General features: G+C 70.2%; 113 protein-coding genes, 1 tRNA gene and 2 pseudogenes (2 of these 116 only partly in view). 59 read left to right on the top strand and 57 right to left on the bottom strand.

Annotation, left to right across the window (positions count from 1 at the left end; genetic code table 11):
- From ACQPYK_RS05855 to ACQPYK_RS05845, 3 genes are all read right to left on the bottom strand, one after another.
- Positions 1-696 carry the 5' portion of an ATP-binding protein gene (locus tag ACQPYK_RS05855; RefSeq protein WP_433251392.1) on the bottom strand. 1347 nt of this gene lie to the left of the window's left edge, so the window shows 696 of its 2043 coding nt (coding positions 1-696); the start codon lies at positions 694-696; the stop codon falls past the left edge of the window.
- A gap of 216 nt (positions 697-912) precedes the next feature.
- Entirely contained in the window at positions 913-3105 is a 2193-nt protein-coding gene (locus ACQPYK_RS05850) for an ATP-binding protein (RefSeq protein ID WP_433251389.1), read from the bottom strand.
- 80 nt (positions 3106-3185) lie between these two features.
- Positions 3186-5255 (bottom strand): ATP-binding protein, encoded by a 2070-nt coding sequence (locus tag ACQPYK_RS05845; RefSeq protein ID WP_433251386.1) that lies wholly within the window; start codon positions 5253-5255, stop codon positions 3186-3188.
- 131 nt (positions 5256-5386) lie between these two features.
- Here ACQPYK_RS05845 and ACQPYK_RS05840 point away from each other — a divergent pair, with 131 nt between their 5' ends.
- The 6 genes from ACQPYK_RS05840 to ACQPYK_RS05815 all read left to right on the top strand — a co-directional run bounded on the left by ACQPYK_RS05840 (position 5387) and on the right by ACQPYK_RS05815 (position 11358).
- Entirely contained in the window at positions 5387-6118 is a 732-nt protein-coding gene (locus ACQPYK_RS05840; RefSeq protein ID WP_433251383.1) for a class I SAM-dependent methyltransferase, read from the top strand.
- A 173-nt stretch (positions 6119-6291) separates the two neighbouring features.
- Complete coding sequence (locus ACQPYK_RS05835) at positions 6292-6798, top strand: hypothetical protein (RefSeq protein WP_433251380.1); 507 nt, start codon at positions 6292-6294, stop codon at positions 6796-6798.
- Between the two features lie 130 nt (positions 6799-6928).
- Complete coding sequence (locus tag ACQPYK_RS05830) at positions 6929-7621, top strand: response regulator transcription factor (protein ID WP_433251377.1); 693 nt, start codon at positions 6929-6931, stop codon at positions 7619-7621.
- The gene (locus tag ACQPYK_RS05825) at positions 7621-8997 is read left to right on the top strand and encodes a sensor histidine kinase (RefSeq protein ID WP_433251374.1); all 1377 of its coding nucleotides are present in this window, start codon (positions 7621-7623) and stop codon (positions 8995-8997) included. Before ACQPYK_RS05830 ends, ACQPYK_RS05825 begins: the two co-directional genes overlap by 1 nt.
- A gap of 109 nt (positions 8998-9106) precedes the next feature.
- The gene (locus ACQPYK_RS05820) at positions 9107-10984 is read left to right on the top strand and encodes an acyl-CoA dehydrogenase family protein (RefSeq protein ID WP_433258703.1); all 1878 of its coding nucleotides are present in this window, start codon (positions 9107-9109) and stop codon (positions 10982-10984) included.
- A 203-nt stretch (positions 10985-11187) separates the two neighbouring features.
- Positions 11188-11358: a hypothetical protein gene (locus tag ACQPYK_RS05815; RefSeq protein WP_433251371.1), complete on the top strand. Its 171-nt coding sequence runs from the start codon at positions 11188-11190 to the stop codon at positions 11356-11358.
- A gap of 57 nt (positions 11359-11415) precedes the next feature.
- Here the strand turns inward: ACQPYK_RS05815 and ACQPYK_RS05810 are convergent, their stop codons facing one another.
- Positions 11416-12561 (bottom strand): acetyl-CoA C-acetyltransferase, encoded by a 1146-nt coding sequence (locus ACQPYK_RS05810; protein WP_433251368.1) that lies wholly within the window; start codon positions 12559-12561, stop codon positions 11416-11418.
- A 238-nt stretch (positions 12562-12799) separates the two neighbouring features.
- On the opposite strand from ACQPYK_RS05810, the gene ACQPYK_RS05805 reads away from it, so the two are divergent.
- Positions 12800-14863: a phosphocholine-specific phospholipase C gene (locus ACQPYK_RS05805; RefSeq protein ID WP_433251365.1), complete on the top strand. Its 2064-nt coding sequence runs from the start codon at positions 12800-12802 to the stop codon at positions 14861-14863.
- A 337-nt stretch (positions 14864-15200) separates the two neighbouring features.
- Here ACQPYK_RS05805 and ACQPYK_RS05800 read toward each other — a convergent pair whose 3' ends face one another.
- The 5 genes from ACQPYK_RS05800 to ACQPYK_RS05780 all read right to left on the bottom strand — a co-directional run bounded on the left by ACQPYK_RS05800 (position 15201) and on the right by ACQPYK_RS05780 (position 20735).
- Positions 15201-15623: a VOC family protein gene (locus tag ACQPYK_RS05800; protein WP_350804551.1), complete on the bottom strand. Its 423-nt coding sequence runs from the start codon at positions 15621-15623 to the stop codon at positions 15201-15203.
- A gap of 360 nt (positions 15624-15983) precedes the next feature.
- Positions 15984-17450, bottom strand: coding sequence for a DUF2079 domain-containing protein (locus ACQPYK_RS05795; protein WP_433251361.1), 1467 nt, complete (start codon positions 17448-17450; stop codon positions 15984-15986).
- Positions 17447-18331 carry a class F sortase gene (locus ACQPYK_RS05790; protein ID WP_433251358.1) on the bottom strand — a complete coding sequence of 295 codons (885 nt, stop codon included), beginning with the start codon at positions 18329-18331 and terminating at the stop codon, positions 17447-17449. The genes ACQPYK_RS05795 and ACQPYK_RS05790 overlap by 4 nt, the downstream gene beginning before the upstream one ends.
- Positions 18332-18344: 13 nt before the next feature.
- On the bottom strand, positions 18345-19268 hold the full coding sequence (locus tag ACQPYK_RS05785; protein WP_433251355.1) for a hypothetical protein: 924 nt from the start codon (positions 19266-19268) through the stop codon (positions 18345-18347).
- A gap of 246 nt (positions 19269-19514) precedes the next feature.
- Entirely contained in the window at positions 19515-20735 is a 1221-nt protein-coding gene (locus ACQPYK_RS05780) for an MFS transporter (protein ID WP_433251352.1), read from the bottom strand.
- Between the two features lie 480 nt (positions 20736-21215).
- Here ACQPYK_RS05780 and ACQPYK_RS05775 point away from each other — a divergent pair, with 480 nt between their 5' ends.
- Together ACQPYK_RS05775 and ACQPYK_RS05770 are read left to right on the top strand one after the other, a co-directional pair.
- Entirely contained in the window at positions 21216-21587 is a 372-nt protein-coding gene (locus ACQPYK_RS05775; RefSeq protein WP_433251349.1) for a DUF4267 domain-containing protein, read from the top strand.
- Positions 21588-21682: 95 nt separating this feature from the next.
- Entirely contained in the window at positions 21683-22099 is a 417-nt protein-coding gene (locus ACQPYK_RS05770) for a DUF2871 domain-containing protein (protein ID WP_433251346.1), read from the top strand.
- A 134-nt stretch (positions 22100-22233) separates the two neighbouring features.
- On the opposite strand, the gene ACQPYK_RS05765 is transcribed toward ACQPYK_RS05770, so the two are convergent.
- From ACQPYK_RS05765 to ACQPYK_RS05755, 3 genes are all read right to left on the bottom strand, one after another.
- Positions 22234-22626, bottom strand: a complete 393-nt coding sequence (locus ACQPYK_RS05765; RefSeq protein ID WP_433251343.1) for an STAS domain-containing protein — start codon at positions 22624-22626, stop codon at positions 22234-22236.
- Positions 22623-23132 (bottom strand): DUF5994 family protein, encoded by a 510-nt coding sequence (locus ACQPYK_RS05760; RefSeq protein ID WP_433251340.1) that lies wholly within the window; start codon positions 23130-23132, stop codon positions 22623-22625. The genes ACQPYK_RS05765 and ACQPYK_RS05760 overlap by 4 nt, the downstream gene beginning before the upstream one ends.
- Positions 23133-23370: 238 nt before the next feature.
- Positions 23371-24375 carry a glycerophosphodiester phosphodiesterase family protein gene (locus ACQPYK_RS05755; protein ID WP_433251337.1) on the bottom strand — a complete coding sequence of 335 codons (1005 nt, stop codon included), beginning with the start codon at positions 24373-24375 and terminating at the stop codon, positions 23371-23373.
- Positions 24376-24460: 85 nt separating this feature from the next.
- Here ACQPYK_RS05755 and ACQPYK_RS05750 point away from each other — a divergent pair, with 85 nt between their 5' ends.
- From ACQPYK_RS05750 to ACQPYK_RS05720, 7 genes are all read left to right on the top strand, one after another.
- Positions 24461-25093 carry a hypothetical protein gene (locus ACQPYK_RS05750; protein ID WP_433251334.1) on the top strand — a complete coding sequence of 211 codons (633 nt, stop codon included), beginning with the start codon at positions 24461-24463 and terminating at the stop codon, positions 25091-25093.
- Positions 25094-25480: 387 nt separating this feature from the next.
- The gene (locus tag ACQPYK_RS05745) at positions 25481-25840 is read left to right on the top strand and encodes a hypothetical protein (protein ID WP_433251332.1); all 360 of its coding nucleotides are present in this window, start codon (positions 25481-25483) and stop codon (positions 25838-25840) included.
- Positions 25837-26706 carry a hypothetical protein gene (locus ACQPYK_RS05740; RefSeq protein WP_433251329.1) on the top strand — a complete coding sequence of 290 codons (870 nt, stop codon included), beginning with the start codon at positions 25837-25839 and terminating at the stop codon, positions 26704-26706. The genes ACQPYK_RS05745 and ACQPYK_RS05740 overlap by 4 nt, the downstream gene beginning before the upstream one ends.
- Entirely contained in the window at positions 26706-27089 is a 384-nt protein-coding gene (locus tag ACQPYK_RS05735; RefSeq protein ID WP_433251326.1) for a YbaB/EbfC family nucleoid-associated protein, read from the top strand. The genes ACQPYK_RS05740 and ACQPYK_RS05735 overlap by 1 nt, the downstream gene beginning before the upstream one ends.
- A complete protein-coding gene (locus ACQPYK_RS05730) occupies positions 27082-27474 on the top strand; it encodes a YbaB/EbfC family nucleoid-associated protein (protein ID WP_433251323.1) in 393 nt (130 codons plus the stop codon). Before ACQPYK_RS05735 ends, ACQPYK_RS05730 begins: the two co-directional genes overlap by 8 nt.
- 279 nt (positions 27475-27753) lie before the next feature.
- The gene (locus ACQPYK_RS05725) at positions 27754-28023 is read left to right on the top strand and encodes a DUF1876 domain-containing protein (RefSeq protein ID WP_433251321.1); all 270 of its coding nucleotides are present in this window, start codon (positions 27754-27756) and stop codon (positions 28021-28023) included.
- Between the two features lie 596 nt (positions 28024-28619).
- A complete protein-coding gene (locus tag ACQPYK_RS05720) occupies positions 28620-29045 on the top strand; it encodes a hypothetical protein (RefSeq protein WP_433251318.1) in 426 nt (141 codons plus the stop codon).
- 285 nt (positions 29046-29330) lie between these two features.
- Here ACQPYK_RS05720 and ACQPYK_RS05715 read toward each other — a convergent pair whose 3' ends face one another.
- Entirely contained in the window at positions 29331-29918 is a 588-nt protein-coding gene (locus ACQPYK_RS05715; protein WP_433251315.1) for a TetR/AcrR family transcriptional regulator, read from the bottom strand.
- Positions 29919-30057: 139 nt separating this feature from the next.
- Here ACQPYK_RS05715 and ACQPYK_RS05710 point away from each other — a divergent pair, with 139 nt between their 5' ends.
- The 3 genes from ACQPYK_RS05710 (at position 30058) to ACQPYK_RS05700 (ending at position 32878) form a co-directional block, all read left to right on the top strand.
- Positions 30058-31482, top strand: a complete 1425-nt coding sequence (locus tag ACQPYK_RS05710) for an MFS transporter (protein WP_433251312.1) — start codon at positions 30058-30060, stop codon at positions 31480-31482.
- Between the two features lie 28 nt (positions 31483-31510).
- On the top strand, positions 31511-31867 hold the full coding sequence (locus ACQPYK_RS05705) for a nuclear transport factor 2 family protein (RefSeq protein WP_433251309.1): 357 nt from the start codon (positions 31511-31513) through the stop codon (positions 31865-31867).
- A 183-nt stretch (positions 31868-32050) separates the two neighbouring features.
- Entirely contained in the window at positions 32051-32878 is an 828-nt protein-coding gene (locus tag ACQPYK_RS05700; protein WP_433251306.1) for an alpha/beta fold hydrolase, read from the top strand.
- Between the two features lie 183 nt (positions 32879-33061).
- Here ACQPYK_RS05700 and ACQPYK_RS05695 read toward each other — a convergent pair whose 3' ends face one another.
- Positions 33062-33649 carry a TetR/AcrR family transcriptional regulator gene (locus tag ACQPYK_RS05695; protein ID WP_433251303.1) on the bottom strand — a complete coding sequence of 196 codons (588 nt, stop codon included), beginning with the start codon at positions 33647-33649 and terminating at the stop codon, positions 33062-33064.
- Positions 33650-33754: 105 nt separating this feature from the next.
- Between ACQPYK_RS05695 and ACQPYK_RS05690 the strand changes: the two genes are divergently transcribed.
- The 5 genes from ACQPYK_RS05690 (at position 33755) to ACQPYK_RS05670 (ending at position 37391) form a co-directional block, all read left to right on the top strand.
- Positions 33755-33937: a hypothetical protein gene (locus tag ACQPYK_RS05690; protein WP_433251300.1), complete on the top strand. Its 183-nt coding sequence runs from the start codon at positions 33755-33757 to the stop codon at positions 33935-33937.
- 70 nt (positions 33938-34007) lie between these two features.
- Positions 34008-34577 carry a dihydrofolate reductase family protein gene (locus ACQPYK_RS05685; protein ID WP_433251297.1) on the top strand — a complete coding sequence of 190 codons (570 nt, stop codon included), beginning with the start codon at positions 34008-34010 and terminating at the stop codon, positions 34575-34577.
- A 473-nt stretch (positions 34578-35050) separates the two neighbouring features.
- Positions 35051-35350 carry a hypothetical protein gene (locus ACQPYK_RS05680; RefSeq protein ID WP_433251294.1) on the top strand — a complete coding sequence of 100 codons (300 nt, stop codon included), beginning with the start codon at positions 35051-35053 and terminating at the stop codon, positions 35348-35350.
- A gap of 215 nt (positions 35351-35565) precedes the next feature.
- Positions 35566-36072, top strand: a complete 507-nt coding sequence (locus ACQPYK_RS05675) for a SigE family RNA polymerase sigma factor (RefSeq protein ID WP_433251291.1) — start codon at positions 35566-35568, stop codon at positions 36070-36072.
- Positions 36069-37391, top strand: a complete 1323-nt coding sequence (locus tag ACQPYK_RS05670) for a TolB family protein (protein WP_433251288.1) — start codon at positions 36069-36071, stop codon at positions 37389-37391. Before ACQPYK_RS05675 ends, ACQPYK_RS05670 begins: the two co-directional genes overlap by 4 nt.
- A 372-nt stretch (positions 37392-37763) precedes the next feature.
- Here ACQPYK_RS05670 and ACQPYK_RS05665 read toward each other — a convergent pair whose 3' ends face one another.
- The 4 genes from ACQPYK_RS05665 to ACQPYK_RS05650 all read right to left on the bottom strand — a co-directional run bounded on the left by ACQPYK_RS05665 (position 37764) and on the right by ACQPYK_RS05650 (position 40958).
- Positions 37764-38000 carry a DUF397 domain-containing protein gene (locus ACQPYK_RS05665; protein ID WP_433258701.1) on the bottom strand — a complete coding sequence of 79 codons (237 nt, stop codon included), beginning with the start codon at positions 37998-38000 and terminating at the stop codon, positions 37764-37766.
- Positions 38001-38033: 33 nt separating this feature from the next.
- Entirely contained in the window at positions 38034-38486 is a 453-nt protein-coding gene (locus ACQPYK_RS05660; protein WP_433251285.1) for a DUF5753 domain-containing protein, read from the bottom strand.
- A 79-nt stretch (positions 38487-38565) separates the two neighbouring features.
- Positions 38566-39318, bottom strand: coding sequence for a class F sortase (locus tag ACQPYK_RS05655; protein ID WP_433251282.1), 753 nt, complete (start codon positions 39316-39318; stop codon positions 38566-38568).
- Positions 39319-39410: 92 nt separating this feature from the next.
- On the bottom strand, positions 39411-40958 hold the full coding sequence (locus tag ACQPYK_RS05650) for a hypothetical protein (protein WP_433251279.1): 1548 nt from the start codon (positions 40956-40958) through the stop codon (positions 39411-39413).
- A gap of 315 nt (positions 40959-41273) precedes the next feature.
- Here ACQPYK_RS05650 and ACQPYK_RS05645 point away from each other — a divergent pair, with 315 nt between their 5' ends.
- The gene (locus ACQPYK_RS05645) at positions 41274-42419 is read left to right on the top strand and encodes an acyl-CoA dehydrogenase family protein (protein WP_433251276.1); all 1146 of its coding nucleotides are present in this window, start codon (positions 41274-41276) and stop codon (positions 42417-42419) included.
- 172 nt (positions 42420-42591) lie between these two features.
- On the opposite strand, the gene ACQPYK_RS05640 is transcribed toward ACQPYK_RS05645, so the two are convergent.
- On the bottom strand, positions 42592-43152 hold the full coding sequence (locus tag ACQPYK_RS05640) for a hypothetical protein (RefSeq protein ID WP_433251273.1): 561 nt from the start codon (positions 43150-43152) through the stop codon (positions 42592-42594).
- Between the two features lie 177 nt (positions 43153-43329).
- Entirely contained in the window at positions 43330-44226 is an 897-nt protein-coding gene (locus ACQPYK_RS05635; RefSeq protein ID WP_433251270.1) for a helix-turn-helix transcriptional regulator, read from the bottom strand.
- A 102-nt stretch (positions 44227-44328) separates the two neighbouring features.
- On the opposite strand from ACQPYK_RS05635, the gene ACQPYK_RS05630 reads away from it, so the two are divergent.
- Entirely contained in the window at positions 44329-45339 is a 1011-nt protein-coding gene (locus ACQPYK_RS05630; protein WP_433251267.1) for an aldo/keto reductase, read from the top strand.
- 17 nt (positions 45340-45356) lie between these two features.
- On the opposite strand, the gene ACQPYK_RS05625 is transcribed toward ACQPYK_RS05630, so the two are convergent.
- The 5 genes from ACQPYK_RS05625 to pdxH form a co-directional block, all read right to left on the bottom strand.
- Entirely contained in the window at positions 45357-46130 is a 774-nt protein-coding gene (locus ACQPYK_RS05625) for an alpha/beta fold hydrolase (RefSeq protein WP_433251264.1), read from the bottom strand.
- Between the two features lie 153 nt (positions 46131-46283).
- Positions 46284-48512 carry a SpoIIE family protein phosphatase gene (locus ACQPYK_RS05620; RefSeq protein WP_433251261.1) on the bottom strand — a complete coding sequence of 743 codons (2229 nt, stop codon included), beginning with the start codon at positions 48510-48512 and terminating at the stop codon, positions 46284-46286.
- Positions 48513-48632: 120 nt separating this feature from the next.
- Entirely contained in the window at positions 48633-49337 is a 705-nt protein-coding gene (locus tag ACQPYK_RS05615) for an iron dependent repressor, metal binding and dimerization domain protein (protein ID WP_433251258.1), read from the bottom strand.
- Positions 49338-49494: 157 nt separating this feature from the next.
- Positions 49495-50742, bottom strand: coding sequence for an MFS transporter (locus ACQPYK_RS05610; RefSeq protein WP_433251255.1), 1248 nt, complete (start codon positions 50740-50742; stop codon positions 49495-49497).
- 59 nt (positions 50743-50801) lie between these two features.
- Complete coding sequence (gene pdxH, locus ACQPYK_RS05605) at positions 50802-51455, bottom strand: pyridoxamine 5'-phosphate oxidase (RefSeq protein WP_433251252.1); 654 nt, start codon at positions 51453-51455, stop codon at positions 50802-50804.
- Positions 51456-51623: 168 nt separating this feature from the next.
- On the opposite strand from pdxH, the gene ACQPYK_RS05600 reads away from it, so the two are divergent.
- The 3 genes from ACQPYK_RS05600 to ACQPYK_RS05590 all read left to right on the top strand — a co-directional run bounded on the left by ACQPYK_RS05600 (position 51624) and on the right by ACQPYK_RS05590 (position 54680).
- Entirely contained in the window at positions 51624-52730 is a 1107-nt protein-coding gene (locus ACQPYK_RS05600) for a citrate synthase 2 (RefSeq protein ID WP_433251249.1), read from the top strand.
- Positions 52731-52864: 134 nt separating this feature from the next.
- A complete protein-coding gene (gene serC / locus ACQPYK_RS05595) occupies positions 52865-53974 on the top strand; it encodes a phosphoserine transaminase (RefSeq protein ID WP_433251246.1) in 1110 nt (369 codons plus the stop codon).
- A gap of 142 nt (positions 53975-54116) precedes the next feature.
- Complete coding sequence (locus tag ACQPYK_RS05590) at positions 54117-54680, top strand: TIGR00645 family protein (RefSeq protein ID WP_433251243.1); 564 nt, start codon at positions 54117-54119, stop codon at positions 54678-54680.
- Between the two features lie 54 nt (positions 54681-54734).
- On the opposite strand, the gene ACQPYK_RS05585 is transcribed toward ACQPYK_RS05590, so the two are convergent.
- Positions 54735-55550: a GntR family transcriptional regulator gene (locus ACQPYK_RS05585; protein WP_433251240.1), complete on the bottom strand. Its 816-nt coding sequence runs from the start codon at positions 55548-55550 to the stop codon at positions 54735-54737.
- A gap of 165 nt (positions 55551-55715) precedes the next feature.
- On the opposite strand from ACQPYK_RS05585, the gene ACQPYK_RS05580 reads away from it, so the two are divergent.
- The 3 genes from ACQPYK_RS05580 (at position 55716) to ACQPYK_RS05570 (ending at position 58096) form a co-directional block, all read left to right on the top strand.
- Positions 55716-56054 carry a PadR family transcriptional regulator gene (locus ACQPYK_RS05580; RefSeq protein ID WP_433251237.1) on the top strand — a complete coding sequence of 113 codons (339 nt, stop codon included), beginning with the start codon at positions 55716-55718 and terminating at the stop codon, positions 56052-56054.
- A complete protein-coding gene (locus tag ACQPYK_RS05575; RefSeq protein WP_433251234.1) occupies positions 56051-57109 on the top strand; it encodes a hypothetical protein in 1059 nt (352 codons plus the stop codon). The genes ACQPYK_RS05580 and ACQPYK_RS05575 overlap by 4 nt, the downstream gene beginning before the upstream one ends.
- Positions 57110-57289: 180 nt before the next feature.
- A complete protein-coding gene (locus ACQPYK_RS05570; protein ID WP_433251231.1) occupies positions 57290-58096 on the top strand; it encodes a maleylpyruvate isomerase N-terminal domain-containing protein in 807 nt (268 codons plus the stop codon).
- 16 nt (positions 58097-58112) lie between these two features.
- On the opposite strand, the gene ACQPYK_RS05565 is transcribed toward ACQPYK_RS05570, so the two are convergent.
- The 8 genes from ACQPYK_RS05565 to ACQPYK_RS05530 all read right to left on the bottom strand — a co-directional run bounded on the left by ACQPYK_RS05565 (position 58113) and on the right by ACQPYK_RS05530 (position 65667).
- Positions 58113-58757, bottom strand: a complete 645-nt coding sequence (locus tag ACQPYK_RS05565; RefSeq protein WP_433251228.1) for a rhomboid family intramembrane serine protease — start codon at positions 58755-58757, stop codon at positions 58113-58115.
- Between the two features lie 166 nt (positions 58758-58923).
- The gene (locus ACQPYK_RS05560) at positions 58924-59688 is read right to left on the bottom strand and encodes a crotonase/enoyl-CoA hydratase family protein (RefSeq protein ID WP_433251225.1); all 765 of its coding nucleotides are present in this window, start codon (positions 59686-59688) and stop codon (positions 58924-58926) included.
- A 9-nt stretch (positions 59689-59697) separates the two neighbouring features.
- Positions 59698-60471: an SDR family oxidoreductase gene (locus ACQPYK_RS05555; protein ID WP_433251222.1), complete on the bottom strand. Its 774-nt coding sequence runs from the start codon at positions 60469-60471 to the stop codon at positions 59698-59700.
- 47 nt (positions 60472-60518) lie between these two features.
- Positions 60519-60857: an STAS domain-containing protein gene (locus ACQPYK_RS05550; protein WP_433251219.1), complete on the bottom strand. Its 339-nt coding sequence runs from the start codon at positions 60855-60857 to the stop codon at positions 60519-60521.
- 213 nt (positions 60858-61070) lie between these two features.
- Entirely contained in the window at positions 61071-61802 is a 732-nt protein-coding gene (locus ACQPYK_RS05545; protein WP_433251216.1) for an energy-coupling factor ABC transporter ATP-binding protein, read from the bottom strand.
- Entirely contained in the window at positions 61799-62563 is a 765-nt protein-coding gene (cbiQ, locus tag ACQPYK_RS05540) for a cobalt ECF transporter T component CbiQ (RefSeq protein ID WP_433251213.1), read from the bottom strand. Before cbiQ ends, ACQPYK_RS05545 begins: the two co-directional genes overlap by 4 nt.
- Entirely contained in the window at positions 62563-63606 is a 1044-nt protein-coding gene (locus ACQPYK_RS05535; RefSeq protein ID WP_433251210.1) for an energy-coupling factor ABC transporter permease, read from the bottom strand. The genes cbiQ and ACQPYK_RS05535 overlap by 1 nt, the downstream gene beginning before the upstream one ends.
- Before the next feature lie 69 nt (positions 63607-63675).
- Complete coding sequence (locus tag ACQPYK_RS05530) at positions 63676-65667, bottom strand: glycosyltransferase family 2 protein (protein WP_433251207.1); 1992 nt, start codon at positions 65665-65667, stop codon at positions 63676-63678.
- Positions 65668-66071: 404 nt separating this feature from the next.
- Between ACQPYK_RS05530 and ACQPYK_RS05525 the strand changes: the two genes are divergently transcribed.
- On the top strand, positions 66072-67133 hold the full coding sequence (locus tag ACQPYK_RS05525; RefSeq protein ID WP_433251204.1) for a leucine-rich repeat domain-containing protein: 1062 nt from the start codon (positions 66072-66074) through the stop codon (positions 67131-67133).
- A 109-nt stretch (positions 67134-67242) separates the two neighbouring features.
- Here the strand turns inward: ACQPYK_RS05525 and ACQPYK_RS05520 are convergent.
- Positions 67243-67332 (bottom strand): annotated as a pseudogene (locus ACQPYK_RS05520) (helix-turn-helix domain-containing protein); the annotation flags it as partial.
- Positions 67333-67554: 222 nt separating this feature from the next.
- On the opposite strand from ACQPYK_RS05520, the gene ACQPYK_RS05515 reads away from it, so the two are divergent.
- The 3 genes from ACQPYK_RS05515 (at position 67555) to ACQPYK_RS05505 (ending at position 69699) form a co-directional block, all read left to right on the top strand.
- Positions 67555-68226: a DUF4097 family beta strand repeat-containing protein gene (locus tag ACQPYK_RS05515; protein WP_433246472.1), complete on the top strand. Its 672-nt coding sequence runs from the start codon at positions 67555-67557 to the stop codon at positions 68224-68226.
- Positions 68227-68673: 447 nt separating this feature from the next.
- Entirely contained in the window at positions 68674-69174 is a 501-nt protein-coding gene (locus ACQPYK_RS05510) for a hypothetical protein (protein WP_433251201.1), read from the top strand.
- 12 nt (positions 69175-69186) lie between these two features.
- Positions 69187-69699: a hypothetical protein gene (locus tag ACQPYK_RS05505; RefSeq protein ID WP_433251198.1), complete on the top strand. Its 513-nt coding sequence runs from the start codon at positions 69187-69189 to the stop codon at positions 69697-69699.
- A gap of 165 nt (positions 69700-69864) precedes the next feature.
- On the opposite strand, the gene ACQPYK_RS05500 is transcribed toward ACQPYK_RS05505, so the two are convergent.
- Positions 69865-70212, bottom strand: a complete 348-nt coding sequence (locus ACQPYK_RS05500; RefSeq protein WP_433251195.1) for a hypothetical protein — start codon at positions 70210-70212, stop codon at positions 69865-69867.
- A gap of 204 nt (positions 70213-70416) precedes the next feature.
- Here ACQPYK_RS05500 and ACQPYK_RS05495 point away from each other — a divergent pair, with 204 nt between their 5' ends.
- Positions 70417-71007: a DUF3995 domain-containing protein gene (locus tag ACQPYK_RS05495; RefSeq protein WP_433251192.1), complete on the top strand. Its 591-nt coding sequence runs from the start codon at positions 70417-70419 to the stop codon at positions 71005-71007.
- Positions 71008-71317: 310 nt separating this feature from the next.
- Here the strand turns inward: ACQPYK_RS05495 and ACQPYK_RS05490 are convergent, their stop codons facing one another.
- Complete coding sequence (locus ACQPYK_RS05490) at positions 71318-71869, bottom strand: flavoprotein (protein ID WP_433251189.1); 552 nt, start codon at positions 71867-71869, stop codon at positions 71318-71320.
- Positions 71870-72063: 194 nt separating this feature from the next.
- On the opposite strand from ACQPYK_RS05490, the gene ACQPYK_RS05485 reads away from it, so the two are divergent.
- The gene (locus tag ACQPYK_RS05485) at positions 72064-72591 is read left to right on the top strand and encodes a hypothetical protein (RefSeq protein WP_433251186.1); all 528 of its coding nucleotides are present in this window, start codon (positions 72064-72066) and stop codon (positions 72589-72591) included.
- Positions 72588-74861, top strand: a complete 2274-nt coding sequence (locus ACQPYK_RS05480) for a bifunctional polysaccharide deacetylase/glycosyltransferase family 2 protein (protein WP_433251183.1) — start codon at positions 72588-72590, stop codon at positions 74859-74861. Before ACQPYK_RS05485 ends, ACQPYK_RS05480 begins: the two co-directional genes overlap by 4 nt.
- 98 nt (positions 74862-74959) lie before the next feature.
- On the opposite strand, the gene ACQPYK_RS05475 is transcribed toward ACQPYK_RS05480, so the two are convergent.
- Positions 74960-75472: an SET domain-containing protein gene (locus ACQPYK_RS05475; protein WP_433251180.1), complete on the bottom strand. Its 513-nt coding sequence runs from the start codon at positions 75470-75472 to the stop codon at positions 74960-74962.
- Positions 75473-75653: 181 nt separating this feature from the next.
- Positions 75654-77114 carry a hypothetical protein gene (locus tag ACQPYK_RS05470; protein WP_433251177.1) on the bottom strand — a complete coding sequence of 487 codons (1461 nt, stop codon included), beginning with the start codon at positions 77112-77114 and terminating at the stop codon, positions 75654-75656.
- Between the two features lie 455 nt (positions 77115-77569).
- Here ACQPYK_RS05470 and ACQPYK_RS05465 point away from each other — a divergent pair, with 455 nt between their 5' ends.
- Positions 77570-79012 (top strand): PLP-dependent aminotransferase family protein, encoded by a 1443-nt coding sequence (locus ACQPYK_RS05465; RefSeq protein WP_433251174.1) that lies wholly within the window; start codon positions 77570-77572, stop codon positions 79010-79012.
- 78 nt (positions 79013-79090) lie between these two features.
- On the opposite strand, the pseudogene ACQPYK_RS05460 reads toward ACQPYK_RS05465, so the two are convergent.
- From ACQPYK_RS05460 to ACQPYK_RS05440, 5 genes and pseudogenes are all read right to left on the bottom strand, one after another.
- Positions 79091-79174, bottom strand: a pseudogene (locus tag ACQPYK_RS05460) (IS5/IS1182 family transposase); the annotation flags it as partial.
- Between the two features lie 363 nt (positions 79175-79537).
- Positions 79538-79610: transfer RNA gene (locus ACQPYK_RS05455), tRNA-Thr, on the bottom strand.
- Between the two features lie 121 nt (positions 79611-79731).
- A complete protein-coding gene (gene rlmB / locus ACQPYK_RS05450; RefSeq protein ID WP_433251171.1) occupies positions 79732-80700 on the bottom strand; it encodes a 23S rRNA (guanosine(2251)-2'-O)-methyltransferase RlmB in 969 nt (322 codons plus the stop codon).
- Positions 80701-80723: 23 nt separating this feature from the next.
- Positions 80724-82121, bottom strand: coding sequence for a cysteine--tRNA ligase (cysS, locus tag ACQPYK_RS05445; RefSeq protein WP_433251168.1), 1398 nt, complete (start codon positions 82119-82121; stop codon positions 80724-80726).
- Between the two features lie 146 nt (positions 82122-82267).
- On the bottom strand, positions 82268-82657 hold the full coding sequence (locus ACQPYK_RS05440) for a PPOX class F420-dependent oxidoreductase (RefSeq protein WP_433251165.1): 390 nt from the start codon (positions 82655-82657) through the stop codon (positions 82268-82270).
- 67 nt (positions 82658-82724) lie between these two features.
- Between ACQPYK_RS05440 and ACQPYK_RS05435 the strand changes: the two genes are divergently transcribed.
- Entirely contained in the window at positions 82725-84374 is a 1650-nt protein-coding gene (locus ACQPYK_RS05435) for a DUF2637 domain-containing protein (protein ID WP_433251162.1), read from the top strand.
- 127 nt (positions 84375-84501) lie between these two features.
- Positions 84502-85707 (top strand): fumarylacetoacetate hydrolase family protein, encoded by a 1206-nt coding sequence (locus ACQPYK_RS05430; RefSeq protein ID WP_433251159.1) that lies wholly within the window; start codon positions 84502-84504, stop codon positions 85705-85707.
- A 10-nt stretch (positions 85708-85717) separates the two neighbouring features.
- Here ACQPYK_RS05430 and ACQPYK_RS05425 read toward each other — a convergent pair whose 3' ends face one another.
- The 4 genes from ACQPYK_RS05425 to ACQPYK_RS05410 all read right to left on the bottom strand — a co-directional run bounded on the left by ACQPYK_RS05425 (position 85718) and on the right by ACQPYK_RS05410 (position 87492).
- Entirely contained in the window at positions 85718-85984 is a 267-nt protein-coding gene (locus ACQPYK_RS05425; protein WP_433251156.1) for a GlsB/YeaQ/YmgE family stress response membrane protein, read from the bottom strand.
- Positions 85985-86077: 93 nt separating this feature from the next.
- Complete coding sequence (locus ACQPYK_RS05420; protein WP_433251153.1) at positions 86078-86344, bottom strand: GlsB/YeaQ/YmgE family stress response membrane protein; 267 nt, start codon at positions 86342-86344, stop codon at positions 86078-86080.
- Between the two features lie 168 nt (positions 86345-86512).
- Positions 86513-86992: a 2-C-methyl-D-erythritol 2,4-cyclodiphosphate synthase gene (gene ispF, locus ACQPYK_RS05415; protein ID WP_433251150.1), complete on the bottom strand. Its 480-nt coding sequence runs from the start codon at positions 86990-86992 to the stop codon at positions 86513-86515.
- Between the two features lie 17 nt (positions 86993-87009).
- Positions 87010-87492, bottom strand: coding sequence for a CarD family transcriptional regulator (locus ACQPYK_RS05410; protein ID WP_012887713.1), 483 nt, complete (start codon positions 87490-87492; stop codon positions 87010-87012).
- A gap of 262 nt (positions 87493-87754) precedes the next feature.
- On the opposite strand from ACQPYK_RS05410, the gene ACQPYK_RS05405 reads away from it, so the two are divergent.
- The gene (locus ACQPYK_RS05405; RefSeq protein ID WP_433251145.1) at positions 87755-88366 is read left to right on the top strand and encodes a copper chaperone PCu(A)C; all 612 of its coding nucleotides are present in this window, start codon (positions 87755-87757) and stop codon (positions 88364-88366) included.
- A 112-nt stretch (positions 88367-88478) separates the two neighbouring features.
- Here ACQPYK_RS05405 and ACQPYK_RS05400 read toward each other — a convergent pair whose 3' ends face one another.
- Together ACQPYK_RS05400 and ACQPYK_RS05395 are read right to left on the bottom strand one after the other, a co-directional pair.
- Positions 88479-89168 carry a response regulator gene (locus ACQPYK_RS05400; RefSeq protein WP_433251142.1) on the bottom strand — a complete coding sequence of 230 codons (690 nt, stop codon included), beginning with the start codon at positions 89166-89168 and terminating at the stop codon, positions 88479-88481.
- Positions 89165-90346, bottom strand: coding sequence for a sensor histidine kinase (locus ACQPYK_RS05395; protein WP_433258700.1), 1182 nt, complete (start codon positions 90344-90346; stop codon positions 89165-89167). Before ACQPYK_RS05395 ends, ACQPYK_RS05400 begins: the two co-directional genes overlap by 4 nt.
- 158 nt (positions 90347-90504) lie before the next feature.
- On the opposite strand from ACQPYK_RS05395, the gene phoU reads away from it, so the two are divergent.
- Positions 90505-91164, top strand: coding sequence for a phosphate signaling complex protein PhoU (gene phoU, locus ACQPYK_RS05390; RefSeq protein WP_433251139.1), 660 nt, complete (start codon positions 90505-90507; stop codon positions 91162-91164).
- 213 nt (positions 91165-91377) lie between these two features.
- Here the strand turns inward: phoU and ACQPYK_RS05385 are convergent, their stop codons facing one another.
- The 3 genes from ACQPYK_RS05385 to mshA form a co-directional block, all read right to left on the bottom strand.
- Positions 91378-92121, bottom strand: a complete 744-nt coding sequence (locus tag ACQPYK_RS05385) for a phosphoglyceromutase (protein WP_433251136.1) — start codon at positions 92119-92121, stop codon at positions 91378-91380.
- Positions 92122-92291: 170 nt separating this feature from the next.
- On the bottom strand, positions 92292-92771 hold the full coding sequence (locus ACQPYK_RS05380; RefSeq protein WP_433251133.1) for a YbjN domain-containing protein: 480 nt from the start codon (positions 92769-92771) through the stop codon (positions 92292-92294).
- Positions 92772-92804: 33 nt separating this feature from the next.
- Positions 92805-94088, bottom strand: coding sequence for a D-inositol-3-phosphate glycosyltransferase (gene mshA / locus ACQPYK_RS05375; RefSeq protein WP_433251130.1), 1284 nt, complete (start codon positions 94086-94088; stop codon positions 92805-92807).
- Between the two features lie 99 nt (positions 94089-94187).
- Between mshA and ACQPYK_RS05370 the strand changes: the two genes are divergently transcribed.
- The 3 genes from ACQPYK_RS05370 to ACQPYK_RS05360 are packed head-to-tail and all read left to right on the top strand — an operon-like array spanning position 94188 to position 96296.
- Positions 94188-94925 (top strand): SDR family oxidoreductase, encoded by a 738-nt coding sequence (locus ACQPYK_RS05370; protein ID WP_433251127.1) that lies wholly within the window; start codon positions 94188-94190, stop codon positions 94923-94925.
- A gap of 11 nt (positions 94926-94936) precedes the next feature.
- Positions 94937-95740: a class I SAM-dependent methyltransferase gene (locus tag ACQPYK_RS05365; protein ID WP_433251124.1), complete on the top strand. Its 804-nt coding sequence runs from the start codon at positions 94937-94939 to the stop codon at positions 95738-95740.
- A 37-nt stretch (positions 95741-95777) separates the two neighbouring features.
- Positions 95778-96296 (top strand): N-acetyltransferase family protein, encoded by a 519-nt coding sequence (locus ACQPYK_RS05360; protein ID WP_433251121.1) that lies wholly within the window; start codon positions 95778-95780, stop codon positions 96294-96296.
- Here the strand turns inward: ACQPYK_RS05360 and ACQPYK_RS05355 are convergent.
- Positions 96293-96799 (bottom strand): O-acetyl-ADP-ribose deacetylase, encoded by a 507-nt coding sequence (locus ACQPYK_RS05355; RefSeq protein ID WP_433251118.1) that lies wholly within the window; start codon positions 96797-96799, stop codon positions 96293-96295. The two genes, ACQPYK_RS05360 and ACQPYK_RS05355, sit on opposite strands and share 4 nt — an antisense overlap.
- A 100-nt stretch (positions 96800-96899) precedes the next feature.
- Here ACQPYK_RS05355 and ACQPYK_RS05350 point away from each other — a divergent pair, with 100 nt between their 5' ends.
- From ACQPYK_RS05350 to ACQPYK_RS05335, 4 genes are all read left to right on the top strand, one after another.
- Positions 96900-97256 (top strand): BlaI/MecI/CopY family transcriptional regulator, encoded by a 357-nt coding sequence (locus ACQPYK_RS05350; protein WP_081937863.1) that lies wholly within the window; start codon positions 96900-96902, stop codon positions 97254-97256.
- A complete protein-coding gene (locus ACQPYK_RS05345; protein ID WP_433251113.1) occupies positions 97253-98179 on the top strand; it encodes a M56 family metallopeptidase in 927 nt (308 codons plus the stop codon). The genes ACQPYK_RS05350 and ACQPYK_RS05345 overlap by 4 nt, the downstream gene beginning before the upstream one ends.
- 70 nt (positions 98180-98249) lie before the next feature.
- Positions 98250-98777, top strand: coding sequence for a helix-turn-helix domain-containing protein (locus ACQPYK_RS05340; protein ID WP_433251110.1), 528 nt, complete (start codon positions 98250-98252; stop codon positions 98775-98777).
- Between the two features lie 3 nt (positions 98778-98780).
- Positions 98781-99230, top strand: a complete 450-nt coding sequence (locus tag ACQPYK_RS05335; RefSeq protein WP_433251107.1) for a hypothetical protein — start codon at positions 98781-98783, stop codon at positions 99228-99230.
- A 128-nt stretch (positions 99231-99358) separates the two neighbouring features.
- Here ACQPYK_RS05335 and ACQPYK_RS05330 read toward each other — a convergent pair whose 3' ends face one another.
- Positions 99359-100069, bottom strand: coding sequence for a VOC family protein (locus ACQPYK_RS05330; RefSeq protein WP_433251104.1), 711 nt, complete (start codon positions 100067-100069; stop codon positions 99359-99361).
- A gap of 141 nt (positions 100070-100210) precedes the next feature.
- Here ACQPYK_RS05330 and ACQPYK_RS05325 point away from each other — a divergent pair, with 141 nt between their 5' ends.
- The 4 genes from ACQPYK_RS05325 (at position 100211) to ACQPYK_RS05310 (ending at position 103780) form a co-directional block, all read left to right on the top strand.
- Positions 100211-100549, top strand: coding sequence for a DUF2516 family protein (locus ACQPYK_RS05325; RefSeq protein ID WP_433251101.1), 339 nt, complete (start codon positions 100211-100213; stop codon positions 100547-100549).
- Between the two features lie 50 nt (positions 100550-100599).
- Positions 100600-101145, top strand: coding sequence for a GNAT family N-acetyltransferase (locus ACQPYK_RS05320; RefSeq protein WP_433251097.1), 546 nt, complete (start codon positions 100600-100602; stop codon positions 101143-101145).
- Positions 101146-101256: 111 nt separating this feature from the next.
- On the top strand, positions 101257-102261 hold the full coding sequence (locus ACQPYK_RS05315) for a LacI family DNA-binding transcriptional regulator (protein ID WP_433251094.1): 1005 nt from the start codon (positions 101257-101259) through the stop codon (positions 102259-102261).
- Positions 102248-103780 carry a protein kinase domain-containing protein gene (locus ACQPYK_RS05310; protein ID WP_433251091.1) on the top strand — a complete coding sequence of 511 codons (1533 nt, stop codon included), beginning with the start codon at positions 102248-102250 and terminating at the stop codon, positions 103778-103780. Before ACQPYK_RS05315 ends, ACQPYK_RS05310 begins: the two co-directional genes overlap by 14 nt.
- A 79-nt stretch (positions 103781-103859) precedes the next feature.
- Here ACQPYK_RS05310 and ACQPYK_RS05305 read toward each other — a convergent pair whose 3' ends face one another.
- Together ACQPYK_RS05305 and ACQPYK_RS05300 are read right to left on the bottom strand one after the other, a co-directional pair.
- Complete coding sequence (locus tag ACQPYK_RS05305; protein ID WP_433258698.1) at positions 103860-104093, bottom strand: cellulase N-terminal Ig-like domain-containing protein; 234 nt, start codon at positions 104091-104093, stop codon at positions 103860-103862.
- A gap of 3 nt (positions 104094-104096) precedes the next feature.
- Complete coding sequence (locus tag ACQPYK_RS05300) at positions 104097-105056, bottom strand: helix-turn-helix transcriptional regulator (RefSeq protein ID WP_433251088.1); 960 nt, start codon at positions 105054-105056, stop codon at positions 104097-104099.
- Between the two features lie 139 nt (positions 105057-105195).
- On the opposite strand from ACQPYK_RS05300, the gene ACQPYK_RS05295 reads away from it, so the two are divergent.
- The 4 genes from ACQPYK_RS05295 to ACQPYK_RS05280 all read left to right on the top strand — a co-directional run.
- The gene (locus tag ACQPYK_RS05295) at positions 105196-106305 is read left to right on the top strand and encodes a winged helix DNA-binding domain-containing protein (protein WP_433251085.1); all 1110 of its coding nucleotides are present in this window, start codon (positions 105196-105198) and stop codon (positions 106303-106305) included.
- Between the two features lie 226 nt (positions 106306-106531).
- A complete protein-coding gene (locus ACQPYK_RS05290) occupies positions 106532-108109 on the top strand; it encodes a cellulase family glycosylhydrolase (RefSeq protein ID WP_433251082.1) in 1578 nt (525 codons plus the stop codon).
- A 136-nt stretch (positions 108110-108245) separates the two neighbouring features.
- A complete protein-coding gene (locus ACQPYK_RS05285; protein ID WP_433251079.1) occupies positions 108246-108506 on the top strand; it encodes a hypothetical protein in 261 nt (86 codons plus the stop codon).
- Positions 108507-108511: 5 nt separating this feature from the next.
- Positions 108512-109588, top strand: partial view of an alpha/beta hydrolase gene (locus ACQPYK_RS05280; protein WP_433251076.1) — the 5' portion only. 297 nt of this gene lie beyond the right edge of the window; the window shows 1077 of its 1374 coding nt (coding positions 1-1077); it begins with the start codon at positions 108512-108514; its stop codon lies off the right edge, out of view.

Here is a 109588-nt window from a genome sequence, read left to right as displayed (position 1 = left end):
GGCGAGCCGCTCCGGTGGCAGCGTCCACAACCATCCGGCGGCCAGTTCGATGGCGAGCGGAACGCCGCCGAACGGGCGGCAGATCCGCATGGCGGATCCCAGGCCCATGCCGTCCGCCTCCAGGCCGGGCGCGGCGGCCCGGCCCCGGTCGAGGAAGAGCCGCAGCGCGTCGTCCATCAGCCCCGCGGCCTCCGGGGTGGGGGCTTCGAACGGTTCGACGGACAGCACCGCCTCCTGCGGCAGCCCGAGTGCCCGCCGGGAGATCGCGATGATCCGTACGCCGGGTGCGCGGTCCAGGATGTCGGCGACGAGGTCGCGGCAGGCGTCCGGGAGATGCTCGCAGGCGTCCAGGAGCAGCAGGAGGTCCTTGCCCGCGAGGAACTCGACGAGGACCTCCGCCCGGGGGCGGGCCGACTGCTCGCGCAGTTCCAGGACGGCCGCGACGGTGTGCGCGAGCAGGTCGCCGTCGTGCTCGCCGGACAGCTCCACCAGCCAGGTGCCGTCCAGGTAGGAGTTGTGGCATTCTTCCGCCGCTTTCACGGCGATCCGTGATTTTCCGATGCCCGCGGCGCCGGTGACCGTGACCAGCGGTGTCTCGGCCAGGAGCTTCAGCAGCTCCCGGATCTCGCTGTCACGGCCGATGAAGCTGCTCGTCTCCGCGGGGAGGTTCCCGCGCCACCATGGTTTGCGTTCCATCGGTTCGCGCTCCTTCCACTCTTGTGGAAATCGCACCTCTCCAGGGTCACGAACCGATCAGCCGCTCGTCTTCCGGTGGGGTTTCCTTCTCCCCCGGTGCAAAACTCGCCGCCGTTTCGAGGGCGAACTTTCCTCCACGACGGCGAAATTTCCGAATCACCATGATTTGACCGTTGAGGCGACGGGGTCCGTCGAGGCGACGTTGAGATGACGGGGTCATCGTGTGTGGCCGTACGGCCGCCGGGCCGGCCGGTCGAAGCCTCCGGCGTCCCGGATCCGCGCCACGGCCTCTCCCGGATCCATCACCAGCCCCCGGTGGAACAGCCGGTCGTAGACCGCGTCGCCGGCGAGCGCTCTGGCCTGCTCCTCCGTACGCTCCCGGGAGGCGGCGAGACCCTCGGCACGGGGACCGCCCGCGTCGGAACCTCCGACGCGGGGACCTCGGGTGAGGGAACCCTCGACACGAGGGGCGTCGACACGAGGGGCGTCGGCACGGGGAGCGTCGGCACGGGGGACGACGGTCTCGCGCGGGCCGGGCCGGGGCGACCCGGAGGCCGTCCACATCCGCTGCCCGGCGCCCAGCAGGAAGGCGGCCCTCCGCCCGTCGTCACGTTCCACGGCGGTGGCGGCGAGCTGGTCCATCGCCATGGCGCTGCCCATCGCGTCGCCCAGGCGCCACTTCACGTCGAGCGCCGCACGCGCGTAGACCTCGGCGGCGTCGAACTCACCGCGGCCCAGCTCGGCGAGCGAGCGCGCGTGGTCACCATGGGACCGGGCCCACAGCTCACCGCGCTCCGCGCACCGCGCCGCCTGGCGGGTCAGCACCTCCACGGCCCGGTCGGGCTCGCCTCGGGCACCCGCCGCCAGAGCCAGCGTCACCTCGGCGACGGCGAGCCCGATATGGCCCGGGGCCGCCCGTCTGAAAAGCTCGGCCGACTCGGCCGCGAGCCGTTCCGCCTCGTCGAACTCGCCGCGGACGAGATCGGCGGCCGCGGCGTTCTGCAGGGCGCACGCGGCGGCGGCGAGATCGCCTTCGATCGTCGCCGCCGCGTAGGCCTCGGCCGCCCGCTCGCGGGCCGCGAGCGTGTCACCGACGCTGAGCGCGGCCCACGCGTCCACCCACAGTGCCTTGGTACGAGCCGGGCTCGGCCGCGGGTGCCGCCGCAGTGCCCGGTCCAGGTAGTGACGTCCCTGCCGCACCTGCCCCAGGCAGCACCAGACGAACCACAGCGCGGTCACCAGGTCGAAGCCGTCGTCGTGGTCGAGGGCCACCTTCAGGTTCGGCAGCTCGCGGTGGGCCCAGTCGGCCCACCGCAGCTGGTGCGGGCCGTACCACTCGGCCTCCGCCCTGCGGGCCTGGGCCAGATAGTGGTCACGGTGACGGCCGGCCAAGGTCTCTTCCTCGCCCAGCCGGCGCAGCCACTCCCCGCCGTAGTCACGGATCGTGTCGAGCATCCGGTAGCGCGATCCGTCGGTGATCAGGATGGACTTGTCCACGAGCTTGGACAGCGGGAACGCGTTCAGCCTCTCATCGGCGCATACCGCTCGCGCGTCGTCGGCGTCGAACCACCCGGCGAAGACCGACAGCCGTGCCCAGAGCAGGCGCTCCTGCGCGGTGCAGAGCTCGTGGCTCCAGCCGACCGCGGTGCGCATGGTCTGGTGACGTCCCAGCGGAGTACGGCTCCCGCCGACGAGCAGCGTGAAGCGGTCGTCCAGCCGTTCGGCGATCTGCTGCACCGACAGCGCCCGCAACCGCCGGGCGGCGAGCTCGATGGCCAGTGGGATGCCGTCCAGCAGGCGGCAGACCTGGGCCACCGCCGCGGGGTCGAGGGTGAGGTCGGGCACCAGCGCGTGCGCCCGCTCGGTGAACAACCGGACCGCGTCCGTCCCGCCGGCCCCGTCCCCCGGCTCGGGCACCGCCAGTGGCTCGATCGGCAGGACCCGCTCTCCGGGCAGGCCGAGCGGCCGGCGGCTGGTGGCCAGCACCCGGGCGTGCGGGGCCTCGGCAAGCATCCGGCGCAGCAGCGCCGCGCACGCCTCGGCCAGGTGGTCGCAGGTGTCGAGGACCAGCAGCAGCCGCTTGTCGGCGACGAAGTCGGCCAGCACCTCCGCCTGGGGGCGCACCGACTGCTCACGCAGGCCGAGGACGGCCGCGATGTCGTGGCCGATCAGGTCACCGTTCTGCTCGGCCGACAACTCGACGACCCACACCCCGTCGGGGAACGAGTCGTGCAGCCGGTCGGCTGTCCGGACGGCCAGTCTGGTCTTGCCCACGCCGGCGACCCCGGTGAGGGTCACCAGCGGCGACCGGCCGATCAACAGGGCGATCTCGTCGAGTTCTTCGCACCGCCCGACGAGACTGCTCGTCTCCGCCGGGATGTTGCCCCGGCGCATCCGCGTCTCCGCCACCGAATTTCCAGCCCCTCCGCGTGAGGTGGCTAGCCAACCATGGAACGGGCCACGGCCTCGGCACGGTCCGGCACCCCCGGTTAAGAGATCTTCTCCCCCAGCGCATATTTCACAGCGATGCCCAGGTCAAGGCCTTGTCCCTCGATGAACAGGGTGTCGAATTCTCCACCGCCGAGGATCTTCACGGCCCGGGCCACCGCCCGTTCCCGGATCGGAGTGAAGATCGGAGAGCCGAACTGCGACAGCCCCGAGGAGTCCCAGACGGCCTGGGCGGCGCCCAGCAGCCGGGCCCCCCGCTCCGCCGTCCCCTCCTCGGCCGCCGCCCAGGCGATCATCTCGACGCAGGCGAGGCTCAGCAGCAGGTCGTCGAAGAGCCGCGCGGCGGCGAGCGCCGCCCTGGCGTGCCGGAGCGCTCCGGGCGTGCTGCCCCTGACGTGCTCGGCCCAGGCGAAGACGTATTCCATCTGGGCGCGGCTCCACTCCTCGCCGTGCGCCTCGCAGAGCGCCTGCCCCTCCGACAGCGTCTCCATGCTCTCCTCGGGCCGGCCCGCGCCCAGCAGGCTGAGCGCCGCCATGGTGTAGCAGGGCAGCAACCCGGACAGCACGTCCCCCGTGGCCATGTGGCGGGCCATGGCGTCGTCCAGCAGCTCGACCGCCCGGCGGTAGTCCCGCCGCATCAGGGACAGCAGACCCTCCATCTGGACGACGTGACCGGCGGCGCTCCCCTCCGGATCCTCGGCGCGGCAGCGATCGAGCCGTTCGCGCGCGGCGGCCAGGTCTCCTTGGAGCGCGGCCACCCAGGCGCAGACCCACAGCGCCCTGGTCCGCTCCGGGCCGGGCTCGGTGTTCATCCGCAGCGCCGTCTCCAGGTAGTGGCGGCCCTCGCGCAGCATGCCGCAGCAGATCCACAGGAACCACAGCGTCCCGGCCAGATCCAGGCCCGCGCGGGACCATTCGGGGTCGGCCAGGCACAGCTCGAACGCCTTGCGGAGATTGCGCCGCTCGGCGCGCATCCGTGCGTACCACTCCACCTGCCGGCCGGGCCACCCGGCGGCGCACCGCCTGGCCAGCTGGAGATAGTGGTCACGGTGGCGGCCACGGACCTCGGCGGTCTCGCCCAGCCGGAGCAACCACTCGGCGCCGAACTCCCGGACGGTGTCCAGCATGCGCAGCCGCACCCCGGTGGGGTGCTCCTCCCGCTGCACGAGGGACTTGTCGACCAGCCCGGTCAGCGTTTCGAGCACCAGCGCGGCCGGGAGCGGGCCCCCCGCGCAGACCCGCTCGGCGGCCTCCAGGTCGAATCCCGTGGCGAACACCGACAGTCGTGCCCACAGCAGCCGCTCGGCCGGGGTGCACAGCTCGTGGCTCCATCCCATCGCCGCGCGCAACGACTCGTGCCGCACCGGCCCGGCGCCGCCGGTCAGCAGGTGGTAGCGGTCGTCGAGCTGCCGGGTGAGCCACTCCAACGGCATGGTGCGCAGCTGTACGGCCGCCATCTCGATCGCCAGCGGGATGCAGTCGAGCCCCTCGCAGAGCTCCGCCATGCCCTCCGCGCCGCCCTCCTCAGCGCCGCCCTCCTCCGCTCCGCCCTCCTCAGCGCCCTCCGCGCCGCCCTCCGTGTCACCGTCGCCGGGGGCGTCGCCGGAGCCGCCGATCAGGCCCGCACGGTCACGCAGCAGGGCCACCGCGTCCTCGACCGGCAGCGGCGGGACGAGATAGACGTGCTCGCCCGACACACCGAGCGGCTGGCGGCCGGTGGCCAGCACCCGGAGGCCGGGCGCGCGGCGCAGCAGGGTGTCCACCAGCGAGGCCACCGCTTCGACCAGGTGCTCGCAGGTGTCGAGCACGAGCAGCGACCTGCGCGAGCCCAGCCACTCCACCAGCACCTCCTGCTGCAGGCGGGCGGACTGGTCGGCCAGGCCCATGCTGCCCGCCACGGTCTCGGCCAGCAGGTGCGGATCGGTGAGGCAGGCCAGCTCGACCAGCCAGAAGCCGTCGGGGAAGTCCCCGGCGACCTCCTCGACCACCCGGCCCGCCAGCCGCGTCTTCCCGACACCGCCCAGTCCGGTGAGCGTGACCAGGCGGGACTCCCGCATCAGGTGAACCACCTGTGCGATCTCTGCGCGCCGGCCGACGAAGGTAGTTTCCATGGGGGTGCTCCATGGTAGGCCTCGCCGCGACGTTCGGGGGGCCGCTCCGGGGGAACCGCGACTAGACTCTGCCTGTCCGTAGCCGTGGCCCCCGCGCCACGGTTTTCTGTTAGCGATCTGGACGGAACCGCATGTCTGGGTATGACCGCGTAGTGCAACCCGCGGCCGGAGACGAGGCCCTGGAGAACCACCTGGGTGGGGACGAGGCCAAGAACTACCGGCAGTACGAGCTCGACATGGTCGCCCCGCACGTGGGCCGCTCCATGCTGGAGATCGGCTCCGGTCTGGGCCATTTCGCCGAGGCGTTCCTGCCTCGCCTGGACCGGCTGGTGGTCAGCGACTTCGACCCCTACTGCGTGGAGCAGCTTCGCAAGCGCTTCGCCGGCCGGGACGAGATCGACGTGCTGCAGTTCGGCCTGCCGACCGACATCCCGATCGGTGAGAAGGTCGACACCGTCGTGATGATGAACGTCCTGGAGCACATCGAGGAGGACGTCGAGGCCCTGCGCTCCCTGGCCGAGGTCACCGTACCCGGCGGCCGGATCGTCATCTGGGTCCCGGGTTACATGCAGCTCTACGGAGACTTCGACCGCAAGGTCGGCCACGTCACCCGCTACACCCCCGCCACCCTGCGCAGCACGGTCTCCAAGGCGGGCCTGGACATCGACGTGCTCAAGCCGATCAACTTCCTCGGCGGCATCGCCTGGTGGGCCGCCGTCCGCCGCGGCGGCGTCGGCTATCCCGACCCCCGCCTGGTCAAGATCTACGACCGCACGGTGGTTCCCGCCACCCGCTTCATCGAGCGCTTCGTCCGCCCGCCCTTCGGGCAGACCGTCTTCTGCGTGGCCCGCGTCCCGAAGTAGCCGCCGGCGGCACCGGGGCCTCGCCGAGCGCGCAGGCCCCAGACCGGCGGGCGGCCCGTGGACCGCGTCCGCCGGTGTTCTCATGAAATTCCCAGGTTTCTCCTTCGACGATCCCAGCGCGAGGCGATTGTCTGATCGGCATCTCCAGTTGGAGACACCCTCGAAGGAGCATCATGAAGAAGAAGCTCGCCCTCGGCGCCGCGGCCATTACGGCGTCGATCCTGCTGACCGGCTCCACGGCCTGGGCCACCGCGTCGGTCACCCCCGTCCCGACCGGTGTGACCGCGATCGCCGATCAGCTGCTGGATGCGGATTCCACACTGCACGGTCCGAACCTGCGCACCCGCTACAACCTGTGGGTGGTCGGGATCCACGGGCAGAGCACGGTCCGTGACAAGGGCGGAAAGTTCATCGACTACACCTGGCAGCGTGGCGTGATCACCGCCAAGGGCGAGAGCTCGCTGACCGTCAAGAGCAAGGACGGAATCACCTGGACCTGGAACCTCGACCAGGCCACCAGGATTCGCAGGATCGGCGTGCGCGCCGACCTCTCCAAGCTGCTCGTGGGGGACGGGGTCTTCGTGATCGGCGCCCCGGCCTCCTCCGCCCCCACGGCCGCCGCGGTGTTCGTGCCCCGCAACCGCGCCCTCCTGGAGCCGCCGGCCACCTCGGGAAGCTGACCGGAAGCGGTGGGGTCGCCGAGATGCGCCGGGATCCCACCGCTTCACGGCGCTCACGCATGAACGAGCATCGTCCGCGCGGGGACGGGCGGCACCCGCATGAGGACGAATGGGCGAGAATTGGTTCCCCATGAGTGAGCAGTACACCCTCCTTGTCGTCGAGGACGACCCCAACATCCGCGACATCGTCGAGGTCGCCCTGCGCTTCCACGGGTTCCGGGTGACGGGTGTGGAGACCGGCGAGGACGCCCTCACCGAGCTGGACCGCGAGCTTCCCTCGCTGATCGTCCTGGACGTGATGCTTCCCGGCATCGACGGGTTCGAGGTGTGCCGGAGGATCCGGACCTCGGGACGGCACATTCCGGTGATCTTCCTGACCGCCAGGGACACCCCCACCGACACCGTCCGCGGTCTCACCCTGGGCGGTGACGACTATGTCACCAAGCCCTTCTCCGTCGAGGCCCTCGTCGCCCGCGTCCGGGCGGTGCTCCGCCGGACCGCCGTCTCCGGCGAGCCGGACGGCGGCGTGCTCAGGGTGGCGGATCTGGAGCTGGACGAGTCGCGGTGGGAAGTACGGCGAGCCGGGGTCGCGGTCGACCTCTCGCCCACCGAGTTCCGCCTGCTCGCCTTCCTGATGGAACATCCCGGCCTGGTGCTGACCAAGCGCCAGCTGCTGGAGCACGTCTGGGGTTACAGCGGCTCCTCACAGGTCGTCGAGACCTACATCTCCTATCTGCGCCGCAAGCTGGACCCGCTCGGCCCGCCGCTGATCCACACCCGGCGCGGGATCGGCTACGCCCTGCGCCCGCCCCAGGACCTGTGATGTCGCTCAGGGCACGCCTGCTCGCGGGCCTGCTCACGGTGAGCACGGTCCTGCTGGTCATGTTGTCCAGCGTGAGCGTGCTGGTCCTGCGCGAGCACCTGCTCGAAAGAGTCGACGGGCAGCTGCGCGCGGCCACCGCGGCCGCCGCCCAGCGAATCGTCGCGGCCCCCAACGGACGGCTCGCGCAGACGCTGACCGGATCCACCTACGCGGTGGCCACGATGAGCCTCGCCACGGGACGGGCCCGCCTGGTCAACGGCGACGCTCCGGAGGCGGCGGCCGTACCGGTCCTGGTCCAGGCGCTGGGCCGTGACCGGCTGAAGGGCCACGCCGCGCGGCAGGAGCAGTTCTCCCTTGACCCGGTGGGCGGCTACAGGATGATCGCGAGGGTGACCGGGGCCAGGCAGGGCAACCGATTGGTGATCGTCGCCGTTTCGCTGGAATCGGTCGACGCGCCGATCCGCCGTCTCGTCGTCGCGGAGCTCCTCACCGGAGGCGCGCTCATCCTGCTGCTCGCCCTCATCGGCCGCGCTCTGATCACTCGGGGGCTGTCCCCGCTGGCGCGGATAGCGGGCGCGGCCTACACCATGGCCAGCAACGGCGACCTGTCGGTCCGCATGCCCGAGGGCCCTTCGGAGGTCGGACGGCTCGGGACGGCCGTGAACCTTCTGCTCGACCGGATCGCGGAGGCCTTCAGGGATCGCTGGGCGTCAGAGGATCGTGTCCGCCGCTTCGCGGCCGACGCTTCGCACGAGCTGCGGACCCCCCTGTCCACCATCCGGGGGTACGCGGAGCTGTACCGGACCGGTGCGCTGCGCACCGAGGACCTGCCCAGGATCATGGGCAGGATCGAGGACGAGGCGACGCGGATGGGCGACCTCGTCAGCCAGATGCTCGAACTCGCCCGCCTGGACCGGAACGCGGCGCTCCAGCCGTCGGAGACCGACCTGTCCGCGGTCGTACGCGACGTGAGCGCGGACTGCACGGCGACCGCCCCCGGGACGCTGATCGTCGTCGATGCCCCGAGCTCGCTGCCCGCCGTCGTCGACGAGGCGCGGATCCGCCAGATCCTGGTCAATCTCCTGACCAACGTGCGGGTTCACACCCCCGAGGGCACCACGGCCACCGTACGGCTCGCACGGTCGCCGGCCGGAGACGTGCTGATCGAGGTGTCCGACGACGGCCCGGGAATGTCCGGCGAGCAGGTGGCCAGGGCCTTCGACCGCTTCCAGCGGGGTGGGGAACGACTGCCGGACGGCGCCGGACTCGGGCTGTCGATCGTCAAGGCGATCACCGACGCGCACGGCGGCCGTTGCTGGATCACCGCGGCTCCCGGCGAGGGCACCTGTGTGCACGTCGAACTTCCCCGGCGCTGAGAGCTCCGGAAAGACATCGCCGACACGCCGGGGCCGCAGGACGCCGGCTCCTTCCCGGACCCGCCACCCGGGCGTAACGTCGAAGTGATTTGCGCCTGAGGAGGTCATGATGACCGATTACGCCAAGGCACGCGAGGTGGCCGAGCAGGCCAGGGAGAAGGAGTGGGCTCGTCCCAGCTTCGGCAAGCAGCTCTTCCTCGGGGACTTCCGCCTCGACCTGGTGCATCCGGTTCCGGCCGTCCCGTCCGAGGACAAGGCTAAGAAGGGTGAGGAGTTCCTGCGCGCCCTGCGGCGGTTCCTGGACACGCGGGTGGACCCGGCGCTGATCGAGCGGACCGCCCAGGTGCCTGATGAGGTGGTCAAGGGCCTGGCGGAGCTGGGCGCGTTCGGGATCACCATCGGTGAGGAGTACGGCGGGCTGGGGTTGAGCCATCTCGACTACGGCAGGGCGCTGATGCTCGTCGGATCGTACTGCCCGGCGTTGAGCACGCTGCTGTCGGCGCACCAGTCGATCGGGGTGCCGCAGCCGCTGAAGCAGTTCGGCACCGAGGAGCAAAAGCGCAGGTTCCTGCCCCGCTGCGCGAGGGGCGAGGTGTCGGCCTTCCTGCTGACCGAGCCCGACGTCGGGTCCGATCCGGCGCGCCTGGCCACCACCGCGGTGCGCGACGGCGAGGAGTACGTGCTGGACGGGGTGAAGCTGTGGACGACCAACGGGGTCGTCGCGGCTCTGCTGGTGGTCATGGCCCGCACCGGCAAGGGCATCTCCGCGTTCGTCGTCGAGGCGGACACCCCCGGGATCACCGTCGAGCGGCGCAACGCGTTCATGGGCCTGCGCGGCATCGAGAACGGCGTGACCAGGTTCCACCGGGTCCGCGTCCCCGCCGCCAACCTGATCGGCCGCGAGGGTCAGGGCCTCAAGATCGCGCTGACCACGCTCAACACCGGGCGCCTCTCCCTTCCGGCCGTCTGCGCCGGGAACGCCAAGTGGGCGGTGAAGATCGCCAGGGAGTGGGGCAACGAGCGGGTGCAGTGGGGACACCGCATCGGCGAGCACGAGGCGGTGGCGCGGAAGATCTCCTTCATCGCCGCCACGGCCTACGCCCTGCAGGCGGTGATGGACCTGTCCTGCCGCCTGGCCGACGACGAGGGCAACGACATCAGGATCGAGGCGGCGCTCGCCAAGCTGTACGCCTCGGAGATGGCCTGGCGGGTGGCCGACGAGCTCGTCCAGATCCGCGGCGGACGCGGTTACGAGACGGCAGAGTCACTGGCCGCCCGGGGCGAGCGCGGAGTCCCGGCCGAGCAGGTGCTGCGGGACGTGCGAATCAACCGGATCTTCGAGGGGTCCACCGAGATCATGCAGTTGCTGATCGCCCGCGAGGCCGTCGACGCTCACCTGACGGCGGCCGGCGAGCTGATCGACCCGTCGCTGGGCGGCAGGGCCAAGGCCCGCGCCGCGGTGCGGGCAGGCGGGTTCTACGCTCGCTGGCTGCCGACGCTGATCGCGGGATCGGGCAACAGGATCGGCTCCTACGCGGAGTTCGGCCCGCTCGCCTCCCACCTGCGCTACGTCGAGCGGACCAGCCGCAAGCTCGCCCGTTCCACTTTCTACGGCATGTCCCGCTGGCAGGGCAGGCTCGAACACAAGCAGGGCTTCCTCGGCCGGATCGTGGACATCGGTGCCGAACTGTTCGCGATCACCGCGACCTGCGTCCGGGCCCAGGAGGATGCCGCCGATCTGGGGCTCAAGCCGGCCGAGATCGCCGACACCTTCTGCCGCCAGGCCCGGCTCCGCGCGGACGCGTTGTTCGAACGGCTGTGGAACAACAGCGACGCCCGGGACGTACGGCTCGCCCGCCACCTGCTGAAGGGCCGCTACGCCTTCCTGGAGGAGGGCATCCTCGACGCCTCCATCGACGGCCCGTGGATCGCCTCCGCCACGGCCGGTGCCTCGACCGCCGAGAACGTGCACCGGCCGATCCGCTGAGAAACGCATCCGGGATAAATGGGTTGCACCGCTCGGCGGGCCCGCCGTACGGTGATCACATGTGGATTAACTCCTAAGAGCCGGCGTCGATCGGTTTCAACCGATCCGCCCGCGCACTCAGCCCTCTGGCCCGTTCGTCTGACGCGGCAGCTGAGTTTCTGGCACGGCATTCGGCCGCGTCGTCATTTTCTCAAGGAGTCCATATGCGAATTCATGCCGGTCAAAAGCGTGACGGCAAGTCCCCCAAGACCCCCCGCACCCCGCTGCCCGAGCGGAGCCTGCCTCCGGCGGCGCCTCGGCACACGCCGATGCCGCACATGCCGATGAGGCCGACCCAGCAGCCGCGCCGGATTCCCGGTAAGGGCGGCCGCTGAGGGAACGAACGCCTCGGCCCGGTCTTCCCGGGCCGAGGCGTTCGTCGAGCGTGCCGCTCAGAGCCGCTCGATGATCGTGACGTTGGCCTGGCCGCCGCCCTCGCACATCGTCTGCAGGCCGTACCTGCCGCCGGTGCGCTCAAGCTCGTGCAGCAGCTTGGTCATCAGGATCGCGCCGGTCCCGCCCAGCGGGTGGCCCAGGGCGATCGCGCCGCCGTTCGGGTTGACCTTGGCCGGGTCGGCGCCGATCTCCTTGAGCCACGCCAGCGGGACCGGGGCGAACGCCTCGTTGATCTCGGTGACGTCGATGTCCTCGATGGACAGGCCGGCCTTCTTCAGCGCCTTCCGGGTCGCCGGGATGGGCGCGGTCAGCATGTATACCGGGTCGTCCCCGGTCAGAGCCAGGGTGACGATGCGGGCCCGGGGGGTCAGGCCATGGTCCCGGACCGCCTGCTCGGAGGCGATCAGGAGCGCCCCGGAGCCGTCGGAGATCTGCGAGGAGGTGGCCGCCGTGATCCGACCGCCGTCCCGCAGCGTCTTCAGTGACGCCATCTTCTCCAACGTGGTGTCCGCGCGCGGGCCCTCGTCGTCCTCGACGCCGTTGACCGGGGCGATCTGGTCCCTGAAGTAGCCGTTGGCGATGGCCTTGGCCGCTCGCTGGTGGCTCTCGTAGGCGAACCGCTCCAGTTCCTCGCGCGTGAGGTCCCACTTCTCGCACATGAGCTCGGCGCCGCGGAACTGGGAGATCTCCTGCTTGCCGTACCGCTCGACCCACATGTCGCCGAAGGGGAAGGGCATGCCCTTCTCCAGGGCCGCGGTGATCGAGGAGCCCATCGGCACGATGCTCATGGACTCCACTCCGGCGGCCACCACGAGGTCCTGGGTGCCGGACAGCACGCCCTGGGCCGCGAAGTGGATCGACTGCTGGGAGGAGCCGCACTGCCGGTCGATGGTCACGCCGGCGACGGTCTCCGGAAGGCCCGCCGACAGCCAGGCGTTGCGCGCGATGTCCATGCTCTGCGGGCCGAACTGCATGACGCAGCCCATGATCACGTCTTCCACCGCGGACGGGTCGACGCCCGTGCGGTCGACGAGCGCCTTGAGGGTGTGCGCGGCCAGGTCGGTGGGGTGGACGGTGGACAGACCGCCCTTCTTCTTACCGACCGGGGTGCGGACCGCCCCGACGATGTACGCCTCTGCCACAGTGCCTCCTGCTCATGAAACCGAGCATTGTTCGGTTAGTAGGAGATTACAACAGAACCTTTGTCCGTGTCGTGCCGGGACCGCCGATGACGCCGGCACGACTTTCTGCCGTTACATGTGTGGATCTGCTCATTTAGCAACAAATCTGCTCACGTGTCACCTGATCGACACCTGTCGATAAAGGTCTGGTTTCCTGCCATTGGGAGCCTTCCGGGGTCCCCTTCGAAAGGAAACCCCCATGTCCGAAGGCCCCTCCCGCCGACGGTTCCTCGCGGCCGGCGCAGGAGTACTGGCGGGCTCGTTGCTGCCGCCCTCGGTCCACCGGGCGATGGCGATGGCGGTGCCCCCCGGCGGCCTGTCCGCGATCAAGCACGTCGTCTTCCTCATGCAGGAGAACCGCTCGTTCGACCACTACTTCGGCACGTTGCGCGGCGTTCGGGGGTACGGCGACCGTAACGCGATCCGGCTGCCGGGCGGCAAACCGGTCTTCGAGCAGCCCACAGCCGGTGGAAACGTGCTGCCCTTCTCGGTCCGGGAGGCCGCGGGGCTCGTCGGCAAGGATCTCCAGTGGATCTCCGCGCTGGCGCACGGTTGGAACGACGGCCAGGCGGCGGCGGCCAAGGGCTGGCACAACGGCTGGATCGCGGCCAAGTCCCCGGCCACGATGACGCACTACGAGCGGCAGGACATCCCGCTCCAGTACGAACTGGCCGACACCTTCACCATCTGCGACCACTACTTCTGCTCGGTGCTGTCCTCCACCAGCCCGAACCGGAACTACCACGTCAGCGGGCACACCGGCTACGAACCCGGGACCACCAAGCGGGCCATCGACAACGCCGCCTACAGCGAGGACACCCACGCGGGCTACACCTGGTCCAACGCCGGAGAGATCCTGGAGGCGGCCGGAAGATCGTGGGCCGTGTACCACGAATGGGATAACTACGAGGACAACAACCTGGAGTTCTTCGCCCGGTTCCGGCAGATCGCGCGCAAGGCTCTGCTCGGCGACTACAAGAGCATGGACTCCTTCTACGGCGCGGTCCTCTCGGCGTCGGAGCCGCAGCGTCAGCGGCTGCTCGCCCGGCTGGAGGAGGGCGTCGCGCAGCTCACCCCGCAGGAGCGCTCGCTGTTCGACCGGGCGCTGCGCCGGGTGCCGTCCAAGACGCTGGCGCAGGCCTTCCGCGCCGACGTCGAGGCCGGGAAGCTGCCCGAGGTGAGCTACATCGTGCCGTCGGCGGCGGACTCCGAACACCCCTCCGCCTCCTCTCCCATCCAGAGCGCGCGGATCACCTACGACATCCTCGACGCGATCGCCTCCACCCCCGAGGTGTGGCAGTCGACCGCGCTGTTCATCACCTACGACGAGAACGACGGCTTCTTCGACCACGTGCCGCCCCCGCTGCCGCCCGCCGAGCAGACCGCCGAGTTCTACAACGGAAACCCGATCGGGCTGGGTGTCCGGGTTCCCATGACGATCGTCTCGCCGTGGACCGTCGGAGGGTACGCCTGCTCCCAGATCTTCGACCACTCCTCGACCGTGCGGTTCCTGGAGACCTGGCTCGGGGTCCGCTTCCCCGACGTCTCGCCCTGGCGGCGTACGGTCTCCGGTGACCTGACCTCCGCCTTCGACTTCACCTCCGCCGGACCCCGGCCGTCTCCCGCCCGGCCCGCACCGGTCCCGGCCTTCACCGGCCGCTGGCGACCGTCGCCGCCGGCCGAGCAGCGGATGCCGGTCCAGGAGGAGGGCGCCCGTCCGGCCCGGCCGCTTCCGTACCAGCTGAACTCCTGGGCCCGGCTGCTGGGCACCACCCTGGAGCTGACCCTGGCCAACACCGGCCAGGACAGCGCGCACCTGGCGCTCTATCCCTACGCCGGCGAGTTCGGGCTCCCGCTCCACATGGATGTCCTGGGCGTCACCACCCGTACCGTCGAGGTGAAGGACCGCTACGACCTGACCCTGACCGGCCCGAACGGCTTCCGCCGCGAGTTCGCCGGATCCCTGGCCGGCAAGGCCGCCCGGGTCCAGGTACAGCAGACGATCGACATCGACCCCCGGAAGATCCGGATCGAGATCACCAACCTCGGCGACCATCGCCTGACCCTGAAGGTGCGGGCCAACGCCTACGGTGACAAGGAGCAGACCGTGCCGCTGCGCGCAGGCCAGTACCGCCAGGTCGTCTGGCCGGTGGAGGAGTCGCACGGGTGGTACGACGTCCAGATCACCTGCGACGACGATCCCTCCTACGCCCGTCGCCTGATGGGCCACGTCGAGAACGGCCGGCCGAGCGTCACGGGCTGACGCCGGACGGCGCACGGACGAACGGGCAGGACGAACGGACGGGACAAACGGACGCTGACCGGCGAGTAAGTGTCCGATCTCAAACAAGTTGGCGTGTGAGCGTGCTGCTGACCTGGGACTCGCCAACTTGGTGAGACTAAGAGATACGAAAGGTGTCTCACTCAGTTGGCGAGTGAAGGCGGAATGTCTCAGGAGACTTGGCGTTTGATCATGGAATACTGCAGTCTGGTTTCAAGGGCGACTTCTGGTGTCCTGGAACATCGCACGGGGTGCCGCCCAATCCGGTGCAGCCTGGTGCTCAGCGCGTCATCGTTCAACGCACCAACTCGGCGGTTGATCAGCGCCGTCGGGCTGTGATGTTGAACATCCAGCTGATCCCGAATTGGTCTACGAGCGAGCCCGCCACGTCGCCCCACACCTGTGCTTCCAGAGGCAACGTTACGGTGCCGCCGACGGACAGCTTCTCGAAGTAGTCGCGGAGGTCGTCATCGTCGCCACCGATGAATACCGCAACATTGTTCCCTGGCTGGTAGGGCGGGTGGCCGGGCCTGTCATCCGGAAAGTCCCATGCCATCAGCGTGTAGCCGGCGGGGGTCTCCAACCGGGCGTGCATGACCTTGTCAGCGCTGGCTGAGTCTGGTGAGCCGAAGTCCGCGACCGTTCCCACCTCCAACTCGCCACCGAAGACCTCCTGGTAGAACTCCAGCGCCTGCCGCGCGTTTCCGTTGAACGTGATGCAAGGGTTGACCTGAGACCCCACTTGAACGCTCCATCCATAGAGTGCGACCGATCGGCGTGCCCGATGATCGCTAAGCCATGCTCCCAACAAATCACGACACCCTCTGTCGTGATTACTGGTCGCGTCGCGTACCCCGGATCCGGGTGTAAACGGGAGGTGAGACGGAACGGCGAATCACGCCAGTTAGATGAGACGCACGCCAGGTGTCTTGAGACAGGACAGTAAGGACCGGTGGGCACGGACCGGCGGGCACGGCTGCGCGCTGTGGCGGGGTGCTGTGGCGGGGTGGACCGGGTTCGTGCCGGAACCGGCCGCGCGATGTGACGGACGATGTGACGGGCAACCGCGAAATCGCCCGTCACATCGCGGCCGTGCTCCCCGTCACGGCCGGTTCAGCACGACGTATCCGTCCCGTTCGAACACCTTTCGGTAGCCGTTCGCCAGCGCCTCGTCGACCCGCTGCTGCTGCGTGCCGTAGTCGCCGAACGGATAGGTCCACCGGGCCACGTCGGCCACGATCCAGGGCGCGTCATGGGCCTGCGGACCCCACAGCAGCACCGTCGTCCGCGCGGTGAGCGCGGGGCCGACGTTGTTGGCGGCCTCGACGACCACCCCGTCCGGGACCCTGGCCACCGCCTCTCGCGCCGCCGCGACGTGCGGTTCACCCGCGTAGAAGGCCGGGTCCAGGAGCTTGCCGAGCTCGAAGCGCGGGACGAGGGTGAGGCCGGTCACGCAGACCGCGACCGCCCAGGTCGCGATCAGGTTCCGGCCCCGGAACCGTGCGGCGAGCCGTGCGGCGCCGTCCACCCCGGCACAGACGAGCACGGCCACGACGAAGGCGTTGTAGTGGTGCTCCGCTTCCCACCACTGCGACCGGTCGGCCAGGAACCGCTCCACGACGAGCGGGACGGCCGCCAGGGTCAGCGGTGACAGCAGCGCGGTCAGCGCCATCGGCCACAGCAGGAAGGCCAGGGTGTTCACCTTGACCATCGGGTTGACGAGCTGCGAGAGCGCGCCGAGCGGATCTCGCAGAACGGCCGGTACCGCCTCGCCCAGGTTCGCGCCCCAGGCGCCGTAGGCCCAGTGGAATCCCACGGCGCCCGACCCCGCCATCGGCATCAGCACGTTGCGCACCAGCACGAGGGCGCCCAGGGAGAGCAGGACGAACGCGGCGCCTTCGTGGCGCCGCCGGGTGAGGAGCAGGTGGATCCCGAACCCGGTGAGCAGGAGACCCATGTCCTCCTTGACCAGCAGCAGGCCGACGGCGGCGAGCACTCCCGGGACCGGCCGCCGCGCGTCGAACCGCTCGATCATGATCGCGCTCAGCAGCGGGACGAACGCCACCTCGTGAAAGTCGAACCCGGCGGCCTGCGCGACCGGCCATGACACCGCGTAGGCCACCGCCACCAGGTGCGCCGCGACCGCGCCGAGACGGCGCTCGGCGTAGCGCCAGATCGGGATCGCGGCCAGCGCGAACAGCACCGCCTGGGCGACGATCAGCGCCCGTGGGCCGCCGTGCAGCCAGTACAGCGGGGAGAGCAGGGCCACGATCGGCGAGAAGTGGTCGGCGAGCTGGATGAAGTCCATCCCGGTGCCGTACTGCATGCCGAGCGAGGGCTCGGTGGGCGCCGAGAAGTTCGCGTAGCCGCGCAGGGCCTGGTCGAAGATGACCAGGTCGAAGACGCTGGCCCGGAAGGTCGTGAACTTGACCAGACCGAGCAGGGCGTAGACCGACGAGGCCAGCACCACGAGCGCGCCCAGCACCAGCCCGTGCCGGCGCCGGCGCACGAACCCCGCGACGTCCGGGGCCTTTGGAGCCGTGCGTCCGGCGAGAGCCGCGGCGCTCATTCCTTACGCGTGCTCGTCATCGTCGCGTAGGCGATGACGTTGTCGGTGTAGTGGCCGGTGGTGCGGTCGTAGGTGCCGCCGCACGTGATCAGGTGGAGCTGGGGGTTGGGCGACTCGCCGTACACCCGCTGGGTCGGGAAGACCGATTTGTCCGCCTGCTCGAGCCCGCCCACGGTGAAGATCGCGACGATGCCGTCCTGGCGGTGCACCTCGATGACGTCGCCGTTGCGGATCTCGTCGAGGCGGCTGAAGACCGCGCTGCCCGAGCGCGTGTCCTTGTGTCCGAGCATGATCGCCGGACCGGCCTCCCCTGCCGTGGGTCCCGAACGGTACCAGCCGACCAGGTTCGGATTGCCGACCGGCGGCACTTCGATCGCCCCCTGCTTGTCGAGCCCCACCGACCTGATCGGCGCGTTGATGCCGAGCCGCTTGACGACCAGGCGCACCGGGGTCGAGGGCTGCATGGCGGGAGCCGCCGGGATGGTCGGCACCGGCGGCGGAGCGGTCGCGGGCGCCTGGAAGTAGGGGTTCGCCGGACCGGTGGCGGGGACCTGGCCGCGGGGCGGGAGCGTGGTGCGCTGATCGGCCAGGCCGTACTGCTCGGGCGCCGCCATCATGTAGAGCAGGCCCACCAGCACCGTGATCGCCCCGACGACCCCCGCCAGAATGAGCACCGACCGCATGATCCGGCCACCGTCGATCCGGTCCTCGGGCCATTCCTCGTACGGCTGGCCGTACTGCTGGTAACCCGGATGTTGCTGATAGGGCGGATGGACCGGCCCCTGCCCGTACGCCGGCGCGGGTCCGTGGGGATGCCCGTACCCTCCTCCGCCCTGGGAGGGAGGCCTCGGCGGCCGGCTGTCAGGCGTCGGGGTGGTCATCCGGCCGCTCCGGTCAGCCTCGGGTCGCCGTACGGCGGCGCAGCACCAGCCCGCCGATCGCCGCGAACGCCACCATCAGGGCACCGCCGAGGACGATCATCCGGGCGTCAGGTCCGGCCTCCCCGCCGCCGCCCGTGGAGGCGCCGCCGCCGGGGGTCTCGTCGATCTGCCGGTCCTTGGGGGGATGGGTCGGCTTGGAGGTCTTGGTCCTGGTGACGGTGACGACCGGGTCGGGGAGCGTGGTCGTCGTCGGGGACCCGCTGCCCGTGGTCGTCGGGGTCGGAGAGGGGGTCGGGGAGCCCGTCCCGGTCGAGGCGCCCGACGGCTTGACCGTGATCAGCAATGCCGCGGCGCTCGCCTCCGCCGAGGCGGTGGTCGCGACGACGCAGTCGTACAGCAGGTTCCCGGTGGTGGACCCCGTCGCGGTGGTCGGCTGCAGGTAGAGGCTGAAGGCCTCCGGCTGGATCGCGACGACGCCGGTCGCGGTGGGGGTGATCGTGATCAGCACGTTGGGCAGCTGGAGCGGGGCGCCGGACGCGACCGCGGCGGCGACGGCGGTGGCCCCGACCGTCTGGAGTTGTGAGGGGACGATCGAAGGGCTGCTGGTGATGAGCGCGTCCCCGTCGACCACGAGGCGTTCGGTCGCGGAGATGGCCGAGGGGGCGACGAGGGAGGGCGGGGCGGCGGGCTGCCGGATCGCCCAGGTCGCCACGACGGCGGAGTTCGGCGTCGGCGCCAGCGGGCCCGTGATGTCCATCTGCAGCTTGTACATGGCGCTCGCCGAGGTGCCCGATGAGGAGGTGCAGGTATAGGAGACCGTCTTCGGGGCGGCCAGGGAGGCGATCGCCGGGACGGCGCCGAAGAAGATGCCTCCACATGCTGCTGCGATGGCGGCTGTCTTGACCGCGACGCGGCGACGCGTCTTGGACTTCAGCACAGTCTCTCCCCATTTCGGAATGGTTGTGCGCTTTGGGCGATTGCCCACGATTCCAGGCGATGGTCACAGTCAGGCATAGATCCTATGAACAGAGGCCGTGAGATGCGCGCATCTCGGCAAAACGGGCACAAATTCCTTCCCGTCTCACTCCTGCCGACTTCACCCGCCACCACCCCCGCCCACCACACCCCGCGCCATCCGGCGGACGCCCCTCCTCCAGCCGGACGGCGTGCCGAACGCGACCCCTCAGACACGACCTCTGGACCGCTCGTCACCGCGTCGCGACCGGTCGCCGCGGGCCAGTGCGAAGGCCAGGACGAGGTACGGCACGGCGAACACGGCGAAGATCACACCATGTCCGGTCACCGTCGAGGCCGCGGCGTAACCGGCGAAGACGGCGATGCCCGCCACCTCCGCGCCCAGGCCTGCCAGCGAGGTCACCGTGGCGCGGGCCGGACCGGCGATGCCGTCCTGAAGCCGCGCGTCGGCCAGCACGGTCGCCAGTTGGAAGAGGCAGAAAGCCGCCGCGATCGCGACGAAGCCCGTCGCGACCCCGCTGATCGCTCCCGCGCCGAGCGCCAGCGCCGCGACGGCGAGGGTCGCGGCGAACGCCCGGTCCGTGAAGCGCCGCCCGGTCGCGGCGAGCACGCCACCGAGAGCGACCCCCGCCGAGACCAGGAGCACCAGGAGGGGCACGACGTAGGCGGCGACACCGGTGCCGGCCGCGAGCAGGGGCACGTACTCCTCCAGCGCGCCCCATACCGCCGACACCACGGCCACCAGCAGCACCGCTCGCCGTACCGGCCGGCTGGAGCGCATCTCCCGCGCGCCGTCCCGCAGGATGCGGGCGTAGGCGCCCGGCGGCATCCCCTCCGGGCTCTCCTCTCGGTGCTCGGGGAAGGTCATGGCGACGACCGCGCACAGCACACAGGCCAGGACGCTGGCCGCACCGAGCAGCCGATAGCCGCCCAGGGCGAGCACCGGGGCGGCCGTGGCCGTGGCCGTCATGACGGCGACGGTGCTGGCCGCACGGGCGCGACCCATGATCGTGACGTAGCGGTCGGCCGCGCCCAGGTGCTCGAGTTCGGTGTAGACCAGCGCCTCCATGGCGCCTGACTGCAGCGCCCCCGAGGTGCCCCAGAGCACGAAACCCGCGGCGAACGCCCAGTAGGAGGGGACGGCGATCCACAGGACGTAACCGGCCGCCGCGAGCAGCGGCGCCAGGACGAGGAGCAACCGCCGGGAGACGGCGTCGGCCCACACCCCGGACGGCACCTCCATCACCAGGGAGGTGACCGACCAGATCACGAACAGCGAGGAGATCTCGGCGGTGGACAGGCCGGTCTCGACGAACAGCAGGGCATAGACCGGGTAGAGGAGGATGAAGTCATCCAGGAACATGTAGCCGTAGAGCGTCGCGGCCAGGCGCTTGGAGCATGCGCCGGGCGCGCGTGAAAGAGAGATCATCGAGAGGTCTTTCTCGCGGGAGACGGTGCGGGCCGGTGATGCTCGGCGTCTCCGGCGGCGCGCGACAGCGTGTCCCGCGTCGACCTCTGGTGATGGGTTAATGTCGCCAGGCCATGCGCCCGACTCTACCGCCGGGCCACCCGACCGGCCCAACCCTTTTTCCGGCGGTCCGGCCGTCTCGGCTCCCCCGCGGCACTCCCCGAAGGCGGCCGGGCACCGGGGCGGATCGCCGCCCGGATCGAGGTGGCGGACGTTTCTCCGGCCGCCGAGATATCCCCGCTCTACGGTGTGGACCCGGCTCGCCTCCGAGCCGGAGCGGGCTCCCGGACCGCCATAATGATCGGCCGCTTCCGTTCCGCCCGCTCGGGTTCCCAGCGCGCCTGGAGCTGGTGCGGCTGAAATTCTAGCGCCACTAGTTTTTCTGTCGGAGTAATGTTAGTGTCGCCCTTGTTCCTAGCGATGCTAGAAAAGGAAAACGCCTTGCTTACCCCCATCGCCTACGGGCTGGCCGTCGTCCTCGTCCTGTTCGTCGTCTTCATCGGCGCGCGATTCCTCGTGTCCCCCCGAGCCGCGGCCACCGGCTACGGCGTTCCCGCCAAGCAGGAGGGAGACGCCGCCTACCTGACCATCAAGGGCCTGCGCGACCTCACCTCCGGCATCATCGGCCTCGCCCTGATCGCCTTCGCCGACGCCCACGCCGTGGGCTGGTTCATGCTGGCCGTCGCCCTCACCCCCCTCGGCGACACCGTCATCGTCCTACGCCACGGCGGCACCAAGGCCGCCGCCTTCGGCATCCACTTCGCCACCGCCGTGGTCGTCCTCATCAGCGCCGCCCTCCTCTTCGCCGTCTGAGCCCGGCCTGTCGAGAACGTCTGAGCCCGGCCTGTCGAGAACAGGCCGCCACCCCAACCCGCCCCCGGGAAAACCCGCCCCCCACGGAGACCATCGTGAAGAAGATCTACTACGCGGCGCACACCTACATGATCGTCGGCGTGATCAGCGGCCTGTACTACCGCGAGCTCACCAAGCTGAACGACTTCACCGGCGACACCCAGCTCGGGGTCGTGCACACCCACCTGCTCGCCCTCGGGATGCTGTTCCACCTCATCGTGCTGGCGCTGGAGAAATTGTTCACCCTGACCGACAGCAAGCTCTTCGACTGGTTCTTCTGGGTCTACAACCTGGGTCTGGCACTGACCGTGCTCATGATGACCGTCCACGGCACCCAGACGGTCCTCGGCGCCACGACCGGTGCGGCCATCTCCGGCATCGCCGGATTGGGACACATCGTGCTGACCGTGGGCCTGATCCTGTTCTTCACCAACCTCGGCAAGCGGATCCCCGCCCAAAGCGGACCGCGGTGAGCCCGTCCGGTGAATCCACCGCCGACCGCCGGGCCCGGATCACCTGGGTCACCGAGAAGGGCCGCCGCGCCGAGACCCGGGACGAAGGTTCCGCCGCGGTCCGGAGCCGGCGAGTGAGACTCCTGTCAGTCCCCTCAATCCCCGAGCCGCGCCTGGACCGGCAGCTTGAGCGTCTTCGGCTCGTCCGTACCGTTGCCGTGGATCGTGAAACTGCGGTCCAGGCCGGTGACGCGCAGCAGCGCGACCGTCTGGGCGCAGGGCGCGGACAGGCGCAGAGCGATGCCGAGCGCTCTGGCCCGGCGCTGGACACCGACCAGTACGGCCAGCCCGGACGCGTCGCGGAACGACACCCGGGACAGGTCGAGGATGAGCGGACCCGAGCTGCTCCACAACACGCGGAGCAGACGTTCGCGCAGGGCGTGGCTGGTGAAGATGTCGATCTCGCCGTACAACGGGACGACGGAGGCGGCGGGATGGACGGGCCGGGGGGCCGCTCCACGGCGGCTCCGGGTTTTCATGGTGGTCATGAGATCTCCTTCGGACAAGCGATGAGTTCTCCCATGGCCGATCGGCGGCGCATGGCGGTAAGGATGTCTATCGGGCGGACGCGACCGGCGCCGGTGAGCAGCGCTTCCACGGCCGGAGCACGCGCGGTTCCCGACGGGACCACCAGCAGATCGACGTGCTCCATCCCCGCCAGGGTCAACCTGATCAGGCCGAAGTCGGCGCCCCGGAACCAGTCGACCATGACCTGCCTGCCACGGGCCGGAACGCGACGCGGGATGTCGTCCCACGCGTCCAGATGAAGGGCTATCCGCAGGATGGCGCGGCCCAGCCGCTGGTCCACCGCGGCGATGAGACCGGGCAGTTCGACGGCGGCGTTCCGTGAGTACGGCCACCACGCCCCGTCCACGACGTTGCGACGGCCGAGCGCGGGATCCAGGCTGAGGCGTACCGCGGAGGAGGTGGTCGCGGGGACGGCATCGGCGATGATCGTGAGCGGGGTGATGCGGGAGAGGAGTTTCGGCGTCATGATCGCCCGGCCTGCCTCGGCCCGGGACGGGCCGAAATCACATTTCGCCTCGGGCGACGCCAACCTGAATGCCAACGTACGGGATGTCCTCGGTACACCCAGCGTACTCCCCCGGATGCGCTCATGGCCGGACATCGACCCGGCTCGTCGCGCCTGATCACCTGGGCACACCGCCCCGGCTCCATGGCCGGGGCGGCGAACTCGCCATAGGACTTCCGGACGGCCCGGTCACGGAGGGTCAGTCTCCGGAGAACAGCCGATCCCGTGTGGTGCGCGCGATGCCGGGGTCGTCGGCGAGCACCCCGTCCACCTGGAGGCCGTACAGCCGCTCCAGCCAGCCCGCCACGTCCCCCGCGGCGTGCGGGTAGGCCGGATCGGCGGGATCGCCCCGCCTGTAGTCCGCCGGAAGCCTGGCGTTCTCGTCACGGATGGTCGAGACGTGGACCTGGAGGCCCAGATCATGGGCATTCCGGACGAGCGAGGTGGGCGGCTTCAGCCTCCCGTCGGAGCCGACCGGCACGACCCGCGTGGTGGTCACGCCGATGCCGTCGGCGTACCGGGCGATCTGCCGCAGGCCCTCCGGGGTGACGAGGTCGTCGCAGGTACGGGAGTCGCCGTCTTTCGCCAGGTCGTACGGCACGCCGCCGCCCGACCCGATGAGCTGGACGAGCCGCAGCCGGGTGACGGATCGCAGCGCCCTGAGATTTCCGGTCTCGAAGGACTGGATGAACACCGGGGCGCACGCGTCGTCCCAGCCGTGGCGCCGGAGGGTCTCCAGCAGCGGCCCCTCGATCGGCAACCCGATCGAGGCGAAGTAACTCGGATACTTGATCTCGGGGTAGATGCCCACGCCGTGCTTCTGCGCGAGCTGGATGATCTCCTCCAGCGTCGGGATCTGCGCCTGCCCGTCGTATACCGCGTTACCCGGCCGCCGGCGGGGATAGCGCTCCCTCGCCCGGAGGGTGCGCAGCTCGTCGAGGGTGAAGTCCTCGGTGAACCAGCCGGTCACCCGGCCACCATTTATGACCTTGGTCGTCTTGCGCCCGGCGAACTCGGAGTGGGCGGCGATGTCGGTGGTCGCGGACAGTTCGTTCTCGTGTCGGGAGACCAGCACATGGTCCTTGGTGGAGACGAGGTCGGGCTCGATGTAGTCGGCGCCCAGCCGGATGGCGGTCTCGTAGGCGAGAAGGGTGTGCTCGGGCCGGAAGGCGCTGGCCCCCCGATGGGCGACGACGATCGGCATGTGAGCGCCCCGCTCGATCAGGGCGGCCGCCGGAGACTCGGGCCGGCGGGGAGGGGCGGACTGGACGGGGGGCGCCGACCGTCCCGTGGGCGCGGACGCGGGCGTGGACGTGGAGGGGGCGGGGTGGACGGGACGGGACGGAGACGCGGGCCGAGCCGGGGACGCGGGCCGAGCCGGACGCGCGTGGCGGGTCGGGTGCGCGTGGCGGGTCGGGTGCGCGTGGCGGGTCGACCGCGAGGATCGTGCCGGTCGTGCGGCCCTGGCCGACCGTACGGACCTGGTCAGCTTCGGCGACCGCGCCCTCTTCGAGGACCGTGTCCCTTTCAGGGACCGCACCGCCCTCGGGAACCGCGCCATGCGCGCGGGCCGAGTCGAACTCACCGGCGGAGCCGAACCGGCGGAGCTCGCCGGCTCTGCGGGGACGGCCGCGTTCGATAGCGAGGCCGAACCGGTGGACCGCGCCGGGCTCGAAGGCCGGGTGGCGCCTACGGGTCGGATCTCGCTCGCGTGCCGAGTCGAGCCGGTGAACCGGGCCGGGCTCACGTGCGGAACCGGTCCGCTGGGCCGGGCGGAGCTGGGGGGCTGGAAGACGGCGATCGTCACCCCTCCGACGAGCACGACCAGGATACTGAGCGACATCTTCCCGACCACCCGGGTACACCCCCACTTTCTGGGCTTGCGGGGGGCGCACTGGTACAAACACCCTTACCCGGGATGATCGGGCGGCTAACGGTCGGCGAGCTCCGAAAGCACGGCGGTAGGGCCGGGGTCGGTCCCGCCTGCCGTCGACAGTCATGGAGCCGCACTCGGGCGTGCAGCCAACGGGCGCCGCCTGTCAGTCAACGGGTGCCGCCTGCGCGGCGACCGGCCAGGCGATGCACGCGACGGCCGGCGCGCCCGCCACGAATACCCGACCGGGTTATGGCCGAACACCCATCTTGTCCTGGTTTGTCCAAGCAAATCAAAGTTTCGTAGACGTAAACGGATCTTGTCCCTTACATGCCGTTGATCGGGGACGATCACCCGGGTAGTGAGACCGCATCGGCCCCTGTCCGGTGCTTCCTGCACGCCCTTCCCCCCTCTGTACGAATGGACGGTGCATCGAGTGGTCGATGAAAAGCTAGGTCCGGGCAACAAGGACGGATACGAGTCGGGCACGGAGAGCATCGTCAAGTTCGCCACCGTGATGGACTCGGCCGGGTCAGTGGTGAGCCGGCTCAGGGAGACGACCCCCAAGTTCAATGCCCTGGCGGGCTGGCTCCCGGTGGTGCCCGGCATGCCTGCCATAGGGGCGTTCTACTACGAGCGGTTCAACGCCATCGCCGGCGTCTGGGCCGACTGCGCCGGAATCCTCCAGGAAGTGCTCGAAGTCGACAGCGAAAAGCTCTATCTCGTCGCCAAGAACTACACGGACGCGAGCGGCGATGCCCATGCCGCCGTCGGCGAGATCGGCAGTGGAGGATGACGACGAACTCGGGCGGGCCCTCCGTGCCCAACGGCAAGGACCCGGGCAAGCCGTCCCCGCTCAACGGCGGCCACGGCAGGCTCCCCACCGGGCCCGGAGCGACAGAGGTCAGCAAGGGCCCTAAGCCGTTCCGTCCCGTCGCCATCGCCCAGAGGCCTCCCAACGACGCCTTCTTCAAGTCGGTCGTCGGGAGGATGAGGTCCAGCTCGCGCGTGATCTGGGCCGGACTGGGCATGAGCGGGCTCAGCATCCCGGGAAGGGTCCTCATGGTCGCCGTCGCGGCCAACCTCGGAAACCCTCTGCTGTTCAGCGACAAGCGGAACACCTGGAAGGAGATGCACGGCTGGCTCAAGGGCGCGGGTGGCTGGGACACATGGCTGGGGTACTTCAACGAGATTCCGCCGAGGTGGAAGGGCCACGCGGTCGACCTCTTCCAGCAGTACATCCGGTTCAAGCTGACCGGAATGTTCGACACGCTCGGCGCGAGTGCCAAAGACTACAGCGCCGCCATGGAAGGCCAGCGCAAGGATGTCCTGGAGTACGACCTCGCGGCGGTCACCCTGTTCACCACGGTTCAGGACAAGTTCGCCCTGCTGCTTCCGGCCAGCACCACCCCCATGGGCAGGCTGGCCCTTCTGGCCCGCAGCGCCGTCTTCCTCACTTCCGCCAGCGCTCTGCTCAAGCAGTTCGCCGACATCTACAACCAGTACGAGAGCCAGCTCAACGACCTCGAGATGAAGCTCTACGACGTCAAGGGCGCCTTCTACATCGCCGGCGACCAGTCGAAGGGGCCACGCGACATGCACGCCGACCCCGCGGTCGCCGACCCCAAGAACTGGACACCGGTCACCCCTGGAGGCAAGTAGTGAAGCACGACCCCTTCGGGGGCGACGCCGGCAGGCTGGCAGGCGAGATCGAGGGCTGGGTCGACACGCTGGCCACGACCATCCGCGAGCTGAACGATCAGGAGCTGACGGGCGCCGACGGGAGCGGCCGGGTGCTGGCCACGGTGACCGGCTCAGGACGGGTGCTACGTGTGTCCATCGCCCCCAGGGCCATGCGCGAACTCGACAACGTGGCGATCGCCGCGGCGATCATGGAAGCCGTCGGGGCCGCGCGTGAGGCGATGGGCGAGAGCCTGACCAAGGCGATGGAGACGCTCAACGGCGGGCCGGGGCAGGCCGACCTCGGCGACGATCCGCTTGCCGCGTACTTCGAGGCCGTGCTGGGGGAGGACGACCATGGATGAGCGGGGGGAGCTGGAGGATCTGCGCGAGCTCGGCGAACGGCTCGCGGAGACGTCGGCCAGGATCGGAGAGACCATGGCCGCCTGGGCCTCGCTACGCTTCACCGGCACCGCCGCCGACGGTGGTGTCGTGGCGACCGTGGACACCACGGGCAACCTGCTGGCACTGGACATCAGCGTGGTGAGCAAGCGGCGGCTCGACGGCGTGACACTCGGCGACGCCGTGGTCAAGGCGATCCGGGCGGCCGAGCGGGCGGCAGCGGAGTCAGAGGCCACGATGACGCGGGAGCTGGAGCAGATCACCGGCCCGCGCGTCGGCAAGCTGCTCAGTGACTCCCAGCGCTCCTTCGAGGAGCGCAGTGGCCTCTGGATCGACCCGGACGAGTAGGGATCCCGGATCCGCCGTGTCCATTCGGCGCTCGGGCTTTTCGTTCCGGTCGTCGGACTGGCGACCGCAGCCGCTCAGTGGCCATTTCCTGCGACTTTCCGGCCTCCTCGGCGAAGCGCGCCGTCGCGACCACGGTACGGGTGGCTTCGCCAGGCCGGGCATCATTGGAGGAAATTTCCTCTTATAGCAGGTTTTGCGTAGCAAAGCGGCACTATGCCCGGCTTGAGGCTCTTCCGATGACGGCGACGGAGGAGGACTCTTGAAGGGGAGGTGTTCGCAATGGAATCAAAGCAATGGGATGTGCAGATATTCATCAGCGAGGACGACGACGACGCCGTCACCACCGCAAAGGTCGTGCTGATGACGCCGGACGGCAGGAGGCGGGAGAGCGTCGCCTATGCCCGGCGCAATCCGGAGGACCGACCCGTTCCGACGATCGGCGATGAGCTGGCGGCGGGACGCGCCCTGTCCGACCTGGCAGGCAAACTGATGAGGGAGGGCGCCGAAGACGTCGCCCAGTTGGCAGGGCACGCGCCCAGGGCATGGTGAGCTTCGCTCATCCCTGAAGCTCCATCGAATCCGCCGTTCCCGCGCTTCATCGGGTCCGCGGAGAGCCCGAGCCGGGTAGACCCGGCCCTCGCCGGGCTTGACGGCGGGGTCGCGCCCTCAAGCGACCCCGTCCGCCTCCGGCGACGAACCGATACCGTCGAATCGACGGACCATGGATCGACTGATCGACACCGCCAGATGGATCGATGCCCGTCAGGCCGACGGAGCGGCGCCGTCAAGCCGACGGATCGACGCCGTCAGATCACGACAGCGACTCGAGCCGCGCCCAGTCCGGCCGGCCGCCCCTACCCCTGTCATGGGAGCCGAACGACTCCCCCCGCCAGCGTGGCCGCGTGTCCCCCGAATCCCTGTACCGCCTGCTCCCCTGGCCTCCGGGCCGGCCGTACGGCCAGTCCCGCGGTCGCTCCGCCTGGACTCCGGGCCGGCCGTAGGACCAGTCTCGCGGTCGCTCCGCCCCGGAGCCCCTGGGACGGCCGTACCCGCCCGGGCCTCCGGGCCGGCCGTACGCCCAGTCTCCCGGCCGGTCGGCCTTCGGCCCGCCGGGCCGATCGAGCATCCGGTCCCGATAGCGCTTGATGACCGACTCCGGTGGCCTGCCCGGCCGGTCCTGCGGTCTCCTGTCCGCGGAGCTCCCGGGCCGGCCGTACGCCCACTCCCGGTGCCGGCCGGTGCCCGGACCTCCCGGCCGGCCGTACGCCCAGTCCCTCGGCCGCCTGGTTCCCGGGTTCGGACGCCTGTCCGCCCAGTCTTCCGGCCCTCTGTCGGCCAGACTCGCGGGCCGCCCGAATACCCGCCCGCCGTCTGCCAGACTCGCGGGACGTCCGAACACCCGTCCACCGTCGGTCAGGCTCGCGGGACGTCCGAACACCCGCCCCCGATGCCATCTTCTGATCGTCGAGTTCGGTCGCCTGCCCGTCCAGCTCGCCGGCCGCTTGGCCGTCGAGTTTCCCGGCCGCTTGACCACCCAGCTCGCCGATCGATCGGCCGGCGACTTCGAATGATGGACGGCACTGAGCACCGACACGCCTATGACCACGGCCATCACACCGGCCCGCACAACGCTCACGTGAGTACACCCCCGTTTTCCGATCTTCGGGGGGCACGCTTTCACAGGGCTCTCTACCCCGGTTGTCCGACAAGTAACGATCATAAACGACAGACGCGCAGGTCACGGGATGTGCGAGCACCACATTTCGAGAGGGGTCACGGCCAGGGTCCGGCATCGGGGCGAGCGGACGACACCATGCGGCGCATCCCGATGAGCCCGCCGACCGGGTCGTGGCGGGTCAGGGAGTCTCGGCCAGGTGCTGATCGATCACGGCCTTGGCCGTGGAGACTGCCAGGTCGGCCGGTCCGTCCGGGCCCAGGGCCGCGCCGTTGGCGTAAAGACCGGCGATGACGAGCATCAGCGTGTCGGCCAGCCGGTCCGGTTCGGCGGCGCCCGCGCCGCGGGCGAGCGTGCGGAACCGTTCGCGCATCCGCTGCAGGTGCGCGACCGCTTCCTGACGGCCGGGATGGACGGGGTCACGGAACTCGGCGGAGGTGTTGTAGAAGGTGCAGCCCTGAAAGCCCGGGGACAGGACCCGTTCGTGCGCGAGCTCCACGATCGCCAGCAACTGCCGGGCCGGGTCGCCGGCGTGACGGCCCGTCACGTTGTCGACCGCCTGCCACCACTGCGCGTCGCTTTCCCGCAACCAGGCCGCGACGAGATCGTCCTTCCCCGGGAACTCGCGGTAGAGCAGGCTTTTGCCCAGCCCCGTCTCGTCGACGACCTGCTGCATGCCGACGGCCCGCACGCCCCGCTCACCGAACAGGCGGGCGGCGACGTCGAGAATGCGCTCCCTCGTACCGGGAGCCGGCCTGCGTGCCACCATCCGCTCCTTTCCTTCGCCCCTGCGTGAACCGAGTCTGACACAGCCCCGGTTGACATCAGAGCCACCGTACCCCAATTATGGACCAATCAGTCCGGGACCGATCGGTCCGCTAAATTTACATGTGATCGGAGCTTGACCCATGACCGAGACCCCGACCGTCTCCCCACCGGACACACGGAAAGCCTCCCCGCCGGACTCTCCGAAGGGCGGCCAGGTGAGAAACGTCGGCCTGCTGCTGGCGGTGGTGTGCGCGGTGCAGTTCCTCGACGCGATGGACATCGCGAGCATGGGACCCGCCCTGCCGCAGGTGCAGCGGGATCTGGGCATGTCCGCGGACGCGCTGCAGTGGGTGGTGAGCGCCTACGCGCTGGGTTTCGGCGGCTTCCTGCTGCTGGGCGGCCGGCTGGCCGATCTGTTCAGCCGCAGGAGGCTGCTGATCGGCTGGTTGCTGGTGTTCGCGGTGGCGAGCCTCGCCGGCGGCCTGGCCGATGACGGCCTCGTCCTGGTGGTCGCCCGCCTGCTCAAGGGCGTCAGCGCGGGTTTCACCGCCCCGGTGGCGATGGCCGTCCTGCTCGACGCGTTCCGCGAGGAGAAGGCGCGCAACCGGGCGCTGGGGACGTTCCTCGCCATCTCCTCCGCCGGATACTCGCTCGGCCTGGTGCTCGGCGGGCTTCTGACAGAGCTCAGCTGGCGGCTGGTGCTGTTCCTTCCCGCCGCGGTCGGCGTCGTCGTCGCCGTCCTGGCCTCCATCGTCGTCCCCCATGGCCGGCGACACGAGGGCGGGCGCGGGCGTCTCGACGTCCTGGGCGCCGTGACCGTGACCGGCGGCGCGCTCGCGCTCGTCTACGGGGTCGGCCGCTCCTCCGCCACCGGATGGGGCGACCCGATCACCGCCGGCTCACTGGCCGCCTCCGTCGTACTGCTCGTCGCATTCGTGCTGGTGGAACGGGCGCACCGGGCGCCGCTGGTACCGCTAGCGATCTTCACCCGGCCCCGGATGTCGCTCGCGAACCTCTGCATGCTGATGTTCGGCGCCTATGTCGCCTTCCAGTTCGTCCTCACGCTCTACTACCAGAACGAGCTCGGCTGGTCACCGCTGCAGGCCGCGCTCGCCTTCCTGCTCGGCGGCGCGCTCACCGCCGGCACCGCGCGGTACGGCGCCTCCGCGGTGACCAGATACGGTGTCTGGCCGGTGGCCACCGCCGGACTGCTCATGCTCGGCTCGGGCTACCTCGCCTGGGTGTTGCTGATCGGCCGGGTGGACCCGCTCGTGATCCTGATCGTCCAGCAGTTGCTCGGCGGCTTCGGGTTCGCCGCCGCCTATCCGGCGCTGAACATCGCCGCCGTCGCGAGCGCCCGGGAGGACGAGCAAGGACTGGCCGCGGGCCTGTTCAACGCCTCCGCCCAGCTCGGCACCGGCTTGGTGATCGCCGTCACCGCCACGACGCTCACCTCCCACGCCGACGCCGCCCTGGGCGGCTACCGGGCCGGGTTGTGGACCATCACCGCCATCACCGCCGTCATCGCGCTGCTCGCCGCCATGGGCGCCAAGCGCGCTTCCTGAAACAACTACCGGAAACAAGGAGACCACGATGTCCGACGAGACGACGATCGCGATCATGAATCGGTTCAACGAGGCGTTCCTTCGCCACGACCCCAGCCTCCTGGACGGTCTCGTGGCCGAGGACTGCGTCGTGGAGAACACCGGACCCGGGCCCGACGGATCACGCCACGTGGGGCGTGAGGCGTGCCTCGCGCTCTGGTCGGGGATCGCGAGCTCACGGGACTCGGAATTCGAACCCGAGGAGATCTGGGCCGCCGGCGACCGAGCCGTGATCCGCTGGCGGCTGCGGTGGGGACCGGGCGCCGCGGACTCCGTGCGCGGCGTCAACCTGATGCGGCTGCGGGACGGCCTGATCGTGGAGGCCATGGGTTACGTGAAGGGCTGACCGGTGCGGCGGCGGAGGCACCGCCGCACCGGCCTGCACATCGCCGAGGTCGCCGACGGCGCCCGGCTCCAACCCTGTCCAACTGTCAGCAAAGGGCGGGAATCATCGGATTGGTCACCATACGGGCTGGGAAGTTTCGATGTCGTCTCCGCGCAAGGCGGCGACCAGGACGGGGGACCCGACGTGGGATTCATCACGACCGATGACGACACCGAGCTCTTCTATAAGGACTGGGGATCCGGGCAGCCGGTGGTCTTCAGTCACGGCTGGCCGCTCAACGCCGACGCCTGGGAGGACCAGGTCCGCTTCGTGGCCGAGAACGGTTACCGGGCCGTCGCGCACGACCGGCGCGGCCACGGTCGCTCCGGCCAGGCGTGGAACGGCCACGACATGGACACCTACGCCGACGACCTGGCCCAGGTGATCGAGCGGCTCGACCTGCGCGACGCGGTGCTGGTCGGCCACTCCACCGGCGGCGGCGAGGTGGCCCGCTACATCGGCCGTCACGGCACCTCCCGCGTGGCCAAGGCCGTTCTGGTCGGCGCCGTGCCACCGGTGATGCTGAAGTCGGACTCCAACCCCGAGGGCACTCCGATGAAGGCCTTCGACGACATCCGGGCCGGCGTGCTGGGAGACCGCGCGCAGTACTGGAAGGATCTCGCCTTTCCCTTCTACGGCGCCAACCGTCCCGGGTCCGACGTGTCGCAGGGCATCCGCGAGGCGTTTTGGCTTTGGAGCATGCAGATCGGGCTGAAGGCCGCCTACGACTGCGTCAAGGCGTTCTCCGAGACCGACTTCACCGAGGACCTCAAGCGGTTCGACGTGCCGACCCTGATCGTGCACGGCGACGCCGACCAGATCGTTCCCATCGACGCCGCGGGCAGGAAGTCGGCGGAGATCATCAGGGACGCGACGCTGAAGGTCTACTCCGGGGCCCCACACGGCCTGGCCAACATCAACCCCTACAAGGATCAGTTCAACGAGGACCTGCTGGCCTTCATGAGGAGTTGACCGAAGTGGGCCCATGTCCTCCGCCCTCGCCGAGACCGGCGAGGGCTCGGCGCATGCCTCTTCTCGGCCGGCGACCCGCTCCGACGCGTCCATCGCACCGCAACATGGCGAGGTCCGCCTTGACCGTGCTCGGCTCACACGGCAGCCCGGCACCCGGGAAGGTCGCCTGGGCGCGCGCCGGCGTCAGGCCGAACGGCCGGGGCCGGGCAGGATGCGTTCGACCACGTCGGTGACCAGGCCGTGGATCTGCTCCTCGGGAAAGATGTCGGGCAGCGTGAGCCGCTCCAGGATCAGCCAGTTCAGCGCCAGATAGAGCAGCACCACGGTGGTCGCGTCGCCGGGCAGGCCGGCCCGCGTGTGGTGGTCGACGTTGGCGTCGAGGTCGGCGCGGATGCGCTCGGTGAGCAGGCGCCGCAGCTCCGGACGGCGGGTGGCCTCCAGGCGCAGTTCCAGCAGTGCCAGGTAGCCGGAGCGGAAGTGGCTGACACGTTCCACCAGTTCGTGCATGAGCTCGGTGACCTTGTCACGGTTCCGGGGGCCCTCCAGCGCGGTGGCGAGTGCGCCGGGATCGGGCTCCAGCCGCTCGTAGAAGCGGTGGCCGACCTGGGTGAGCAGGTCGTCGCGGTTGCTGAAGTAGTTGGAGGCCGTGCCGTTGGGCACCTGCGCCTCGATGTCGACGGCACGGAAGGTGAGCCCGCGCGCCCCCTCGCGTGCCAGGACCTCGATGGCCGCGTCGAGGAGGGCCGCCCGCCGTGCCGGATTCTGCCGCATCGCAATCTCTCCTTGGGTCGGTGTTGACACCACTCTAGGCGTAGTACTACGGTTCAACCACTCCGAACAGAGTACTACACACAGAGTGTTTCCAGGAGGAAACAAATGCGAGCCCAGCCCAACACCACCATCGCCTTCGCCGCACCGGTCACCATCACCTCGTCTTTGAGCGCCGACCCGGGCTCCCGGTCCTTCCCCCAGCCCAAGCCGGCGCGGCGGCAGCACAACCCCAAGCCGCGTTCGGCGCCGCAGCCCAGGCCCCTGCCCAAGCCCGGCGGCAACCGGTAACCCTGCGCGACCCGGCCGCGGACCCCGCCCCAATCGAAAACCACCCAAAGACCATAAATAAGGATCAAATATGCGAAAGCTTGTTTACTACATCGGCATGACGATCGACGGCTTCATCGCCGCCCCCGACGGAAACCCCGAGTTCTTCCCGGTGACGCAGGACGTCATCGACTTCATCGTCGAGGACTACCCCGACGCCCTGCCGACGCATGTACGCGAGCAGTTGGGCGTGGACGTTCCGAACCGGAACTTCGACGTCGGAGTGCAGGGGCGCGTCACCTACGAGCCCGCCCTGGAGATCGGTGTCACCAGCCCGCACGCCCATCTGCGCCAGTACGTGGTCTCCGAAAGCATCGAGGAGAGTCCCGACCCGGCGGTCGAGATCGTCTCCGCCGACGTGGTCGGCAAGATCCGGGAGCTGAAGGCCGAGGACGGCAAGGACATCTACCTGATGGGCGGCGCCCGCCTGGCGGGCGCCCTGCTCCCGGAGATCGACGCGCTCGTCGTCAAGCTCTACCCGGTGGTCGCCGGAGCCGGGATCCCCCTGTTCACCACCGACTTCTCCCCCACGTACTTCGAGCTCACCGGCAACCGCACGCTCGACAGCGGCACGATCATCCTCACCTACGACAAGAAGTGATCACCGTGGTGACCCGCGGCCCCGGTACGCACCACACCGGGGCCGCCCACCAATGCCCCGACCACGTACACCTTCCCGCCACCACCGACCCCTTCCGGTGATCCACCACCGCGCGGGGAGGACCGGAGGCAGTCGCGGGGGATGGATCGGTGGGATCCCCGGGTGCGAAAAAGGCACGCACACCGCGATGACCTACCCCGGCATTGCCGTACGGCTCAGGCGACGCTCCCGCGAGCGCAGGTCTCCGACGAGGCCGACATGACAGTCGGTCACCGAAACGCTCTCCTCGATCACCATCCGCTACGGATGGGTAATCTTCCCGGTTCAAGGCTTTGGATTTCCCTGGATGACCGTCGAAGTCCTCTCCCCATAGCGTGGAGGCCTGGTTCTACGTCGTGCCGGACACCGGCGCGGCGTTCCGTCAGCCCGGGCATCGCCCAAGGCGCAACCGATTCGACGTGGAGTGATCTGTCATGCTCGCAATCAGGAACGCTCTCGTGGCCGGAACAATGGCGGCCTCCGCTCTCATCGCCCCCGTGACCTCGTCGGCCCAGGCCGCGACCACCGGCACCATGGCCGAGATGTCCAAGACGACCACCAGCCCCATTCTCACCTCCGCCCAGAAGCCCTGCTCGAAGCACAAGAATCCCGCCAAGTGCCGCGCCCGGCACGGCGCCGGCCATGGCAAGAGCCACGGCGGCGGTGGCGGTGGCGGTATCAGCGACGACGGCCAGCCCGGCCTCGGCGGCACCGGCGCCGGCATCGACAACTGACATACCGGCGGCGGTGCCGAGCGGGCACCGTGAAGCCGGCCGCGTCCCGCCCGGCGCCCTGAGCCGATGCCCGCCCTGAGCCGATGCCGACGGCCCGAGTCCCGTCGGCATCGCCCACCCCGGCGAAGAACATGTCCTGAAAAATAGTCCCCGTCCGATGCAACATTTTCGTCCCTTGAGCCGTCTGGGTCGTGATGACCAAGAAGGGACGACGAGTGGACGACGACCCCGGCTTCGACGACTTCGTGGCCGAGCACGCGGACGCGCTGCTCCGCTACGGGTACGTCCTGACCGGAAATCCTCATGACGCCGCCGACCTCCTCCAGGAGGCTCTGGTACGGCTGCGCGGCGCCTGGCCGAGGGTGAGACGCAAGGACAATCCGAACAGTTACGCCCGGACCACGATGGCGCGGCTGCACATCAGCGTCTGGCGGCGGCACAGACGCGAACACCTCACCGCACAGCCGCCGGAGCGGGCGCATCACGAGGCCTTTCCCCCGGACGATGACGAAGGGATCTGGGAAGAGCTGGCCGCGCTGCCCCGCAGACAGCGCGCCGTGCTGGTGCTGCGCTACTACGAACAGCTCACCGACACGGAGATCGCCAAGGTGCTCGGCATCTCCGCCGGGACCGTGCGCAGCCAGGCCTCCCGTGGCCTGGACAAGCTGCGTTCCGCCCTCTCCCCCTCCCCCGTAACGGCGACCCACGGGAGCCCCCGATGACCGAGCTGGAAGAGAAGCTGAGCCGCGCCCTCTCCGGAGCGGCGCACCGCGCGCCGCAGGTCCCGGCCGGGCTGACCGCGACGGTCGAGACGCGCCACCGCCGGCGGCGGGCGCGGACCGCCGCCGTGCTCGCGGCGGCGGCGGTGGTCGTGGTGGCGGGCGGAGCGGGCGTGGCGGTGAACGCCCTGCGCGCCTCGGCCCTACCGAACCCCGCGGTCAGCGCGACCGACGGGGCGAAGCCGCCGACGAAGCCGGCGGCGGGCACGATCCCGCCGCCCATCGAGAAGGTGTGGCCGCGGGCCGTACACAAGATCCCTGCCAGACTGCCCGACGGCCGCGCGTACTACCCGCAGCTCCTCCTCGACGACCACACCCTCCTGGTCGTGACGGGCGCCCTCGACGGGGACCGCCAGTTCCTGTGGAGCTACGACCTGGGCACCGGAAAGCCCAGCCGGATCGCCGAGATCCCCCCGACGAAGGGTTCGGCTATCTACGCCGACGGCATCGCCGCCGGTGGCGGCGACATCGTCTGGTGGGCGTCCTACAAGGAGCCGGGCGGCCCGCGGGTGGCCCGGATCTGGACGGTGCCGGTCACCGGCGGCAAGCCACGGCAGGTGACCGACGTCCCCCTTGGAAACGTCATGAAGGAGGGGCACATCAACGGCCTGTCCGTGACGGGCTCCGACGTGGTCTTCGCCTACGAGAAGGGCGGGGTCTACCGGGTGCCTCTGAGCGGGGGCAGGCCGCGGCCGGTGAAGGGCGCCGAGCGGCACCACATCCTGCAGTGGCCGTGGGTGGGCGTCCACCGCGGGAAGGCGGTCTTCCGCGAGCTGCTCAACGTCGAGACCGGCGAACGGCGCGACGCCGTGGTCAAGGCCGACGAGGAGGTCAGGTGCGGCCTCGACCGGTGCGCGGGCATGGCCGTGCGATACGAGACCGTCAAGGTCGAGCGCCCCCGCGACCGCTCCGGGAAAGAGATCAGATGCGGCACCCGCCGCTGCCCTGACACCACACGGAGCCAGACCGTCCTGCGCAGGTTCGTCCGTGACCGCGACGGCTCCCGGGAACGTGAGCTGCCGGCCGACTTCCGGATGGGTGACGACGCCGGGCTTGAGCGCTTCTTCAAGGTCGATGTGCTGAGACCGGGAAACCTGTACGTCCTGACCCTCTACGACGCCGACACCGGCAGGTCCGCCGACCTCGGCATACGGCCGGGCAACAAAGGGGGCATGGGGATTCCCGATGGCGGCCTCGACCGGCTGATGACCTACCAGATCGACGACGAGATGTACGTCCTGGACCTGGCCACCATCAAGTAGAGGACCCGGGACGGCAGGTGCCATCCCGCTGCGGGCCGTTCGACGGGAAGCGCACAGGTGAGCGACGCCGGGGGCGTGCGCTTCCCGCCGAACGCCGGCCCCGGTTCCCCTTCCAGGGCGGGAACAACTCCGAGCGGCCGGCGGTTACACCTCCCGTAACGGTGTGTTCAGTGTCCCCCGGGCCTAACCCACTGCCAACGCGGATCACCGTACGGCTGGAGCCGCGTCGAGCCTTTCGCCGAGAGGCGACCTGCACACCGTTGCACGAACGTCGAAACCCTGCCGGGAGTCCTTCCCGGCGGGGTTTCGCAGTTCCAGCCGGCCCCTGGGTCCATCCGCCGGGCAGCGGGCGAACGGACGGCCGGATTCTCGTCAGACGTCGAACTCGTCGGCCTTCACACCCTTGACGAACGCGGCCCACTCGGAACGAGTGAAAGTGAGCTTCGGACCGTTCGGGTCCTTGGAGTCACGGACGAGGTAATGCTCATCGGCGTCGGCCTTATGACCAGCCAGAGTCGGGTCGCCCGGAACTACCGCCACTTCGACGCAGTCAGCACCGCCATTACCGCTGAAGCTGCTCTTGCGCCAGGTGACGCGGGAAGAGTCCATCGTGGACACCAGCGCCTTCCTACTCGTGGTCTCTCAGGGGGTCTCCTCGGCTATACGCACGATCAGAGCACGTGACTCATCGGGACCAAGCGCCCTCGCGCGCAGATGATCGAAGAGCTTGGCATAGGCGTCCACATCCGACTGCCGCTCCAGATACAAGGAACCTTGCCGATATTCAACGTACACGACATCTCGATCGGCATCTTCTGGGAATCCCAGCAGATGGAACCCACCGTGCATGCCCGGGTGAGCCCCCGCGTGAAACGGGAGCACCTGCAGCGTGACGTTGTTCAGACGTGAGACCTGGCCGAGCCTTTGAAGCTGCTCACGCATGGTTTCGGTACCACCGACCGCCCGGCGCAGTGCAGCCTCGCCCAGCACGACCCATAGCTCAGGGGCGTCAGGAGAAGTCAGACGTTCCTGCCGTCTGAGGCGGACGGCGACCCGGCGCTCGAGCTCCTCATCCGCGTGGAGCGGGGCGCTCATCCGGGAAGCGGCCCCGCTCCGCGCTCATCGGGTCCGTTCAGAAGGCCGAACGACCGTGCTCCGCCTTCCGCCGGTGCGATCAGGCGCGGCGGGTCTTCGAAAGGGTCGCGTAGACGATGATGTTGTCGGTGTAGTGGCCGATCTTGCGGTTGTAGACGCCGCCGCAGGTGATCAGCCGCAGGGTGGCCTCGCCCGTGTTGCCGTAGACCCGCCTCGACGGGAAGGCCTTCTTACTGACCTGTTCCACGCCGTCGACCGTGAACTCGACGATCGTCTTGTCCGACCGGGACACCTTGATCGTGTCCCCGCGCTTGATCTCCTTCAGCCGGCTGAAGACGGCGGCCCCGTTGCGCGTGTTCACGTGCCCGAGCACCACCGAAGGCCCCTGCTGCCCCGGGATCGGCCCGTACTTGTACCAGCCCGCCTGGTTCGGCTTGCTCAGCGGAGGAGTCTGGATCTCCTTCTTGGAGTCCACCCCCAGCGGCATGAGCGGAGCCAGCAGGCCGATCTTCGAGATGGCGATCCGGTACGGCTTCACGCCGACGCTCTTGAGCGGCTCCGGCGGCTGGACGACGGGCAGCGGGGGCGGCGCGGTGGGCGCGGCGGCCGTCAACGGCACATCCAGCCCACCGGGCCCCACCCCCGGGGAGTACGCCAGCGCCGGGTCCTGCTGTTGCGATGCCGGGGTGTCCGTCACCACACCATTGGCCGCCTGCGGCACCGGAGGCCCGTAGATCTCCTCGGCCGCCGGGGTCAGGTAGGCGAGCAGCCCCGCCATGATCGCGACCACTCCGCCGAGTGAGCCGGTCACCAGCAGCGCCGGGAGCAGCATGCCCCCCTTGGGCTTGGGGGGGTGGCCGCCTCCGTGATACGGATCGGGACCACCCTGCGAAGGCCCTGGATACATCCGGTGTGCCTCCCTGCCTAGCTTCGGCCGCGCACGTGCGCCGCCCGCCGCCTCTTCAGTGCCACTCCGCCCCACGCGCTTCCGGCGACCATGACGGCTCCGGCTCCGATCAACCCAGCGCCCGAGGAGGACCTGTCAGGCGCCTCGCCCGTCTGCGCACCGCCCGAGGGCGTCACGATGACCTGCGGGGTGGTCGGCGTCGCCCGGGTGGGGGTCACGGTGGCCGTGACGGTCAGGGTCGGCTTGGGCGTGCTCGTTTTTCCCTGCCCGGTGTTGGTCGGGGTGGGAGTCGGGGTCGGCGTGGGAGTCGGGGTGGTCGTCCTGCACGTCGGCGTGGGAGTGGGCGTGGGCGTCGGCGTGATGGTCGGCGTCGGCGTCGGCGTGCACGTCGGCGTGGGCGTCGGCGTGATGGTCGGCGTCGGCGTCGGCGTGCACGTCGGCGTCACCGTCGGCGTCGGCGTCGGCGTCGGCGTCGGCGTCGGCGTGATGGTCGGCCTCGGCGTGCACGTCGGCGTGATCGTCGGATTCGGCGTGGGAGTGCACGTCGGCGTGGGGGTCACCGTCGAGGTCGGGTTCGGGGTGCAGGTCGGGTTCGGGTGCTGGTTTCCCGTGTCCGTCGGGTTGGGGGACTGAGACCCGTTCGAGCCGTCCGAGATGGTGACGTTCACCGAAACCGGCGCGCTGACGAGCGAGCACGTGGCCCGATAGTCCTTCGGCGGGTTCGCCAGTTCCCTGGTGACCACCCGGAAGGCGTCAAGCTGCGCCCACTTGCCGCCGTCCAGATTCACGACCTCGATGGTGTGGCTGCCGTAGCTGAGGCCGTGGAACTTCCACAGCGTCAGCCCGCCCTTGTGGGCGTCGTTCGTCGGCGTGCCGTCGACGTTCTTTGAGGCGTCGACGTAAGCGGGGGTGGCCGCCTGACCGTCGATCTTGAACCCGACCTTCCCCGCACCCTGGTCACGCTGAGCGATGTACTCGATCCCGGTGCCGGTGAACGTGAAGGAAGCCCAGGAGTTCACCTTGTTCGTGCGGTGGACGTCGTAGTGGTAGTCGTTGTTGTTCTGCGGCTGGTCGTCCAGACTCTCCCAGTCACCGGCCGCGTGGTAACCCACCCGCTGGTCGTCGTCGTTGACCATGACCTCACCGGCCGGCGGCGTGAAGTCGACGAACAACTTCTGCGGGGTGACCTTGACCGTCCCAGCCTTGTCGGTGTGGGCGAAGTCGGATATCCCGCTGGGCAGCTTCAGGATGCTGCCGGGCTGGAGCTGGCCGGGCTGGTCCACGGCTCCCACCGGCTTGAGAGTGCCGACCCAGCTGCCGGAGAGCTGCACGTTCCCGGTGACCGTGACCTTGCCTCCGGGGGCGAAGTAATCAGGTGAGCCGAATCTGGAGGCATCCTTGTAGTTGAGCGCCCAGCCGATGTTGAGCGGGTCACCGACCGAGAGCGTCGTGGGGATCGACACCTTGGTCCGGAGGTTCACCGCGCCGCTACCGGCGATCCCGGTGGTGCAGCTGTAGTCGACCACGAGCTCGGCGGTGTTCGCGCCGGCCGGTTCGGATGCCATCGCGACCAGCGCACCGCTCATCAACCCGAGGACTGAAACCGCGACAGTCCCGCGGAGTCCCGCTCCCCACCGCACCACTGGTCACTCCGATTCACCGGGATCTGGTCGCAAAACTGGTCATCTAACCACAACTAGGCCCGGATCGTACCGTCCTACGATCTCCTGCCGCAGGAGTACGACAAGACCCCCGGGGGACTGTGGCGGACTTGTGACCTGCCGATGCGGGAACAAGAGCCTCACGAGCACGATGGAACGGGTGTACCTGGAAGTAACAGAATCGTATTCTGTTCCACGGAGCACCCAAGGAGGCAGTCAATGCAGCGAGACCTCTTCGAGGAGGAGCATCTGCTCTTCCGCGAGACCGTGCGCGAGTTCCTGGCCCGGGAGGTCGTGCCCCATCACGACCGGTGGGAGAAGGACGGCATCGTTCCCCGCGAAGTGTGGAAGAAGGCCGGCGAGCTCGGGATGTTCGGCTTCGGAGTGCCGGAGGAGTACGGCGGGGCGGGGATCACCGACTTCCGCTACAACGCCGTGATCGTCGAGGAGGTCATCAGGATCGGCGCGTCCGGCCTGGGCTACTCGCTGCACAACGACGTGATGGCACCGTACTTCGTGGACCTCACCAACGACGAGCAGAAGGCCCGCTGGCTGCCGGGGTTCGTCAGCGGCGAGCTGATCACCGCCATCGGGATGACCGAACCCGGCGCGGGCAGCGACCTGCAGGGCATCAGGACGACCGCGGTGCGCGAGGGCGACCACTACGTCGTCAACGGCCAGAAGACCTTCATCACCAACGGCATCAACTCCGACCTGGTCGTCGTGGTCGCCAAGACCGACCCGGCCGCGGGCGCCCGCGGGACCTCCCTGCTCGTCGTCGAACGGGGCATGGAGGGCTTCAGCCGGGGCCGCAACCTGGAGAAGATCGGCATGCACGCCCAGGACACCGCGGAGCTGTTCTTCGAGAACGTCCGGGTGCCCGCGGCCAACCTGCTCGGCGAGGAGGAGGGCCAGGGCTTCTACCAGCTCATGGGCAACCTTCCACAGGAGCGGCTGTCGATCGCCGTCATGGCCGTGGCCGCGGCCGAGACCGTCCTGCAGCTGACCATCGAATACTGCAAGAGCCGCAAGGCCTTCGGCCGCAACCTCGGCAGCTTCCAGAACACCCGTTTCGTCCTGGCGGAGCTGGACACCGAGGTCGAGATCGCCCGCCACTACGTGGACAAGTGCATCCGGGCCCTCAACGCCAAGGAGCTCAGCGTCGTGGACGCCGCCAAGGCCAAGTGGTGGACCACCGAGCTGCAGACCAAGGTCATCGACCGCTGCCTCCAGCTGCACGGCGGTTACGGCTACATGATGGAGTATCCCGTCGCCAAGGCCTGGGTCGACAGCCGCGTCCAGACCATCTACGGCGGCACCACCGAGATCATGAAAGAGATCATCGGCCGCTCGTTCGGCTTCTGACCACCCCCGAACGGCCTCGGCACCGGCTTCTGACCGCCCCTCGAACGGCCTCGGCACCGGTTTCCGACCGGCCCCTGAACGGCCTCGGCACCGGTTTCCGACGCCCCACGACGGAACCCGCCGCGTCCTCAGGTGGACGCGGCGGTCTCCTCGTGAACGCCCTGACCGCCCGTCACTCCCCGACGATCTCCTCGATCCGCTCGGCCACCCCGTCCTTGATGGTCACCTTGCCGTAGAAGGTGTTGCCCGCCTTGAGCGCCTTCTCCAACTGCGCGGCGTTGCACCGGTGCGGAAGCTCGCCTTCCTTGCAGACGCCGCCCTGGACGTCGAGCACGAGGGTGAACGGCGTGAGCATCGCCTCCCGCTTCTCCCCCTTCTCGGGCTTCACCGTGATCGAGCCGGCCTTCAGCCGTTTGACCTCCCCCAGCACCACCGCGTCGAGCCCTCTCAGCCCCGGAACGCTCGGCGACGCCGTCGCGGCCGGGGACACGGGCGCCTGAGGCGTCGCGGACTCGGTGGCGGGTCCGTCAGTGGGCCCGTCAGTGGGCCCGGACGCGGGTGCAGAGGTGGGCTCCGAAACGGACGCGGTAGGCGTCGCCGAGGCGGCGGAGGTCTCCCCTCCCCCCGAGCAGGCGGAGAGGCCGGCGGCGAAGACGGCCAGTAGCAGAATGCGCGTCACCTTCGGGGACTTCAGGGCCTTCGGGGACTTAAGGGGCTTCACGGATCTGTTCACGATCCGCAACGATGCCACGGAACACGGCGTCGCGCTCAATCGCCGCAAGATCGGCGCGGGGGACGCATACTGGTCAGCGAAGGCTCCCCAGAGGCGGTGTTGATGGACAGCGGACTGATCCTGCTGATCTTCCTGGCGTTGCTGTTCGCCTGGGGTCTCAACCGGGTCCGGCGCGCGCTACGGCTCGGCCCGGTCGCCTACGCGGGCGTCGTGGTCGTGTTCGTCCTGGTCATGCTCGCGCTGTGGGGACAGACGTTCCGGTAGGGTCCAGCTCGCCAGCAGCCGCAGCGCCGCCTCCGACTCCGAGCCCGGCTCGGCGGAGTAGGCGATCAGCGCCTGGTCCTCCACGCCGGCCACCGCGAGCGTCTGGAAGTGCAGGGTGAGCTCGCCCACCAGCGGATGGCGAAACCTCTTGGTCCCGTCGGTCTTCTCCCGCACGTTGTGATCGGCCCACCAGCGCCGAAACAGCTCGCTCTTCATCGTCAGCTCGCCGACCAGCGCGGCCAGCCCGGGGTCGTCGGGGTGCCCGGCCGCCTTGAGCCGCAGATAGGCGACCGTCGATCGGGCCTTCTCCTCCCAGTCCACGAAGATCTCCTTGGTCCGGGCGTCCAGGAAGCACATGCGCCCCCAGTCCCGCCGGTCCTCGGGCAGCGCGCCGAAGTCGAGCATCAGCGCCGAGGCCAGGCGGTTCCAGGCCAGCATGCGCGTCCGGTGGTCGATCACGTAGGCCGGCACGCCCTCCATCGCGTCGAGCAGGAAACGCATCGGCGGCCGCACCTCCTGCCGGGTGCGCCGCCTCGGCCGGGTGGGGCGGGCCAGGCTGAACAGGTAGGTCCGCTCGTCGTCGTCCAGCCGCAGGACCCTGGCGATCGCCGCGAGCACCTCCTCGGACACTCCCCCGCCACGGCCCTGCTCCAGGCGCATGTAGTAGTCGGCGCTCATGCCCGCGAGCTGGGCGAGCTCCTCCCTGCGCAGGCCGGGCACCCGGCGCCGCCCGCCGTATGTCCGCAGGTCCACGTCCTCGGGCCGAACGCGCGCGCGCCGGGATTTCAGGAATTCGCCCAGTTCGTTCATGCCTCAAGTATCCGCCGGGCGGTCCGGCGGAACCTGGCCCTGTCGTTCCTAGGCTGCGCGCGGCACTGGGTACGGCCGGCGCCCTCTCGCAAACTCGGTGACATGAACATCGCGGACATGAACATCAGCAAGGTCGGTTTCGGAGCCTGGGCCATCGGCGGTTCCGGCTGGCGCTACACCTGGGGGGCGACCGACGACGACGCCTCGGTCGCGGCGATCCACCGGGCCGTGGAGAGCGGGGTCGACTGGATCGACACCGCCGCCGTCTACGGCCTGGGCCACTCGGAGGAGGTCGTCGGCAGGGCGCTGGCGGGTCTGGCGGACAAGCCCTACGTCTTCACCAAGGCCGGGCTGGTCTGGGACCCGGACAACCCGTCGGCCGCGCCGTACCGGACCATGAAGCAGGTCCGGCGGGAGGTCGAGGACTCCCTGCGGCGACTCGGGGTGGAGCGGATCGACCTGTACCAGGTGCACTGGCCCGACACCGGCGCGTCCCTGGAGTGGAGCGGAGGGGACGGGAACGCGGCGTCGGCGCCTACCCCGCTGGAGGAGTACTGGCAGGTCATGGCCGACCTGAAGCGGGAGGGCAAGGTCCGTGCCATCGGCCTGTCCAACCACGGCCCCGAGCTGCTTGAGATCGCCGAGGGCATCGCGCACGTCGACGCGATCCAGCCGGGGTTCTCCGCGCTCAACCGGTCGGCGGCGCCGGAGATCGCCTGGGCCCGGGAGCACGGGACCGCGGTGATCGCCTACTCGCCGATGCAGTCGGGCCTGCTCACCGGCGCGTTCTCCCGGGAGCGGGTGGCCGCCCTGCCCGCGGACGACTGGCGCCGCACCCACCCGGACTTCACCACGGGCCTCGACGCCAACCTCGCGGTCGCCGAGGCCCTACGGTCCATGGCGGATCGGCACGGCGTCTCGACGGCCGCGGCGGCCATCGCCTGGGCTCTCGCCTGGCCGGGAGTGACCGGGGCCATCGTCGGAGCCCGCACGCCCGCTCAGATCGACGGCTGGACCGGAGCCGGGGATCTCGCCCTCACCCCGGACGACCTCGCCGAGGTGGCCGAGACGCTGCGCCGCACCGGAGCGGGCCAGGGCCCCGTCGCACCCTGAAAATCCCGCACTCCCGGTTACCGGGACCCCTCCAGCAGCACCCCGGCGACCAGCTCGGGATCGTCGCTCATCGGCAGGTGCCCGCAGCCCTTGAGCAGCTTCACCCGCTGGCCCGACCACCTGGCGGCCCGTACGGCCTGGCGCCGCAGCAGCAGCCGGTCGTGCTCGCCCCAGGCGATCGTGATCGGCGCCTTGGGCGGGGCCGGAGGCATCATCCAGGTGAAGGAGTCGAGGGTGTCGTCGAACCCCGGGGCGTCGGCGAGCGCCTGGGTGGCCGCGAGCAGCGCCTCGGCGGAGAGCCTGGCGGGGTGGGCCACCATCATTCCCGCCGTGGCCATCCGCCCCAGCGGGCTCCCCGCGACGGCCGCGGCCCGCTCCGGCGGCATGGAGCGGGCCGCGGCCCTGGTCGCCCGGAGCGCGGCCCGCGCGTAGACGAGCTCACTCCGGCTCCAGAATCCGGCCGGGGACAGCGCGGTGGCCGTGCGGACCGCGCCCCGCGAGGCGAGCTCCAGGGCGACGTAACCGCCCAGGGAGTTGCCGGCCACGTGGGGCTCGTGCAGACCGAGCATCGCGCAGAACGACTCGATCGCGTCGGCGAGGGTCTCCGCCGTGTACGGCGTGCCGGGCGGCAGCGGCGGTGAGACGCCGAAGCCGGGAAAGTCCACGGCGATGACGTCCCGCTCGGCGGCGAGCCGGTCGAGCACGGGCAGCCATGCCTGCCAGTGGTGCCCGATACCGTGCAGCAGGACCAGGGAGGGTCCGGCGCCGCGCCGTTCGAAGGCCAGTTCCATGCTCCCGAGTCAAGCACCGATCAGGAGCATCTCCTAGTGCCGCCGTGCTCCGAGCCGTACCCCCGGGGCACGGTCCGCGATCTCGCGCTCCCGATCACGCCTCGGACCGGCCGTGTCCCCACCACCGCGGCACCGCCCCGGCCACCACCGTCCTCAGCGGGACTTGGTGGGAATCTCGAACCAGACGGCCTTGCCCTCCTTGGTGGGGCGTGAGCCCCAGCGCTTGGCGAGCTGGTCGACGAGATACAGGCCCCGGCCGCCCTCGTCGTTCTCCCCTGCGCTGCGGATGCGCGGAAGGCGCAGGTCCTGGTCGAAGACCTCCACCCAGACCGACTCCCGGCCCCGGCGGAGCCGGAGGGTGAACTCCTTCTCGTTGACGATCTCGTCCTCGAAGCCCGGCACGTCGTCCCAGGTCTCGTCGAACGGTATCGGGGCGTCCAGCACCAGCTCGCGGCGCGGGATGCTGGCGGTGGCGGCGTGCAGCACCACGTTCGTCACCACCTCCGAGACCAGCAGGCAGGCGAGCTCGGCCCGCTCCTCGGGGACGCTCCAGCCGGTGAACGCCTCGGCCGCCATGCGGCGGGCCTCGCCCACCATGATCGGCTGGGCCGGGAACGTGCGCTCCTCGACCTCAAGGTCGTTGGGGGCGGACCTGACCACCAGGATGGCCATGTCGTCGTCGATCTCCCCGGGCACCGCGACCGTCGCGGCGTCCGCGATGCGTTCGACCGAGGCCTCGGAGATCTCGATGAGCTTGCCGCACAGCAGCGCGAGGGTCTCCTCGTCGCTGGGCGGCCTGCCGTCGGCGTCGCGGATCGGACGGCGGTCCACGAGACCGTCGGTGTAGAGCAGCAGCGCGGCCCCCGGGGGCAGCGTCCGCGTCTCCTCCTTGTAGACCAGGTCGGCGTGGACGCCCTTGGCGCGGACGCCGAGCGGCTGGCCGACCTCCTTGATGTCGAGCTCGGTGCAGGCGCCGTCGTTGAGCAGCAGCGGCGGGGCGTGACCGGCGTTGGCGAACGACAGCTGCCGCGACCAGGCGTCGTAAACGAGGTATTGGCAGGTGACGATGGGCGGGACGCTGATGTCCTCGCCGCTGTCGTCCCGCTCGGGGGTGGCGATGATGCGCGTCCACTCGTCGAGCCGGGCGAGGATCTCCGCGGGCGGCTTGTCGTCCTGGGCGAAGGCCCGCAGCGCGGCCCGCAGCTGCCCCATGACCGCGGCGGCCTTGGCGCCGCGGCCCTCGACGTCGCCGATGACGATGCCGACCCGGCCCGCCGACAGCGGGATGACGTCGTACCAGTCGCCGCCGACCTGGGTCTGGATGCCCTGGCCGTGCGAGGCGAGCGGCGCCGCCGGGTAGTAGCGGACCGCGATCTCCAGCCCGTCGAGCTCGGGCAGCGGCGCGGGGGGCAGCAGGTATTTCTGAAAGGACTCGGCGGTGTGCCGCTCCTCCTCGAACAGCAGCGCGTTGTCCACGGCCAGCGCGACCCGGGTGGCGATGGCGCCCACGAAGTCGCGGTCGAAGGCGTCGTAGTGCGGGCTGCGCCGGTCGGTCAGGTTCGACAGGCCCAGGTACATCAGCCCGAGGACCTCGCCCCGCACGCACAGCGGCGCCACGATGGCCGAGGTCATCCCGATCTCGGCGGCCAGACGGGTGTTGGCCTCGCCGGGACTGGGATAGTTGGTCTGGGAGAAGTCTTCGACCAGGATCGTCTCCTGGCGGCGCAGCGCGATGTCGGCGTAGTGTCCCGCCGGGTAGCGGATCTCCGCGCCGAGCGGCGCCCAGGTGTTGGGCGGCGGGCTCCAGCCCTGGACGTGGGTGGAGACCCGCCGGGTGAGCCGCTGGCCCTCCATCAGCTCGATGAAGCAGTGGTCGGCGAACTGCGGGACGAGCATCTCGGCGACGCGCTTGAGCGTCTCCTCGACGTAGAGGGAGCCGGCGAGCCGCTCGCCGATCCGCTCCAGCAGGCCGAAGCGGTCCTTCTCCCGCTCGTTGCTGCGCATCGCCTCGCGGGCGGTGATGACGATGCCCGTCACCGATCCGGAGGCGTGCCGCAGCGGCACGGCCTGGGCGCGGACGTAGACGATCGTCCCGTCACCGCGCCTGACGTCGAAGGTGCCCTCCCAGACACCGCCCTTGAGCACGTGTTTGGCGAGCTCGATGGCGAGTGGATGGTCCTTCTCCATGATCCCCAGGGAGAGCGACTGGTCGCGGGAACCCGGAACCCCGGGGCGGCCGAACAGCCGCTCCGCGAAGGGGTTCCAGTAGAGAAGGTTGCTGAATCTGTCGGTGACGACCACCGCCATCTCGGCGTGATCGAGGACGGAACCCGCCGAAAGGTGGTCGGCGGTGTCCTGTGTCACATCCCCCCACCGCTTCATCCGGTGACCACCCCTCGGGGACGGGTGTGCGCAAAGCGAACCACGGTTGCTCCTGCTGCAGTCTCGGCCGGGGAGTGAAGGGTCTCCCGAGGGGGATCCAACCAAGCAGAGGGGCCTTGGTCAGCGCGTGGAGACGAAAACGTGCGCGGCGATGTCTCGCGGAAGGTCCGCAAGAGTGTTCTCCGCTTCGTCGTCACCTGTCACCCGCACACCGTCGTCGCTCGCCGCGAGCGTTACCTCGCGTCCGGGTTGTATCCCAACTTGCTTGAGTTTAAGCATCACAGCCGGATCGCTTTGCACTTGTTCGCTAATTCGCCGCACCACAACGGGTATACCTCTGGGTCCGGCCATCGCGGCCATCGACGGCAGCGACTCCCAGCCGCCGCCCGCGACCCCCTCGACGCCCAGCTCCTCCAGCCCGGGGATGGGGTTGCCGTGCGGGTCCTCGGTGGGGTTGTTCAGCAGGGTGACCAGCCGTGCCTCCACCGATTCCGACATGACGTGCTCCCAGCGGCACGCCTCGATGTGCACCTCCTCCCAGGGCAGGCCGATGACCTGGGTGAGCAGGCATTCGGCCAGGCGGTGCTTGCGCATGACGCGCGTCGCGAGCGTGCGGCCCAGGTCGGTCATGGTCAGGTGCCGGTCGCCCTCGACCCGGACCAGGCCGTCGCGCTCCATGCGCGCGACCGTCTGACTGACGGTGGGACCACTCTGCTGAAGCCGCTCGGCGATTCGCGCACGCAGAGGGACGATCCCCTCTTCTTCCAACTCGAAGATCGTGCGGAGGTACATCTCCGTGGTGTCGATCAGGCCGTGTGCGGTCAAGGCTCCTCCCGTCCTATCTTGATGCCGTGTCCATCGCGCGAGGATGCCGTGGTGCTGCGCGGGACCGGAAAGTCTCAGACCTCGACCCTATTGTGAGATCCGCCCACGATGACAAAGGACGGCAACACCGGTACCCGCCGATTCCTTCCCGAGCCGCTCACGGCTCGCGCGTCACGGGCCGGTAGTCCCTGAACGCCGGTACGGCCAATCCCACCAGCACCACCGTCACCGCGCACGCGATCCCGCCGCCGACCCATGCCCCGGTGGCGCCGAACCAGGTCGCGGTGGCCCCCGCCCGCAGGTCCCCCAGCCGGGGCCCGCCGGCCACCACCACCATGAACACCCCCTGCATCCGGCCGCGCATGTCGTCGGGCGCGTGGGTCTGCAGGATCGTCTGCCGCCACACCGCGGAGACCAGGTCGGCGGCGCCGCCGAAGGCCAGCAGCGCGACCATCAGCCACAGTCGGCCCACGAGCCCGGCGGCGGCGACGCTGAGCCCCCAGGCCGCGATCACGAACGTGAGCGCCAGCCCCTGGTGCCGCACCCGGCCCACCCAGCCCGACATCAGACCGCCGAGCACCGAGCCGATGGCCATGCTGGCCGACAGCCAGCCGAACGCGATCAGCGAGCCGCCGAACCGCTCGGCCACGATCTCCGGAAACAGCGCCCTGGGCAGTGCGAACGCCATGGCGATGATGTCCACGACGAACGACATCATCACGACCGGATGCCCGGCGACGTAGCTGAGGCCGTCCACGACCGAGCGCAGGCCGGGGCGGGTCACCTCGCCGACCGGTTTGAGCTGCGGCAGCCGTACGGCGGCGTAGAAGCCGGCGCCGAACAGCAGCGCGTCGATCAGGTAGGCGGCGGCGAATCCGCCCTGGGCGAGCACGATCCCGCCGACCAGCGGGCCGACGACGGTGCCGACGGCGCCGGCCAGGAAGTTGAGCGTGTTGGCGGCCGGGACGAGCTCGGTCGGGACCAGCCTGGGGATGATCGCGCCCCTGGTCGGCCCGGTGATGGCGAACCCGGTGGCGTGCACCGCCACGGTCGCCAGCAGCAGGCCGACGCTCGTCGACTTCATGGCGGCCTGGACCAGCAGCGCGAGCGTGGCGGTCCAGGCGACCAGTGCGCCGACCAGGAGCAGCCTGCGCCGGTCCACCGCGTCGGCGACGGCCCCACCCCACAGCCCGAAGACCACCAGGGGGACCAGGTTGGCCGGGCCGAGCATGCCGACCCAGAACGACGACTCGGTGATGTCGTAGATCTGGGCGCTGACCGCCACCGAGGTGAGCTGGAAGCCGATGAACGACACCCCCTGACCGGCCCACAGCCGCCGGTAGGCGGGCACGCTCAGGGGGCGGATGTCCACCGCGAGCCGACGTACAAGATCCCCGAACTCCACGCTGCCCCCTCTACCTGCCCGACATATGGGGATATATCAGTAAAGGGCGGGCAATGAAGTCAGGGGGCCAGGCGCTCGACCACCCAGGAGGCGCCCGAACGCCGGTAGCGGAGGCGGTCGTGCATGCGGTCGAGCTGGCCCTGCCAGAACTCCACCTCCGCGGGCACGACCCGGAACCCGCCCCAGAAGTCCGGCACGGGCGGATCCTCCGGCCAGCGCTCGGTGAGCTCCGTGTAACGCGTCTCCAGCTCCTCCCTGGAGTGCACGACCGCCGACTGCCGGGACGCCCAGGCCCCGATGCGCGAGCCGTAGGGGCGCGACCTGAAGTAGGCGGCCGACTCCTCGCGCGACAGCCGTACCACCGGGCCCTCCACCCGCACCTGGCGGCGGATGGCGTGCCAGGGGAACAGCAGGCCGGCCCGGGGGTTCTCGGTGAGGTCACGGCCCTTGCGCGACTCATAGTTGGTGTAGAAGACGAACCCGTTCTCGTCGTAGCCCTTGAGCAACACGGTCCTGGCCGTCGGCCGCCCGCCCGCGGAGGAGGTGGCCACCACCATCGCGTTCGGTTCGGGAAGCCCGGCGTCCAGCGCTTCGCCGAACCAGACGGCGAACTGCGAAACGGGATCGGGTTCGAGGTCGGCCTCCAGTAAAGGCAGGCCCTGATAGGTACGGCGAAGCCCCGCCAGCGATGGCGGGCGCGATGTGGCGTCCACGGGAAGGTATTCTCCCGTGCTTGACGGAGAACGTGCGCACCGCCCCCACCTGGGACGATCGCGTTCCGGCGGGTCCGGCGGCACACCGCTGTGCCTCGCAGGGTTGAATATGACCCGCCGGTATCTCGACATCAAGGCTTTGACTTCAAGAAAGGGAGGCGGCCGAGAATGTCCGACTTCAAACCCGGGCTCGAAGGCGTAGTAGCTTTCGAGACGGAGATCGCGGAACCGGACAAAGAAGGGGGCGCCCTGCGTTACCGGGGCGTCGACATCGAAGAGCTGGTCGGTCGCGTCTCTTTCGGGAACGTGTGGGGCCTGCTGGTCGACAACAAGTTCCAGCCGGGTCTCCCCCCGGCAGAGCCGTACCCCATTCCTGTCCACTCCGGTGACATCCGCGTCGACGTGCAGAGCGCGCTGGCCATCCTGGCCCCCGCCTACGGCTTCAGGCCGCTGCTGGACATCGACGAGGAGCAGGCGCGCAACGACCTGGCCCGCGCCAGTGTGACCGCGCTGAGCTTCGTCGCCCAGTCCTCTCGTGGCCTCGGCAAGCCGATGGTCCCGCAGAGCGAGATCGACAAGGGCGAGAGCATCGTCGAGCGGTTCATGATCCGCTGGCAGGGCGATCCCGACCCCAAGCACGTGAAGGCCATTGACGCCTACTGGACGTCGGCGGCCGAGCACGGCATGAACGCCTCCACCTTCACCGCCCGCGTCATCGCCTCCACCGGCGCCGACGTGGCCGCGGCGCTGAGCGGTGCCGTCGGCGCCATGTCCGGTCCGCTGCACGGTGGCGCCCCCGCCCGCGTGCTGCACATGATCGAGGGCGTCGAGCAGGTCGGCGACGCCAAGAAGTACGTGCAGAGCGAGCTGGACAAGGGCCAGCGGCTCATGGGCTTCGGTCACCGCGTCTACCGGGCCGAGGACCCCCGCGCCCGCGTGCTCCGCCGTACCGCCAAGGAGCTCGACGCGCCGCGCTACGAGGTCGCCGCGGCTTTGGAGAAGGCGGCTCTGGAGGAGCTGCACGCTCGCAAGCCCGACCGGGTGCTCGCCACCAACGTCGAATACTGGGCGGCGGTGATCCTGGATTTCGCCCAGGTCCCCTCCTACATGTTCACCTCCATGTTCACCTGCGCCCGCACCGCGGGCTGGGCCGCCCACATCCTGGAGCAGAAGCGCACGGGCAGGCTCGTCCGCCCCAGCGCCGACTACGTGGGTCCCGCGCAGCGTTCGGTCAACGACGTCCCAGGCGCCGCCGAGGTGCTCGGCAACATCTGACCGATGTCCTTCACGGCTGTCGCGCGATCGTCTCGCGCGGCAGCCGTTTCGCATCCGTTTCACATCACAGACGCGTTCATCTCACAATCCGGACTTCGGCCTAGACCAATCGGAAGGCTCAGTAGGCTGGTCAGGTGGCTGACATCGTGATTCCCTCAGAAATCAAGCCCGCCGACGGCCGCTTCGGCTGCGGGCCCTCGAAGGTGCGCCCCGAACAGCTGTCGGCGCTGGCCGCCTCGGGATCCAGCGTTCTGGGCACCTCACACCGCCAGAAGCCGGTCAAGTCCCTCGTCGGGCGCGTCCGCGCGGGTCTGTCGGAGCTGTTCTCCCTTCCCGAGGGGTATGAGGTCGTCCTCGGCAACGGCGGCACCACCGCGTTCTGGGACATCGCCGCCTTCGGGCTCGTGCGCGAGAAGTCGCAGCACCTGCACTTCGGCGAGTTCTCCTCCAAGTTCGCCTCAGTCGTGGCGAAGGCCCCGTGGCTCGGCGACCCGACCGTGATCAAGTCGGAGGTCGGCAGCCATCCCGAGGCCCGGCCGGAGGAGGGCGTGGACGTCTACGCGCTCACCCACAACGAGACCTCGACCGGCGTCGCCATGCCGATCAGGCGCGTGGGCGAGGACGGCTCGCTCGTCCTGGTCGACGCCACCTCCGGCGCCGGCGGCCTGCCCGTCGACATCAGCGAGACCGACGTCTACTACTTCGCCCCGCAGAAGAGCTTCGCCTCCGACGGCGGCCTGTGGATCGCCCTGATGTCCCCGGCCGCGCTGGCCAGGGTCGAGGAGATCGCCGGCAGCGGCCGCTACATCCCCGAGTTCTTCAGCCTGCCGGTGGCGATCGACAACTCGTCCAAGGACCAGACCTACAACACCCCGTCGGTCTCCACGCTGTTCCTGCTCGCCGACCAGATCGAGTGGATGAACGGCAACGGCGGCCTGGCCTGGACCACCGCGCGCACCGCCGAGTCGGCCCGCCGGCTCTACACGTGGGCGGAGAAGACCTCCTACACCACGCCGTTCGCCGCGCCCGAGTTCCGTTCCAACGTGGTCGGCACCATCGACTTCGCCGACGGCGTCGACGCCGCCGAGGTCGCCAAGGTCCTGCGCGCCAACGGCATCGTCGACACCGAGCCCTACCGCAAGCTCGGCCGCAACCAGCTGCGCATCGCGATGTTCCCGGCCATCGACCCCGACGACGTCGAGGCCCTGACCAACTGCATCGACCACGTGGTCGAGCGGCTCTAGTCTCTCCGCCCCGCCTCCGGGGACCGGATCGTCCGCCGGCCCCCGGAGCGGTTTGAGATGTCACTTGAATCACCCGGTGCGGGTCCGGGCGAGCCGAATCCGTAAAGTGATCCCCACACGATCGTCAAGGGGAGATCTACGCGTGAGCTCGACCTCGCAGGCCGCGTCGCCCCAGGCCCGCAGCCTGGGTTACCTGATGTTCACCAGCCGGTGGCTGCAGGTCCCGCTTTATCTGGGCCTGATCGTGGCGCAGGGCGTCTACGTCTACCAGTTCATGGTCGAGCTCTGGCACCTGATCCACGACGTCGCGCAGGGGACGGCCCCGGAGGCCTACAAGCCCGAGGTGGCCGTGATGCTGGCCGTACTGGGCCTCATCGACGTGGTGATGATCTCCAACCTGCTGATCATGGTGATCGTCGGCGGTTACGAGACCTTCGTCTCCCGCATCCACCTCAACGGCCACCCCGACGAGCCGGAATGGCTCTCCCACGTCAACGCGAACGTGCTCAAGGTCAAGCTGGCCACCGCGATCATCGGCATCTCCTCGGTCCACCTGCTGCAGACCTTCATCAGGGCCGCCGACATCCCCAATGACAAGATCATGTGGCAGACCCTGATGCACCTGGCCTTCGTCGCCTCCGCCATCGGCCTGGCCTTCATCGACCGCCTGCTGCGGACCTCCCCGGCCGAGCGCGTGCACGCCTGACACCCCGCTTCGGGCACGGCCCGCCGGGTCAGAACTCGGGCACGGCCCACCGGATCAGAACTCGTCGGCCCCGGTCACCTGGGCGATCGGGAAGACGTGACGGGAGCCCGCGCAGATCGTCTCCAGGGTGTGGACCGGGGCGCCGGCGTCGCCGTAGCCGGCGCGCAGCACCTGCACCACCCACTCCCCGGGGTCGAGCTGCAGGGTCTCCGCCTCGAACGCGACGGGCGGGCGGGCGACGAGGTGCTCCTCGGCGTGACCGAAGCGGTGGCCGAGTGCCTCGATCCCGGCCTGCAGGCTCGGGGTCACGAATCCGGGGGCGGCGATCGGGGTGCCGCCGAAGAGATCCAGCCGGAAGTAGCTGGTGGCGATCCGCACGGGCACGTCGTCGGCGAGCAGCAGCTTGCGCCGGGCCAGGACCTGGGCGCCGGGCTCGACGCGCAACGCGGCGGCGACGTGGCCGGAGGCCGGCTCGGGACCGACGTAGAGCATGCGGCGGCCCGCGCGGACGCCCTGCCGCTCCGCCTCGGTCATGAAGAGCGACGCCGAACCGCGCACGGCGGGCTCGGTGGGCAGCGCGCGCCGGACCACCACCCTGGGCGGTTTCCGGCGCGGCTCCGCAAGGCCGCCCTCGGCGTCTATGGCGCCCGCTGACGTCATTTGCGACACTCTGCCGGGACTGACCCCCAGCCGCCGCGCGATCGCCTCCTGGCGCACCCCGGCGGCCTGCGCCTCGACGATGGCCTCACGGCGGAACCGGGCGAGCTCGACGATCAGGCCCTGCCGGTCGGCCATGACACGGCTGATCGCCTCGGCCCGATCGACCGGGTCGGCGATCGCGGCGATGTCCTTCAGGTCCGTGTCGTCCATGCGTGGCCTGCTCCCTGCCGTGCGGTCTTCCCGTCCGACTTTAGCCCCCCTAAAGAGATGGGAACGGGGATCCGGGTACACGGGGGCGTTTCCCGCGCCGCCACCCCGAGGTCCGGGACGGCAGGGCTCTCCCCATATCTTGTTAAGCAGTATATGGTGATGTTCATGAGCCCACGAGCGATGACGGAACCCGCGTTCCTCGTCCTCACCGCACTGGTCGACGAGCCACGGCATGGCTACGGGATCGTGCAGGAGGTCGAGAAGCTGTCGGACGGGCGGGTGGAGCTGAAGATCGGCACGCTGTACGGCGTGCTGGACCGGCTGGCCGCCGACGAGATGGTGGCGCTGGACCGCGAGGAGGCGCAGCAGGGACGGCTGCGCCGTTACTACCGGCTCACCGAGTCCGGAGCGCGCGCCCTGGAGGCCGAGGCCGCCAGGCTGGCGGGAAACGTGGAAAGCGCACGCCGGCGGCTGCGCACCCGATACGCGGGGGGTACGGCATGAGCCTTCTGGAAGAGCGCTACCGGTACGTGCTGCGGCTGCTGCCCGCCTCCTACCGCGCCGAGCGGGAAGAGGAGATGGTCTGCGCCTTCCTGGAGGGATCGGGCGGCCTGCGCGACGAGGACAACCCCCGGCCGCGCTGGTCGGAGATCGCCAGCGTCGTCGCGCTGTCGGTGCGGGTGCGCCTGGGCGGCTCCGGCGCGCCGCTCAGGTCCCTCGCCTGGGGCGAGGCGGTCCGCCTGACGGCCACGCTGGGACTGTTCTTCCACGCGATGATGGCCTGCGTCTATTTCGGGAGCTCCCTGGAGATCTACGGGATCTTCGGCACGGGTGATCCGACGCTCCTCGGCGCCGCCGGATCACCCGAGCGGCTGTGGGACATCGCGCAGGGCGTCGGCGGCCTCCTGTGGGTCGCGGCCTTCGCCTCACTCGTCCTGGGCCGCACGCGCGCGGCGAAGGCGTCGGCGCTGCTCGCCGTCGCGCTGTACTACGGCTCCGCCCTCCGGGGAGAGGCCGTGCGCTGGGATGAGGGCACCAAGGCCCTGATCCTCCACGGTGTCCTGTACGTGGTGCCGGTGCTGGCGCTGCTGGCCGGATTCCATCGGGACGCACCGCGGACGCACCGCCCCCGCTGGGTGGCCGCCCTTCCCGTCGGCGCCGGCGCGCCGCTTTACGTGATCTTGAAAGTGCTCAACTCGATGGCGCTGGCGCCGGTCATCGACCTGCGGTTCTGGTCGTGGGTGTGGCCGTGGCTGGGCGAGCTTGGCCTGGCCTGCCTGGCGCTCGTGGTCGCGAGCGTGACCTGCGTCGGGACCCGCATGCGGGCTCCCGGCGGGCGGACCGCCTCCCTGCCGCTGGCGCTGGCGATCCTGACCGTGCCCGTGACGCTCGTCCGCGCCGCCGACCTGACCTTCCAGGCCGTGGACCCGATCACCCGGACGATGGAGGCCGTGAACGCCGGCCAGCTCGCCGCCCTCCTGGTGTGCGGGGTGACGCTCGTCGTCCTGGGCGTCAGGGCGCTGCCCCCTCTCCCGCGGCCGGTTCCGTCGTCGCCGTGAACCCTCGCGCCGAGCGCGAACCGGTGGCCCGCACCCCTTCTGCCCGATACCGGTTGCGGACGCCGTGCCGGTGGGCGATGGTGATACGCCAGGTGACCGGGGGTAATCCTGGGAAGGAAGCACCGGGCGGACGATCCGCCCGGCGGCACCGCCACGAGATCCCCTCGCGCTGGGAGAGCCATGACCACGCTTGCCGACAGGACCATCGCGGCCCTGCGCACCAACCACGACCGGCTGACCGCCTTCGCGGCCGGTCTCGACGGCGCCGGCCTCGCCCGGCCCTCGGGCGCGTCGGAGTGGACCGTCGCCCAGGTGCTCAGCCACCTGGGCAGCGGCGCCGAGATCGGCCTGGCGACGCTGCGCGCCGCGCTGGCCGGTGACGACGCGCCCGGCCAGGAGTTCAACGAGTCGGTGTGGAGCCGCTGGAACGCCAAGGTCCCCCGGGAGCAGGCCGCGGACTTCCCGGTGGCCGACGCCGAGCTCGTCGCCGCCTACGAGGGCCTGGACGCCGGCACCCGTGAGCGACTGAAGATCAAGATGGGCTTCCTGCCGGCGCCCGCCGACGTCACGCTGGTCGCCGGAATGCGCCTGAACGAGGCCGCCCTGCACGCCTGGGACGTCGAGGTCGCCTTCGACCCGCGGGCCACCCTCGCGCCGGACGCCGTCGAGGCGCTGACCGACCTGCACGCCGGGCCGCTCGACTTCCTCGTCGGTTTCATCGGCAAGCCCGACGCCCTCGACCGGCGGCAGGCCACGCTCCGCGTCGAGACGAGCGAGCCGGAGCGGGTCCTCGGCCTCACCCTGGGGGAGACCGTCGGCTTCAGTCAGGTGGCGGAGCAGCCGGACATCGTGCTGTCCGCTCCCGCCGAGGCGTGGCTACGCCTGATCAGCGGCCGGCTGGCCGCCGAGCGCACCCCCGCCTCCGTGACCGTCACCGGTGACGCCGTCACCCTGGACGACCTGCGCCGGGTGTTCCCGGGGATGTGACCCGCCCCGTCCGGGGTCAGTGGGCGGAGACGGCCTGACGCTTGCGGCGCAGCACCCAGGCCGCCACGATCCCGCCGACCAGTCCGAACAGGTGTCCCTGCCAGGAGATGCCGGCCTCGCCCGGGAGCACGCCCCAGATGATCGAGTAGTAGGCCACCGCGACGCCGATGCCGATCACGATGTCGAAGGCGCGGCGGTCGAACAGTCCCCGGGCGAGGACGAAGCCGAAGTAGCCGAACACCAGCCCGCTCGCGCCGACCGTGACGGTCGTCGGCGAGCTGGTGAACCAGACGCCCAGGCCGCTGACGACGATGATGATCAGGCTGGCCGCCAGGAAGCGGCCGATCCCGCGCAGCGCGGCGAGGAAGCCGAGGATCAGCAGGGGCAGGGAGTTGGCCATCAGGTGGCCGAAGCCCGCGTGCAGGAACGGGGCGAGGAAGATGCCGCCCAGGCCTTCGAGGTTCCAGGACCTGATGCCGTAGGCGTCGAAGTCGGCCGGCAGGACGTAGTCGGCCACCTCGATCGCCCACATGCCCGCGACCAGGACGATGATGAGCATCGCGGCACCCGCGGCGCCGGCCGCGAGGGTGCCTGCCCTGCGCTTGAGGCGCTCACCCGAGAAGCGGGTGGTGGAGGCGCTCCGGGTCGCGTAGTCGTTCATGCACTCTCCTGGCCTTGGAGTGGTCGCGTGGACGGCAAGTGCCCCCGCCGCACCCGTCCACACCTTTACCGTACGCACTCCCGGCCTTGAATGTGCCGGACGTGACCACACGGATCACGTCCGGCACCGAACTCGTGACCGCCGGCGACCGGCGATCACGCAAGGGCTACTCGCCCTTCCACTGCGGGGCGCGCTTCTCGGCGAAGGCCGCCGCGCCCTCCATCGCGTCCTTGGACCCGAAAACCGGATTGATGATCTCGCCCTGCCTGGCGAACATCTCGTCCCTGCTCCAGTCGGCGGACTCCACGATCACACGCTTGGTCGCGGCGAGCGCCAGCGGGGCGTTCGCCGCGATCTTCTTCGCCAGTTCGAGCGCCTTGGCCAGCGCCTCACCCGCGGGCGTGACGTGGTTGACCAGGCCCACCTCGTACAGCCGGGAGGCCGGGAAGTGGTCGCCGGTCAGGGCGATCTCCATCGCGACGTGGTACGGGATGCGCTGCGGCAGCCGCATCACCCCGCCCGCCCCCGCGACCAGGCCCCGCCTGGGCTCGGGCAGCCCGAACCTGGCCTCCTCGGAGGCGACGACGATGTCACAGGCCAGCGCCAGCTCGAAGCCGCCGGCCAGGGCGTAACCCTCGATCGCGGCGACGATCGGCTTCTTCGGCGGCGCCTCGACGATGCCGCCGAAGCCCCGGCCCTCGACGACCGGGAAGTCGCCGGTCAGGAAACCCTTCAGGTCCATCCCCGCGCAGAAGGTGCCACCCGCCCCGGTGAGGACGTAGGCGGAGACGTCCTTTCGCTCCTCCAACTCGTCCAGCGCCGCGGCGATGCCCCGGGCGACCGCGCCGTTGACGGCGTTCCTGGCCTGGGGGCGGTTGATCGTGATGACGGCGACACCGCCGTCGACGTCGACCAGAACCTCGTCAGACACCGGTGACTCCTACTTGGGCTGGAAGCGGATGCCGCCGTCGAAACGGATGGTCTCGGCGTTCATGTAGTCGTTCTCGATCAGCGAGCGCACCAGGTGCGCGAACTCCGCGGGCTGCCCCATGCGCTTGGGGAAGACCACCGGCGCCACGAGCTTGGCCTTGAACTCGTCGGCGTTGGCCGAGAAGCCGTAGATGGGGGTGTCGATGATGCCAGGGCAGATCGTGTTGACGCGGATGCCGACGGCGGCCAGGTCACGCGCGGCCGGGACGGTCATGCCGACGATGCCGCCCTTGGACGCCGAGTAGGCCACCTGGCCGGTCTGGCCCTCCAGCGCCGCCACGGAGGCGGTGTTGATGACCACGCCGCGCTGCCCGTCGGCGTCGACCGGCTCGGTCTTGGCCACGGCCGCGGCGCCGATGCGCATGAGGTTGAAGGTGCCGATCAGGTTGACCTCGATGACCTTGCGGTAGGAGGCCAGGTCGTGCGGCGAGCCGTCGCGGTTCACCGTCCGGGTGGCCCAGCCGATGCCCGCGCTGTTCACCACGACGCGCAGCGGTCTGCCGGTCGCCACGGCCGCGTCCACGGCCGCCTGTACCTGTTCCTCGTCCGAGACGTCGGTCTTGACGAAGACCCCGCCGAGCTCGTCGGCGAGGGACTTACCGCGCTCCTCGTTGAGGTCGGCGATGATCACGGTGACGCCGTGTGCGGCGAGCTCGCGGGCCGTGGCCTCACCGAGGCCGCTGGCACCGCCCGAGATGATTGCTGCTGCTCCGTTCAGGTCCATGAGCGGACTTTAACGTGGATACCGAATGAAGTTCTACTCGGGGTGGGCTAAATCTCTCCAACGGCGCTGCCGACGTCGGGGTAGACCTTGATCCGCCGATCGAGCCCCGTCGTGCGCAGGATCCGGGCCACCGGCCCCTGGGGCGCGGCCAGGCAGACGCCGCCGCCCTCTCCCGTGGCCAGCCGCCACGCCTCGATCAGCACCGACAGGCCGCTGGAGTCCATGAACGACAGCGCGGTGAGGTCGAGGACCAGCCTGGCGCTGTCGAGCTTGATGGCGTCACGGACCTCGTCCCGCAGGAACGGAGCGGTGAAAAGGTCGAGTTCGCCCTCGACGGCGACCACCACAGCGTCACCGACGGCGCGGCGAGCCAGCCGTAGCTTCATCAGTCCTCCTCGCGCCCCTGAGGCAGACCCACTTTACTTCGCCATCACCGTATGCGAGGTCATGCGACGACGATCCTTCGCCCACATCGGAGGACGGCGCCGTGAGCACCGCGTATCGCCACGCATCGCCGCCGGTCAGACCGCTGGTCACCGTGCGCGGGGTCTCGCGCGACTCCCCGTCCCACGCGCGCGGCCCGGTTCCGCGACCGCCGGTCACCGCGGCGCGAAGCCGTACGGCAGCTCCAGCCGGTGCGCGGCGAGCAGTTCGGCGTCGGCGAGGACGTCGCGGGTCGGCCCGTCGGCGGCGATCACGCCCCCGGAGAGGATGAGCGCGCGGTCGCACAGTTCCAGGGCGTAGGGCAGGTCGTGGGTGACCATCAGCACGGTCACGTCGAGGTCCCGCAGGATCTCGGCGAGTTCCCGGCGGGAGGCCGGGTCCAGGTTCGACGACGGCTCGTCCAGCACCAGGATCTCCGGCTCCATGGCCAGCACGGTCGCCACCGCCACCCGCCGGCGCTGGCCGAAGGACAGATGGTGCGGTGGCCGGTCGATCGCCTCCATCATGCCGACGCGGTCGAGCGCGTCCTTGACCCGGCGCTGCAGTTCCTCGCCGCCGATCCCGAGGTTGGCCGGTCCGAAGGCCACGTCCTCCCTGACGGTCGGCATGAAGAGCTGGTCGTCGGGGTCCTGGAAGACGAGGCCGACCCGCCTGCGGATCTCCTTGAGGGAGTCTTTCGCCACCGGCAGCCCGGCCACCGTCACCGTGCCGTGCCCGGCGGTCAGGATGCCGTTGAGATGCATCACCAGCGTCGTCTTGCCCGCGCCGTTCGGACCGAGCAGGGCGACCCGCTCGCCGCGCCCGATCTCGAAGTCCACGCCGAACAGCGCCTGTGTGCCGTCCGGATAGGCGTACGCCAGACGGCGCACCTCAAGAGACGGTGTCATGCCAACCCCCAGGTTCCGAGCAGCACAACGAGCGCCGCGCCCGGCAACATACCGGCGGTGAGCCACTGGCGCGACGAGGCGGACAGGTCCTGGATGATCGGCATCGAGCCGCTGTAGCCGCGGCTGAGCATCGCCAGGTGCACCCGCTCGCCGCGCTCGTAGGACCGGATGAACAACGCGCCCGCCGACCTGGCCACCACCGGGATGTGCCGGACGTCCCTCGCCACGAATCCCCGCGACTCCCTGGCCACCCGCATCCGGCGCATCTCGTCCACGATCACGTCCATGTAGCGGAGCATGAACATGGCGATCTGCACCAGCATCGGCGGCAGCTTGAGCCTTTGCGCGCCCAGCAGCATCAGGCGCGGCTCGGTGGTCGCCGCCAGCATGACGCTCGCGACCACGCCCAGGGTGGCCTTGGCCAGGATGTTCCATGCGGCCCACAGGCCCGCGACGCTGAACGACAGGCCCAGGAAGGACACCCGCTCGCCGATGCCGATGAACGGCAGCGCCACCGCGAACACCACGAACGGGAGCTCGACCGCCATCCGCCGCAGCAGGAAGGACGGCGGGATCCGCGCGGTCCACGCCACGGCGGCCAGGAGCAGGGCGTAGAGACCGAAGGCCCACAGCCACTCGCGCGGGGTGGCCACCACCACCAGGGCGAAGCCTGCCACCGCCGCCAGCTTGCACTGGGGCGGCAGCCGGTGGACGAGCGTGTCGCCCTGCCGGTAGAGCCGGTGGTGGTGACCGGCGCCCACTAGGCCGAGACCTCTTCGCGTCCGCTCTCCAGCCCGGTGACCTCGTCCCTGCCGCGGCGGCGCACCGCGAAGAACAGGCCGCCGCCGACCGCGAGGGTCGCCCCGACGCCGATCAGGCCGGCCACGCCGACCGGGATGCCGCCCGCGTCGCCGTAGTCGGCGAGCGGCTGCTCCGCCAGGGGGTGGTCGGTGGCCTGGCCGATGAAACCCTTGTCCTGGGCGACCCGCTCCAGGCCGTCGGGCGAGGAGGAGGCGTAGAAGCTGACGATCCCCGCCAGCAGCGCCGCCACCACGATGCCGGCCGGCAGGAACCAGCCCGGGCGCCTGGGGACGGCCGCAGCCGCCGGCTCCCGGGTCACCACCGCGTCGCCGTCGGCGCCGCGCAGGACCAGCGGGGCGGCCAGCCCTCGCGCGCCGTACACCAGGTCGGGCCGGATCGCCAGCACGGTGCTGACGGTGACCGCGGTGATCAGCCCCTCGCCGATGCCGATCAGCACGTGCACGCCGCCCATGGCGGCGGCGACCGTGCCGACGTCGATGGGCGCGGTGCCCCCGATCCAGAACAGCAGGGCGAAGGCCAGCGCCGCGGCGGGCACCGAGATCAGCGCGGCGGCGAAGGAGGCCGCGACGACGGCGGGCCTGCTTCGCACGCTGCCGGTGACCAGGCGGAAGACGGTCCAGCCGACCACGACGGCGACGATGCCCATGAGCGTGATGTTGACGCCCAGCGCGGTCAGGCCGCCGTCGGCGAAGAAGAAGCCCTGCACGAGCAGGACCACGGCCATGCACAACACGGCCGTGTACGGCCCGACGAGGATCGCGGCGAGCGTGCCGCCGAGAAGATGGCCGCTGGTACCCGCGGCGACCGGGAAGTTGAGCATCTGGACGGCGAAGATGAAGGCGGCGACCAGGCCCGCCATGGGGGCGGTCCGGTCGTCGAGTTCGCGGCGAGCGCCACGGAGGCAGACCGCGACGCCGGCGGCCGCGACGACCCCGGCCGAAAGGGACACGGCTGCGTTGAAAAAGCCATCGGGTACGTGCACGACAAGCCTCCGAGGTGCGGAATCGCCTCTTACTTTAGGCCATAGGCTTGTAGTTGCAAGAAATTGGCATTAACGCAGAATTCGCCTGATGAAGGCTCCCGGGGTGAAGGTGCGGACCACCGCGCTGAGCCGTCCCTTCCCCGCCGTGGCGTACGGCCGCACGCTCCGCCGGGCCAACCCCCGCCACCAGGTGCGCGGCGACACGATCGCCTCCGCCCCCACCTCGATCCGGAAGCGCGCGGGTGGACCCCCGAGGTCCAGCTCAAGGTAGGCGTCCCAGGTGCCCGGCCCCAACCGGCCCACCGCCTGCCGGGCGGCGAACGCGCCTCCCGTCCGGCCCTCGACCGGCTCGTGCCGCTCCCGTCCCGACCACCGTTCGCGCCACACCAGGCGCCGTACGACGTGCCCCTCCGGTGCGCCCGCGCCGACGGTGACCTCCCCGTCGAGCACCAGCCGGTGTCCGAGCGCCCAGCGCGTCCGCGTCAGCCGCACGCTGGCGGGCACGCTCACCACGTGGCCGCCGACGTCGAGGCTGAGGTTGCCGTGCGGCCGGGTGAAGTACGGCAGGGCGACGACGCCGTCGATCATGCGGGGCACCGGCTGGGAGATCGGCCCATCCCGGTCCGCGCCGAGCCTCGCGAGCCGGACGATCCCCTCGCACTCCACGGTCACGTGGACGTCCCAGACGCCCGAGGGCAGTCCCGCGACGTCGACGAGGCCGGTGAACCCGTCGCAGTCTCCGGTCACCGGGACCACGACGTCGGCGGACGGCGCCGCGCCGCCGGGCCGAAGCCGCAGCACCAGGGCGAGCCCGCCGCCGACCAGCTCCGGGCGGTCACCCTGCCCCAGCGCGCTCAGCGCGACCCGGCCGGAGACGACCAGCCTGTCCCGCTCGTCCCAGCGGAGCTCGATGAGCTCCCGGCGGATCACGGCCGACTCGATGTGCGCCAGCCGTACCAGGCGGTCGATGTCCTGCAGCGCGGCGATCCGGCTCCGATCGATGGCGGGAAGGCGGGCGCGGACGCCGTCGGTCAGCCACCGGTCGCACATGTCGGCCACCTCGGCGACGAGCTCCTTGCGCTGGACCTCGCCCGCCTCCAGGAAGGGCCTGCCGAGGCTGCCGAAGGCGTCCAGCCGGAAGTGACGGCGCAGGAGGTGGTCGCGGAGCGCGCCGGGACGCACGTGAGCGACGATCAGCTCGATCGGCCGCCTGATCATGCGCAGCCAGGAGACCGGGTCGCGGCTGCCGTCCTGTTGCATGATGCTGCTGCCGTCGGACCGGGCGACCAGGTGGTAGCAGTCGTAGTCGGCGACCACCGAGATCACGCGGGCGTGGCAGTAGGCGTGGGCGGTGAAGACCACGTCCTCCCCCACCAGCAGCGTCTCGTCGAAACGGATGGCATGCCGCCGCAGCATCTCCCGGCGGAACAGCTTGAAGCAGCTCAGGCTGTTGTAGACCGAGCTCTCCCCCAGCGGCGCCCGCTCGGCGCTCTGGCGGAACATCGAGACCGGCGCCCTGCGGTCGTGCCCGACGATCTTCCCGAGGACGATGTCGGAGCCGTTGCGGTCGGCCATCGCGAGCATCCGCTCCAGCGCCTCGGGGCCCAGATAGTCGTCGGCGTCGCAGAAGAAGACGTATCTGCCGCGCGCGTGCGCGACGCCGACGTTGCGGGGACGGCCCGCACCGCCGGAGTGCTCCTGCCGGATGACCCGGATGACGCCACGGTGGCAGGAGGCGTAGAGGCCGAGCAGTTCGGCGCTGCCGTCGGTGGAACCGTCGTCCACGACGACGATCTCCCTGCTGACCCGCTGGATCAGCAACGAGGTCAGGCACCTGTCCAGGTAGGGGCGGCAGTTGTGCACGGGCACGATCACGCTGACGTCTATCTCGGATGTCCGGGATATCTCGGACGTCTTCGGCGCGTCGGGCCCGTCCGCGTGTTCGGCGGCCTCGCGGCCTCCCGCGCGTTCTTCCACGGCGTCGCCGCCGTCCTCCGCGCGTTTCCTCGCAGCATCGCCGCCGTCTCCCATGCGGGCTCGCTGAAGGATCGTCCCCGTCACCGCCGCGCCCCTCGTCGGTCACTCCTGGCTTACATGGCGCTTCAGTATGTGACGAAGAGCCGTTGCCGCGCGGCGGATCGAGCGTCTTGGTGGCCCTACCTGCACACCGATGCCTCTTCGCCCGGCGAAAACCAACCGGTTCGTACGGCTTGCCCCTTCGGTCAGGAAAGCCTCGGCGAGGATCGCCTATGCCACAGGGATTCCCACGCCAACTCTGTCAACTCTCCGAAAAGGATTCCCAGGCCGCAGATGTGCTCCGCCGGGGAGGCCTTCGGTAAGGTGCGACCCACGTCGCGAAGGCCCATGCCATGGCGGTCCACGTCGTGACGGCTCACGTCACGAAGCTCGCACGGTGACGGTCCACGTCGTGACGGTCCGTGTCACATCGGCGAACGAGGAGAACCGTGCCACACGAGTTGAACGCCCCCGGCGCCGGGCTCACCGAGTTCCCGCCCTCCTCAGGCGACCCGAACCTGCTCCGCCGGATCGACCTGGCGTGGAACGAGCTGACCGATCTGCCGTCATGGATCGGACGGCTGCCAGGGCTGGAGGAGCTCCTGCTGGACGGCAACCGGCTGCGTGACCTTCCGGACCTGCGAGGCCTCAGCGCCCTGCGCGCCCTCCACCTTGACGGCAACGCGCTGACCCGCTTCCCCGAGAGCGTCCTGGACCTGCCGGAGCTGCGGACGCTCTTCCTGTACGGCAACGCGATCGGCGAACTACCCGAGGACATCGGGCGGCTCCGCGGCCTGCGGCACCTGGCCGTCGGTGGCAATGCCCTGACCTCCGTACCGGAGTCCCTGTGGCGGCTGACCGGCCTGCGCTCCCTGAATCTCGCGGAGAACTCGATCACCGAGATCCCGAAGTCGATCGGCGAGCTGACCGGGCTGCACATGCTGGACCTGGGTCACAACGCCCTGACCGGTATTCCCGAGGCGATCGGCGACCTGCACAACCTCACCGACTACCTCTACCTGAGCGACAACCGCTTCACCTCGGTGCCCTCGTCCCTGGGCCGGCTCACCCGGCTCACCTACCTGAACCTGACCGACAACCGTCTCACCGTCCTGCCCGACGCCATCGGCGACCTCGCCGCCCTGCGCGAGCTCCGGCTCTACGGCAACCGGCTCCGCGAGATCCCCGAGACCGTCGGCCGGCTCGGCGACCTGCGTGAGCTCCACCTGATGAACAACGCCCTCACCGGCCTGCCCGCCTCGATCGGGAGGCTGTCCCGGCTCAGGCAGCTCGACCTCAGGAACAACGCGATCGCCTCCCTGCCGGGCTCCCTCGCCGGGCTGAGCAGCCTCACCCACCTGGACCTGCGCAACAACCGGCTCCGCGAGATCCCCGATACCCTCGCCGAACTGCCCGCTCTGGAGAAGCTCGACCTGCGCTGGAACAAGCTCGACGGCACCCCGGAGGTCCTGCGCCGCCTGAGCGCGCGCGGCTGCGTCGTGCTCCGCTGAACGCCGCGGCCCGCCCGCGCCCGCGCCACCCCTTCGGGTTGAACGTGGCCAGCGCGGCCGCGCGCGGAGGGCGCCGACATCACCGTCCCGCTGCACCACGAGCCGCGGCCCGCCTGGCGATCTCGGCGTAGGCGAGGCCGTCGGCCAGCCCCAACGCGATCTGCTGACGGTCCTGCTGGGTGAGCCTGCCTCCCGGCATCGCGGTCTCCTTCATGGTCCGTGGTATCTCCACCCTAGCGTTCATCCCCGATTCATTGCAACGAACAGAGCGGGAATTGTTGCATTGAATTCAATACCAGTGCAACGATTTCTCGGCTCCCACCAGCAAAAATGGCGATTACATGCAACGAACACGTTGCCAAAACCTTGAGTGCAACGTAGCTTTTCCATCATCAGAAACAACGAACCACAGGAGCACACCATGCAGAAGTTCGACACCCCCACCCCGGTGACCGCCATCCTCGACATCCCCGCCGGACACATCCGACTCATCGCCGCCGACCGAACCGACACCACGGTCGAGATCCTGCCCGCCAACACCGCCAAGAGCCGCGACGTCCAGACCGCCGAACAGACCACCGTCACCTACACCGACGGCATCCTGCGCATCCACACCCCCCAGCCCAAAAACCAGCTCCTCGGCCCCTCCGGATCCATCGAGGTGACCATCCAGCTGCCCGCCGGCTCCCACATCGAGGCAAAAGCGGCCAGCGCCGAATTCCGCGGCGTCGGACGACTCGGCGACGTCACCCTCGACGGCGCACACGGCTCGATCAAGCTCGACGAGACCGAAAGCGCCCACCTGACCCTCCAGGCCGGCGACATCACGGTCGGCCGCCTGGGCGGCCCCGCACAGATCAACACCCAAAAGGGCGACCTCCGCATCACCGAGGCCGTACGCGGCACGGTCGTGCTGCGCACCGAGGCCGGTCAGATCGCGATCGGCGCCGCCCGCGGCGTCTCCGCCTCCCTGGACGCCGGCACCTCCTACGGCCGCATCCACAACGCGCTCAACAACACCGACGGCGCCGCCGCCGCCCTGACCATCCACGCGACCACCGCCTACGGCGACATCACCGCCCGCAGCCTCTGAACACCACCGCTGTACAGCACGCCCCACGGCAAGAGGACGCCGACCGCCTCGGTGACCTATGTGGACGACGCCGCAAGGTCCCTGGGAAAGGAGTTCCCGAAGGTGGTGGACAGGCTCCTCAACGAGGTCTTCCGCAGCGAGCAGGCCGAGCCGGCTCAGCCGACGGGCTGAGCACCGTGGACCCCTCTACCCCTTGAGGGCGGACTCCTTGCGCTCGTACATCAGGTAGAGCGCGAACCGGGCCACGCCGAACTCGCCGAGCTCGGCGTGGCCGGTCCACATGCGCGGACGCCGGGCCGGAAGGCCACCGAGAGAAACGGACTTCTGGCTGGAATTTTTCGCAATACGGCCACCTCCTCACCACAAGTGGGTTCCAAGAGATCGACAAGACACTCCGGTCATGCTCTCCGGCGAATGCCGTCGCCGTTCACAGCTGGCAGGAGAAGCATGCATCGCCTATTCGCGCGGACGTCGTCATGCGTCGCGCTCATCGTGGGGTCGTTGCTCACCGGAGGCGTCGCACACGCCGAACCGGCCCCGATGGTCAAGATCGTCCTGGAGAGCTTCATCGCCTACGACCTGGAGGAGAGCGGGCACGACGAGATCTACGTCAACACCCAGCACGGGGGCAAGAATCGCAACATCTTCCCGACGAACAGCCACGACCTGTCGGTGGCCCGCGACGACTGCGTCTACATCAGCGGGAACGGCTGCCCCCCGGGCACCAACAGCCGGGGCTACTACTACGCCTACCAGCCCATCTACCCGGCCAACGGCACGCTGATGATGATCACCCTCTACGAGGACGACATCTCGGGAGACGACGCGCTGCTCAACGTGCCGCTCTGGCCCCAGCCGATCAGCGAGAACCAGTACTTCCACGAGGACGCCGACATGAACGGCCACCACTACGTGCTCAATTTCCGCCTGGAACCCTTCTACTCCTGACCGGAGGACCGCATGGGCACCATCCCGTCCAGGATCGCCGCCGTCACCGCGGCGCTGACGCTGGCCACGGCTTTCACGCCACCCGCCCACGCCGCCGCGACGGCCGCGGCCGACCCGGCGCCCCTCAAGCTCGTGTTCGGCTCGCTTCAGGCCGACGATCTCGAGGAGAGCGGCGAGGACGAGATCCGCGTCGAGGTCAAGGCTCCCGGCGAGCACTACTACGCATGGCCCACCAACGGCGACGAGGCCGACACCAAGGTCAGGACCTGCTGGGTGTGGACGAGCGACGCCGCGGCGTGTTCCGCCGGCTCCACCCAACGCTCCGCGGGGCCGTACGTCCACCTGACGGTCCATCCCGGCGCGACGTTCACGATCGAGGTGTGGGAGGACGACCACATCGGCGACGACCTGTTGTTGCGCGTCCCGGTGACCGTCACGGACGAACAGCCCCGGCGCATCGACGTCACCTCCCCTTCAGGCAAGGGATTCTCCTACCATCTGGTGGCCCGCCTGGACCCCGCGTGACGTTCGCGCACGACCACCGCCCGCACTCTCCCCCCGCTTCGACCAAGGGCCCCGACCAAGGGCTTCGACGGAGGACGGAGAGAGTGCGGGGCTCATGGCGCCACGCCCGGCCTCCGACCGGAGAGTCCGGGCGGACCGGGCGCTATCCGATGTGGCTACCGGGCGCTATCCGATGTAGCTGATGAAGAACGGGAGCTCCTGCTCGCCGTCCTCGACGGTGCCGATCGAGCCGTTGGGGTGCAGGACGACGTTGGCGCCGTTGTAGTTGTCGCCCTTCCACGAGCCGATCCAGGTCGGCCCGTCGATGTAGGTCGCCAGGCTCGTACGCCAGGTGTCGGAGGGCACGTCGGCCAGCTGACGGCCCGCTCCCTCGTTGGCGATGAACCTGATGGCCTCGGGCCGCGTCTTCTTCATGCCCTTGCCGTACCAGTAAATCCGGTAGGAGCCCACCGCGTCCGCGGACTCGTCTGCGGGAAGCTCGATCTCCACCGGCTGAACGATCTGGTCGGTCATGGTGACTGTGCCTTTCGCGTCAGGAAACACGCGCCGGACGGCGCACCCTCCACCAATACCCACAGAGATCATCTAACTACTCTAGGTGCATATATTTGGGTTAGTCGGCGCTCGGCAAACCTTTCCCGATCCTCCCCCTTGCGAGGGAGGGAGGTCGCTCCGCCGTGGGAGGCGCCGGGCGGGCGGTGACGGGATCGTCGAAGCATGACGGCTTCACAGGTGAGCGAGACGGCCCCGCGGACACGCCGGGCGGTGTGGGCGGGATACGGCGCGGCGGCGTGGGGGTTCCTGTTCGCCCTGCCGAGCTTCTACTGGGCACTCGGCGGAACGGCCGGCGCCACCACGACGCTCGCCCCGCCCCTGGTGAAGCTGGCGCAGGACCGGGTCACCTGGTTCCTCGTGGTCCTGTGGGTCACCGGCGTGCTCAAGGTCGTCGGAGGAGCGGTGGGGCTCGCCCTGGTACGCCGCTGGGGCGTGGGCATGAGCCGGCTCCTGCAGTTCGCCGCCTGGGGCGCCGGGGTGCTGCTGCTGTGGCACGGCGGCCTGTTCGTAGTGCAGGGACTGCTCCTGCAGGCCGGCGACACCGAGCTCCCTCAGGAACTTCTGCCGGTGATCCGCTGGTACACCTACCTGTGGGGCCCGTGGTTCATGGCGGGCGGCCTGCTGTTCCTGGTGGCCGCGCGCGTTCACCTGCGTGGCCTGGCCGATCGCCGGGGCGCCGTGATCGCCGGGGTGATCGGCGGATCCGGCGCGCTGGCGCTGTCGGTGGCGATGCTGATTCTGGGCATCGGATAGCCGGTTGCGGACATCGGGGAGCCGGTCCTGCCCGCTCGGCCATCGCGAACGGGACTGGCGGCGAGCCCGATCAACGGTTGACGGACGCCGAGCCCGCGGCTGGCGGTGAAGTCATCCTGACCGCGGGAAGGGAGGCCGCGGTGCCGGATGAGGACAGGATCGCTGTACGGTCCCGGGGCGTCGCGGCCGGTGCCGCAACGGTGGGGCTGCCGGCGGTGGCGACCTTCGCCGGCCACATAGCCGGGCTGGGCCGGGACAGGGACAGGGACAGGGACGTGGCGGCCGGTCGGCGGCCACCACGGCGGACGGCCTATCCCGGGAAACCGGCGAGCCGGTTCACCTCGGCCAGGGCGAGTTCCCATGGATAGTCGCCGAAGTCATCGGCTCCGGAGCTGGGAGCGGGAGGCTCGAACTCCCCGGGGCCCAGAAGGACGCGCACGCCTTCGGCCCGCAGGCGTTCGACGCTGTGCCGGAACGGGGCCCGGGCGGCGAGCGCGCTGTTCACGAACGGCACCACCACGACGGGGACACCGAGACCCGGGGCCTCGGACAGAACACCCAGGGCGTAGGTGTCGGCGATGCCCTGGGCGAACTTGTTGACGGTGTTGTAGGTCGCGGGAGCGACGATGACCGCGTCGGCCCGCGGCGGCTTGGGCTCGTCCGGTCTGCGGTACCGGCTGCGAACGGGGCGGCCGGTCCGCCTTTCCAGCTCTTCGACGTCGATGAAGTCCAACGCCGGCGGGGTGGCGACGATCTGGACGGTCCAGCCCTCGCCCTGGGCCATCGCGGCGAGCCGGCCGGCCTCGGCGGCGGGGCTCGCTCCGCACACGATCACGTAGAGGACCTTGCCGGTACGGCTCACGCGGCGGCTCCGGGCATCTCGGCGAACTGGCGGGCTGCGCGGCGGACGCCGATCGGAGCCGGGGACAGGAGATCACGGATGGGCTGGAGGGCGCCAGGGCGAGGCCATGGTTCATCCGGAGACCCGCGGTCAGATCTGCCACAGATGTGATCGGCTTTCCCATACGTAATCATCTGTCACTACGATTCCCGCCTGTGAGTGACAGGCAACATCCCACCGGTACCGCGGTGTTCGTCGATCAGACCGGCCGCCGCAGGCGCCTTCTGAAGATCACCGGAATCGTCGGCGGCACGTTGGTGCTCGCGTCGGCGGCGACCATGATCGGTGGGCTGTTCACCGGTACCCCGCTGTCGGTGGTCGGCTGGCCCGGAGACGGCCCTACCCGGCCGTCCCCCATCACCACGGCCGACCCCACACGATCTGCAACGCCCGTACCGACCCCAGAGGCCACCGCGGCTCCGGCCCTGACGCGCCCGACGACGCCGGCCCGCCGTACACCTCGGCCCACCGCGTCCCCCCGGCATCGGGTGGCACCCCTGCCGGCGCGTTCGGACGAGCCGGTCCCGCCCGCCGAGGCCTCCCCCTCGTCCGCGCCGCCGAGGCCGGAGCCGACGGCACCGGAGCGGTCGCCCGAGCCGACTTTCGAACAGACGCAGCCGCCGGGCCAGGCCAAGACGCCGCCCGGCCGCGATCCGAACAAGATCCCGGGACAGAAGAAATGACGTCGCCGGAAACCTCGGCCACCCGGGTGTGGCCGCCGCCGGACCCGGCGGGAGCGACGAGACCCGACACCTCCGTCACCGCGACCCTCACCGATCTGGCGCCTCCCCTTTCCCAGCCTCCCCCCGAACGGTCCGCGGGCGGCGGGAAGCGCCCCGGCACCCGACGACGCCGGCGTCAGGCCGACCCGCGCGGGCACTGGTTCCTGGTCGCGGTCGGCGTCGTGCTGATGGCCGGGGCGCTGCTGCTCAACGGATACGCCACCAACGCGGCGGGAGAGACGCGCGCCACCCCGCCGCCGACCGACCGGCCTTCCGCGGAACTCGACCAGGTACGGCGCGGCGGGCCGGTCCTGAACCTCACCGGTGACAAGCCGGACAGCGCCCGCCTCCTGCCCCACACCGTCGCGCTCACCTTCGACGACGGCCCCGACCCTCGCTGGACGCCCCGGTTGCTCGACGTGCTCGCCAAGCACGGCGCCAAGGCGACGTTCTTCACGGTCGGCGCCCGAATCGCCGAGAACCCCGAGCTGACCCGGCGGATCATCGCCGAAGGCCACGAGATCGGCAACCACACCTACGTCCACGCCGATCTCACCGCCGTGCCGCAGTGGAGACTGCGACTGGAGCTGTCACTGACCCAGAAGGCGCTGGCCGGCGCGGCCGGAGTGCACACCCGCCTCGTGCGCCCGCCGTACTCCTCCTCACCGGCGGCCGTCACCGGCCCCCAGTTGCGGACGCTGCGCACCATGGGCGGGCAGGGATACCTCGTCGCGCTCACCGACCTGGACACCAAGGACTGGGCCAGACCCGGCGCCGAGCAGATCGTCCGCGCCGCGCTTCCCCGCCGGGGCAGAGGTGCGGTGATCATGATGCATGACTCTGGAGGGGATCGGGGTCAGACCGTCGTCGCGGTGGACCGGCTGCTCACACGACTCGCCGGGCAGAGGTACCGGACCACGACGCTCACCTCCGCACTCGGCATGCCCTCGGCTCATACCCCGGCCGGAGGCATGGACCGTTTCGTCGGCACCGGGCTGAGTCTCGCCCAACGTGGAGCGGCCGCCTTCACCACGGCGATGACGTGGGTCCTGGCCGCCGCCGGCGTGCTCACCCTGCTGCGACTGCTGTTCTTCCTGATCCTGGCCTGGGTGCACGCCCGGCGAGCGCGGGGCGGTAAAAGGCGTGCCGGACGTGCCCCGGCATGGCCCGCGCCGCCCGCCGTCACCGTGATCGTCCCCGCCTACAACGAGGAGGCGGGGATCGAGGCCACCATCCGTTCGCTGGTGAACACCGACTACCCCGGCGTGCTGGAGGTGATCGTCGTGGACGACGGCTCCTCCGACGGCACCGCCGCCATCGCCGCTTCCCTCGACCTGCCCGGGGTGCGGGTGATCCGCCAGGAGAACGGCGGCAAGCCGGCGGCCCTCAACACCGGCATCGCACACGCCTCACACGACATCCTGGTCATGGTGGACGGCGACACCGTCTTCGAGTCCGCCACCATCGGACACCTGGTCCGGCCGCTCGCCGACCCGGCCGTGGGCGCGGTCAGCGGTAACACCAAGGTCGGCAACCGGCGTGGCATGATCGGCCGCTGGCAGCACATCGAATACGTCATCGGCTTCAACCTCGACCGCCGCGCATTCGACCTGCTGGGCTGCATGCCCACCGTGCCGGGGGCGATCGGGGCCTTCCGGCGTTCGGCGCTGCAGGAGATCGGTGGCGTCAGCATCGACACCCTGGCCGAGGACACCGACCTGACCATGGCGATGTGCCGGGGCGGCTGGCGGGTGGTCTACGAGGAGAACGCCCTGGCCTGGACCGAGGCGCCGACCTCGCTCGGTCAGCTGTGGCGTCAGCGCTACCGATGGTGTTACGGCACGCTACAGGCGATGTGGAAGCATCGCCGCGCGATCGCGGAGCCCGGCCCCTTCGGCCGTCGCTGCCTGGGCTACCTGACGCTCTTCCAGGTGGTGCTGCCGCTGCTCGCCCCGGTCGTGGACATCATGGCCGTCTACAGCGTGATGGTGGGAGACCCGCTGCCCGTGGTCGCGGTCTGGGCGGGATTCGTATTGGTTCAGGCCTTCAGCGGCTGGTACGCGCTCCGGCTGGACCGCGAGCGGGCCTTGGTGCTGTGGGTTCTGCCGTTGCAGCAGTTCGTCTACCGGCAGTTGATGTACCTGGTGGTGATCCAGTCGGTGGCGACCGCCGTACTCGGGGTGCGCCTGCGCTGGCAGACGATCCGCCGCGAAGGCACTTTCGCGACATGAGAGCCCGTCCGGAGCCGGTTGACCGCCCGGCGACCGGACGGCCTCTCCACGCGTTCTGGGCAGGGGTCCGCGAAACGTGAGGTCCTCTTCCGAGTCGCTCAACCCCGTCGGGGGCCGATGCGACGCGACAGCGGCGTCACCCAGTGGTCGCCATAGGCACTTTGAAGCCGGGCCAGCCGCCAGTCGGCACCGGTGACCGTGCCGCGGCAGAGGGCGCTCGGGCATCGACACGACATGGTCCACGTCTCCACTCCGCTGTGGGTGGCGTAGTCCAGCGACAGTTCCTCGCCGGGCATGACGGGCCTGCGCGCGACGACGGTGGTGGAGTCGTCATGCCAGAGGTTGGGATCGCAGGAGTGGTTGCCGTAGCGCACCGGATGAGCGGGATCGATGAGCAGGTGGACGCCGTCTTCGACGGTCAGGCTGCTGTAGGGAGGCGTCAGGCCGGCCAGGGTCGCATCGTCGATGACTCGCCCCCCGAGTCGCATGACGACGTCTCCCCGGCTGATCTCCGCGGTGGCGAAGAGCCCGAGTCCTTCGATCGGTGACGGGCGGACTTCGGCGCTCGGCGTGAGCCAGCACTCGGTCGGGTAGCGGCTCACGGCCGTCATCGCGGTTCTCCTGGTCGCTTGTCATGACGAAGGCTCGACTCGCCTCCCGGATGTCCATGTCGCGGAGTCCCGTTGGGGCCTCCATCGCCGAGGAGAGCTCTCATGCCCCTCCGCGCAGCGGCCGGACCTTGATGACGCGGCTCGCACCTGCGGATTGATCGGCGGCCGCGGATCACACTGATCAGGAGGGACGCCACCCGACAGGCTTCGTCGTCGGGGTGAGCACGAGCAGTCGCAGTTCGTTGGGCTGCAGTTCCAGGGTCTGGCTCGTGTAGCCGCCGTCCGCGCGCGGACCGATGACGAACTGCTCCACCGGATCGAGCGTGCCGGTGTCGGACTCGCTACCGATCTTGTAGCGGGTCACGAGCACGTTGGACGTCCTGAACGCACTGGGAAAGTTCGTCAGGACGGTCTTGGACTGGTACGCGGCCTGGTGCGTCCACTGGTAGTTCCACGTCATCACCGACACCTTGCCGGGCTCCGCGGCCGCAAGGCCGTACACGCCGATACCCTGCGGGCTGAGCGCGTCGGAGGTCGCCGCGTATCTGGTCCTCGGCAGCATCGACTGCATCAGCACCGTGTTGTAGTACGGCCGGGCGACTCCGGTGGCGGTGTCCTCGAACAGGTCCTTCCTGTCGTTCTCCGGATGGTCGATCGTCCAGTGGAACGGTGTGACCCCCGACTGGTTCAGGTAGTAGTAGTGCAACGAGGCCAGGGCGGCCGCCTGGATGTGGAGATCGGCCGACAGTCCCAGAGAGGACTCCCTGTCCTTGGGAAAGACGCCTGTCTCGCTGACCAGCGCGGGAAGGGTGGCGAGTCCACGCTGTGAGAGCATCGCGTTCAGCTGGGCCCGCTCGGTGGAGACGATCGCCGGGTTCTCCTTCAAAGCCGTCCACTTTGTCGGGTCACCTGAGGTGTCGATCAGGTACTGGTGGTAGGAGATGAAGTCCAGTCGCTTGTGCGGATCCTGGTCGGCGGCGTACAGGTCGAGGAACTGGCCGATCCGCCGCACAGTGAAGATGTCGGTGGTCGGACCGCCGATCTTGATTTTCGGCCCTGGTAGCCCCATCGCGTTGACCGCGTTCACCACCCGGTAGGTGAACCTGTACATCGGGTAGTAGTCGGCGATGCTCGGCGTCTCGTTCTCCGACTCCAGCCATTCGATGGAGGGAAAGCGCCTCTTGTAGTCGGCCATCATGTCGCGCTGGGCCGTGAACAGTTCGGCCTCGGTGAACGCGCCCCCGGTGACAAGAGGGTCGTAGTTGGACTGCCAGTTGACGAGCAGGGCGCGCGAGCGGGACGCATGGGCCGTCAGATAGTCGTACGACCTGTCATATCTGGGCGTCCTGGTGGTGACGTCGTACGCGTCGGTGAACTTCAGCCACACCCTGCTCTGGTCGAGCCCGATCCTGTCGAGAGCGGCGTCGGTCGCCGTGCCGTACCTCCAGCTCTTCGGGATGGCGCTCAACTGGCGTCCAGGGGGGAAGGGGAAGTCTCCCAAGCTGCGAGACAGGTCCACCCGCACCGTATTCGGCGCCGCGGCGCTCGCGGCCACGGCGGAGTGCTGACCGCCGGGCAGGGCGACTGCCGCGATCGCTGTGACGAGCATCAGCGACAGGCCTGACAACTTGGAGCGGAGCACGGGACCTCCTATGGGCGCGCAAGTGGCGATCATGATGCCAAACGTGAAAGACGATACGGCCCGGGCTGCCGAGAGCGTCACCGCACCCGATTTCACCGAGACGTCCGAACGTGAGGGCGGGGAGAACCTCATCGAGCACCCGCTCCTGCTCGCCGCGCTCACTCGCCGGCGCAGGCAGCGCGGGGCGGGGTGTCCAAGCACCCACGCCGTCCCTCAACTGCCCACGACCGGCAGCCGGGGAACGGCTCCTGATCGCCCGTGTGCTGGCCGACGCGCTGGCCGAAGGCCGCTGTCGGGACCGCGCGACCACCGCCACCGTGGGCTCGTCCGCGCAGGCCGCTCGGGTTCGAACGGAGCGGGGCCGAGCGTACCGATCGTGAGGCCGATGGCCATGGCGATGTGTCTCATGACCACCAACCTAGGAAGAATCTGGCTCAGAGATATAGTCCAGTTCCATGGAGAGTCAGTGGTCCAGACTGGGGCTGGACCTCCATCTGCGGCTCGCTCCCTCGCACGGCCTGCGGGCGGGCCTCGAGCACGCGCTGCGCGACGCGGTGCGCGAGGGCCGGCTCGCGCCCGGCACGCCGCTGCCGTCCTCGCGCGCCCTGGCCGGCGACCTGAACGTGGCCCGCGGCACCGTCACCCAGGCCTACGACCAACTGGTCGCCGAGGGCTATCTCACCTCGCGCCCCCGATCGGGAGTATGGGTGGCCGACCACCCCGCCGCGCCCCGCCGGACGAGCATGCCGCCCCCGCGCACCACCCTGCCGCCGGTGCACGGGGTCGACCTGCGCTCGGGCCTGCCGGACCTGTCGACCTTCCCCAGGCGTGAGTGGCTGGCCGCGACCCGCCACGTCCTGCAGAGCGCGCCCAACACCGCCTTCGGCTACGGTGACCCGACCGGCAGCGCCGAGCTCAGACAGGTGCTCGCGGAGTATCTCGGCCGGGCCAGAGGTGTGGTGACCACACCCGACCACATCATCGTGTGCGCGGGGTACGCGCACGCGCTGCGGCTCGTCTTCCGGGCGCTCGCCGACAGCGGCGCGGCATCGATCGCCGTCGAGGACCCCTCCGAGCCCGACTATCCCCGCCTCGCCGCCCAGCACGGGCTGGAGGTCCGTCACATCCCCGTCGACGGGGAGGGCCTGGCGGTGGCCGGGCTGGCCGATGAGGCGGCCGTCGCCGTCACCCCCGCGCACCAGTACCCCCTCGGCGTCACGCTCGGCCCCGCCCGGCGCGCGCAGCTGCTGGCCTGGACCAGGCGCACCGGCGGCTTCGTGATCGAGGACGACTACGACGGGGAGTTCCGCTACGACCGGCAGCCGGTCGGCGCCCTGCAAGGGCTCGCTCCCGACCGGGTCGTGTACGCGGGCACGGCCAGCAAGATGGTCGCCCCCGGCCTGCGCATCGCCTGGATCGCCGTACCGGACGACCTGCTTCCCCTGGTGCGGCGCTCGATGCACTGGGACGAGGCGTACGTCGGCGTCATCGACCAACTCGCGCTGGCGCACCTCATCAGGACCGGCGAGCTCGATCGACATCTGCGCCGCTGCCGCGTCCGGTACCGGCGGCGTCGGGACCGGCTCGGCGCGGCCGTCGAACGGCGACTGCCGCACGCGCGACTGTCGGGGATCGCCGCGGGGCTGCACGCCGTCCTCCACCTGCCGGGCACCGGCATGGCGGAGGCGGAGCTGCTGGCCCACCTGACCGGCCGGGGCATCGCCGTCGACGCGCTGTCCATGTTCTACGACCGGCCGGAGGACGCACCGCTCGGCGTGGTCATCGGCTACGCGACACCGCCGGAGCACGCCTTCGACCACGCGCTGCACGAGCTGATCGCGGGCCTGCGCGAGTGCCTGCCGCCGACCGGACCGCCGCCCCCCACAGGGTCGCCGTGACCCCGGCGCCGCCACCGTGCGGCTTGATGCCGACGCGCCAGACCAGGCGACGCTACTTGTCAGGGTCGTGACCGCGTTGTCATGGTCGTGGCCGCGGTCGGCGTACAGGCAGGCGGGCCGCTTGCGGGGCCGTCCGCGGCGACCGCGCACCGGGGGAATCGCCTTGTTGCGGCCTGGGTGGCGATCACGATGGCACGGGGAACGAAGATCGAAGACGTTAGTGGCACGCGGCTCTTCGCAGCCTCGGGAACAGTGAGGCCCAGGTCAAGGAGCCATGCCTCTGACCTGGGCCTTCGTAGCACGAGCCGACGAGGGGAATCGAACCCCTGACCTACAGTTTGGAAGAGCTCGGCACGCAACCCTCTGAGCTGCCGCGTTCCAGGTCAGAGGCGGTCTTGAGTCCCCGTGAGTCCCCTTGGATGACCCTCCTGACGGGCACGCAACGGGCACGGAAGATTATGAAGTTCCGCCGAACAGCAGAAGGCCAGGTCTCCGAATGGTGGATGACCTGGCCTTCTGTCTACGAGCCGACGAGGGGAATCGAACCCCTGACCTACAGTTTACAAGACTGTTGCTCTGCCGATTGAGCTACGTCGGCATGGTCGCCTGACGAGTGTAGTCGGCTCACGCCCCGGACGTCACCGAGCCGGAGGAATGAGTCGGACAGACCTTGGCGGGCCCTGCGGATCCCCGCCGTGGCGAGGATCCGCGTGACAGGCCTAGCGACGGCGGTGGCGGGCCACCTCGTAGAGGGCGACGCCCGCGGCGACGCCCGCGTTGAGGGACTCGGCCGCGGCGTTCATGGGAATGCGGACGACCAGGTCGCAGGACTCCCGGACCAGGCGGGACAGGCCCTTGCCCTCCGACCCCACGACGACGACCAGCGGGCCGTCGAGCAGGTTGGCGTCACCGATGTCGATGGTGCCCTCGCCGTCCAGGCCGATCACGAACAGACCGGCCTCCCGGTATTCGCGCAGGGTGCCGGTCAGGTTGGCCGCGCGGGCGACCGTCATGCTGGCCAGGGTGCCCGCGGAGGTCTTCCAGGCGCCTCCCGTCACCCCGGCCGAACGGCGGGAGGGGATGAGGAGCCCGTGGGCGCCGAAGGCGGTGGCCGAGCGGGCGATGGCGCCGAGGTTGCGTGGATCGGTGACACCGTCGAGGGCCACGATCAGCGGCACCTCGGCGGCGTCCTGGGCGATGGCGACCAGGTCCTCCGGGTGGGCGTATTCGTAGGCCGGGATCTGCAGGGCCATGCCCTGGTGGATCGCACCCTCGGTGAGGCGGTCCAGCTTCTCCCTGCCGACCTCCAGCATCGCGATGCCGCGGTCGGCGGCGATCCGGACCGACTCCTTGACCCGCTCGTCGTTGTCGATGCGCAGGGCGACGTAGAGCGTGCTGGCGGGCACGCCGGCCCGCAGCGCCTCAAGAACGGGGTTGCGGCCGCCGATGTATTCCGGGGCGTCCTCGCTGCGCCTGGCCCGGACCGGGGTGCGCGGGGAGGAGGGCCGGCCGCCCCTCTCCTCGCGCTCGATCCGCTCGGTGCGCGCCTTGTCCTTGTGCCAGTGCCGCATGTGCGCCGGCGGGGTCGCCCCCCTGCCCTCCAGGCCACGGCGGACGTTGCCGCCCGTGCCCTTGGTCGGACTCTTCTTCTTCGCGGGTCGCCCGGACCCCTTACCCCCACCAGCCATGCTGTCTAGAGTACGGCCTGCTTTTACCGCGACAGTTCCCAACGAGGACCTTGGGGGGTGTCCTCCACAAGGATCCCGGCTTCGGCGAGCTGGTCGCGGATGCTGTCGGCCGCCGCGAAGTCCTTGCGCCCCCGGGCCGCCTGACGCTGCTCCAGGGCCACGCCGACCAGCGCGTCCACGGTCGAGCGCAGGCCCGCGTCGCCGCCCGAGGCACGCCACTGCTCCGAGCGCGGGTCCAACCCGAGCACGTCGAGCATGTTCTGCGTCTCGGCCAGCAATCTGGCGACCTGCTCCTTGTTGCCCTGCGCCAGGGCGACGTTGCCCTCGCGGACCACCTCGTGCACCACGGCGAGCGCCTGCGGGGTGCCCAGGTCGTCGTCGAGCGCGTCCGCGAAGGCCTGGGGCAGCGGCGCGTGCGCGTCCACGTCGTGGATGACCTCGGCTGCCCGGGTGACGAAGCCCTCGATGCGCTGGTAGGCGGCGGCGGCCTCGACCAGCGCCTCCTCGGAGTAGTCGATCGACGAGCGGTAGTGCGGCGCCGCCAGGTAGTAGCGGAGCTCGACCGGGCGGACCTTCTTCGTCACCTCGGGAATCAGCAGGGAGTTGCCGAGCGACTTGCTCATCTTCTCCGCGCCGATCTTGAGCATGCCGTTGTGCATCCAGTAACGGGCGAAGCCGTCACCGGCCGCCTGCGACTGGGTCAGCTCGTTCTCGTGGTGCGGGAAGATCAGGTCGACACCGCCGCCGTGGATGTCGAAGGTCGGTCCGAGGTATTTCGTCGCCATGGCGGAGCACTCCAGGTGCCAGCCGGGACGGCCGCGGCCCCACGGGGTCGGCCAGGTCGGCTCGCCGGGCTTCTCGCCCTTCCACAGCGCGAAGTCGCGCGGATCCCGCTTGCACGAGTCGGTGTCGGTGTCGCCGGCGGCCCGCATGTTGTCGAGCCTCTGATTGGACAGCGAGCCGTACCGGTCGGCGTAGGACATGACATCGAAGTAGACGTCGCCACCGGAGGCGTAGGCGTGACCGGCCGCGATCAGCCGCTCCATCAGCTCGATCATCTCGGGCACGTGGCCGGTCGCCCGCGGCTCGACGGTGGGCGGCAGGCAGCCGAGCACCTCGTAGGCCCAGGTGAAGGCGCGCTGGTTGCGCTCGGCGACGACGAACCAGGGCACGCCCTCGGCCGCCGCGACTCGGATGATCTTGTCGTCGATGTCGGTGACGTTCCGGCAGAAGGTCACCTCATAGCCCGAGCGGATCATCCAGCGGCGCAGCACGTCGAAGTTGACGCCGGAGCGGATATGCCCGATATGCGGGGGAGCCTGCACGGTGGCACCACACAGGTAGATCGACGCCCGGCCGGATTCGACCGGAACGAACTCGCGGACCGTACGTACGCTGGTGTCGTATAGGTGCAGGCTCACGAAGGAAAGGCTAACGCCTTACCTCACCTCACAAGCCGGGTTACGAGACGTTGAAGTTGCCCAGTGATGTCTTTTGTAGCCATTAACGGTGGATTGGCCATCGATGCCCGCCAGTGGACGGCATGGGCCGTCCACTGGCCGGAAAGTCAGCCCCGCAGGTAAACCCGCTCGGGGACGATGCGCACGATGAGCCGCTCCGCCCCCGGGTGCGCCTCCACCCACGACTTGCCCGTGTACTTGTGCGACAGCTCGTCGATGAGCGCCCCGGTCGGGTCCTCGGTCACCGTGACCTTCCCCCGCACTTCCGCGTAACGGTAGGGGTTGGCGTGGTCGACGACCACGATGGTCGTCCGCGGGTCATGCGCGAAGTTGAGGTCCTTGCGCCGCCCCTTGACCGTGGAGAAGACGATGTCGTCCCCGTCGGTTTTCGCCCAGACCACGCTGGCCTGCGGGCTGCCGTCGGCGTTCAGGCTCGTCACCGTGGCGAAGTTCGCGCCGTCGAACAGCGCGCGCACGCCGGCGGACAGTTCTGCCATGTCGATCTCCAATCCTGTTTCACTCCATCGATCACGTCCGGTGTCGATTCTGTAGGCTCGAGACGCCATGGACGTCAAATCCCCCGCGGCGGCAGACCCGATCTCCCGCCCGTCCTCGACCCCGCCCCCGCCCGCCCGGCCGAGCCGGGTCGCCGTCGCCCTGCGCCGTACCGGGATCGCCGTCGCCGGAGTCGGCGTGGCCGCGCTCACCGCGGCCGCGTGCGTGCTCTCTTTCGACGACCTGCGCGCCCTCGCCGTCATCGGCGAGGCCGATCGGAGTCTCGCCTACCTCTACCCCGCGGCCTTCGACGCGCTGCTCGCCATCGCGATGATCGGCATCCTGCTGCTGCGGGGCGGACGCCGGCCGGTCCGCCTGCAGGCGGGGGTGATCCTGACCCTGCTGCTCGTCGCCGCGGCCGCCGCCGAGGTGGTCACGGCCCTGCGGATCGAGGTGGACGTACGGCGGGCGGCCGTCGTGGTGGCCGTCGCCCCATGGGTGACCCTGGCCCTGGCCCTGTGGCTCTGGCTCCTGATGATCAAGCATGCCGCCGCCCGGCGGGCCGCCGTCGACGCTGCGACGGCGGACCACGACCGCGACATCGTGCCGTTCCCGGACGCCGACCTTCCGACGGCCGAATATCCGGCCCGGCCGGCCCAAGCCGCTCACCCCGTCCACACCGCCCATGCGGCCCACACCGCCCATGCCGTCCAGCACCCTGCGGCCGAGGTCGTGCTCGACCCGCAGGCCGCCCCTCCCCTGGAGTCCGCTCCGCATCACGACCTCCCACCCGGCGTGCCGGTGGTCGGCCCCACCCCCGCCCCGGAGACGCCCGAGATCGACGATCTCCCCGAGCCTCCCGCGGACTCGCTGCCGGCCGCCGAATCGGCACCGGAACCGGCGCCGGAACCGGTGCCCGGACCGACGGCCGAGCCGGAGCCGGAGCCGGAGCCGGTCAGAGCGGCGGACAAGCCCCTGCGCTGGGGCGACCTGGTCCGGCCCCAGCGGGGAGACCTGCTCGTCCATCCGCCCCGCGCAGCCGTACGGCAGGAGCGGGAAACGGAGGTCGGTGACCGCGACGCCGACACCCAGCCGATCCGCGTGATGGCCGGGGAGGCGTCGCCCGACCCGGCGCACGGCGCCGAGGCGGCCGATCGCCAGGAGCGCACGGCGAGGACGGTCTCGCGGTCCGAGCCGCACGCCGGGGACGCCAGGGGCGCCGGGGCCGAACCACACACCGGAGACATCCGAGACACCGAGGACGCCGGGAGCACCGCCGAGGTCGAACCGCACACCGGAGACATCCGAGGCACCGAGGACGCCGGGGACGCTGCCGAGGGCGCCGCCGGGGCCGAACCACACGCTGAGGAGCGCGCGGCTCAGTCCGAGTCGTCCGCCGAGGACCTCACCGTCTCCCCGCCGCACACCGAGGACACAGGGGACACCGAAGGCACCACGGCTCAGGACGCCTCGCCCCAAGCCGAGCCGGCCGCCCAGGAACCCGTCCGGCGCCCTGCCAAGGGCTCCGCCAAGGACCCTGCCAAGGACCCGGCCAAGGGCTCCACCAAGGATCCTGTCGAAGATTCCGCCGAGGACCCTGCCGAGGATCCCGCCGAGCACTCTGCCGCGACCGACGCGACCGATCGGCCCGGGACCCACGAGACCGCCGCCCCGCCCTCGGGCCGTATGCGCAGCACACCCGTGCCTCCGGAGGATTGACCCCCTCCCGTCCCGAAGGCGGGGCCTCCACAGCCCCGAAGGGTGAGGCCTTCACGGCGGGAACGCCCGGCGAAAGCTTGACCGGGCCCGCACCACCCCCTGACGTGATCCGGGGAACCAAGCGGGCGTGACAACGTGTTGGGTACACGCCGCGGACAACAGCGGCTTTCCTCTGCAAAATCTCCCCTATGGGATCTTTTCCCGTCGCGGCGAGTTCCCACGTGTCGGGGTCGCGATCGGCGACCAGGTGCTCGACCTGGGCGTGCTGGCGGCCAGAGGGGTGCTACCGGGCCGCTGGTTCGCCTCGGGGACCCTCAACGCCTTCCTGTCCGCCGGACCCCGGGTCTGGCACGAGGTCAGGGAGCGGCTGCTCGGGTTGCTCGGCGACGCCTCGCAGCGTCCCGCCGTGCTGCCCGCGCTCGTGCCGATGACCGAGGCGCTGATGCATCTGCCGTTCGGCGTGGCCGACCTGGTCCGGTTCCAGGCGTCGATCGAACACGCGACCAACGTGGGCCGGATGTTCCGCCCGCCGTCCGATCCTCTCCCGCGCAACTGGCCGCAGATGCCGGTCGGCCAGTACGGCAGGGCGTCGAGCGTGGTGGTGTCCGGCACGCCGATCGTTCGGCCGTCGGGCCAGCTCCGGGGCCTGGAAGGAGCTGACCCGGTCTTCGGGCCGTCCGCTCGGCTGGATCTGTCCGCCGAGATCGGCTACGTGGTCGGCGTTCCGTCCGCACCGCCGTACGGGCCGGGCACGGACGATTTCGAGGACCACGTCTTCGGGGTGGTGCTGGCCTGCACCTGGCGAGCTCATGACATCGCCGCCTGGGAGAGCACTCCGCTCGGCCCGTTCCTCGGTCAGTTCGCGACCTCGGTCTCGCCGTGGGTGCTTCCGCTCGCGGCCTTGGAACCGGCTCGGGTGGAGCCGCCCGTCCAGGACCCGCCGCCGCTGCCTTACCTGAAGACGACGCGGCCGTGGGGCCTGAACATCACCTTGCGGATGGAGCTGAACGGCCGGGTCGTGTCCCGGCCGCCGTTCTCCACCCAGTATTGGACCGGCCCGCAGCTATTCGCTCACAGCTCGGTGAGCGGCGCCCCGCTGCGGACCGGCGATCTACTCACCTCCGGGCCCGTGTCAGGACCGGCCAGAAGCCAGTTCGGCACGTTCCTCGAACTGACCTGGAACGGCCGGGACCCGCTCGGTGTGCCGGACGGAACCGAGCGGGTCTTCCTGCGAGACGGGGACGTCGTGCGCGTCACCGCGTCCGCCTCCGGACCGGAGGGCGTCCGGTTGAGCCTCGGTGAGGCCGTCGGAGTGGTTCACCCCGCTGTCTAGACCCTGCTCTCTAGACCCTGGACCGCTTGAGGCCGGCGACCAGACCGACACCGACGACGGCCAGGACGACCTGCATCACAAGCTCGATCCAGTCGATGCCATTGGTGGTCGCGACGCCGAGAACCTGGGCGATCGCGGTGCCGATGAGGGCGGCGACGATGCCGACGACGATGGTCAGCACCCATCCGATCGCCTGCCTACCGGGAAGCAGGAGACGACCGATGGCGCCGATGACGGCACCGATGACGATGGCCCCGAGAATGGATGCGATGGTCATATCATCAACCTCCCAGTGAGGTGACCTTCACTCTCACAGGGAGGTGGCTACCCCCTACGTCAGGGATATTCCTGGAAGTGGCAAAATCTTGGTTCAGCGCGCCTTTCCCATGCGCATCTGGACTACCAGCAGCACGCCGAGCACGGCCAGTGCGAGCTGGAGGATGTGCTCCCACCAGTCGATTCCCCGAGTGTCGGCGATTCCGAGCAGATGCGCGATGAGCGTGCCGACCAGCGCGGCGACGATGCCGACGATGAGCGTCAGACCTATCGAGAGGTTCTGCCGCCCGGGAATGATGAGACGCGCCAATGCTCCGATGACGGCCCCGATGACGATCGCGGAGACAATCGCTCCAATCATGCCTTGCTCCCCCCGGTGACGAGACATGGTCAATAGGGGGTTACCCAGGGCATTCGCAGATTATTCGCTGATAAAGGGGTGGCCCGCCACCGCGCCAGTAAACGGGCCACCGCCTTAATGAATCGGCGGGCATTCCGCACCACCCGCCGGAACGCTTTCGCGTTCGTGTTAGGAGACGTCTGAAACCCGGTCGAGGTTCACCACGATGGCGGTCGCGATGGCCGCCACGCCCTCGCCACGCCCGGTGAGCCCCAGACCGTCGGTCGTGGTGGCGCTGACGCTCACGGGCGCGCCCACGGCCGCGCTGAGGACCTTCTCGGCCTCGGCACGCCGAGGCGCCATCTTCGGGCGGTTCCCGATCACCTGGACGGCCACGTTGCCGATCTCGAAGCCGGCGGCGCGCACCTTACGGGCGGTCTCCTCCAGCAGGGCGGCGCCTGAGGCTCCCGCCCATCGAGGGTCGGAGGTGCCGAACAGGCCGCCGAGGTCGCCGAGGCCGGCCGCCGACAACAGCGCGTCGCAGGCGGCGTGAGCGGCGGCATCGCCGTCGGAGTGTCCGGCGAGGCCCGTCTCGCCCGGCCAGTGCAGGCCGGCGAGACGCAACTCACGCCCGGATGCGAACGGGTGGACGTCGACTCCGACGCCCACCCGTGGAAATGTCGTGTTCAGGAGTTGAGAACCTCGTCGAGCAGGGCTTCGGCCTTGTCCTCGTTGGTCTTCTCGGCGAGCGCGAGCTCGCTGACCAGGATCTGCCGGGCCTTGGCCAGCATTCGCTTCTCTCCTGCGGAGAGTCCGCGCTCCTTGTCTCGTCGCCACAGGTCGCGAACGACCTCGGCCACCTTGTTGACGTCACCGGACGCCAGCTTCTCCAGGTTGGCCTTGTAGCGGCGGGACCAGTTCGTGGGCTCTTCGGTGTGAGGCATGCGAAGCACGTCGAAAACGCGCTCAAGGCCCTCTTGACCGACGACATCGCGAACACCCACGAGTTCGGCGTTGTCAGCCGGCACCTGGACGGTAAGGTCGCCCTTGTCGACCTTGAGAACCAGGTAGGTCCTTTCCTCACCTTTGATGGTTCGGGTCGTGATTGCCTCGATCCGAGCAGCCCCGTGGTGGGGGTAGACGACAGTGTCGCCGACCTGGAAAGTCATGTGACAAGTACCCCTTCCGCTGTACTCAAGAGTACCACGTATCCACAGCCTCCCGGAACAGTGAAATCACCATAACTGCAGGTCAAAGCGGCATTTAAGGGCTTGACAAGAGCTCGACTGTATGAATCAAGGGGGAGAAAAGCGCCCATGACCTGCACTCCACGCCTCCTGATGAGCGGGCGGGGCGCGGGAAAACCCGGCAAAGCTCACGGATAGGGTTGGCTCTTGCCCTACCTCTTGTGTGACAAGGAGAACCCGCACCGTGACCCGCAACCGCCGTCACTGGGCGATCGCCGCCGCCGCGTTCCTCGCAGCCGCCCCGCTCCTGGCCGGCTGTGGCGCCGGATCCGACGCGAATACCAACCAGCCCTATTCTCCGACCGAGGCGCTCACCGCCAAGGTCAACGGGATCGACATCTCCCAGGCGTTCTTCCTGGGCCCCGACTCCGGCGCGACGCTGTCGGAAGGCGGGGCGACGCCGCTCTATCTGTCCGTGGTGAACACCAACCAGAGTCCTGACCGGCTCGTCGGCGTCGGCATCGACCCGGCCCTGGGCGCAGCGAAGGTCACCACGGCGGTCGATCTGCCCGTCGAGAAGCGGGTGAGCGTCGGCAAGCCCACGCCCACGATCGTGATCGAGGGGCTCAAGAAGCCTCTGCGAGGCGGTGAGAGCATCCCGGTGCAGCTGCAGTTCGCCAACGCGGGCCTCGTCCCCCTCACGATCCCGGTCATCACCCGCAGCCGTGAGTTCGGCCAGCTCCCGCAGGCCCCGAACACCGGCGCGGCCCCGGCGGAGACCCCCGCGCCCACGCCTTCGACCACGCCTTCCGCCACTCCTTCGGCCACCGCGGAGGACGCCACCGGCGACCACTAGGAAAACGCGAGAAGCGCGAGAAGCACGAAAGGGGGTGTACGGCCCGCCGGGCCGTACACCCCCTTTTCGCGTCCGGAGAGGCGCCCCTGAGGCCTCTCCCAGTCTTCGGCCCTCAGTCTTCGGCGGGGTCGAACTTGTAGCCCAGCCCGCGGACGGTGAGGATGCAGCGCGGGCTGGAGGGATCGGACTCCACCTTGGCCCGCAGCCGCTTGACGTGCACGTCCAAGGTCTTGGTGTCGCCCACGTAGTCGGCGCCCCAGACGCGGTCGATGAGCTGGCCGCGGGTGAGCACCCGGCCGGCGTTGCGCAGCAGGACCTCCAGCAGCTCGAACTCCTTCAGGGGAAGCTGCACCTGCTGGCCGCGGACCGCGACGATGTGCCGGTCGACGTCCATCCGGACCGGCCCGGCGGCCAGCACCGCCGATTCCAGCTCCTCCACGTCGCCCTGGCGGCGAAGCACCGCCCTGATCCGGGCCACCAGCTCCCTCGACGAGAAGGGCTTGGTCACGTAGTCGTCCGCGCCGAGCTCCAGCCCGACGACCTTGTCGATCTCGCTGTCCTTGGCGGTGAGCATGATCACGGGAACGTTGGAGCGCTGGCGGAGGGAGCGGCAGACCTCGGTGCCGGGCAGGCCGGGCAGCATCAGGTCGAGCAGCACCAGGTCCGCGCCGTTGCGGTCGAAGGTGTCCAACGCCTCGGGGCCGGTGGCCGCGACCGCGACCTCGAAGCCCTCCTTGCGCAGCATGTATGACAGGGCGTCGGAGAACGACTCTTCGTCCTCGACTACAAGCACGCGAGTCACTGCGCGGCCTCCAAGGGGATGGTGGGGGTACCGGGTACGGCTACCGCCATGCCGCCGAAGGCGGGCAGGCGGAGAGTGAAGGTGGAGCCGGAGCCTTCCTTGCTCCACACCGTCACCGCGCCGTTGTGGGCGACGGCGACGTGCTTGACGATGGCCAGGCCGAGGCCGGTGCCACCGGTCGCGCGCGAGCGGGCGGCGTCGACGCGGAAGAAGCGCTCGAAGATCCGCTCCTGGGCACTCTCGGGGATGCCGATCCCCTGGTCGCTCACGCTTATCTCGACGGACTCGGTGTGGGCGCCGGCAGCGCGCGCGCTGACCACGACCCGCGTGTGCTCGGGGCTGTAGGCGACCGCGTTGTCGATGAGATTGCGCAGCGCGGTGACGAGGAGCTCATCGTCGCCCCAGACCTGCAGGCCCTCCGCGCCACCGGCCACGAGCGTGATGTCCTTGGCCGCCGCGGTGGTGTTGCATCGGTCGATGGCCTCGTGCACCGCCTCGTCGATCGGGACCGGCCCCGGGGTGGGAATGGGCTCGGCTCCCTGGATCCGGGAGAGCGTGATGAGGTCCTGGACCAGGTAGGTCAGGCGGGCCGCCTCGTGCTGCATGCGCCCGGCGAAGCGGGTGACCGCCTCGGGGTCGTCCGCGGCGTCCTGGATGGTCTCCGCCAGCAGCGAGAGCGCGCCCACCGGCGTCTTGAGCTCGTGGCTCACGTTGGCGACGAAGTCGCGGCGCACGGCCTCGACACGGCGGTGCTCGGTCTGGTCCTCGGCGAGCACGAGCACCTGACCGTGGGACCCCAGGGGGGCGACCCTGACGGCGAAGTTGGTCGACTCCTGGCCGAACTTGTGCCCGGCCACCTCGATCTCGCTCTCGCGGATCTCGCCGTCCCTGCGCACCTGTCTGGCCAGCGCGAGCAGCTCGGCCGCCATCAGGTGGTCTCCCCTGACCAGACCGAACGCCCGCGCGGCCGAACTGGCCCGCAGCACCCGGTCCTCCTTGTCGAGCACGACCGCCGAGGACGGCAGCACGGCCAGCACCGAGGCGACACCCTGGGGCAGCGCACCGGGCTCGACGTCGTCCACCGGCGTCGTCATCCGTCGCTGTCCCATGTTCTGGCGGACGACCATCACGGCCAGCGCTCCCACGACGAAACCGGCCAGCGCGGCCAGGCTCGCCATCAGCTCACTCACGTGGTCCTCCTGTCGGCTTCACGGACTCGATGGTAGGCGCGGGTTTCCCCATTACGGCCGCTGATCAGGGCATGACCATCGTCTTTCCCACAAAGTTCACTTTACGGTCGAGGTTCGTTCACTGTCGCGCGCGTACGTTGAGGCTCATGCGCGACGCCTACCACGAAGAACTCGATGCCCTCACTGGCCGGTTGGTCGAGATGACCCGCCTGGTGAGGTCGGCGATCTCCCGGGCCACCACAGCCCTACTCGACTCCGACCTCCAGCTCGCGGAGAGCGTCATCTCCCAGGACGAGGAGGTCGACCGGATCTTCGCGGAGATCGAAGCGTCGATCTTCGACCTGATGGCCACGCAGCAACCGGTGGCCGTGGACCTCCGGACGATCATCGTCGCCCTGCGAATGGGCACCGACCTGGAGCGGATGGGCGACCTGGCCGAGCACGTGGCCAAGGTCGCCCGGCTGCGCCACCCCGAGTCGGCGATCCCGGCGGAGATCCGCTCCACCATCCTGGAGATGGGCCAGATCGCCGAACGCCTGATCACCAAGACGGGCAGCTGCATCGCCTCGCGCGACGTGGAGTCGGCGCTGGAGCTGGAAGCCGACGACGACGCGATGGACAAGCTGCACCGCAGGCTGTTCAAGATCCTGATGGCCGACGACTGGAAGTACGGCGTCGAGCCGGCCATCGACGTGACACTGATCGGCCGCTACTACGAGCGCTACGCCGACCATGCGGTCCGCGTCGCCCAGGACGTGGTCTATCTGGTGACCGGCTCCCGGACGCAGGACGTCGACATCCTGTGAGACCGGGGCCCGCCGAGGGCCGCCGAGCGCCGCGAAACCCCCGAAGCCCACAGGGGAGGGTCCGCCTGACCGGCGGACCCTCCCCTGTTTCCCGTCTGTCTCCCGTCCTTGTGCACCGCTGTCCTTGTGCACCGCTGTCCTTGTGCACCGCACCCGGGCGGTGACCGACTCGCCCTGCCCGGACGGGACCTACTCACCCTGCCCTGACGGGGCCTACTTGCCCTGGTTGGCCACGGCCTCGATGGCGGCCTTGGCCGCCTCCGGGTCGAGGTAGAGGCCGCCCTTCGTGACCGGGCGGAAGTCGTCGTCCAGCTCGTAGCGGAGCGGGATGCCGGTGGGGATGTTGAGCCCGGCGATCTCCTCGTCGCCGATCCCGTCCAGGTGCTTGACCAGTGCCCGCAGCGAGTTGCCGTGCGCGACGACCAGGACGGTCCGGCCCGCCGACAGGTCCGGCACGATGCGGTCGTACCAGTAGGGAAGCATGCGCTCGACGACGTCCTTGAGGCACTCGGTCCTCGGCACCAGCTCGTTGGGCAGCGTCGCGTAGCGCGCGTCACCGAGCTGGGAGAACTCGTCGTCGTCGGCGATCGGAGGCGGCGGGGTGTCGTAGGAGCGGCGCCAGAGCATGAACTGCTCGTCACCGAACTCGGCGCGCGTCTGCGCCTTGTCCTTGCCCTGAAGGGCGCCGTAGTGGCGCTCGTTGAGCCGCCAGGACCGGGTGACGGGCAGCCAGAGCAGGTCGGCGGCGCCCAGCGCGAGGTTGGCGGTCTGGATCGCCCGGGTCAGCACCGAGGTGTGGACCACGTCGGGCCGCACTCCGGCGTCGAGCAGCAGCTGCCCGCCGCGCCGCGCCTCCTCCTCGCCCTTGGCCGAGAGCCCCGCGTCCACCCATCCGGTGAACAGACCCTTAGCGTTCCACTCGCTCTCACCATGCCGCAGCAGCACCAAAGTCGCCATGCGGACAAGCTTAGTGGGCGTCCCGTCCAGCGCCCGGGGCCCGCCCGGCCCGCCCCGTCCACCGCTCAAGGTCGGCTCACCCACCACCCGGGACCGGCTCGCCCACCACCCGGGATGGGCTCGCCCACCGCCCGGGACCGGCTCCGTTCAGCGCTCGGGACCGGCTCCGTTCAGCGCTCGGGGTCGGCGAACCGCGCGAACGCCTGGAGGTTGGCGAGCGACTCGCCGCGCTTGGCGCGCCACTCCCACTCCCGCCGGATCGAGGAGGCGAAGCCCAGCTCCAGCGCGCGGTCGAAGCCCTCGTCCGAGTAGGTCAGCACGCAGCCGAGCAGCCGGTCGATCTCCTCCTCCGAGACCGCCGCCAGCGGGACCCTGCCGACGAGGTAGACATCGCCGATGGGGTCGAGGGCGAAGTGCACGCCGTACGTGGAGCCGTTCTTGGTGAGCAGCCAGCGGTAGAACTCGGCGTGGTTCTCGTCGGGCTGGCGGCAGAAGAACGCCTCCACGTGCAGGGCCCGGTCCCCCACGATCAGCCACGTCATGGTCGCGAGCTTGTGCTGGCCGGGGAGCTTCGCCAGGAAGGCCCCCGGCCGGGGCTCCTCGTAGGAGACCTCCGCGCCTTTCAGCGCCGCCTCGATCACTTCACGCATACGCCCAGCCTACGAGCTGGGCGCGATCTCCGCCTACGAGCTGAGCGCGACCGGAAAACGGTGCAGGTTCGCCATCGCCCCCACGTAGACGTCCGCGAGCCGGGCCGCGGTGGCCGACCAGCCGAAGGCCGCGGCCTGGGTCACCGCTCCCGTCGAGAGCGCGTCCCGCCAGGTCGGCTGCGTCACGAAACGGCTGAGCACCCGCGCCCAGTCGGCGGGGTCGTGCCCCTCGACGAGCAGCCCGGAGACACCGTCGCGTACGGCGGTGCGCAGACCGCCCACCGAGGCCGCGGCGACCGGCGTGCCGCAGGCCTGGGACTCCAGGGCGACCAGGCCGAACGACTCGTTGTGCGAGGGGACCACCGTCACGTCGGCCGCGCGGTACCAGTCGGCCAGCTCATGCTGGGGCGCCGGAGGGACGATCCTGACCACGTCCGAGATGCCCAGCGAGGCGGCCAGGTCGGTGAGGTAGGAAGGCCGGGCCCGGCCGTTGCCGCTGGGTCCGCCGACGCACACGACGGCGAGTCTCGACCGGAGCGAGGGGTCGTCGATGAGCATCCGGGCGGCGGCGCGCAGCAGCACGTCGGGACCCTTGAGGGGCTGCACGCGGCCCACGAACAGCAGCACGTGGGCGTCCTGCGGCAGCGCGAGCCGGTGACGGGCCGCGCCCTTGGACGCGGGCTGGAAGACGGTGAGGTTGACCCCGGGGTTGACGACCTCGACGCGGTCGGGAGCGGCGCCGTACAGCTCGACGAGCTCCTGCGCCTCGGTCGGCGTGTTGGCCACCAGCCGGTCGGCCACCTGGACGACCTGCTCCTCGCCCAGCACACGGGCGGTCGGCTCGGGCTTGTCGTCCTCGGCGAGCAGGAGGTTCTTCACCTTGGCCATGGTGTGCATGGTGTGCACCAGCGGCACGCCCCAGCGCTCCTTGGCCAGCCAGCCCACCTGGCCGGAGAGCCAGTAGTGGGAGTGGATCACGTCGTAGCGGCCCGGGTCGTACATGGCCTCGGTGCGCAGCACTCCCGACAGGAAGCCGCACAGCTGGCCGGGCAGGTCGCCCTTGTCGAGCTCCTCGTACGGCCCCGCGGTGACGTGACGAACCGAGACGCCCGGGGTGATCTCCACGACAGGTGGCAGGTCACGTGATGTCTGCCGGGTGAAGATCTCGACTTCCACTCCGAGCTGGGCCAGGCGCTTGGCCACTTCCACGATGTAGACGTTCATGCCGCCCGCGTCGCCTGTCCCCGGCTGGTCCAGGGGGGACGTGTGCATGCTGATCGTCGCGACTCGGCCGACCCGCCGTCGCCTCACCGACACCACCTCCGAAGGGGCTATAACCACCCATTAGTCCGCAACATTCCCGTCATGTGGACGCGGCGGAATCGACGGTGCGCCGTCCTGGCAGGATTGGGGGCCATGAACAGGACAGCAGTGGTGACCGGTGCCAGCAGCGGGATCGGCGAGGCGACGGCACGCCGCCTCGCCGCCGAGGGGTTCGACGTGGTGGCCGCCGCCCGGCGCCGGGACCGGCTGGACAAGCTGGCCGCCGAGGTGCCGGGGATCCGCGCGGTGACCCTGGACGTGACCTCCCAGGAGTCGGTCGACGAGCTCGCCGCCTCGCTGGAGCGCTGCGACGTGCTGGTCAACAACGCCGGCGGCGCGGTCGGCCTGGAGCCGGTGGCGAGCGGGGAGGTGGCCGACTGGCAGAAGATGTACGACATCAACGTGCTCGGCTCGCTGCGCGTCACCAAGGCGCTGCTGCCCCGCCTCGTCGAGTCGGGCGACGGCGTGCTGGTGATGCTGACCTCCGTCGCCGGGCTGGTGTCCTACGAGGGCGGTGGCGGCTACAACGCGGCCAAGCACGCCCAGAGCTCGATGACCGAGGTGCTCCGGCTGGAGCTGTGCGGCGAGCCGGTCCGGATCGTCGAGGTCGCCCCCGGCATGGTCCAGACCGAGGAGTTCGCCCTCAACCGCTTCCGCGGCGACTCCGCCGCCGCCGGACGCGTCTACCAGGGCGTCCCGGACCCGCTCTCGGCCGACGACGTGGCCGACGCCATCGCCTGGTGCGTCACCCGTCCCGCCCACGTGAACATCGACCGCCTGGTCATCCGTCCCCGCGCCCAGGCCGCCCAGCACAAGGTCCACCGCGTCTGAGCGCGGCAGGCATGATCGTGCGCAAGCCGATCGGAGAGATCACCCGGGGGACGACGGGCCACAACCGGCTGCGGCGGGCCGACCGCTGGATCACCGCGGTCCACGGCCCCCGCCTGCGGTCGGCGGAGCGCCCCCTGGTGGTCGACCTCGGCTACGGGGCCTCGCACACCACGACCCTGGAGCTGTTCGTGCGGCTGCGGAAGGTCTGCCCCTCGGTCGAGGTCGTCGGCATCGAGATCGATCCGGCCAGGGTGGCGGCGGCCAGGCCGTACGAACGCCCGGGGCTGTCGTTCGCGCTGGGCGGCTTCGAGCTGCCGGTGAGCCGGCCGCCCCTGCTGGTGCGGGCGTTCAACGTGCTCAGGCAGTACGGCGAGGCCGAGGCGTGGGACTACTGGGCGATGCTCCGGGAGAGGATCGCCCCGGGCGGGGTGATCGTCGAGGGCACCTGCTCGGAGGTGGGGCATCGCGCGGTCTGGGTCGGGCTCGACGGCTCCGGCCCCCGGACGCTGACGCTCTCGGCCCGTTTCGACGCCTTCGACCGCCCCTCCGACCTCGCTGAACGCCTTCCCAAGACGCTGATCCACCGCAACGTCCCCGGCGAGCCCGTCCACGCCCTACTGCGGGACTTCGACCACGCCTGGGCGGTCAACGCCCCGCTGGGCGCCTACGGCGCCCGCCAGCGCTGGATCGCCGCCGTGCGGACCCTCTCCGGCACCTGGCCGGTGGCGCGGCGCCCGCCGCTCGGCGGCCCGTCCCGCTGGAGGCTCGGCGAGCTCACGCTGCCGTGGGCGGCGGTCTCCCCCAATTCCGGTTAGCCCTAATAGTGTCGGTATGTCTGACTAGGGTTGATCCATGGCCGAGCTGCGCTTCGTGACGGATCCCGATCTCACCCCCGACCTGGTCGAGGAACTCGTCGACTGCTGGACCGACGTGAGCAACGCGGGCGGGTCCGTCGGCTTCCTTCCCCCGGTGACCGCCGACGACATCCGGCCGACGGCCGAGGCCGCCTTCGCCCGCTGCGGCGATCCCGACCACCTGCTGGTCGGCTTCGACGCCGAGGGCCGGGTGGCCTGCTGGCTCATTCTGGGCGACGCCGGATCCCCGCTGCGCGCCCACTGGCGCTGGGTGCTGCGCGTGATGGTCCACCCCAAGCACCAGGGCGGCGGCCACGGGTCCCGGCTCATGCGCGCCGCCGACGACGCCGCCCGCGCCCTGGGCGTCGAGGCGCTGCACCTGACCGTCCGCGGCGGCACCGGCACCGAGCGCTTCTACGCGGGGCTGGGATACACCGAGGCCGGTCGCGTCCCCCGGGCCATCCGGGTCGCCTCCGGCGACGACCGCGACGAGATCTACATGACGAAGGCCCTCTAATCCAGCGCCCTGTCGAAGACGGCGTAGGCCGCGGCGTCGAACAGCACGAACCTGACCTCGGCGACGCCGGTGGGCGTGCGGCGCACGGTCGACAGCGCGATGCGGGCGCCGTCGTCCATCGGCCAGCCGTAGACCCCGGTGGAGATCGCGGGAAAGGCCACGGTCGTGGCCCCCAGCTCGTCGGCGACCCGCAGCGACTCGCGGTAGCACGACGCGAGCAGTTCCGAGCGGTCCTCGGACGTCGAGTGGACCGGGCCGACGGTGTGGATCACCCAGCGGGCGGGAAGCCTGCCCGCGGTGGTGGCGACCGCCTGCCCGGTGGGCAGGCCCTTGCCGTAGCGCGACGCCCGCAGGGCCCGGCACTCCTGGAGGATCTCCGGGCCGCCGCGGCGGTGAACGGCCCCGTCCACGCCTCCGCCGCCCAGCAGTGAGGAGTTCGCCGCGTTCACCACGGCGTCGACGTCCTGCGCGGTGATGTCTCCCTGGACCAGTGTTATCTCCATGGGGTGTGCATACCCGGAAAACCCGGCTCACGCGGGGGTGACAGCATCCTCGACAACCCGTAGTACTACCCCTCGTGGTGCGGGAGTTAGGCTTGTATTCGTGAAGGGTCTCGGCGAGCTGGAACGCAGCATCATGGACATCATCTGGGCACAGCCATCCGCGGTGACGGCGCGCGAGGTCGGGCGTCTGATCGCCGACCGGGACCTCGCGCCCACGACCGTGATGACCGTGCTCGACCGCTTGACCCGAAAGGGATTCCTGGTCCGCACCCGCGACGGGCGCGCATGGCGGTACGAACCCGCAGAAAGCCGCGACTCATACATCGCGGAGCTTATGCTTGAAGCACTCGATCTGACCGGGGACCGGTCAGCCGCACTTACCCGATTCGCCCAGGCCGTCTCCGGAAACGAGGCGGAGATCCTGCGCAGAGCCCTGACGGAGCTGGAGGACGAGTGATAACCGCGGCAGTCCTGGCGACACTCGCCCTGGTCTGCGCGGTCGGAGCCTGGCGGTTCACCCGGGCGCGGTGGACGTACCGCGCTCCGCATGTGGCCATCGTCCTGTGGCAGGCACTCGGCGTCACCTGGGGTCTGGCCGGAACCGGCGCGCTCCTCGCCTACGCCCTGGAGCCCTACGGCCAGGGCGTGCTGCACGGCCTGGCCGCCTTCGCCGCCTCCGCGTTCAGCGACGGATACGGGCCGCCCCGGCCGTACGACCTGCCGCGGATCCTGGCCCTCATCGCCGGGCTGACCGCCCTCGCCGTTCTCGTCGTGGTGCTCCTGAGCGCGGGCGTGCAGACGTTCCGCGCCCGCCACCGGCACCGCGTCCTGCTCGCCCTCATCGCCCGCGAGGACCCCGAGGTCCCCGGCGTGCGGGTGGTGGACCACCCCGGCGCCACCGCTTACTGCGTGCCCGGCCTCCGCTCCCAGGTCGTCGTCAGCGCGGGCACCCTGAAGCTGCTCTCCCCCGCCGAGCTGACGGCGGTGCTCGCCCACGAGGCCGCCCACGTGCGCGAGCGCCACGACCTGGTGCTGCTCCCCTTCGCCGCGCTGCGCCGGGCGCTGCCCTGGTCGCGGATCGTCGCCGACGTGCAGAACGAGGTCAGCCTGCTGGTGGAGATGGCCGCCGACGACGTCGCCCGCCGTTACTGCTCACCCCGCCGCCTGGCCACCGCCCTGCTCCGCTTCGGTACGGCGGGCGCCGTACCGACCCCGAACGGGGCGCTGGGCGCGACCGGCTCCTGCTCGGCGGTGATGGCCCGGGTCGAGCGCCTGGTCACTCCGGGCCCGAGCCTGCCCCGCCGGATCCGCTACAGCATCGTCGCCTTCTCCATCACCCTGACCAGCTCGGCACCGCTGCTGTGGCTGATACCGCACTGAGCGCGACCATCGCTTGCAACTGTTAGTCGTTCCGTTTGCAATTGCAAGCAGTGTCGGGCAGACTGAAGACATGGCACTACCCAAGGTCGGCTCGATCGGCGAGTACATCCGCGAGCAGCGCACGCAGGCGAAGATCTCCCTGCGCCAGCTCGCCACCGCGGCGGGGGTCTCCAACCCCTACCTCAGCCAGATCGAGCGAGGGTTGCGCAAGCCCAGTGCGGAGATCCTCAACCAGATCGCCAAGGGTCTGCACATCTCCTCACAGGCGCTTTACGTCCAGGCCGGCCTCATCGAGGAGCGCGAGCCGGACAGCGATGTGCTGACCGCGATCAGGGCCGACCACCTCATCACCGAGCGCCAGCGCCAGGTGCTGATCGACATCTACGAGTCGTTTCGCAAGGAGAACCGAGCCGGGGCCCCGGACGAGGACGCGCAGACCTCCCAGAAAACGCATCCCGCACCGGAGCCCCACGGGGGCGACGCCACCTCCTCGCCGAACGACGAGGCGCCGCTGCCCGAGGATTATCTCGCCGCGCTGAAGCCCTTCGCGGCCTCCTCGGACAACGGCAACGTCACACCGGAAACCAAGGAAGGTTAACCCATGACTCTCGCCACCGAAGTCAAGAAGCTCGCCGAGTCCAAGCCGTTCTACGCCGTCGCCGGGGCCGGTGACTTCGCCGTCGAGAAGCTGCGCGAGCTCCCGGAGCAGATCCAGAAGCTGCAGGGCCGCCGCGAGGAGATCCGCGAGGCCGCCAAGGACCTTCCCGAGAAGGCCCGGGAGTTCGCCGGCAAGGCCGAGGTCTACGCCAAGGACTTCAGCGGCAAGGCCGAGGGCTACGCCAAGGACTTCCCCGAGAAGGCCCGCAGCTACGCCGACCAGTTCACCGGCAAGGCCATCGAGCTCTACGAGGAGTTCGCCAACCGCGGCCGCAAGGTCGTCTCCAAGGCCAGCGGCGAGGCCGCCCTTGAGCTGGAAGAGGTCTCCGAGGCGGCCGAGCCCGCGGTCGCCATCCAGGCCACCAGGAAGAACACCCGCACCCCGAAGGCCTGAGACCTTCCCGCCGAAGGCACCTCGAAGTCCTTCACCCGAAAGGCTTCACCCGAAGGCCTGACACCCGCGCGCGCCGGGTCCTCACCACGAGGGCCCGGCGCGCCCGCGTCAGCCCCCGCCCCGCCGCGTCAGTCCCTGCCCTGCCAGGTCGTCACGCACGCCTCGTTGCCCTCCGCGTCCGCCAGCACCCAGAAGGCGGGCGCCTCGCCGTCGTACGCCAGCGCCCCGCCGGCGGCCAGCGCCGCCTCGATGCGGTGGGGCGCCTCGTCGTGCGGAACCGAGACGTCCAGGTGGATCCGGTTGCGCTGCGGCCGCGGCGCGTCCATCTGCTGGAACCAGATCGCAGGCCCCTGGCCGACGGGATCGACGAGCGGGTCCTCCGCGCCCGCCGCGCCGGCCTCGTCCTCGTAGCCCAGCACCGCCTTCCAGAACGGGCGGATCGCGGCGATGTCGAGGGCGTCGATCGCGATCTCCAGGATCTGGACCGACCGCGTCCCCTCGCCGCCGACCTCGGCGTCGGTGCGCAGTCCGAGCTCGCCGACGGCCGTGGAGAGGCGGTGGGCGAGCTCGATCTCCAGCGGTGTCACGCGGGCGGCGGCCCGCGACTGCAGCGTGAGGACCACCCGATCGCGGCGGACGTCCATCCATAGGCTTCCGTCGCCGTCGTCTCCCGCGACGACCGCCGCACGCGCGGCGACGTCGGCCGCCCGCGCCAGCGACGCCACGGGCACCGACGTGCGCAGGGCGCCCATGACGTAGCGCCACCCCGTATCGCCGACGGCGTCGGAGATCTCCTGCCTGCTCGGTCTCCTACCGGAATCCATAACGTTCTCTGCCATATGGACATGATCGCAGCGGCCCGCGACGAAGTCCCGAAGATCGTTCGGAGCGGTGAGGGCATACGGCTCCGGAAGCGACGCGCAGGGGGATTTCGGCGTTAGGCTGACAGGCACCAGTGAGGCGAGCGTTTTGGAGAGACGATGCCCCAGATCCACGGCGTTCTGGACCTGATCTTCTGGATCCTGGCCATCGGCGCGTTCGTCATGTCGGTCTGGGCGCTCGTGCACGCCGTACGAACTCCGGCGCGGGCGTTCGCGGTCACCGGCAAGCAGACCAAGAAACTCTGGTTGATCATTCTGGGGCTGGCGACGCTGTTCTCGTTCGCCTCGGCCGTCGGCTACTTCGGGATCGGCTACGGCCAGCTCAACCTTTTCGCCATCGCCTCCGTCATCGCCGCCGGAATCTACCTGGCGGACGTGAAGCCGGCCGTCAGCGAGATCGGCAAGGGCGGCAACCAGGGCCCCTACGGCCCCTGGTGAGCGAAAACGGCTTGTCCGCGCGGGGCGGGAGCGGCTAGACACTCCCCGTGATGTTCGCGAACAAGCCCGTCCTGTCCGGAGAGCGCGTGACGCTGCGCCCCGTCGGCCCCGAGCACGTCGAAGGCCTCTGGGAGCTCGTCAACGACCCCGAGGTCACCCGTCTGACCGGCTCCCACGGCGTGATCGACCGCGGGGCGGCCGAGATCTGGTACGGCTCGCGCGGTGAGCACGACGACCGGCTGGACCTGGCGATCTGCACCACCGAGGACGACGACTACGTCGGCGAGGTCGTGCTCAACGATCTCGACGCGCACAACCTCTCCTGCAACCTCCGCATCGCCCTGGTCGGTGCGCGCGCGTTCGGCCGGGGCTACGGCGCCGAGGCGATCCGCCTGGTCCTCGACCACGCCTTCGCCACCACCGAGCTGCACCGGGTCAGCCTGGAGGTGTTCGACTTCAACGATCGGGCCGCCCACGTCTACCGCAAGGTGGGGTTCGTGGAGGAGGGCGTGCGCCGCGACGCGCTGCGCTGGGAGGGCGAATGGCACGACGCGATCATGATGTCGGTGCTCGCACCTGACTGGGCTGTCAGATGACCTTGACTTACATGTAGTGATTTTTCGGAAACGTCTGTTGACACTTCCGAAACAATGCTACGTTCGCTGGGAGCGCTCCCACCTGTGCGGAATCTTGGTGTGGAGGAAGTTATGTCTGATCAGCCCACCCTTGCCCAGGTCGCGGCAGAGGCAGGGGTCTCCCCCGCCACCGCCTCCCGGGTTCTCACCGGTTCGGTGCGGGTCAGCACGTCGACCCGCAGGCAGGTGCACGACGCGATCTCGCGCCTCGGCTATGTACGGCACCGCGCACCCCGGGGCGGAGCCGGACGCCGGTCCGACCAGATCGTGGCCGTCGTGGTCTGCGAGCCCGCGCACCGGCTGTTCACCGAGCCCTTCTACGCGAGGATGATCACCGCGGCGGAGGAGGTGCTCACCAACCACGGCGTGCCGCTCACGGTGATGACGGCCACCGCGGCCACCTCCACCATCGCCACGCCCCCGCTCGTCGCCGGAGGAGTCGACGGCGTGCTGCTGATCGGCGCGCGGGACCGGCATCCGCTCGTGGTGACCCTGGCCGCGTCCGGCATCCCGGTGCGGAGCGCGGGCCGCCCGCCGGACGGCATCGACCTGCCCCACGTCGACATGGACAACCGCGACGGCGGCCGGCAGGCGGCCGAACATCTCCTGCTCGGCGGCCGGCGGTCGATCGGCGTCATCGCCGGGCCTCCGGGACTGCCCGCGGCGCGGGACCGGCTCGACGGGTTCCTGCAGACGCTCGCCCTGGCCGGGATGACCGGCGTGCCGGTTGCCTACGGCGACTTCACCCACTCCTCGGGGGTGCACGGCACGCAGTGGCTGCTGCGCCGGATGCCGCACGTCGACGCCGTGTTCGCCGCCTCCGACGTGATGGCCGCGGCGGCCGTCCAGACCCTGCGCCGCACCGGCCGGCGGGTGCCTGAGGACGTGGCCGTGATCGGCTTCGACGACGCCCCCATCGCGCGGCGGACCTCACCCACGCTCACCACCGTCCGCCAGCCGGTCGAGGAGTTCGCCGCGCTCACCACCCGGCTCCTGCTGCTGTCGATGTCCTCGCCCGACGCCTCCAAGGGCAACCCGATGCTCCCCACCGAGCTGGTGGTCCGTGAATCCGCCTGAACCCGGCGGCCTGCACGCGGGAGACGTGCTCACCCGCAGATACCTGCTGCTGGAGCCGATCGCGCGAGGCGGCATGAGCGTCATCTGGCGGGCCTTCGACCAGTCCCTGCAGCGGCCGGTCGCGGTCAAGCTGCTGGACGGCGAGATCGGCGGCGACCGCGGGGGCCGCGAGCTCATCCGCCGTGAGGCCCGCGCCACCGCGCGGCTCATCCACCCCGACGCGATCGAGGTCTACGACTACGGCGAGGCGGTGACCTCGCGGGGCCGCCTCGCCGCCTACGTGGTCATGCGCCTGCTCGAAGGGCGCCCGCTGTCCGACCGGATCTCCGAGGGTCCGCTGCCCTGGGCGGAGGCGGCGTCGATCGCCGCCCGGCTGGCCAACGTGCTGGCCGCCGCCCACCAGCGGGGCATCGTCCACCGGGACGTCACCGCCGAGAACGTGCTGCTGACCGCGACCGGCGCCAAGCTGCTCGACTTCGGCATCGCGGCGTTCATCGGGGAGGACGACGACGACCGCGCCTGCGACTACGGCACTCCCCCCTACGTGGCGCCCGAGCGGCTGACCGGCACGGCCGCCGACCCGGCGAACGACGTCTACGCGCTCGGCGTGCTGCTGTTCGAGATGCTCACCGGCGACCCGCCGTACCCGGAGCGGACCTGGGAGGAGATCGAGCACGTCCGGCGGGCGGGGCCGCCACCTGCCCCTTCCGTCCCGGGGCTGCCTCCCGGGTTCGCCGCGCTCTGCCGCAGCTGCCTGTCGCACGAGCCGGAGGGACGGCCGAAGGCGCAGGAGGTGGCCGACGGTCTCGCGGAGGCGCTGTCCGGGGCCCGGACCGCCGCGGGCACCCTGGTGATGCGCTGGACGGTCGTCGCGGCGGCCACGGCGCTGGTCGTCGGGGTGCTGGCGTGGAGCCAGATCACCATCGCCCCGGACCGGTGGCCGGACTCCACCACGGCTCTCGGCACCGCTGTCCGTACCGCCGCGCCCCGGCCGGACCCCGTCGCCCCCCTCGGCCCCGTCCCGGGACGGCCGGATCCCACCTTCGGCACCGTTCCGGGACGGCCGGGTCCCACCTTCGGCGCCGCGCCGGCCTCCACCCCCGCCGTCTCCACCGTGCCCACCGCCCCCGCCCCGTCCACCGTGCCCGCCACACGCCCCCGACCCGACGCGACCCGCCAGACCGGCCGTGACCTGCCCGATCCGCGGGTCGTCCGGACGGAGAACGCGCCACGGACGCCACCCGTGGCGAAGGTGGCCCGGTCGTCGGCGCCCACCCTCGGCCAGAGCGTGCGGGGCTTCAACACGCTGCTCGCCGAGGACCAGGACAGGGGCGGGATCCGGCCCGACGTGGCACTGGACCTGCGGCAGGTGCTGGCCGGCAGCGTCTGCTGCTCGCGCGACCTCGCCCCGGTCCGGGGGAAGATCGCCGATCGGCACCGGGAGGGCGCCCTGTCCGACGAGCTCCGCCGGGCGCTGGAGACACAGCTCGGGCTCGTGGCGGTGGCGCTCGCCGGGTGAGCCTCCGGACGACGTGAGAGCGTCGGCCGCCGGAGCCATCGGCGGCCGACGCTCTCACGGATGAGCGGGATGCCGCGGATCAGCCGAGGGTGCAGGTGGCGATGGTGGCGCCCCCGGAGTTCTTCAGCGTCCAGGTCTGCGGGGTGCCCGTCGAGGTGACCACGGTCGCCTGCTTGGGCACGCCGGGGACGTAGGCGACCTGGTCGACCTGTGGGACCTGGAGGGACCCGCGCCGTCCGGCCTGCCAGGAGTCGTCCGGGAACTCCTGACCCGTTTCTCCCCCGTCCTCGGCGACCGGCGAGGAGGAGCGGATGACTCACCCCGTGGCACGGCGGTAGCGCTCCGACAGCTCGCGCAGGTGCGCGACGAGCTCGGGCGGGTCGTCCACGGTGAAGTCGGCGCCCAGCAGGCCCAGGTAGACGGCGAGGGTGTCGACGGTGTCGGCGCCCGTGTTCAGGACACAGGTCCGTTCGTCGACGACCTCCACCGTCCCGATCGCGGGGGTGATCCGCATCGCGATCTCCTCGGCGGGCGCGTGCACGGTCACCCGGGCCCGGTGACGCCAGGCGGCGGCGGAGACCCGCCGCGAGACGTAGGCCGCGGCGTCGCCGCCGGGAAGCTCACGCGGGGTGAAGCGGGGGCCGGTCGGGGTGCGGGGGGCGATCCGATCGGCGCGGAAGGTCCGCCAGTCCCGCCGATCGGCGTCCCAGGCCACCAGATACCAGCGGCGTCCCCAGTTGACCAGCCGGTGCGGTTCGACGACGCGCGGACCGGCCACGCCGTTGTGGTCGCGGTAGTCCATGCGCAGCCGCTCACCGTCCCGGCAGGCCCCGGCCAGCACGCTCAGCACGTCCGCGTCGACGGTGGGGCTCGCGACGTCTGCGGGGACCAGGACCGTGGAGGCCTGCAAGGCGGCGATGCGGCGGCGCAGCCGGGAGGGCAGCACCTGCTCCAGCTTGGCCAGGGCCCGCAGAGAGGCCTCCTCGATCCCGGTGATGCTGCCGCCGGCCGCGGTGCGCAGGCCCACGGTGACCGCGACGGTCTCCTCGTCGTCCAGCAGCAGCGGAGGCATCGCCGCCCCCGCCCCCAGACGGTAACCCCCGATCGAGCCGCGGGTGGCGGTGACGGGATAGCCGAGCTCGCGCAGCCGTTCCACGTCGTTGCGCACCGTCCGGCCACTGACGCCCAGGCGCGCGGCCAGCTCGGAACCGGGCCACTCACGCGGGGTCTGCAGCAGGGAAAGCAGGCGCAGCAGCCGCGCCGAGGTCTCCAGCATGACCACATCATGCCAGCCAATTAGGAATCGATTATTCCTATTGAGCTTCTACCGTGGTGATCACAGAACAAGAACGAACCCGCCCGTACGGCCGCCGCCAGGCAGACCCGGGCGGCGGCCGTACGACCGAAGGAGAGTCATGGCGACAATCGGCAGGCGCGCACTCGGCCGCGCCACCCTGGAGCGGCAGCTGCTGCTGCGCCGCTCCGACATGCCGGTGACCGACGCCGTCGAGCATCTGGTTGGCCTGCAGGCGCAGACCCCGCACACCTGGTACGTCGGCCTGTGGACGCGGCTGAACGGCTTCCGGCCCGAGCACGCCGCCGACCTGCTCACCGGCCGCCGCCTGGTGCGGACCGCGCTCATGCGCTCGACGATCCACCTGGTCACCGCCGATGACTGCCTGGCACTGCGTCCCGTCGTCCAGCCCGTCCTGGACCGCGACCTGTTCACCAACCACACCCACAGAAAACCCATCGAGGGCATGGACACCGACGAACTCGTAACCGCCGGCCGGGCACTGCTGGAGGAACAGCCGTGCACCCCCGGTGAGCTGGGCGCGCTGCTGCGGCGGCGGTGGCCCGACCGGGCGGCGGCGTCCATGGCCTACGCGGTGCGCAACCTGGCGCCGCTGGTGCAGGTACCGCCCCGCGGCCTCTGGGGTGTCAGCGGGCAGCCCCGTCACGTCACCGCCGAGCACTGGCTCGGCCGATCCCTGGACACCGCTCCCTCTCCGGAGAAGATGGCGCTGCGCTATCTGGCCGCGTTCGGGCCGGCCACGGTCAAGGACATGCAGACCTGGTCCGGCCTGACCCGGCTGCGCGAGGTGGTCGACCGCCTCCGGCCGCGACTCCTGACGTTCACCGGCGAGCAGGGACAGGAGCTGTTCGACCTGCCGGACGCTCCCCGGCCCGATCCCGACACCCCCGCGCCGCCGCGTTTCCTCTACGACTTCGACAACCTCCTGCTCTCCCACGCCGACCGGAGCCGTGTCATGACCGATGCCTGCCGCGAACCGTGGGTCTTTCCCAAACACGGCCCCGTGCCCGGCATCGTGCTCGTCGACGGGTTCACCGGCGGGACATGGAAGATCACCAAGCACCGGGGCGCCGCCACCCTGACCGTCCGGCCCTTCGCCCGCCTGAGCCCGGAGAGCGCCGACGCGCTGACCGACGAGGGCGCCCGGCTGCTGGCGTTCGCCGCAGCCGGCGCCGAGACCCACGACGTCCGGCTCCTGCCCGCCACATGACCGGAGATCGGGTGGTGCGCCCGATGAAACTTTCACGAAACGCGAAGGGCGCACGCCGTACAAGACCGAGCTAGAGGGCGCCTGTCACCCCCGGAGGCGGGGAACGCTCCGGCACATGGTTGACGGGCGCCCCGCGAGCGCCGAAGCATGACGAACGCGACCGGCCGCACCTTTCGATCGCGGGGCCCCTCCCGCGAGCAGATCCCGTCCTCGAAGGGCATCCTCCATGAAAATCCTGCGTGTTCGCAGGTGGTCGGCGGCGCTCGCGGCGCTGGTGACCACCTCCGCGCTGGCCGTCGCGCTCGGCTCCTCCCCCGCGGGTGCGGCGGCCGGAACCGGCACCGGCTACCTGCACACCTCCGGCAACAAGATCGTCGACAGTGCGGGGGCGACCGTCCGGCTGACCGGCATCAACTGGTTCGGCATGGAGACCGACAACAGGACCTTCCACGGGCTGTGGTCGAGCAACCCGTGGAAGGGCCAGATCGACAAGATGGCCTCGCTCGGCTACAACGCCCTGCGCGTGCCGTTCTCCAACGACGCGCTCAAACCGGGCGCGGTCGCCACCGGCGTCAACGACTACGTCAACCCCGACCTGGTCGGCAACACCCCGCTGCAGATCCTCGACAAGGTCATCGACTACGCCGGAAGCAAGGGCATGCGGATCATCCTGGACCGCCACCGCCCGACCTCCGCCGGGCAGTCGGCCCTGTGGTACGTCGGCGCGACGCCGGAGAGCAAGTGGATCAATGACTGGAAGGCGCTGGCCCAGCGCTACGCCGGCAACACCACCGTCATCGGCGCCGACCTGCACAACGAGCCGCACGCCGAGGGCACCAACCCGGCCGCCACCGGCGCCTGCTGGGGCTGCGGCGACACCGCGCGTGACTGGCGACTGGCCGCCGAGCGGGCGGGCAACGCGGTGCTGTCGGTCAACCCCAACTGGCTGATCTTCGTCGAGGGTGTGAGCTGCCCGAGCGGCGGCCTGTCGAACGTCTGGGACAACGACCCGAGCAACGACGAAGACTGCGGCTGGTGGGGCGGCAACCTGTCCAGGGCGGGTCAGTTTCCCGTACGGCTCAGCGTGGCCAACCGGCTGGTCTACTCCCCCCACGAGTACGCCACCTCGGTCTACCACCAGGCGTGGTTCGACGCGCCGGACTACCCGGCGAACATGCCGGCGATCTGGGACAGATACTGGGGCTACCTCTACAAGCAGAACATCGCTCCGATCATGATGGGCGAGTTCGGCACCACGCTCCAGGCGGCCGTGGACAAGGTCTGGCTCCAGGAGCTGATGAAGTACACCGGCACGGGGGTGAACGGCATGTCGTTCACCTACTGGTCGTGGAACCCCAACTCCGGTGACACCGGCGGCATCGCCAAGGACGACTGGACCACGATCAACCAGGACAAGCAGGACATTCTCCAGCCCTACCTGATCCCGCCGGTCGGCGGCGGGGGCGGCAACCCGACCCCCGACCCCACCCCGACCCCCACACCCGGCCCGGCCTCGTGCACCTCGTCGTACAAGACCGTCAACTCCTGGCAGGGCGGCTTCCAGGGCGAACTGACGATCAAGAACACCGGCGGCTCGGCGCTCGACGACTGGACGGCCACCTGGTCGATGCCGTCGGGCGTGACGCTCGCCAGCGCCTGGAACGCCACCGTGACGACCAGCGGGACCACCTGGACGGCGAAGGGGCCCGACTGGGCGAAGAACCTCCCCGCCGGGCAGTCGGTCGCCATCGGCTTCACCGCCAACGGCCCGCAGGGGCAGCCCACCGGCGTCACCTGCTCCTAGTGTCCCCTCTCGGGACGTCTCCCCCCAGTGTTCCGTCTCGGGACGTCGTGACGGGCGACACGTGTTGAGCCGGTCCTCGGACCGGGTGAGGGCCTTCTGGTTCCGGTGTGGATCACGTTCGTGGATCGCGTTCGGTGTGGATCGCGACGTCCATCACCGGCGCTCAGGAGGCCCTCGTCGTCTCACCGGGACGTCCCGCCGCCCCGACCGGCAGGCCGCCCGCCGCGAGGCCAAGCTGTACGCCGAACGCTTCGACAAGGCCGGCGACGAACTCGGCGACGACGCCCCCGAGGTCGCCGGCCGGGCGCACCGGGGGATGACATCCCCCGGTCTGATCCGCCTATCCGGAATCAGACCGCGGTCCGACGCGGGCGGGATGGCCGCTCGGACATCGTGATCGACATGTTGAAACCAATCGCCATCGCCCTGACCCTGCTGGCGTCGGGCGCGCAGGCTCAGCAGGCCGACGCCCTCGCATGGAACCCCTGCCCGGGCGACAAGGTCGGGATGGAATGCGCCGACCTGCGCGTCCCGGTCGACTGGCAGCGGGCCGACGGCCACGAGATCACGCTCAAGCTGGGCCGTCTCAAGGCGACCGGCCCCTCCGAGGGCTCCGTCCTGATCGCCTACGGTGGCCCGGGCGGACCCGGGATCGCCATCACGCAGTCCACGCACTGGTGGGACAAGCTCCGTGGGCGCATGGACATCGTCACCTGGGACACGCGGGGTTACGGTGAGCAGTTCGGCGGCCTCGGCACGGGCCTGCCGTGCACCTGGACACGCGTCCCGCTGCCCGAGTTCCCCGCCGACGACGCGGACTTCGGGCGGCTGTCCGACACCAACCGCGGCTACGCCGAAGCCTGCCGTGGCAGGGACCCCGAGTTCTTCGCCAACATGAGCTCGGCCGACAACGCCAGGGACATGGAGGCGATCAGGAAGGCGCTCGGCGGTGCGAAGCTCAATTTCTACGGCGCCTCCTACGCCGGGTTCTACGGGCAGGACTACGCCCGCCTCTTCCCCGGCCAGGTGCGCACGATGGTGCTCGACGGCACGTGGAACCACAGCACCGCCGACTGGGCCGGCGAGCTGGAGGAGACGGCCAGGAGCAACGAGGAGGCCCTGGACCGCTTCTTCGACTGGTGCGCCGCGGGCACCTGCCGGGACGTACCCGCCAAGTGGCGCAGGCTGATCGCCAAGGCCGAGCGCGCGCCGATCCCGGCCAAGCGGGCCGGCATCGCCTACGACGTCCACGACCTGCAGTCCTTCGCGGTCGGCCGGGCCAGGCAGGGCGAGGAGGCATGGCCGAAGCTGGCGCGGGACATCCGCGAGGCCGCCGGCGGGGACGCCTCCGGTTTCGTTCCCGAGCGCGGCCTCCGCTATCCCGACCAGGCGACAGGCGTCACCGAATGCCTCGACTGGCCCCGCCCCGCCGGGCGCGCCGAGCTGGAGTCGACGATCGCCCGGCTGCGCAGGGCGGCG

It is taken from the genome of Streptosporangium sp. CA-135522, assembly GCF_050949235.1.
GTDB lineage: Bacteria > Actinomycetota > Actinomycetes > Streptosporangiales > Streptosporangiaceae > Streptosporangium.
Note: the sequence above shows the minus strand (reverse complement) of the source record. Positions and strands in the feature narration are given on the sequence as shown.

What these genes read in the sequence shown, in the direction of transcription:
- ACQPYK_RS05315 (WP_433251094.1), top strand. Translation starts at nt 101,257, where the DNA reads ATGTCTGATCAGCCCACCCTTGCCCAGGTCGCGGCAGAGGCAGGGGTC.
- ACQPYK_RS05505 (WP_433251198.1), top strand. Translation starts at nt 69,187, where the DNA reads ATGGGCACCATCCCGTCCAGGATCGCCGCCGTCACCGCGGCGCTGACG.
- ACQPYK_RS05845 (WP_433251386.1), bottom strand. Translation starts at nt 5,255, where the DNA reads ATGGAAACTACCTTCGTCGGCCGGCGCGCAGAGATCGCACAGGTGGTT.
- ACQPYK_RS05500 (WP_433251195.1), bottom strand. Translation starts at nt 70,212, where the DNA reads ATGACCGACCAGATCGTTCAGCCGGTGGAGATCGAGCTTCCCGCAGAC.
- ACQPYK_RS05730 (WP_433251323.1), top strand. Translation starts at nt 27,082, where the DNA reads ATGGATGAGCGGGGGGAGCTGGAGGATCTGCGCGAGCTCGGCGAACGG.
- ACQPYK_RS05665 (WP_433258701.1), bottom strand. Translation starts at nt 38,000, where the DNA reads ATGGACTCTTCCCGCGTCACCTGGCGCAAGAGCAGCTTCAGCGGTAAT.
- ACQPYK_RS05440 (WP_433251165.1), bottom strand. Translation starts at nt 82,657, where the DNA reads ATGGCAGAACTGTCCGCCGGCGTGCGCGCGCTGTTCGACGGCGCGAAC.
- ACQPYK_RS05475 (WP_433251180.1), bottom strand. Translation starts at nt 75,472, where the DNA reads ATGACGGCCGTGAGCCGCTACCCGACCGAGTGCTGGCTCACGCCGAGC.
- ACQPYK_RS05555 (WP_433251222.1), bottom strand. Translation starts at nt 60,471, where the DNA reads ATGGACCTGAACGGAGCAGCAGCAATCATCTCGGGCGGTGCCAGCGGC.
- ACQPYK_RS05435 (WP_433251162.1), top strand. Translation starts at nt 82,725, where the DNA reads ATGGACGTCAAATCCCCCGCGGCGGCAGACCCGATCTCCCGCCCGTCC.
- rlmB (WP_433251171.1), bottom strand. Translation starts at nt 80,700, where the DNA reads ATGGCTGGTGGGGGTAAGGGGTCCGGGCGACCCGCGAAGAAGAAGAGT.
- ACQPYK_RS05650 (WP_433251279.1), bottom strand. Translation starts at nt 40,958, where the DNA reads ATGGCATCCGAACCGGCCGGCGCGAACACCGCCGAGCTCGTGGTCGAC.
- ACQPYK_RS05545 (WP_433251216.1), bottom strand. Translation starts at nt 61,802, where the DNA reads ATGACACCGTCTCTTGAGGTGCGCCGTCTGGCGTACGCCTATCCGGAC.
- ACQPYK_RS05335 (WP_433251107.1), top strand. Translation starts at nt 98,781, where the DNA reads ATGACTCTCGCCACCGAAGTCAAGAAGCTCGCCGAGTCCAAGCCGTTC.
- ACQPYK_RS05565 (WP_433251228.1), bottom strand. Translation starts at nt 58,757, where the DNA reads ATGAACGACTACGCGACCCGGAGCGCCTCCACCACCCGCTTCTCGGGT.
- ACQPYK_RS05570 (WP_433251231.1), top strand. Translation starts at nt 57,290, where the DNA reads ATGACCACGCTTGCCGACAGGACCATCGCGGCCCTGCGCACCAACCAC.
- ACQPYK_RS05695 (WP_433251303.1), bottom strand. Translation starts at nt 33,649, where the DNA reads ATGCGGCAGAATCCGGCACGGCGGGCGGCCCTCCTCGACGCGGCCATC.
- ACQPYK_RS05425 (WP_433251156.1), bottom strand. Translation starts at nt 85,984, where the DNA reads ATGACCATCGCATCCATTCTCGGGGCCATCGTCATCGGTGCCGTCATC.
- ACQPYK_RS05830 (WP_433251377.1), top strand. Translation starts at nt 6,929, where the DNA reads ATGAGTGAGCAGTACACCCTCCTTGTCGTCGAGGACGACCCCAACATC.
- ACQPYK_RS05550 (WP_433251219.1), bottom strand. Translation starts at nt 60,857, where the DNA reads ATGAAGCTACGGCTGGCTCGCCGCGCCGTCGGTGACGCTGTGGTGGTC.
- ACQPYK_RS05755 (WP_433251337.1), bottom strand. Translation starts at nt 24,375, where the DNA reads ATGCCGATCGTCGTCGCCCATCGGGGGGCCAGCGCCTTCCGGCCCGAG.
- ACQPYK_RS05725 (WP_433251321.1), top strand. Translation starts at nt 27,754, where the DNA reads ATGGAATCAAAGCAATGGGATGTGCAGATATTCATCAGCGAGGACGAC.
- ACQPYK_RS05740 (WP_433251329.1), top strand. Translation starts at nt 25,837, where the DNA reads ATGACGACGAACTCGGGCGGGCCCTCCGTGCCCAACGGCAAGGACCCG.
- ACQPYK_RS05705 (WP_433251309.1), top strand. Translation starts at nt 31,511, where the DNA reads ATGTCCGACGAGACGACGATCGCGATCATGAATCGGTTCAACGAGGCG.
- ACQPYK_RS05340 (WP_433251110.1), top strand. Translation starts at nt 98,250, where the DNA reads ATGGCACTACCCAAGGTCGGCTCGATCGGCGAGTACATCCGCGAGCAG.
- phoU (WP_433251139.1), top strand. Translation starts at nt 90,505, where the DNA reads ATGCGCGACGCCTACCACGAAGAACTCGATGCCCTCACTGGCCGGTTG.
- ACQPYK_RS05840 (WP_433251383.1), top strand. Translation starts at nt 5,387, where the DNA reads ATGTCTGGGTATGACCGCGTAGTGCAACCCGCGGCCGGAGACGAGGCC.
- ACQPYK_RS05575 (WP_433251234.1), top strand. Translation starts at nt 56,051, where the DNA reads ATGAGCCTTCTGGAAGAGCGCTACCGGTACGTGCTGCGGCTGCTGCCC.
- ACQPYK_RS05355 (WP_433251118.1), bottom strand. Translation starts at nt 96,799, where the DNA reads ATGGAGATAACACTGGTCCAGGGAGACATCACCGCGCAGGACGTCGAC.
- ACQPYK_RS05420 (WP_433251153.1), bottom strand. Translation starts at nt 86,344, where the DNA reads ATGATTGGAGCGATTGTCTCCGCGATCGTCATCGGGGCCGTCATCGGA.
- ACQPYK_RS05585 (WP_433251240.1), bottom strand. Translation starts at nt 55,550, where the DNA reads ATGGACGACACGGACCTGAAGGACATCGCCGCGATCGCCGACCCGGTC.
- ACQPYK_RS05795 (WP_433251361.1), bottom strand. Translation starts at nt 17,450, where the DNA reads ATGAGCGCCGCGGCTCTCGCCGGACGCACGGCTCCAAAGGCCCCGGAC.
- ACQPYK_RS05660 (WP_433251285.1), bottom strand. Translation starts at nt 38,486, where the DNA reads ATGAGCGCCCCGCTCCACGCGGATGAGGAGCTCGAGCGCCGGGTCGCC.
- ACQPYK_RS05360 (WP_433251121.1), top strand. Translation starts at nt 95,778, where the DNA reads ATGGCCGAGCTGCGCTTCGTGACGGATCCCGATCTCACCCCCGACCTG.
- ACQPYK_RS05465 (WP_433251174.1), top strand. Translation starts at nt 77,570, where the DNA reads ATGGAGAGTCAGTGGTCCAGACTGGGGCTGGACCTCCATCTGCGGCTC.
- ACQPYK_RS05815 (WP_433251371.1), top strand. Translation starts at nt 11,188, where the DNA reads ATGCGAATTCATGCCGGTCAAAAGCGTGACGGCAAGTCCCCCAAGACC.
- ACQPYK_RS05635 (WP_433251270.1), bottom strand. Translation starts at nt 44,226, where the DNA reads ATGAACGAACTGGGCGAATTCCTGAAATCCCGGCGCGCGCGCGTTCGG.
- ACQPYK_RS05300 (WP_433251088.1), bottom strand. Translation starts at nt 105,056, where the DNA reads ATGCTGGAGACCTCGGCGCGGCTGCTGCGCCTGCTTTCCCTGCTGCAG.
- ACQPYK_RS05690 (WP_433251300.1), top strand. Translation starts at nt 33,755, where the DNA reads ATGCGAGCCCAGCCCAACACCACCATCGCCTTCGCCGCACCGGTCACC.
- ACQPYK_RS05580 (WP_433251237.1), top strand. Translation starts at nt 55,716, where the DNA reads ATGAGCCCACGAGCGATGACGGAACCCGCGTTCCTCGTCCTCACCGCA.
- ACQPYK_RS05765 (WP_433251343.1), bottom strand. Translation starts at nt 22,626, where the DNA reads ATGACCACCATGAAAACCCGGAGCCGCCGTGGAGCGGCCCCCCGGCCC.
- ACQPYK_RS05710 (WP_433251312.1), top strand. Translation starts at nt 30,058, where the DNA reads ATGACCGAGACCCCGACCGTCTCCCCACCGGACACACGGAAAGCCTCC.
- ACQPYK_RS05515 (WP_433246472.1), top strand. Translation starts at nt 67,555, where the DNA reads ATGCAGAAGTTCGACACCCCCACCCCGGTGACCGCCATCCTCGACATC.
- ACQPYK_RS05720 (WP_433251318.1), top strand. Translation starts at nt 28,620, where the DNA reads ATGACCGACTCCGGTGGCCTGCCCGGCCGGTCCTGCGGTCTCCTGTCC.
- ACQPYK_RS05385 (WP_433251136.1), bottom strand. Translation starts at nt 92,121, where the DNA reads ATGGCGACTTTGGTGCTGCTGCGGCATGGTGAGAGCGAGTGGAACGCT.
- ACQPYK_RS05655 (WP_433251282.1), bottom strand. Translation starts at nt 39,318, where the DNA reads ATGCTGCTCCCGGCGCTGCTGGTGACCGGCTCACTCGGCGGAGTGGTC.
- ACQPYK_RS05685 (WP_433251297.1), top strand. Translation starts at nt 34,008, where the DNA reads ATGCGAAAGCTTGTTTACTACATCGGCATGACGATCGACGGCTTCATC.
- ACQPYK_RS05325 (WP_433251101.1), top strand. Translation starts at nt 100,211, where the DNA reads ATGCCCCAGATCCACGGCGTTCTGGACCTGATCTTCTGGATCCTGGCC.
- ACQPYK_RS05835 (WP_433251380.1), top strand. Translation starts at nt 6,292, where the DNA reads ATGAAGAAGAAGCTCGCCCTCGGCGCCGCGGCCATTACGGCGTCGATC.
- ACQPYK_RS05370 (WP_433251127.1), top strand. Translation starts at nt 94,188, where the DNA reads ATGAACAGGACAGCAGTGGTGACCGGTGCCAGCAGCGGGATCGGCGAG.
- ACQPYK_RS05600 (WP_433251249.1), top strand. Translation starts at nt 51,624, where the DNA reads ATGTCCGACTTCAAACCCGGGCTCGAAGGCGTAGTAGCTTTCGAGACG.
- ACQPYK_RS05510 (WP_433251201.1), top strand. Translation starts at nt 68,674, where the DNA reads ATGCATCGCCTATTCGCGCGGACGTCGTCATGCGTCGCGCTCATCGTG.
- ACQPYK_RS05395 (WP_433258700.1), bottom strand. Translation starts at nt 90,346, where the DNA reads ATGGCGAGCCTGGCCGCGCTGGCCGGTTTCGTCGTGGGAGCGCTGGCC.
- ACQPYK_RS05680 (WP_433251294.1), top strand. Translation starts at nt 35,051, where the DNA reads ATGCTCGCAATCAGGAACGCTCTCGTGGCCGGAACAATGGCGGCCTCC.
- ACQPYK_RS05495 (WP_433251192.1), top strand. Translation starts at nt 70,417, where the DNA reads ATGACGGCTTCACAGGTGAGCGAGACGGCCCCGCGGACACGCCGGGCG.
- ACQPYK_RS05630 (WP_433251267.1), top strand. Translation starts at nt 44,329, where the DNA reads ATGAACATCGCGGACATGAACATCAGCAAGGTCGGTTTCGGAGCCTGG.
- ACQPYK_RS05790 (WP_433251358.1), bottom strand. Translation starts at nt 18,331, where the DNA reads ATGACCACCCCGACGCCTGACAGCCGGCCGCCGAGGCCTCCCTCCCAG.
- ACQPYK_RS05320 (WP_433251097.1), top strand. Translation starts at nt 100,600, where the DNA reads ATGTTCGCGAACAAGCCCGTCCTGTCCGGAGAGCGCGTGACGCTGCGC.
- ACQPYK_RS05480 (WP_433251183.1), top strand. Translation starts at nt 72,588, where the DNA reads ATGACGTCGCCGGAAACCTCGGCCACCCGGGTGTGGCCGCCGCCGGAC.
- ACQPYK_RS05295 (WP_433251085.1), top strand. Translation starts at nt 105,196, where the DNA reads ATGGCGACAATCGGCAGGCGCGCACTCGGCCGCGCCACCCTGGAGCGG.
- ACQPYK_RS05760 (WP_433251340.1), bottom strand. Translation starts at nt 23,132, where the DNA reads ATGACGCCGAAACTCCTCTCCCGCATCACCCCGCTCACGATCATCGCC.
- ACQPYK_RS05805 (WP_433251365.1), top strand. Translation starts at nt 12,800, where the DNA reads ATGTCCGAAGGCCCCTCCCGCCGACGGTTCCTCGCGGCCGGCGCAGGA.
- ACQPYK_RS05410 (WP_012887713.1), bottom strand. Translation starts at nt 87,492, where the DNA reads ATGACTTTCCAGGTCGGCGACACTGTCGTCTACCCCCACCACGGGGCT.
- ACQPYK_RS05780 (WP_433251352.1), bottom strand. Translation starts at nt 20,735, where the DNA reads ATGATCTCTCTTTCACGCGCGCCCGGCGCATGCTCCAAGCGCCTGGCC.
- ACQPYK_RS05825 (WP_433251374.1), top strand. Translation starts at nt 7,621, where the DNA reads ATGTCGCTCAGGGCACGCCTGCTCGCGGGCCTGCTCACGGTGAGCACG.
- ACQPYK_RS05290 (WP_433251082.1), top strand. Translation starts at nt 106,532, where the DNA reads ATGAAAATCCTGCGTGTTCGCAGGTGGTCGGCGGCGCTCGCGGCGCTG.
- ACQPYK_RS05620 (WP_433251261.1), bottom strand. Translation starts at nt 48,512, where the DNA reads ATGAAGCGGTGGGGGGATGTGACACAGGACACCGCCGACCACCTTTCG.
- ACQPYK_RS05820 (WP_433258703.1), top strand. Translation starts at nt 9,107, where the DNA reads ATGACCGATTACGCCAAGGCACGCGAGGTGGCCGAGCAGGCCAGGGAG.
- ACQPYK_RS05625 (WP_433251264.1), bottom strand. Translation starts at nt 46,130, where the DNA reads ATGGAACTGGCCTTCGAACGGCGCGGCGCCGGACCCTCCCTGGTCCTG.
- ACQPYK_RS05645 (WP_433251276.1), top strand. Translation starts at nt 41,274, where the DNA reads ATGCAGCGAGACCTCTTCGAGGAGGAGCATCTGCTCTTCCGCGAGACC.
- ACQPYK_RS05380 (WP_433251133.1), bottom strand. Translation starts at nt 92,771, where the DNA reads ATGCGTGAAGTGATCGAGGCGGCGCTGAAAGGCGCGGAGGTCTCCTAC.
- ACQPYK_RS05365 (WP_433251124.1), top strand. Translation starts at nt 94,937, where the DNA reads ATGATCGTGCGCAAGCCGATCGGAGAGATCACCCGGGGGACGACGGGC.
- ACQPYK_RS05670 (WP_433251288.1), top strand. Translation starts at nt 36,069, where the DNA reads ATGACCGAGCTGGAAGAGAAGCTGAGCCGCGCCCTCTCCGGAGCGGCG.
- ACQPYK_RS05715 (WP_433251315.1), bottom strand. Translation starts at nt 29,918, where the DNA reads ATGGTGGCACGCAGGCCGGCTCCCGGTACGAGGGAGCGCATTCTCGAC.
- ACQPYK_RS05330 (WP_433251104.1), bottom strand. Translation starts at nt 100,069, where the DNA reads ATGGCAGAGAACGTTATGGATTCCGGTAGGAGACCGAGCAGGCAGGAG.